The organism is Enorma shizhengliae, assembly GCF_009676995.1.
GTDB lineage: Bacteria > Actinomycetota > Coriobacteriia > Coriobacteriales > Coriobacteriaceae > Enorma > Enorma massiliensis.
This window is the reverse complement of record NZ_VTFZ01000002.1, coordinates 57,672-173,014: the sequence shown is the minus strand read 5'-3', so window position 1 is coordinate 173,014 and position 115,343 is coordinate 57,672. Positions and strand designations below refer to the sequence as shown.

96 protein-coding genes and 3 tRNA genes (1 of these 99 only partly in view) are annotated in these 115,343 nt (G+C 62.5%); 50 read left to right on the top strand and 49 right to left on the bottom strand.

All coding sequences use genetic code 11. The features are described from left to right. Positions 1-14: 14 nt before the first annotated feature. From GJE22_RS03135 to GJE22_RS03125, 3 genes are all read right to left on the bottom strand, one after another. Entirely contained in the window at positions 15-2,114 is a 2,100-nt protein-coding gene (locus GJE22_RS03135; protein WP_144687772.1) for an AAA family ATPase, read from the bottom strand. Positions 2,115-2,271: 157 nt separating this feature from the next. Then, on the bottom strand, positions 2,272-2,520 hold the full coding sequence (locus GJE22_RS03130) for a helix-turn-helix domain-containing protein (RefSeq protein ID WP_144687771.1): 249 nt from the start codon (positions 2,518-2,520) through the stop codon (positions 2,272-2,274). A gap of 2 nt (positions 2,521-2,522) precedes the next feature. Further along, a complete protein-coding gene (locus GJE22_RS03125; RefSeq protein ID WP_144687770.1) occupies positions 2,523-2,732 on the bottom strand; it encodes a helix-turn-helix domain-containing protein in 210 nt (69 codons plus the stop codon). 122 nt (positions 2,733-2,854) lie between these two features. Here GJE22_RS03125 and GJE22_RS03120 point away from each other — a divergent pair, with 122 nt between their 5' ends. Together GJE22_RS03120 and GJE22_RS03115 are read left to right on the top strand one after the other, a co-directional pair. Then, positions 2,855-4,051 carry a hypothetical protein gene (locus tag GJE22_RS03120; protein ID WP_144687769.1) on the top strand — a complete coding sequence of 399 codons (1,197 nt, stop codon included), beginning with the start codon at positions 2,855-2,857 and terminating at the stop codon, positions 4,049-4,051. Between the two features lie 61 nt (positions 4,052-4,112). After that, positions 4,113-5,423 (top strand): tyrosine-type recombinase/integrase, encoded by a 1,311-nt coding sequence (locus GJE22_RS03115; RefSeq protein ID WP_144687768.1) that lies wholly within the window; start codon positions 4,113-4,115, stop codon positions 5,421-5,423. A 124-nt stretch (positions 5,424-5,547) separates the two neighbouring features. On the opposite strand, the gene GJE22_RS03110 is transcribed toward GJE22_RS03115, so the two are convergent. From GJE22_RS03110 to arcA, 5 genes are all read right to left on the bottom strand, one after another. Beyond that, positions 5,548-5,624, bottom strand: a tRNA-Glu gene (locus GJE22_RS03110). A gap of 156 nt (positions 5,625-5,780) precedes the next feature. Next, positions 5,781-7,262: a DUF1846 domain-containing protein gene (locus tag GJE22_RS03105; RefSeq protein ID WP_144687767.1), complete on the bottom strand. Its 1,482-nt coding sequence runs from the start codon at positions 7,260-7,262 to the stop codon at positions 5,781-5,783. 703 nt (positions 7,263-7,965) lie between these two features. After that, on the bottom strand, positions 7,966-9,543 hold the full coding sequence (locus GJE22_RS03100; RefSeq protein WP_144687860.1) for a YfcC family protein: 1,578 nt from the start codon (positions 9,541-9,543) through the stop codon (positions 7,966-7,968). Positions 9,544-9,687: 144 nt separating this feature from the next. After that, on the bottom strand, positions 9,688-10,683 hold the full coding sequence (gene argF / locus GJE22_RS03095) for an ornithine carbamoyltransferase (RefSeq protein WP_144687766.1): 996 nt from the start codon (positions 10,681-10,683) through the stop codon (positions 9,688-9,690). 103 nt (positions 10,684-10,786) lie between these two features. Further along, on the bottom strand, positions 10,787-12,028 hold the full coding sequence (gene arcA / locus GJE22_RS03090) for an arginine deiminase (protein WP_144687765.1): 1,242 nt from the start codon (positions 12,026-12,028) through the stop codon (positions 10,787-10,789). Positions 12,029-12,646: 618 nt separating this feature from the next. On the opposite strand from arcA, the gene ppk1 reads away from it, so the two are divergent. The 6 genes from ppk1 to GJE22_RS03060 all read left to right on the top strand — a co-directional run bounded on the left by ppk1 (position 12,647) and on the right by GJE22_RS03060 (position 21,468). Continuing rightward, positions 12,647-15,508: a polyphosphate kinase 1 gene (gene ppk1 / locus GJE22_RS03085; protein ID WP_218957882.1), complete on the top strand. Its 2,862-nt coding sequence runs from the start codon at positions 12,647-12,649 to the stop codon at positions 15,506-15,508. Between the two features lie 765 nt (positions 15,509-16,273). Next, positions 16,274-17,587 (top strand): 23S rRNA (uracil(1939)-C(5))-methyltransferase RlmD, encoded by a 1,314-nt coding sequence (gene rlmD, locus GJE22_RS03080; protein WP_144687764.1) that lies wholly within the window; start codon positions 16,274-16,276, stop codon positions 17,585-17,587. Positions 17,588-17,706: 119 nt separating this feature from the next. Further along, positions 17,707-18,252, top strand: coding sequence for a DJ-1 family glyoxalase III (locus GJE22_RS03075; protein WP_019128527.1), 546 nt, complete (start codon positions 17,707-17,709; stop codon positions 18,250-18,252). Then, entirely contained in the window at positions 18,249-18,881 is a 633-nt protein-coding gene (locus GJE22_RS03070) for a Maf family protein (RefSeq protein ID WP_144687763.1), read from the top strand. Before GJE22_RS03075 ends, GJE22_RS03070 begins: the two co-directional genes overlap by 4 nt. Before the next feature lie 30 nt (positions 18,882-18,911). Continuing rightward, positions 18,912-19,928, top strand: a complete 1,017-nt coding sequence (locus GJE22_RS03065) for a P1 family peptidase (protein ID WP_144687762.1) — start codon at positions 18,912-18,914, stop codon at positions 19,926-19,928. An 82-nt stretch (positions 19,929-20,010) separates the two neighbouring features. Further along, a complete protein-coding gene (locus GJE22_RS03060; protein ID WP_235895761.1) occupies positions 20,011-21,468 on the top strand; it encodes a basic amino acid/polyamine antiporter in 1,458 nt (485 codons plus the stop codon). Between the two features lie 181 nt (positions 21,469-21,649). Here GJE22_RS03060 and GJE22_RS03055 read toward each other — a convergent pair whose 3' ends face one another. Further along, positions 21,650-22,681 carry a glycosyltransferase family 2 protein gene (locus GJE22_RS03055; protein ID WP_087186007.1) on the bottom strand — a complete coding sequence of 344 codons (1,032 nt, stop codon included), beginning with the start codon at positions 22,679-22,681 and terminating at the stop codon, positions 21,650-21,652. Continuing rightward, positions 22,674-23,876, bottom strand: a complete 1,203-nt coding sequence (gene glf / locus GJE22_RS03050) for a UDP-galactopyranose mutase (protein ID WP_144687761.1) — start codon at positions 23,874-23,876, stop codon at positions 22,674-22,676. The genes GJE22_RS03055 and glf overlap by 8 nt, the downstream gene beginning before the upstream one ends. A 200-nt stretch (positions 23,877-24,076) precedes the next feature. On the opposite strand from glf, the gene pta reads away from it, so the two are divergent. After that, positions 24,077-25,063, top strand: a complete 987-nt coding sequence (gene pta / locus GJE22_RS03045; RefSeq protein WP_144687760.1) for a phosphate acetyltransferase — start codon at positions 24,077-24,079, stop codon at positions 25,061-25,063. A 226-nt stretch (positions 25,064-25,289) separates the two neighbouring features. On the opposite strand, the gene GJE22_RS03040 is transcribed toward pta, so the two are convergent. The 9 genes from GJE22_RS03040 to rnd all read right to left on the bottom strand — a co-directional run bounded on the left by GJE22_RS03040 (position 25,290) and on the right by rnd (position 34,229). Next, positions 25,290-26,075 carry an ECF transporter S component gene (locus GJE22_RS03040; RefSeq protein WP_218957881.1) on the bottom strand — a complete coding sequence of 262 codons (786 nt, stop codon included), beginning with the start codon at positions 26,073-26,075 and terminating at the stop codon, positions 25,290-25,292. Next, positions 26,060-27,730, bottom strand: coding sequence for an ABC transporter ATP-binding protein (locus GJE22_RS03035; RefSeq protein ID WP_144687759.1), 1,671 nt, complete (start codon positions 27,728-27,730; stop codon positions 26,060-26,062). Before GJE22_RS03035 ends, GJE22_RS03040 begins: the two co-directional genes overlap by 16 nt. Beyond that, a complete protein-coding gene (locus GJE22_RS03030) occupies positions 27,703-28,590 on the bottom strand; it encodes an energy-coupling factor transporter transmembrane component T (RefSeq protein ID WP_144687758.1) in 888 nt (295 codons plus the stop codon). Before GJE22_RS03030 ends, GJE22_RS03035 begins: the two co-directional genes overlap by 28 nt. 142 nt (positions 28,591-28,732) lie before the next feature. Next, a complete protein-coding gene (locus GJE22_RS03025) occupies positions 28,733-29,902 on the bottom strand; it encodes an acetate/propionate family kinase (RefSeq protein WP_144687757.1) in 1,170 nt (389 codons plus the stop codon). Positions 29,903-29,986: 84 nt separating this feature from the next. Next, positions 29,987-30,376, bottom strand: a complete 390-nt coding sequence (locus tag GJE22_RS03020; protein WP_051008448.1) for a histidine triad nucleotide-binding protein — start codon at positions 30,374-30,376, stop codon at positions 29,987-29,989. Between the two features lie 32 nt (positions 30,377-30,408). Further along, positions 30,409-30,675 (bottom strand): exodeoxyribonuclease VII small subunit, encoded by a 267-nt coding sequence (gene xseB, locus GJE22_RS03015; RefSeq protein ID WP_144687756.1) that lies wholly within the window; start codon positions 30,673-30,675, stop codon positions 30,409-30,411. A 12-nt stretch (positions 30,676-30,687) separates the two neighbouring features. After that, positions 30,688-32,175 carry an exodeoxyribonuclease VII large subunit gene (gene xseA / locus GJE22_RS03010; RefSeq protein ID WP_235895760.1) on the bottom strand — a complete coding sequence of 496 codons (1,488 nt, stop codon included), beginning with the start codon at positions 32,173-32,175 and terminating at the stop codon, positions 30,688-30,690. 70 nt (positions 32,176-32,245) lie between these two features. Continuing rightward, on the bottom strand, positions 32,246-32,962 hold the full coding sequence (locus tag GJE22_RS03005) for a zinc metallopeptidase (protein ID WP_144687754.1): 717 nt from the start codon (positions 32,960-32,962) through the stop codon (positions 32,246-32,248). A gap of 133 nt (positions 32,963-33,095) precedes the next feature. Next, a complete protein-coding gene (rnd, locus tag GJE22_RS03000) occupies positions 33,096-34,229 on the bottom strand; it encodes a ribonuclease D (RefSeq protein WP_144687753.1) in 1,134 nt (377 codons plus the stop codon). 100 nt (positions 34,230-34,329) lie between these two features. Between rnd and GJE22_RS02995 the strand changes: the two genes are divergently transcribed. From GJE22_RS02995 to GJE22_RS02975, 5 genes are all read left to right on the top strand, one after another. Further along, positions 34,330-35,259, top strand: coding sequence for a diacylglycerol/lipid kinase family protein (locus tag GJE22_RS02995; RefSeq protein WP_144687752.1), 930 nt, complete (start codon positions 34,330-34,332; stop codon positions 35,257-35,259). Between the two features lie 651 nt (positions 35,260-35,910). Next, on the top strand, positions 35,911-36,480 hold the full coding sequence (locus GJE22_RS02990; RefSeq protein ID WP_144687751.1) for a hypothetical protein: 570 nt from the start codon (positions 35,911-35,913) through the stop codon (positions 36,478-36,480). A gap of 69 nt (positions 36,481-36,549) precedes the next feature. Next, positions 36,550-38,421 carry an ABC transporter ATP-binding protein gene (locus tag GJE22_RS02985; RefSeq protein ID WP_144687750.1) on the top strand — a complete coding sequence of 624 codons (1,872 nt, stop codon included), beginning with the start codon at positions 36,550-36,552 and terminating at the stop codon, positions 38,419-38,421. Continuing rightward, on the top strand, positions 38,414-39,160 hold the full coding sequence (locus tag GJE22_RS02980; RefSeq protein WP_144687749.1) for an energy-coupling factor transporter transmembrane component T family protein: 747 nt from the start codon (positions 38,414-38,416) through the stop codon (positions 39,158-39,160). Before GJE22_RS02985 ends, GJE22_RS02980 begins: the two co-directional genes overlap by 8 nt. A gap of 157 nt (positions 39,161-39,317) precedes the next feature. Beyond that, positions 39,318-40,325, top strand: coding sequence for an RsmB/NOP family class I SAM-dependent RNA methyltransferase (locus GJE22_RS02975; RefSeq protein WP_235895759.1), 1,008 nt, complete (start codon positions 39,318-39,320; stop codon positions 40,323-40,325). A gap of 247 nt (positions 40,326-40,572) precedes the next feature. On the opposite strand, the gene GJE22_RS02970 is transcribed toward GJE22_RS02975, so the two are convergent. The 3 genes from GJE22_RS02970 to argS all read right to left on the bottom strand — a co-directional run bounded on the left by GJE22_RS02970 (position 40,573) and on the right by argS (position 44,128). Next, the gene (locus GJE22_RS02970; protein WP_154324076.1) at positions 40,573-40,728 is read right to left on the bottom strand and encodes a hypothetical protein; all 156 of its coding nucleotides are present in this window, start codon (positions 40,726-40,728) and stop codon (positions 40,573-40,575) included. A gap of 163 nt (positions 40,729-40,891) precedes the next feature. Next, entirely contained in the window at positions 40,892-41,779 is an 888-nt protein-coding gene (locus GJE22_RS02965; protein WP_144687748.1) for a DegV family protein, read from the bottom strand. Positions 41,780-42,283: 504 nt separating this feature from the next. Then, on the bottom strand, positions 42,284-44,128 hold the full coding sequence (gene argS, locus GJE22_RS02960) for an arginine--tRNA ligase (RefSeq protein WP_144687747.1): 1,845 nt from the start codon (positions 44,126-44,128) through the stop codon (positions 42,284-42,286). A gap of 248 nt (positions 44,129-44,376) precedes the next feature. On the opposite strand from argS, the gene GJE22_RS02955 reads away from it, so the two are divergent. Then, positions 44,377-44,880: a CarD family transcriptional regulator gene (locus tag GJE22_RS02955; RefSeq protein WP_144687746.1), complete on the top strand. Its 504-nt coding sequence runs from the start codon at positions 44,377-44,379 to the stop codon at positions 44,878-44,880. 369 nt (positions 44,881-45,249) lie between these two features. On the opposite strand, the gene GJE22_RS10220 is transcribed toward GJE22_RS02955, so the two are convergent. Continuing rightward, positions 45,250-46,194 (bottom strand): helix-turn-helix transcriptional regulator, encoded by a 945-nt coding sequence (locus tag GJE22_RS10220; protein ID WP_186297381.1) that lies wholly within the window; start codon positions 46,192-46,194, stop codon positions 45,250-45,252. Positions 46,195-46,309: 115 nt separating this feature from the next. On the opposite strand from GJE22_RS10220, the gene GJE22_RS02945 reads away from it, so the two are divergent. The 9 genes from GJE22_RS02945 to GJE22_RS02905 all read left to right on the top strand — a co-directional run bounded on the left by GJE22_RS02945 (position 46,310) and on the right by GJE22_RS02905 (position 57,003). Next, positions 46,310-48,202 (top strand): ABC transporter ATP-binding protein, encoded by a 1,893-nt coding sequence (locus tag GJE22_RS02945; protein WP_144687744.1) that lies wholly within the window; start codon positions 46,310-46,312, stop codon positions 48,200-48,202. Next, positions 48,203-49,978, top strand: a complete 1,776-nt coding sequence (locus GJE22_RS02940) for an ABC transporter ATP-binding protein (RefSeq protein WP_144687743.1) — start codon at positions 48,203-48,205, stop codon at positions 49,976-49,978. 271 nt (positions 49,979-50,249) lie between these two features. Continuing rightward, positions 50,250-50,879, top strand: a complete 630-nt coding sequence (locus tag GJE22_RS09905) for a DUF6796 family protein (protein WP_186297380.1) — start codon at positions 50,250-50,252, stop codon at positions 50,877-50,879. Positions 50,880-50,896: 17 nt separating this feature from the next. After that, positions 50,897-51,799, top strand: coding sequence for an acyl-CoA thioester hydrolase/BAAT C-terminal domain-containing protein (locus GJE22_RS02935; RefSeq protein WP_186297379.1), 903 nt, complete (start codon positions 50,897-50,899; stop codon positions 51,797-51,799). A 230-nt stretch (positions 51,800-52,029) separates the two neighbouring features. Beyond that, positions 52,030-53,790, top strand: a complete 1,761-nt coding sequence (locus GJE22_RS02930) for an ABC transporter ATP-binding protein/permease (RefSeq protein ID WP_144687741.1) — start codon at positions 52,030-52,032, stop codon at positions 53,788-53,790. Beyond that, on the top strand, positions 53,787-55,433 hold the full coding sequence (locus tag GJE22_RS02925; protein WP_235896406.1) for an amino acid ABC transporter ATP-binding/permease protein: 1,647 nt from the start codon (positions 53,787-53,789) through the stop codon (positions 55,431-55,433). The genes GJE22_RS02930 and GJE22_RS02925 overlap by 4 nt, the downstream gene beginning before the upstream one ends. Then, positions 55,433-55,798, top strand: coding sequence for a nitrous oxide-stimulated promoter family protein (locus GJE22_RS02920; protein ID WP_144687740.1), 366 nt, complete (start codon positions 55,433-55,435; stop codon positions 55,796-55,798). The genes GJE22_RS02925 and GJE22_RS02920 overlap by 1 nt, the downstream gene beginning before the upstream one ends. Continuing rightward, complete coding sequence (locus GJE22_RS02915; protein WP_144687739.1) at positions 55,795-56,172, top strand: YbaN family protein; 378 nt, start codon at positions 55,795-55,797, stop codon at positions 56,170-56,172. Before GJE22_RS02920 ends, GJE22_RS02915 begins: the two co-directional genes overlap by 4 nt. A gap of 462 nt (positions 56,173-56,634) precedes the next feature. After that, entirely contained in the window at positions 56,635-57,003 is a 369-nt protein-coding gene (locus tag GJE22_RS02905; protein WP_144687737.1) for a PIN domain-containing protein, read from the top strand. Between the two features lie 148 nt (positions 57,004-57,151). Here GJE22_RS02905 and GJE22_RS02900 read toward each other — a convergent pair whose 3' ends face one another. Beyond that, entirely contained in the window at positions 57,152-57,658 is a 507-nt protein-coding gene (locus tag GJE22_RS02900; RefSeq protein WP_328592318.1) for a GNAT family N-acetyltransferase, read from the bottom strand. Positions 57,659-57,734: 76 nt separating this feature from the next. Here GJE22_RS02900 and GJE22_RS02895 point away from each other — a divergent pair, with 76 nt between their 5' ends. After that, positions 57,735-58,109 (top strand): heavy-metal-associated domain-containing protein, encoded by a 375-nt coding sequence (locus GJE22_RS02895; protein WP_186297378.1) that lies wholly within the window; start codon positions 57,735-57,737, stop codon positions 58,107-58,109. 89 nt (positions 58,110-58,198) lie between these two features. Then, complete coding sequence (locus tag GJE22_RS02890; protein WP_144687734.1) at positions 58,199-58,813, top strand: HD family phosphohydrolase; 615 nt, start codon at positions 58,199-58,201, stop codon at positions 58,811-58,813. A 253-nt stretch (positions 58,814-59,066) separates the two neighbouring features. Here GJE22_RS02890 and ndk read toward each other — a convergent pair whose 3' ends face one another. Then, positions 59,067-59,477 (bottom strand): nucleoside-diphosphate kinase, encoded by a 411-nt coding sequence (ndk, locus tag GJE22_RS02885; protein WP_019128561.1) that lies wholly within the window; start codon positions 59,475-59,477, stop codon positions 59,067-59,069. 39 nt (positions 59,478-59,516) lie between these two features. Further along, the gene (locus GJE22_RS02880; protein ID WP_144687733.1) at positions 59,517-60,809 is read right to left on the bottom strand and encodes a glutamate-5-semialdehyde dehydrogenase; all 1,293 of its coding nucleotides are present in this window, start codon (positions 60,807-60,809) and stop codon (positions 59,517-59,519) included. A gap of 105 nt (positions 60,810-60,914) precedes the next feature. Here GJE22_RS02880 and GJE22_RS02875 point away from each other — a divergent pair, with 105 nt between their 5' ends. Together GJE22_RS02875 and GJE22_RS02870 are read left to right on the top strand one after the other, a co-directional pair. Further along, positions 60,915-62,480: an alpha/beta fold hydrolase gene (locus GJE22_RS02875; protein WP_144687732.1), complete on the top strand. Its 1,566-nt coding sequence runs from the start codon at positions 60,915-60,917 to the stop codon at positions 62,478-62,480. A gap of 203 nt (positions 62,481-62,683) precedes the next feature. Further along, a complete protein-coding gene (locus GJE22_RS02870) occupies positions 62,684-63,040 on the top strand; it encodes a hypothetical protein (protein ID WP_144687731.1) in 357 nt (118 codons plus the stop codon). 59 nt (positions 63,041-63,099) lie between these two features. On the opposite strand, the gene proB is transcribed toward GJE22_RS02870, so the two are convergent. The 8 genes from proB to GJE22_RS10020 all read right to left on the bottom strand — a co-directional run bounded on the left by proB (position 63,100) and on the right by GJE22_RS10020 (position 71,707). After that, positions 63,100-64,224 carry a glutamate 5-kinase gene (gene proB / locus GJE22_RS02865; protein ID WP_144687730.1) on the bottom strand — a complete coding sequence of 375 codons (1,125 nt, stop codon included), beginning with the start codon at positions 64,222-64,224 and terminating at the stop codon, positions 63,100-63,102. Between the two features lie 120 nt (positions 64,225-64,344). Beyond that, complete coding sequence (locus GJE22_RS02860) at positions 64,345-65,868, bottom strand: nicotinate phosphoribosyltransferase (protein WP_144687729.1); 1,524 nt, start codon at positions 65,866-65,868, stop codon at positions 64,345-64,347. 70 nt (positions 65,869-65,938) lie between these two features. Beyond that, on the bottom strand, positions 65,939-66,364 hold the full coding sequence (locus GJE22_RS02855; RefSeq protein WP_144687728.1) for a hypothetical protein: 426 nt from the start codon (positions 66,362-66,364) through the stop codon (positions 65,939-65,941). 290 nt (positions 66,365-66,654) lie between these two features. Next, the gene (locus tag GJE22_RS02850) at positions 66,655-67,602 is read right to left on the bottom strand and encodes a radical SAM protein (protein ID WP_144687727.1); all 948 of its coding nucleotides are present in this window, start codon (positions 67,600-67,602) and stop codon (positions 66,655-66,657) included. Next, the gene (locus GJE22_RS02845) at positions 67,599-68,216 is read right to left on the bottom strand and encodes a GNAT family N-acetyltransferase (RefSeq protein ID WP_186297377.1); all 618 of its coding nucleotides are present in this window, start codon (positions 68,214-68,216) and stop codon (positions 67,599-67,601) included. The genes GJE22_RS02850 and GJE22_RS02845 overlap by 4 nt, the downstream gene beginning before the upstream one ends. A 105-nt stretch (positions 68,217-68,321) precedes the next feature. Beyond that, a tRNA-Ala gene (locus GJE22_RS02840) sits at positions 68,322-68,397 on the bottom strand. 881 nt (positions 68,398-69,278) lie between these two features. Continuing rightward, positions 69,279-71,039 (bottom strand): alpha,alpha-phosphotrehalase, encoded by a 1,761-nt coding sequence (locus GJE22_RS02835; protein ID WP_144687725.1) that lies wholly within the window; start codon positions 71,037-71,039, stop codon positions 69,279-69,281. Positions 71,040-71,170: 131 nt separating this feature from the next. Continuing rightward, positions 71,171-71,707 carry a PTS sugar transporter subunit IIA gene (locus GJE22_RS10020; RefSeq protein ID WP_268878513.1) on the bottom strand — a complete coding sequence of 179 codons (537 nt, stop codon included), beginning with the start codon at positions 71,705-71,707 and terminating at the stop codon, positions 71,171-71,173. 420 nt (positions 71,708-72,127) lie between these two features. On the opposite strand from GJE22_RS10020, the gene GJE22_RS10215 reads away from it, so the two are divergent. The 4 genes from GJE22_RS10215 (at position 72,128) to GJE22_RS02815 (ending at position 76,827) form a co-directional block, all read left to right on the top strand. Continuing rightward, the gene (locus GJE22_RS10215; RefSeq protein WP_235895758.1) at positions 72,128-72,403 is read left to right on the top strand and encodes a UTRA domain-containing protein; all 276 of its coding nucleotides are present in this window, start codon (positions 72,128-72,130) and stop codon (positions 72,401-72,403) included. A 997-nt stretch (positions 72,404-73,400) separates the two neighbouring features. Then, on the top strand, positions 73,401-74,651 hold the full coding sequence (locus GJE22_RS02825; protein WP_144687723.1) for a glycosyltransferase family 4 protein: 1,251 nt from the start codon (positions 73,401-73,403) through the stop codon (positions 74,649-74,651). A 77-nt stretch (positions 74,652-74,728) separates the two neighbouring features. Further along, positions 74,729-75,778 carry a tryptophan--tRNA ligase gene (trpS, locus tag GJE22_RS02820; protein ID WP_144687722.1) on the top strand — a complete coding sequence of 350 codons (1,050 nt, stop codon included), beginning with the start codon at positions 74,729-74,731 and terminating at the stop codon, positions 75,776-75,778. Between the two features lie 209 nt (positions 75,779-75,987). Continuing rightward, positions 75,988-76,827: an HAD-IIB family hydrolase gene (locus tag GJE22_RS02815; RefSeq protein ID WP_144687721.1), complete on the top strand. Its 840-nt coding sequence runs from the start codon at positions 75,988-75,990 to the stop codon at positions 76,825-76,827. A gap of 433 nt (positions 76,828-77,260) precedes the next feature. On the opposite strand, the gene GJE22_RS02810 is transcribed toward GJE22_RS02815, so the two are convergent. From GJE22_RS02810 to pckA, 4 genes are all read right to left on the bottom strand, one after another. Beyond that, complete coding sequence (locus tag GJE22_RS02810) at positions 77,261-77,482, bottom strand: DUF6485 family protein (RefSeq protein WP_144687720.1); 222 nt, start codon at positions 77,480-77,482, stop codon at positions 77,261-77,263. Between the two features lie 15 nt (positions 77,483-77,497). After that, a complete protein-coding gene (locus tag GJE22_RS02805; protein ID WP_144687719.1) occupies positions 77,498-77,821 on the bottom strand; it encodes an MGMT family protein in 324 nt (107 codons plus the stop codon). A 113-nt stretch (positions 77,822-77,934) separates the two neighbouring features. Then, on the bottom strand, positions 77,935-78,663 hold the full coding sequence (locus tag GJE22_RS02800) for a B3/B4 domain-containing protein (RefSeq protein ID WP_144687718.1): 729 nt from the start codon (positions 78,661-78,663) through the stop codon (positions 77,935-77,937). A gap of 329 nt (positions 78,664-78,992) precedes the next feature. Further along, positions 78,993-80,579 (bottom strand): phosphoenolpyruvate carboxykinase (ATP), encoded by a 1,587-nt coding sequence (gene pckA / locus GJE22_RS02795; RefSeq protein ID WP_144687717.1) that lies wholly within the window; start codon positions 80,577-80,579, stop codon positions 78,993-78,995. 171 nt (positions 80,580-80,750) lie between these two features. Here pckA and GJE22_RS02790 point away from each other — a divergent pair, with 171 nt between their 5' ends. Then, a complete protein-coding gene (locus tag GJE22_RS02790; RefSeq protein ID WP_235895757.1) occupies positions 80,751-82,214 on the top strand; it encodes a lipopolysaccharide biosynthesis protein in 1,464 nt (487 codons plus the stop codon). A 72-nt stretch (positions 82,215-82,286) separates the two neighbouring features. Here GJE22_RS02790 and GJE22_RS02785 read toward each other — a convergent pair whose 3' ends face one another. Next, on the bottom strand, positions 82,287-83,126 hold the full coding sequence (locus GJE22_RS02785; RefSeq protein ID WP_144687715.1) for a metallophosphoesterase family protein: 840 nt from the start codon (positions 83,124-83,126) through the stop codon (positions 82,287-82,289). A 322-nt stretch (positions 83,127-83,448) separates the two neighbouring features. On the opposite strand from GJE22_RS02785, the gene serC reads away from it, so the two are divergent. The 3 genes from serC (at position 83,449) to GJE22_RS02770 (ending at position 87,457) form a co-directional block, all read left to right on the top strand. Beyond that, positions 83,449-84,549 carry a 3-phosphoserine/phosphohydroxythreonine transaminase gene (gene serC / locus GJE22_RS02780; protein WP_144687714.1) on the top strand — a complete coding sequence of 367 codons (1,101 nt, stop codon included), beginning with the start codon at positions 83,449-83,451 and terminating at the stop codon, positions 84,547-84,549. Between the two features lie 252 nt (positions 84,550-84,801). Beyond that, positions 84,802-85,965 (top strand): phosphoglycerate dehydrogenase, encoded by a 1,164-nt coding sequence (locus GJE22_RS02775; RefSeq protein WP_144687713.1) that lies wholly within the window; start codon positions 84,802-84,804, stop codon positions 85,963-85,965. A 238-nt stretch (positions 85,966-86,203) separates the two neighbouring features. Beyond that, complete coding sequence (locus tag GJE22_RS02770) at positions 86,204-87,457, top strand: DUF1015 domain-containing protein (RefSeq protein ID WP_144687712.1); 1,254 nt, start codon at positions 86,204-86,206, stop codon at positions 87,455-87,457. A gap of 152 nt (positions 87,458-87,609) precedes the next feature. On the opposite strand, the gene GJE22_RS02765 is transcribed toward GJE22_RS02770, so the two are convergent. Then, a complete protein-coding gene (locus tag GJE22_RS02765) occupies positions 87,610-88,629 on the bottom strand; it encodes a putative manganese transporter (protein ID WP_144687711.1) in 1,020 nt (339 codons plus the stop codon). Positions 88,630-88,842: 213 nt separating this feature from the next. Here GJE22_RS02765 and GJE22_RS02760 point away from each other — a divergent pair, with 213 nt between their 5' ends. Further along, the gene (locus GJE22_RS02760) at positions 88,843-89,814 is read left to right on the top strand and encodes a 3'-5' exonuclease (protein ID WP_144687710.1); all 972 of its coding nucleotides are present in this window, start codon (positions 88,843-88,845) and stop codon (positions 89,812-89,814) included. A gap of 228 nt (positions 89,815-90,042) precedes the next feature. Here the strand turns inward: GJE22_RS02760 and GJE22_RS02755 are convergent, their stop codons facing one another. Together GJE22_RS02755 and GJE22_RS02750 are read right to left on the bottom strand one after the other, a co-directional pair. Next, positions 90,043-93,528, bottom strand: a complete 3,486-nt coding sequence (locus tag GJE22_RS02755; RefSeq protein WP_144687709.1) for an ABC transporter permease — start codon at positions 93,526-93,528, stop codon at positions 90,043-90,045. A 9-nt stretch (positions 93,529-93,537) separates the two neighbouring features. Continuing rightward, positions 93,538-94,239, bottom strand: coding sequence for an ABC transporter ATP-binding protein (locus tag GJE22_RS02750; RefSeq protein ID WP_144687708.1), 702 nt, complete (start codon positions 94,237-94,239; stop codon positions 93,538-93,540). Positions 94,240-94,592: 353 nt separating this feature from the next. Here GJE22_RS02750 and GJE22_RS02745 point away from each other — a divergent pair, with 353 nt between their 5' ends. The 9 genes from GJE22_RS02745 (at position 94,593) to GJE22_RS02705 (ending at position 103,066) form a co-directional block, all read left to right on the top strand. Then, positions 94,593-95,216, top strand: a complete 624-nt coding sequence (locus GJE22_RS02745; RefSeq protein ID WP_087186101.1) for a TetR/AcrR family transcriptional regulator — start codon at positions 94,593-94,595, stop codon at positions 95,214-95,216. 464 nt (positions 95,217-95,680) lie between these two features. After that, a complete protein-coding gene (locus tag GJE22_RS02740) occupies positions 95,681-96,718 on the top strand; it encodes an immunoglobulin-like domain-containing protein (protein WP_235895756.1) in 1,038 nt (345 codons plus the stop codon). 115 nt (positions 96,719-96,833) lie between these two features. After that, positions 96,834-97,577 (top strand): acyl-[acyl-carrier-protein] thioesterase, encoded by a 744-nt coding sequence (locus GJE22_RS02735; protein WP_144687706.1) that lies wholly within the window; start codon positions 96,834-96,836, stop codon positions 97,575-97,577. 54 nt (positions 97,578-97,631) lie between these two features. Next, a complete protein-coding gene (locus tag GJE22_RS02730) occupies positions 97,632-98,117 on the top strand; it encodes a SixA phosphatase family protein (protein WP_144687705.1) in 486 nt (161 codons plus the stop codon). A gap of 534 nt (positions 98,118-98,651) precedes the next feature. Further along, positions 98,652-98,987: an ArsR/SmtB family transcription factor gene (locus tag GJE22_RS02725; RefSeq protein WP_144687704.1), complete on the top strand. Its 336-nt coding sequence runs from the start codon at positions 98,652-98,654 to the stop codon at positions 98,985-98,987. A gap of 54 nt (positions 98,988-99,041) precedes the next feature. Beyond that, entirely contained in the window at positions 99,042-99,260 is a 219-nt protein-coding gene (locus tag GJE22_RS02720; protein ID WP_144687703.1) for a cation transporter, read from the top strand. Positions 99,261-99,316: 56 nt separating this feature from the next. After that, positions 99,317-101,215: a heavy metal translocating P-type ATPase gene (locus GJE22_RS02715; RefSeq protein ID WP_144687702.1), complete on the top strand. Its 1,899-nt coding sequence runs from the start codon at positions 99,317-99,319 to the stop codon at positions 101,213-101,215. A 54-nt stretch (positions 101,216-101,269) separates the two neighbouring features. Next, positions 101,270-102,274 (top strand): acyltransferase family protein, encoded by a 1,005-nt coding sequence (locus GJE22_RS02710; protein WP_186297376.1) that lies wholly within the window; start codon positions 101,270-101,272, stop codon positions 102,272-102,274. Positions 102,275-102,439: 165 nt separating this feature from the next. After that, a complete protein-coding gene (locus GJE22_RS02705; protein WP_144687701.1) occupies positions 102,440-103,066 on the top strand; it encodes a DedA family protein in 627 nt (208 codons plus the stop codon). Between the two features lie 127 nt (positions 103,067-103,193). Here the strand turns inward: GJE22_RS02705 and GJE22_RS02700 are convergent, their stop codons facing one another. Next, entirely contained in the window at positions 103,194-103,964 is a 771-nt protein-coding gene (locus GJE22_RS02700; protein WP_087186104.1) for a Cof-type HAD-IIB family hydrolase, read from the bottom strand. Positions 103,965-104,173: 209 nt separating this feature from the next. Here GJE22_RS02700 and GJE22_RS02695 point away from each other — a divergent pair, with 209 nt between their 5' ends. Then, positions 104,174-106,057 (top strand): ABC-F family ATP-binding cassette domain-containing protein, encoded by a 1,884-nt coding sequence (locus GJE22_RS02695; protein ID WP_144687700.1) that lies wholly within the window; start codon positions 104,174-104,176, stop codon positions 106,055-106,057. 68 nt (positions 106,058-106,125) lie between these two features. Here GJE22_RS02695 and GJE22_RS02690 read toward each other — a convergent pair whose 3' ends face one another. From GJE22_RS02690 to rpsA, 4 genes are all read right to left on the bottom strand, one after another. Beyond that, the gene (locus GJE22_RS02690) at positions 106,126-106,275 is read right to left on the bottom strand and encodes a hypothetical protein (RefSeq protein WP_022349510.1); all 150 of its coding nucleotides are present in this window, start codon (positions 106,273-106,275) and stop codon (positions 106,126-106,128) included. Positions 106,276-106,287: 12 nt separating this feature from the next. Beyond that, complete coding sequence (locus GJE22_RS02685) at positions 106,288-107,706, bottom strand: Sapep family Mn(2+)-dependent dipeptidase (protein ID WP_144687699.1); 1,419 nt, start codon at positions 107,704-107,706, stop codon at positions 106,288-106,290. Positions 107,707-107,756: 50 nt separating this feature from the next. Continuing rightward, the gene (locus GJE22_RS02680; RefSeq protein ID WP_144687698.1) at positions 107,757-108,455 is read right to left on the bottom strand and encodes an HAD hydrolase-like protein; all 699 of its coding nucleotides are present in this window, start codon (positions 108,453-108,455) and stop codon (positions 107,757-107,759) included. A gap of 117 nt (positions 108,456-108,572) precedes the next feature. Continuing rightward, positions 108,573-109,736, bottom strand: a complete 1,164-nt coding sequence (rpsA, locus tag GJE22_RS02675; RefSeq protein WP_019128600.1) for a 30S ribosomal protein S1 — start codon at positions 109,734-109,736, stop codon at positions 108,573-108,575. 657 nt (positions 109,737-110,393) lie between these two features. Here rpsA and GJE22_RS02670 point away from each other — a divergent pair. From GJE22_RS02670 to GJE22_RS02660, 3 genes are all read left to right on the top strand, one after another. Beyond that, the gene (locus tag GJE22_RS02670; protein WP_144687697.1) at positions 110,394-111,182 is read left to right on the top strand and encodes an HAD family hydrolase; all 789 of its coding nucleotides are present in this window, start codon (positions 110,394-110,396) and stop codon (positions 111,180-111,182) included. An 85-nt stretch (positions 111,183-111,267) separates the two neighbouring features. Continuing rightward, the gene (locus GJE22_RS02665; protein WP_144687696.1) at positions 111,268-112,596 is read left to right on the top strand and encodes an L-cysteine desulfidase family protein; all 1,329 of its coding nucleotides are present in this window, start codon (positions 111,268-111,270) and stop codon (positions 112,594-112,596) included. Positions 112,597-113,441: 845 nt separating this feature from the next. Next, positions 113,442-114,128 carry a DUF3800 domain-containing protein gene (locus GJE22_RS02660; protein WP_144687695.1) on the top strand — a complete coding sequence of 229 codons (687 nt, stop codon included), beginning with the start codon at positions 113,442-113,444 and terminating at the stop codon, positions 114,126-114,128. A 208-nt stretch (positions 114,129-114,336) separates the two neighbouring features. Here the strand turns inward: GJE22_RS02660 and GJE22_RS02655 are convergent. Continuing rightward, positions 114,337-114,411: transfer RNA gene (locus tag GJE22_RS02655), tRNA-Val, on the bottom strand. Between the two features lie 102 nt (positions 114,412-114,513). Continuing rightward, positions 114,514-115,343: the 3' portion of a putative ABC transporter permease gene (locus GJE22_RS02650; RefSeq protein WP_144687694.1), read on the bottom strand. It continues 97 nt past the right edge of the window; 830 of the gene's 927 nt are visible here — the last part of the coding sequence; its start codon lies beyond the right edge, outside the window; it ends in the stop codon at positions 114,514-114,516.

Here is a 115,343-nt window from a genome sequence, read left to right as displayed (position 1 = left end):
GACAGGCTTTCGAGTCACTCATCGGCTCCACCCACCTCCAGCAAATCGGTGCCAAGCGGCGGCTGCCAAGCCGTCCACACTATGTGGTTGCGCTTCTGACCCTTGCCGTCCATCTGCATCTTCACAAGCTGATACTCATCAAAGTCGATGAGGTAATCCTTGATGGTGTTTGGTGAGAGCGCCGTAACATTCTGCACCGTCGAGAAGGGCACGGGTTCACCGCCGTTCTTGTCGAGAAGATCTTTGATTCTCTTGCGCGCCTTCTCCTTGCGCTTCTCCTTCTGCGCGGTCTTCTTGCTCGCCTCGGCGCGCCGAGCGGCCTCGCGCGTGGGTGCCTTGTCGAACTTGCCGTTGTCATCCCGAAGGAACATGCCGTCGATGCGCACAGCGTTGAAGTCGAGGTTCTTATTGGCCTTCGACTTTTTGAAGCTGCGCAGGTCGGTCGACACACGCACCACAACGGCGCCATCGGGCAGGTCTGCCACGTCCTCCTCGCTCGGGGCGAGCTCGGTGAGCGACCACATCGCGCTGTAGTTGCGCCCCAGGGTGCCCGCCCCACTCACGCGGTCGCGAGCCTCCTTGAGGTCCTGCGGCCCCTTGCTGAAGTGATGCATGTAGATGACGCCCGCGCCGGTCTTGCTTGCAATCATCTTGAGGTATCCGAGCGTTGTCCTCGCGTCAGCGTTGCTGTTCTCGTCACCCGCGAACAACGGGTAGATTGGGTCAATGATGACAACGTCAGGACGATAACCGCTTCCGCAGACTACCTCAGCGATGTCCTTGACCGTCATCTCCGGGCTATCGTCCGTGTGGGCAATTCGCACATGCGAAGCAACATCAGCAGCAATCCCAGAGGCGAGAGATGCCTCGACGATGCGGTTCACATACTCCGCCTGGTTCATCTCAGAGTTCACCACGAGAATCCTCCCGCACTGCGTGAACTCGAACCCGAGAAGACCCGTGCCCGTCGCAAAGGCAACGACCATTTGCGCGGCAAGGAATGTCTTACCGACCTTGGGCGCCGCGCCGACAAGCATGATGCCCTGCTTCCGAAAGGTGTTCTCGATCAGCACGGGCGGAAGCTCCTGCAACTCGGACGGCATGGGAATAAACAAGTTCTCGAAGCGCGCGGCGACGTCCTTCGACTCTTCGGCGTCCTGGTCACCAGCATGAGGACGATGCGCCTCCGCCCAGCTGTGGAAGTCCCGCGCACCCATGTCCGTGCCGAGAAGCGACTGTCGTTCCGTCCCTCGGCTCGCCCCCGCCAGCCTCGTGAGGCGGCTCGCGTCTTTGTTGGCGGCGTCAACCTTGAGCCCAGCGGCGTCGCAGAGCTCGTGCAGCAGCCGCACGCGATCCTCATAGTGGTTGGGCCCGTCCGCCTCCACGCGCACCAAGGCGTGAACGGACTTCCCGCCGCTTTTGGTCAGCGCCGTGATGGGCAGGTCGAGCTCGCTCATGATGCGAATCTGCTCGTCGACGGGAATCTCGTCGCTCTCTATGAGGGCGTGTCGCCACGCCGTTGTCCTTCCCTTGCCGCGCCCCGCCCCGTTGGTGGGGTTCTGGCAGACCCATATCCCCGCCTCAGGCTCGTATCCGTCGAGCACGCCTCCAAAGCCTTCGCTCTGCAGGCGCGCAATGAGGTCGTCCCGCTCATAGCACGTGCCGCCATCCGCGGGCTCCCACTTGCAACGCTTCTCCGACCAATTCGCCCGCACGGAGAGATTCACGTACTCGCCCGGCTCGAAGAGCGCCACGAGCTGTGCCACGGCCTGCTGCACCGGAGAGAGGTCCATGGCGGAGGGTTGGGCGGCCGAAGGAGCCTGGATAACAGAGCTGTCGGAGGCATCCTCCACCCAGCCTGCACGCTTTGCGTGCCAGAAGAGCGTCCCCGCGGTGATGCGCCCGTTCTCGCTCACATGCTCGAAGAGCCGGCGCGCCTGTGCCTCATCGTAGTTGTCTGGGTCGGAGGATGACCATCGAAGAAAGGTGTCGACGTCCCCGCCAGCCGCCTTATAGCTGATGCCAATGTTCTTCCATGTCTCGTAGTCTCGCGGCGGCACCATGGAGAGAAGCGCGCTGTCGGCACGCTCTTTGGAGACAACGCGTCCGCTCATGCCCCATCGCCGCCCGGGAGCCTGTGACGTGCCCTCACAATGGAGACGCAGCAAATGGTAAGCTGTGCCCGCAGCCCCTTAGGGGTTGCACTCCAAGCGTCCGCCGTGCGCTGTCCTCGCCAAAAGACCAGCACGGCGGGCGCATTATTCCGGAGACTCATGCGTCACCGCCCATCACATACTCAATGAATCGCGGCTTCGGTACGAACCACTGCCTACCGCCCACCTGCACGGCGGGGATCTTGTGCTCTCTACAGAGCTTCCGCACGTACTCAACCGTGAACCCGGTCAGTTCCGAAATATGCGCGGGGGTCAACAGGTCGGGATATGCCGAGAAGAGCTCAACAGATGCTCCTAGAGCCGCTCCATCCGAACCGGACTGGCAAATTGGATGGTTACGCCCCATGGCTACGACGCCACCTTCTGGAGACGCTCCTTCGCCTCGAGTCGCTCGAACGCAGCGAGCATCTTCTTGACCTGCCCGGGATACGGAACGAGATGACCGTTCTCAATCTGAGAGATCGTGGATACATGCAGCCCCGACTCCCGCCCAAAGGCAGACTTCGACAGGCCGAGCCTCTCCCTCCGCTGGGTAATTTCGAATCGCGAGAGTTCCATGAGGTACCTCCGTTCTTTGGCGTTGACGCGCCCTGTTGGTGTTGGTACCATCGTAGCCATCAGAGTTTACTGTTCTTTTTGGTTTACGGTAGATTTACGATATTTTGAGAGTGACGGTTACTATGAGATTGGTTGCCCTGAACGAAGAGCGCGCGGTATATCTCCCGGAAGGGGAAGATCGCGAGGTCGAACCTCGAGCCGCCCTGAACAAGCTGCTCACCGTCCGCTCTTGGAAGGCGATGCTCGACTTCTTGAAGAGCGAGGCCTGCTGCTCGCTCTTTGCAAAGCGTGAGGACGATCCCCTTAAGAACGGCCTCTGGAAACCCGAAGAGCTTCAAATCGACCTGTCCGGCTCCCTCAAGTCGCGGATTGATTCTGACAGCGAGATCGACTATCTCGACGAGCTAACCGAGAAGGACTTGCTTTCGGTGAGCAAAGACGAGCTTCATGAAGTTTGGATTCCCGAACTGTTGTTTTTTCGCGACAGCTATGTCCGCTACCTCACTATCGCTGCTTACGCTTTAGGAGCTACGCCTCCTGACGGATTGTTCAAGTTCCCCGAGATCACAGAGGCGCTCGACCAGGAATACGTCAGAGACTTTCTCAGCGATGTTTCGAAGTATGCCGCTGTTGCCCTTGACGATGAGTCAACTCACAAGATAGCGGGCACTTATTTTGACAGCATCGCGGAAGACACTATTTTTGAGAATTTTGGCAACTATCCCGACGGCATCAACAAAGACGGCTATTTGCTCACAACATACGAGGAGTGGCCCGAGAATCCGGTTGATTCGCTTGATAGCACCTACTACTTCCTCATCGTTTATGAACGAGAGAGGTACTCGAAAGAAGAGGCAATCCGACTGCTGTGCGGAGAGCTAATTACTGTTGATTTGGGCACGCCGATGTATCTAAACCCGATGGACTTCTACCACTACTACACCGACGAACCGGATTTCGAAATCAACTCCCTATTCTCGCTGAATCAGGGCTTTTTCCGTCCTAAAGATGACGGCGGCTTCACTCGCTGGCAAACCGCTCTCTATGACACCGTCGAGGACGCCATATACGATGGCCGAGTGTCTCTCTGCCCCGTTTGCGGCACTCCAATCATTACTCGCTCGACATCGAGCCGCGCTGAGTTCTGCTGCGAATCCCACAAGACGGCGGCTAGCAAACGCCGACGTCAGACCGCACATATCCTGTACGCCTCCGGCACCCCTCTCGAAGACGCAGTCGCACAAATCGGAGAGGACTACCGCACCTCCATCGAGCGCTGGTACGCGGAGGCCCAAAGAATTGCCCACCCCGCCCCATAGGGGCGTGATGGAATAGCAAAAGACCTGCTCACGACGCTCGCCAACCAAGGAGGTGAATGTAATGGCAAAAGGAGACGGAAGCATTACGGAGGTAAAGAAGCCTGACGGAACCAGCTACGCCCCCAAGCACTGGAAGGTTCGCATCGACCTCGGCACTAACCCCATCACCGGCAAGCGCGACGTGGTCTCGAGAAACATCAAGGGCACCAAGTCCGATGCCTGCAAGCTGCGCGACCAGCTCAAGGCAGATCTCGAGTGCGGACTCTCTGCCAACGCCGACAAGATGACCTTCGCCGAGTTCGCGGAGCAGTGGCAGCAGGCACGAGAGACTGCGGCAGAGATCAGCAAGACACGCCTGCGCCGGGAGCGCACCATCGTCGAGGACATGTGCTCCTACATCGGCGGCATCAAGCTCCGCGACATCACCGCCCAGACCATCGAAGGGCTCTACATGAAGATGCGCTGGGACAAGACGGAGGAGAAGGGCAAGTGCAGCGGCACCACCATGAACATGATCCACAAGCTGCTCAAGCAGATTCTCTCGCGGGCCGTGGACTACGACCTCATCCTTCGCAACCCCGCCGAGAAGGTCAAGGCACCGCGATGTGACACGCCGGACCGCCGCTCCCTCACCACTGCCGAGGCAAGGCAGCTGCTCGCAACCATCGACGAGGCGGAGGGCGAGGCCTATGCGTCACGTGACGCCATCGAGGAGCGACAGGAGCGGCGCGGCGACACCTCGGAGCGAAGCTACCTGCGAGGCCTGTCCAGCATCGGCAACGTCATGGCCGCACGCATCGGCCTCGCAACCGGAATGCGGCGCGGCGAGGTGCTGGGGCTCACATGGGGCCACATCAGCTTTGCACGGGGAACCATTCGCGTCACCCAGTCGGTCACGACCTACGGTGAGGTGAAGGAGCCGAAGACCGAAGCGGGCAAGCGCGTCATCGCAGTGGACGAGAAGACCATCGAGCACCTGAAGCGCTGGAAGCAGTTCCAGCGAGAAGAGCTCTCCATCCTGTCGCTTGACCAGACGAGGGACACCCCCGTCTGCTGCAACGACAAGGGCGGGGTCATCGCCCCGACAAACTTCTCGCGCTGGTGGCGTTCCTTCACGAAGGACCACGGCTTCGAAGGGCTGAAGTTCCATGAGCTCAGGCACACCCAGGCAACGCAGCTCGTTGCCAGCGGCATGGACATGAAGACCGTCCAGCACCGGCTTGGCCACGCCTCAGCAACCCTGACGATGAACCTCTACGCCCACGCGCTACCCGAGAACGACGCCCAGGCGGCTCAGCTCATCGGCAGCCTGTTCTCCGAAACGCCGAGCGAGCAGGCAAGGCAGGAAGGAGCTCTCAGGGTCGCGGTCTAAGGCGATTGCGCCCCGGATTGTGTCCCAGTCCCCGTTGTGTCCAGATTGTGTCCCACGAAGGAGGAGCGATGAGGCTTCAAAAGAAAAAAGGCCAGAGGACGCATCCCCTGACCTGCGGTCTTGTTGGTAGCCCGTACCAGATTCGAACTGGTGATCTCCGCCTTGAGAGGGCGGCGTCCTAAACCGCTAGACGAACGGGCCATTGTGGCTCGCGGGGCGTGCTGCCCTCGCGCAGGTAGACATATTACGGGAACCCCTGTGCCCGCGCAAGCCCCAATGCCAGGAAACTCAAAAGTTGTGGGCATCTCGTGAAATGAGTGCGATACCTGCGGGAACGAAGGGGCAGATCGCAAGGCTCTACCGATGGTAGAACGTGTGGCGCTCGTACTTGGGCTCGCAGCACACATTGATGCCGAGCTTCTTGAGCAGCGCCTCATCCGTCGAGGAGATGATGACCGAGAAGAACGCATCGCAGCCCCTGAGCTTCGGCAGACCCGCGAGCACACGAGCTGCCACCTCGCTCGTTGCCGAGGTGATCGAAAGCGCGATGAGCGTCTCATCGGGGTGCAGACGGGGGTTCCTGCTTCCGAGCTGCGCGGTCTTGAGCCGGCTGATGGGCTCGATGGCCTCGTCTGCGATGACCTCAAGCTCCATGTCGACGCCGGTCACGCTCTTGAGCGCGTTCATGAGAAGCGAGCTTGCAGCACCGAGACGCTCCGAGGTCTTACCGGTCACGACCGTCCCGTCGGGTAGCACTATAGCACCCACCGGAGCGCCCGTGGTCTCTTCCTTGAGCAGCGCAGCCGATCGCGCAGGCGAGTAATCCTTGGTGACCCCCGCCTTCTTCATAATGACCTTGAGCTTATCCACCTGCTCCTGGCCCATACCGGTGCGCTTAACGCTCACCGCGGCCGAGAAGTAACGGCGCACGATCTCCATGCGCGCCGCCTCGCGGCATGCCTCGTCGTCCTCGATGGCGAACCCCACCATGTTCACGCCCATATCCGTGGGGCTCTGATAGGGGCTCTTCCCCAAAATCTTCTCCATGAGGGCCTTGACCACGGGGAACGCCTCAACATCGCGGTTGTAGTTCACCGTCGTCTCGCCGTAGGCGTCCAAATGGAAGGAGTCGATGATGTTCGAATCGTCGAGGTCCACGGTGGCCGCCTCGTAGGCGATGTTCACGGGATGGTTAAGCGGAAGGTTCCACACGGGGAAGGTCTCGAACTTCGCATAGCCCACCGAAACGCCACGGCTATGCTCGTGGTACACCTGGGAAAGGCAGGTTGCAAGCTTGCCCGACCCGGGGCCCGGCGCCGTTACCACGACAAGCGGGCGCGTTGTCTCGACGAACTCGTTCTTGCCGTACCCCTCCTCAGAAACGATGAGGTCGATGTCGTGGGGATATCCCTCGATGGGATAGTGCAGCTTGCAGGTGATGCCAAGCATCTCAAGACGGCGGCGGAACACGTCGGCAGCGGGCTGCGCCGCATATTGCGTGAGCACGACCGCCGCAACGGGAAGACCGTTGCTGCGGAAGATGTCGGCCAGGCGCAAGACGTCCTCATCGTAAGTGATGCCAAGGTCTCCGCGCGCCTTATTCTTCTCGATATCGTTCGCATTGATGGCGATGATGACCTCAACGTCCTGCGAGATGCTCTTGAGCATGCGAAACTTCGCGGAGGGCTCGAAGCCGGGAAGAACGCGCGAGGCGTGGTAGTCGTCAAAGAGCTTGCCGCCGAATTCGAGGTAGAGCTTGCCGCCGAACTGTTCGATCCGCTTCTTGATCTGCCCTGCCTGCAACTCAATGTACTTCTCGTTATCGAATCCTTGGCGCATGCATCGCTCCCATCGCTCGTTTGTAACCTCGACAGCATACCAGAGCCCGTCTGTACACCCACCCCCGGCTTCCCGCACCCCATTCCCCGCACACAATAGGGCGCGCAGGGACGAAACCCGCTACAGAGGGCACAAATCGCAGAGGACTTTTCAACTTTTGGGCACTCAAACAGCGATGCGCCAAGTAGACAATGCAAAGCACGCACCAAAACCGCAGGCAGACGGCGAGCAAGAAACGATCGTACTTGAGGTCCCGGGCTTAAAGTGCCCAAAAGTTGAAAATGCCTTCGCTCGTGCGAGCGCGAAGCCCGATTCCGCGAAGCGGCGAGCACCACAGGCCTGGCAACGCCTCGCCCCAGACACCCATGCGCTCACCCCTATCGGGGCCTGGGGCGCGTAGGCGCCGGCGCGCTGCCGCCCTCCAGCTGAGCGAGTTCCGCACGAGCCGGAGGCACCGGTGGTACCTCCATGCGAGTCAGGGTTACTCGAGCTCAGCCGGAAGACGGCAGCGCGCCGGACCGGGAACATACAAAGTCGCCCCCTTCCGCGCACGGTACGGAAGGGGGCAGAAAGGTAGGGTCTTACCGGGCATTCGCCCATGCGCATGTCCGGCTCGACGATACGCTTACCCGCTGCGAACCACAGGAGACAAGCGGCGCGCAGGGTTCACGTCGACTAGCGGTGAGAGAGGAGTGTAGAGCCGCTAGAGGACCATAATCGCCACGGTGCAGATGACCGCGGACACCACAGAGAGCACCACAACGATCTTCAGCGCAAACTTGAGCCAGGTGGTCCACTCGATTCGGGCGAGCGCAAGGCCACCCATGATGGCGCCGGAGGTCGGGGTGAAGAGGTTCACCACGCCGATGGCAGAGCTGAAGATCATCACCATGACCTCAGGCGAGAAGCCGAGCTGAGCGGCCAGCGGGCCCATGATGGGCATGGACACCGTCGCCATACCGGAGGTCGAGGGGATGAGGAAGCTGAGGCCGAAGTAGAGGATCCATGCGAGCGGCGCGAAGAGGATGCCGGACACGCCGGAGAGCGCATTTGCCGCCTGCGTGAGCACGTAGGTATCCAGGCCCGTCGCTGCCATGAGGACGGAGATGCCGCGCGCAAGCGCGATGATCAGCACGACGCTCATCATATCGGCGGCACCGGCGATGAAGGTGTTCACGATCTCCTTCTCGGAGAGGCCGCCCACGATGCCGATGACGATAGCCATGATGAAGAACCACGTGGAGGCCTCATCGAAGTACCACTGGCCGATCGGGAGGCCGGTAACGATGGCAGACCAACCCTGCGAAGTCTGGACCTCGGACTCAGAGACGCCCTCAACGGTGCCGTCCATGGTGGTCACGGAACCGTTCGACTCGTCATAGGCAGCGGCGAGGTCGTCGCTCGTAATCTCAGTCTCAACGGTCTCATAGGCAGACCCGGCATCGAAGAAGCCGGCAACGTCGGCGTTGAGGTCGCCGATGGGGATGAAGCCCAAGATCATGATGACGAAGGTGAAGGCAAAGATCACGAGAACGCCCTTCTGGCGACCGGTGAGCTTGACGTCCTTGTTCACCTCGGCCGCAGCAGCACCGTGCGCCTCTTCGGCGTTCTGGAGCTCCTGCATGGAGAGGATGGTCGAGCCCTTGTCGGCCTTGACCTTCTTGGCATAGCTCATCACGAAGAAGATGGAGATCGCAGTCGTGGCGATCCAGAGGATCGCGCCGAGGCCGATGATGATGGCCTGATTGACCTCAATGCCCACGCCGCGCAGAGAGTCCACCGCGGCGCCGACGGCGAACGGGTTCACCGTGGAGCCAAGGCAGCCGCAGCCAGCGCCCAGAAGGACCGTCGCGGCGCCCACGAGCGGGTCGAAGCCGGCGGCCATCATGGTGGCGGCAAGCAGCGCGTAGAACGGGACGGTCTCCTCGCACATACCATAGGTGGTACCGCCGAGCGAGAAGATGAACATGAGAACGGGGATGATGGCGAGCTCGTTGCCCTTGAGCTTCTTAACGAGCACAGCGATGCCGTTATCGAGGGCACCGGTCTTGGTCATCATACCGAGGAAGCCGCCCAGGATCATCACGAAGAGGCAGACCGGAAGAGCATCGGTGAAGCCCTTGACGGGAGCGGTGAAGAAGTCGCTCAGCTTGGCCGCCGTTACCTGGTCGGGGGCAAATCCCGCGACGATAACGGTGATGACCGCCACGATGGCGAGCAGGAGAAGAAGAATGGTGAAGGACGATAGCATACCGCGCTTTTTCTTGGTAGCTTCAGCCATAATCATTCCCCTCCTTTCTGTAATTTGGAGAAGATGGTCGAAAAAGCGCCATGGCTGCCGTGCCGTGCTATCCAGTCATGACGCGGAGAGGACGTGCCCGGGCGCGGGGCACAGGTGCGCCCGGGCACGTCCGAACAGCCAAGACTACTTGAGCGTCGCGTACATCACGGCCTTGATGGTGTGCATGCGGTTCTCGGCCTCGTCGAAGACCTTGGACTGCGGGCCCTCGAAGACCTCGTCGGTGACCTCCATCTCGGTGACGCCGAACTTCTTGGCGATATCGGCACCGATGGTGGTGTTGGTGTCGTGGAAGCTCGGGAGGCAGTGCAGGAAGATCGCCGAAGGATCAGCGAGGTCCATGAGCTCCTGGGTAACACGATAGGCCTCGAGCTGCTTGATACGCTCGGTCCAGACCTCGTCGGGCTCACCCATGGAGACCCACACGTCGGTGTAGATGACGTGGGCACCGGTGCAGGCAGCCTTGGGATCCTCGGTGAGGGTGATGGTGCAGCCGTTGGCCTTGGCGATCGGCTCGCATGCCTCGACGACGTCGGAGGCGGGCATGCACTCCTTCGGGCCGCAGGCCACGAAGTTCATGCCGAGCTTGGCGCACACGACCATGAGGGAGCGGGCCACGTTGTTCTTGGCGTCGCCCATGAAGACGAGGGTCTTGCCCTTGATGTCGTAGTTGAAGTTCTCCTGAACGGTCAGGATGTCGGCGAGCATCTGGGTGGGATGCCAGAGGTCGGTGAGGCCGTTCCACACCGGCACGCCGGACTTGGCGGCGAGCTCCTCGACGTCCTCCTGGGCGAAGCCACGGAACTCGATGCCGTCGTACATGCGGCCGAGCACGCGGGCGGTGTCCTCGATGGACTCCTTCTTGCCCATCTGCGAGCTGCCCGGATCGAGGTAGGTCACGCCCATGCCGAGGTCCATGGCGCCGACCTCGAAGGCGCAGCGGGTGCGCGTGGAGGTCTTCTGGAACAGCAGGACGATGTTCTTGCCCTCGAGGTAGCGGTGCGGGGTGCCCGTGCGCTTGAGATCCTTGAAGTTACGGGAGAGCTTGAGCAGGTACTCGATCTCCTCGGTGGAGAAATCGAGCAGACGCAGGAAGCTGCGGCCGGAGAGGTTGACACCCATGGTTAGTCCTTTCGAATAGAAATCCGTGCATTGTGGGCACCACGTGCCCTGGATAGTAAGTATGACGGCGCCCCGGGCGCGGGGCGCCGTCAATATCCAACTGTTACAGGTCCTCGCGCCAGAACGGCATGCTCATGCAGCGCGGGCCGCCACGGCCACGGGAGAGCTCGGCCGAAGGCACGACGAGCAGCTCCATGCCCTCCTTGTAGAGGACGTCGTTAGTGACGTTGTTGCGCTGGTACACGCAGATCTTGCCAGGGGCGACGGCGAGGGTGTTGGAGCCGTCGTTCCACTGCTCGCGGGCAGCCGCGATCGGGTCGCCGCCACCGCAGGGGATGAGCTTCACGGCGTCGATGCCGAGCGCCGAAGCGAGCACGTGCTCGAGCGTATCGGTGGTCTCGGTGATGTCGACCTCGCCGGGGTTCTTGCCCGGGGTGAGCTTGTACACCTTGAGGGTGCCCATGATGGCGGGATGGATGGTGAACTTGTCGACATCGATCTGCGTGAACACGGTGTCGAGGTGCATGAAGGCACGGGACACGGGGATGTCGAACGCGAGGATCGTGTCGATCTTGGAGTCGGAGTTCCAGAACATGTTCTGCGCCATGACGTCGATGGCCGCAGCCTGGGTGCGCTGGGAGATGCCGACCGCGATGGTGTGCTCGTTGATGTTGAGCACGTCGCCACCCTCGGTGTGGAAGGAGGCATCGCGACGGAAGTACAGCGAGACATCCTTGTAATCGGGGTGATACTTGAAGATGTACTTGCCGTACAGGGTCTCGCGGTTACGGGTGACCGAGTACATACGGTTCAGGTTCACGCCGGTGCCCACCACGGCGAACGGGTCGCGCGTGAAGTAGAGGTTGGGCATCGGGTCGACGATGAGGTCGGACTCGCTCTCGGTGTTCACCAGGGAGTCGAGGGTCACCGAGCTCGTGTGCGGCATCTCGACCTCGGCCTTGGTGATACCGGCCATGGTCTTCTTGACGTACTCGAAATTGTCGGTGATGGAATCGAGGAGCTCGCTCACAGCCTGCGGGGCCATCTTGCCCTTGATTCCGGCCTCCTCGAGCCACTGCTTCTGGAACTCAGCGCGCGCCTCGGGTACCGCGTCGAAGGCCTCAGCGACGAGCTTCTCGAGGTACAGCACCTCGACGCCCTGCTCGCGTAGGATCTCGGCGAAGCGATCATGCTCCTGCTGCGCGACCTCGAGGAACGGAACATCGTCGAAGAGCAGGCGCTCGAGCTCATCGGGCGGCAGATTGAGCAGCTCGTCGCCCGGGCGATGCAGGCAGACTTTCTTCAACTGCCCGATCTCGCTTGTTACATGCAAGCCTTTCGTCATGTCCTCCTACCTTTCTTTCTCGGCTGCCGGGTTATTCGCCCGCGCAGCCAGCCAAGCACCCGGGTGCCCGGGTGCTGTATGCACACAGCTATAGTTATATCCAATATTTCGACGTATGCCGAAAGCATCCGCCAACGGTATCAAATTAGAGGGGAACGGTATATCTCGTAATAATTGCTATGAAGCTCACTTTGCTTGAATAAAGTGATTACGTGGGCAAATATTGACGCTATTTTTTCTTTCGTACATATCAAATGGATATTTTTGCTATTAATTTGCATATTGTTACTTCAGCCATAACGCACGAGCCATAGCTTCAGCAGGGAGTTATCTTTCGTTTCATATTCATTCGTAAGTTGCTTTTATTCACATATTGCGGATTTTGGACCGTTTACGGCCCGATTGGCACCGCTCGCCCACGGAACAGGTGCCGTTCACCGGTTTTTGCGTGCCGCGAACGGCAGGGCTCCGTTGCCCCCGGCACGCTGCCCCAAGACGTAAGCAGTTCATAAAGCTTTCGAAACGTCACTGCAATCATCTGCTAACACGTATAAAGTTAGCTGCATGCATATATACTGCGCGCGCGGGGCGCGCTCATACCTAGATAACGGAGCAACCATGGCATCTTCTAAGGACGCAAAGGCCACCAAGGACGCTAAGCCGAAAGTCCCCAAGAGGGATAAAAGCGCGAGGAAGCGCCGCAAGAGCGCCGAGGTTATCGACAAATCGTCGCGCTATGACTTCTCGTACACGCAAAACCGCGAGATCAGCTGGCTGCGCTTTGACGACCGCGTGCTCGAGGAGGCCTACGACGAGACGGTTCCTCTTTTCGAGCGCCTCAACTTCGCCGCGATCTTCCAATCGAACCTCGACGAGTTCTTCATGATCCGCGTGGGCGGCCTCTCCGACCTCGCTACGCTTAAGCGCCAGCCAGTCGACAACAAGAGCAACCTCACCCCCTCCGAGCAAATCGAGCTCATCTTCTCGAGCTTGCCGCCACTCATCAAACGGCAGAACGACATCGTCGAAAAGATCGAAAGCGAGCTGCAGAACCACGGCGTCTACCGCATCGGGGTGGACGAGCTCACCGGAGACGAGCGCACGTTCGTGGAGGGGTACTTCCAATCGTACGTGTCGCCGGTCATCTCGCCGTTCGTGATCGATCCGCGGCACCCCTTCCCCAACCTGCGAAACGGCGCGCTGTATATCGTCTGCGCCCTCGAAAGCGAGGAAGAGGAGAACCTCATCGGCCTCATCGAGGTCCCCGCCTCGATGAACCGCGTGGTAGCGATGCCCTCCGAGACGGACACGTTCCGCTTCATCCTACTCGAGGATGTCATCCTCGCCTGCCTTCCGAGCTGCTTCGGCGCGTATGCACCGGCCGGCCGAGCCGTGGTGCGCGTGACGCGCAACGCCGATATCGACCCCGATGGTGAGGGCGTCGAGGAAGACGAGGACTATCGCCAGCACATGAAGAAGATCCTGAAGAAGCGCCTGCGCCTCCAGCCGGTTGCCCTCCAGGTCCAAGGGTCGCTCGAGGCGGCCACGCTCAAGAGCATCCGCAAATCGCTCGGACTCCCGGCGCGCTCCGTGCTCTCTTACGCCACGCCGCTCGACCTTGGCTATATCTACAGCGTCGAGAGCCATCTGCCCAACCACCGAGCGGATCTGCTCTTCCCGCCCTTCAAGCCGCAGACGAGCTCGATGTTCGACATGTCTCGCCCCATGCGCGAGCAGGTCATCGAAGGCGACAAGCTCCTGTTCTACCCGTACGAATCGATGAGCCCGCTGCTCGACCTCATGCATCAGGCAGCCTTCGACGACTCGTGCATTTCCATCAAGATCACCCTCTACCGCGTTGCGAAGCAGAGCCGCCTGTGCGAATCGCTCATCGATGCCGCCGAGAACGGCAAAGAGGTCACGGTGCTCATGGAGCTCCGCGCCCGTTTCGACGAGCAGAACAACATCGAGTGGGCAGAGCGCCTGGAAGAGGCCGGGTGCACCGTCATCTACGGTTCCGAGGGCTTCAAGTGCCACTCCAAGATCTGCCAGATCACCTATCGCGAAGGTATGGCGCTCACGCGCATCACGCTTCTGGGCACGGGCAACTTCAACGAGAAGACCGCGCGGCTGTACTCCGACTTCATGCTCATGACCGCCCACCCCGGCATCGGCGAGGATGCGAACGCGTTCTTCCGCAACCTGGCGCTTGGCAACCTTTCCGGCGACTATCGCTACCTGGGCGTAGCGCCGGCAGGCCTGAAACCGCTCATCATGAACGGGCTGAACCGTGAAATCGACCGCGCCCGCGCAGGCGAGCCTGCACGCGTCTTCTTCAAGATGAACTCGCTCACCGACCGTGAGGTCATCGACAAGATCGCCGAGGCCTCGCAAGCGGGCGTCGAGGTGGAGATGATTATTCGCGGCATCTCGTGTTTGCTGCCGGGCATCGCGGGAAAGACCGAAAACGTGCACATCCGCTCCATCGTCGGGCGCTTCCTGGAGCATGCCCGCGTGTACTCCTTCGGCGTTGACAACGATATCGTGTACCTTTCTTCCGCCGATATGATGACGCGCAACACCGAGCACCGCGTGGAGATTGCCTACCCCGTGCTCGACGCCACCTGCCGCGAGATGGTACAGAGCTATATGCACGCTCAGCTGGAAGACAACGTGAAGGCGCGCGAGCTCTCGAATACGGGTACCTGGGAGAAGATTGAGCGCGGCGATGATGCCATGCCCTTCAACTCGCAGGAATACCTGCTTAAGCATGCCTATGCGCGAGCAGCCGCAGCAGCGGAGCAGAAGCACAAGGAAGAAAAGCAGGCGGAGCCTCAGGTAGCCGAGAGCCAGGAAGACTACGAGGCAGCGAAGGCGGTGCTTGCTGCGGCAGCGCGCGCGGTGGCGCAACAGAAGCGAGAGGCAGCAGCCGTGGCAGCTGCCGACGCTCGCGTCGCGCCGTCCGACGGCGCTGGCACCGGTGCTGGTGCCGAAGCCGCCGGCATCGACGGCACTCAAGCAGCAGCGGCGCCTACCACGGTGCCCGCATCTATCGCGGAGGTGGACGGCGCGCGCATCGACCCCGCGATAGACCACGTAGCCGAACGCTCCTCTGCTGCAGAGCAAGCTGCGCAGGAAGCCGAAGCAGTTTCCGAACGTGAGGCGACGTCGCAATCGGCGGGCGCTGCGTCCGAACCGCCCGCAGCAGCAACCGGGCCATCTTCCGGCGCCGAGCCGAAGACAGCCCCCGTTGCACCGCACGCAACCACCCAAGAGGCGCAAGCGACCAGCGTGAAAGCAACGGTTATAGACCCCGAAGACGAGCATGGTGAGCAGGCAAAAGCCTCCAGCTCGGCTCGTTTTGCCGCCACCACTACGCTTGCCAAGCGCAAGCCCGGCCGCTTCCGCGCAGGCCTCGCCCTTATTGGCATCGGCCTCAAAACGCTTTTCGTAGGCACGCCCGAAGAGCGCGGCAAGTAGGCGTACAGAGCCGAGCACTATCGGAAGCGACCCGGCGCCCATGCCGAGAGCCAAACCGATAGTGGTGCTTTCGAGCGCAATCGGAAACGCTGGAAGACATGACCTAATCGTCGAACGCCGACGAACGCGTTTGCCGCATACACCAACCCGAGCGCCCGCCGTACCGTCCCCCCTTATCTTCACGGGGCTTGCGGCGGGCGCTCGCATAAGCGAAGCATTGGCTCAGGCGGAACACACTGGAATGAATGCTGGGCCTCCCAGTTTTTGAGCGCCCAACACCCGCGTGCGATACGTGGTGTCCTTGCCGTTCCAAATGATCGACCGCAAGGCCATCCGATGAGCCGCAAAACTATTCTCTTATTTAATGCCCACACACTTCTATTTAATGCCCTCCCACCTTTTCGATTTCTAGCCAAAAATGCGCTAAGTCGGTCTTTGCTCCTGCAATCACAAGGGTGCCTTTCGCCCACCGCCCTGATAAAGGGGTTGGAAGCAAACCGTCTACCAGGGCGATGAGGATTTCGCACCACCGTTTCCCACATAAAAAGACCGACTTAGTGCATTTTTTGATACTAATTCGCCAATAGTGGGTGCATTAAATTTTATTGCCATGGCAACCGCGCTGCGTTAGCACCACCGGTACCTGCACCCGCATTCGCAACATGTGGATGAAGGCCTGCGATTCGAGAGGAGCTGCGCGCACTGGCAGCCCTAACCGCTGCTTTCGGCTACACTTTTGACGAACACTACGACCGAAGGGGTTTCATGAGGCTCACCATTGAACGCATGGGTTACGGTGCCGATGGCATCGCGCATACCGACGAAGGCAAGACGGTCTTCGTTGCTGGCGGCGTCGTAGGCGACGTGGTAGATGCCGAGCTAACTTCAGACGGTCCATCGTTCTCGCGAGCCCGAGCCACCAACATCATCGAACCATCCGGGATGCGCGTCACGCCCCCCTGCCCCTTCGTGGGTGTTTGCGGTGGCTGCCCTTGGGGAGCGCTCGACCGAGAGACCCAGTTGCACGCTAAAGAAGAAAACCTACGCTCGGCGCTCCAGCGCATAGGCCATTTCACCCCCGAAGAAATCAACGACCTCGTGCAGCCGATTCGCTACACGAAGGATGCATGGGGCTATCGCAACAAGGTCGAGCTCGGCGTGCACAGCGAAAACGGTCGCCTTCGACTTGGAATGCATGGCATCGACCCCGATCAGATCATCAAGGTTGATCGATGCCCCCTATTCGAGAGCACTGCGTCCAAGGCAATCAAGGCGGTCACGGGCGCCCTCTCCTATCTCGGCAACTCGCGCGACCTCAACCTTGAGCGCGTGGGCATTCGAGCGAGCCGGCGCACCAAAGCGCTCGAAGTTGCGCTCTGGACCCCGACGGGCGGGTTCCCGCGCGCCCACGTGGCGCGCGTGCTCGATGACGCCGTCAAACCCACGAGCGTCGTCCGCGTACTCACCAAGGGAGACCGCGCGGCGCGGCGCGTAGAGAAAAACGAGCTTCTCGCCGGCCAGGGGTCTTGGACAGAGCGAATCGGCGAGGAAACCATGCGCATCTCGGCGCCCTCGTTTTTCCAGGTCAATACTGCTGCAGCCGAGCTTCTCATCGAGCTTGTCGTCGACGCCCTCAAACCCGGGCCCGATGACGTTGCGCTCGATCTGTATTGCGGTGCGGGAACGTTCACGCTGCCGCTCGCACGCCGGTGCAGCTGGGTCGCAGCGGTTGAATCATACGGCCCCGCCGTTCGGGACCTGCGCCGCAACATCGAGCGCGCTGGACTCGACAACGTCGACGCGATCGGAGGCGACGCGGTGCGCGAATTCCCCGGCGACGATGCCGACGTGCTCGTGGTCGACCCCCCGCGCGCCGGTCTTGCGGCCGAAGCCATCGAGCTCATCGCTGGCACCTCCGCGCGCGACGTCGCATACGTATCCTGCGATCCGGCGACGCTGGCGCGCGACCTCGCCCATTTCCGCGAAGACGGAACGTTCAAGGCGACGGCGATCACGCCGGTAGACCTTTTCCCGCAAACGTATCACTGTGAGACTGTCGTACATCTTTCGCGAGCCTAGCACTGCGTCCATACGGATGGCTCATCGCCGCATCTCGTGTCTTGCGCCCGTGCAGTTCGGGTATAACTCGTCTGAAATCTGCGAAGATCGCAGGACGCATACGTATGAAGGGAGCCCCTATGAGCGCAGTCGCCGTGCTCGTTGCCGATGGATTTGAAACAATCGAATGTCTCACGATGGTTGATGTGCTTCGGCGAGGCGGCGTGCGCGTCTCCCTCGTGTCCACCATGTCGACTCGCGATGCCGTGAGCTCGCAGCAGATCGAAATCACCTGCGACTGCACCCTCGAAGAGGTCGACTTCGACGACTATGACTACATCGTGCTTCCCGGCGGCCTGCCCGGCGCGACCAACCTGCGCCGTGACGAGCGCGTATGCAACCTCGTGCGCGAGTTTGCCACGAAAAAGCATGTCGCCGCAATCTGCGCCGCCCCCTCCATTCTCGGCGAGCTCGGGCTTCTGGTCGGACGCCGTGCCACCTGCTTCCCCGGTTTCGATAAAAGTTTCCCCGCAGGCACGTTTGCGGGCGAGAAGACCGTCATCGTAGACGGCAACATCATCACCGCGTCCGGCATGGGCCAGGCGTTGCCGTTCGCACTCGCCGTGCTCGGCGATATCGCCGGTGAGCGAGCCGTAGAGAAGGTGCGCGAGGGCATCCAGCTATGATCCTCGCCTCGCAATCTCCGCGCCGCATCGAGCTCATGCGGGAAGCCGGCTATACCTGCACGGTTAAACCTGCAGACATCGACGAGACGCCGCATCCCGGAGAGCACCCCCTTGCCCTCGTGGAGCGCCTTGCCCGCTCGAAGGCGCAGGCCGTAGCCAGCGAGATGGCTGCCCCCGGCGAGCTCGTAATCGCCGCCGACACCATCGTTACCATCGATGGCGAGATCTTGGGTAAGCCACGCGACACCGAAGATGCCAAGCGGATGCTCCACTTGCTTTCGGGGCGCACTCACCAGGTAGCAACGGGCGTCTGCATTGCCACGGGCGAGCTCCGAAAGACCGAACCTTCGGCCTCCGGTCCGCAGGACGCACACGAAGGCACGCCGCCTGCAGGAATAATCGATTCGTTCGTCGCCGTCACCGACGTCTCGTTCTACCCGCTCTCCGAAGCTCACATCGAGGCGTATGTGGCAAGCGGCGAACCCATGGACAAGGCCGGAGCTTATGGAATCCAGGGCGCCGGGGGGCGGATGCTCGTTCGAGGTATTCGAGGCGATTACTACAACGTCGTCGGACTTCCCATCGCCGAGTTGGCCAGGCATCTTGGCCCTCGCATCACGCTTCCATAACGAGCGCGCTCACACCGCGAAAGGACGAATATGATGGCATCTGAGCACTACCGTCCCATTCCCATCAGCAGCATCGAAGGGTTCCGCATCGGCCACTTTACGAATCGGGACGCCGCCACGGGATGCACCGTCATCGTTGCAGAACAAGGTGCCACGGGAGGCGTCGACGTGCGCGGCGGAGCACCAGCTTCACGCGAAACAGACCTGCTCCGTCCCGAGAACACGGTCGATGTCGTACATGCCGTCTGCCTATCCGGCGGCTCGGCCTTCGGCCTCGAGGCTGCATCGGGCGTGGCGCGCGAACTCGAGGCTCGCGGTATCGGGCTCGATGTCGGCCCGACGCGCGTGCCCATCGTGTGCTCGAGCTGCATCTTCGACCTCGCATTCGGCGAAGCGAGCGTCCGTCCCGGCGTTCAGGAGGGCATCAGCGCGACCCGTGCAGCCCTCGACGGTGACAGCACCTGTGTTCTCGAGGGCACGGTGGGAGCCGGAACCGGAGCCACGGTGGGCAAGCTCCGCGGACCGAGCATGCTTATGAAGGGCGGCCTCGGCGCACGCGCTATAGAACTCGGCCTGCTTCGCGTTGGCGCCGTCGCCGTCGTCAATCCCTGCGGTAACGTTATTGATCCGCGCACCGGTTCCTTCATCGCGGGCATGCGTAGCGCACCGGACAGCCTCGAGATCGTCAGCATGGAAGAAGCCATGCTCGCCGACTCAGACGGCCTCTCCATGCCGCTCGACCGCACCAACACCACCATCTCGTGCATCATCACCAACGCCCGGCTCACCAAGGCCCAGGCAACCAAAGTCGCGCAGATGGCTGCCGACGCCTACGCGCACACGATCCGTCCTACGCACACCTCGAATGACGGCGACACCATCTACGTCCTCGCCTCCGGGGAGCTCGGGTGCATCGATATTCCCATCGACCTCATGGGCCTCGCCGCCACCCGAGCGCTCGAAGAGGCCATCTGCGCCGGATGCATGACCGCTGACGGAATTCATGGCGCCCCTTCGTATAAAGATGTAGCCAAATCCATATCATAATGAATATAGAGGCAACCTTTTAGCACGTTACAGCAGTACTAAAAGTGGTTGCCTGTATTTTTGGACGGATGGGGAGCTTGCCATGAATCAGATGAACGAGACCGCCACGACCGCGCCGCACAAGAAGGGCATCGGGCTCATAGGCCTCATCGCGCTCGTCATCTCCTCCTCGATCGGCTCTGGCGTCTTCGCCCTCTCGACGGATATCTCTGCCGCCGCAGCGCCCGGTCCCGCCATCATCGCATGGCTTATCACCGGAATCGGTTTCATCGCGCTTGCCAACACATTCGGCAAGCTCTCCCTCGCACGCCCCGACCTTGACGGCATCGTCGCCTACGCCCGAGAGGGCTTCGGCCCCTTCGTCGGATTTGTTTCCGGATGGGGCTACTGGCTTTCCATCTGGATTGGCAACGTCGCGTTCGGCGTCATGCTCGCCACCGCCATCGGCTACTTCTTCCCGCCGTTCGCCGGCGATCTAACCGTGGGCGCTGTGGTGTTCATCTCCGTGGTGAACTGGCTCATCGTGCTCTTGGTGAATCACGGCATCGAAGAGGCCTCCGTGGTGAACGCCATCGTGATGATCTGCAAGCTCGTCCCCATCTTCGTGTTCATCGTCGCGATGCTGCTCATGTTCAGCTTCGATGTCTTCACCGCCGATTTCTGGGGAACCCTCGCCAACAGCCTTGGCGGCCCCGATGCCCCCGGAAGCGTGGGCACCCAGATTATCAATTGCTTCATGGTCATGATGTGGGTGTTCGTCGGCATGGAGGGCGCGAGCGTGCTCGGGCACCGCGCCGAGCGCAAAAGCGATGTGTCGCGCGCGACGATTCTCGGGGTGACGGCGCTCGTTGTCATTTACGTTGCGGCATCGGTTCTCCCCTACGGCTACCTCACGCGCGACGAGCTGCTGCAGATGGGGTCTCCGTCCATGGCCTACATCTTCCAAGAAGTCGTTGGGCCCTGGGGCGGCGCCTTCATCTCGGGCGGGCTCGTCATCTCGATCTTCGGCGCCTGGCTCTCCTATACCATCCTTGCCTCGGAGGCCATGAATCGCATGGCGCGCATGGAACTGCTGCCCCGCTCGTTCGGAAAGCTCAACGCCCACAACGCGCCCACGATCTGCCTCATCGTTACCGGATGCATGATCCAGCTGCTCTCAATCGTGATGCTGTTCTCGGAAGCAGCGTACCAGTTCGCCTATTCCCTCTGCACTGCCTCGATCGTCATCTCATGGGCGCTCGCATCCGCCTATATGGTCAAGCTTGCGAAGCATCGCGATGTCGAGCATGCCGGGCCGGCGCTCGCCCTTTCGGCGTTTGCCACCGCCTTCCTCGTCGTAGCCATCCTGCTTGCAGGCGTAGACCTGCTTATGCTCTGCTGCATCGCCTATGTGCCCGGCCTTGCGTTCTACGTTAAGGCCCGCCGCGATTATGGCCATGCGACCATCATGACCGGCCGAGAGAAGCTGCTTGCCGCCTTCATTGCCGTCGTCGCCGTCATCGCCGTGGCGCTCCTCGCCACCGGGTACATCACGATCTAGCGAAAACGTCAGACAGCAGGCGACGTCCGGGACATCTACCGCCCAATTCTGCGCACGTGCATATCGAGCAGGTGCCCGGGCATATCGTTCCGCGCGCAGTTACGCAGAAGGCCCGGCGCTGCCGGGCCTTCGAGTATGTTTGAGCACGGGACGATATGCCCGGGCACCGACGGGAGCGATATTAATTGAATTTGAAGATCTTGCTCGCTGCGCGATAGAGCCCGATCGAGGCCTTCTCCCCCGCCTTCGTGGGCAGGTTCGTGCCGATGCCCAAGATGCCACAGCGCGCATGGCGGTACATGCGCTCGTCGTACTCCTTGAGTTCGGCCCAGAGGCGCTTGTTCTCCTCTTTCCAGCGATCTTCCTCCGAAAGCTTGGAGAAGATGGAGCACACCGACATCATCATGGTGAAATACCCCATCATATAAGACGCAAGGCGCGGTTCCTTCACGTCGGTATAGAGGTGATACGCGTTCATCATGATGCGCGTGATGCGGAACTGCTGGTCGAGACGGCGAATCATGGTCGCCTCGTTCACGCTCTGCCCCTCGCGCCCGATAAAGTAGCGATAGAGGTCGATGTCGGCGTAGTACATGGTCTTGCAGTGCGGCAGCGGCACGTAGGCATAGATGTTATCCACGTAGAACGTGTGCGCCGGAAGCGGTAGGTTGGCCTCGCGCAGAACGTCGACCCGGTAGCAAAGACTGTGCATGAGCAGGTTCTGATCGGGGCGGAAATACCCGATCTTATCCCATGTGAAGACCTTCTTACGGGGCAGGGCACCGTGATAGCTGATGGTCACGTGCTTGCCTTCGTAAACCTTCTCGTACACGTAATTCGAGATGAAGAGGTCAACGCGCATGTCGCGCTCTTCGAAACCGCGCAGAAGGCTCAGCATGGTGGAAAGCGCCGCGGCGTCGAGCCAGTCGTCGGAATCGACGACCTTGTAGTACGTGCCCTGCGCCTCGCGCAGACCGGCGAGCAGCGCGATGCCATGACCACCGTTTTCCTGGTGAACCACCTTGATGATGCTCGGATAGCGCGCGGCCCATTCATCGGCCTTGGCGGGCGTCTCGTCCTTACTGCCGTCGTCGACGATGATGATCTCGATGTCTTCGGCAAAATTGCTCCCCTCGAGAATCGAGGTGATGCAATGGTCCATATCGGCGGCAGAGTTGTAGCAGGGAATACCGAAAGAGATGATTTTATGCATGGCAGGAAATGATTTCGTCGGAGAGTTCGAGGGCAGAATCGGTCACCGCGTCCATGTCGTAATAGCGGTACTCGGCAAGGCGACCGACCGGATGGAAGTTCGTGAGGTTCTGGACACGCTCAAGGTAGCGCTCGTACAGCGCGCGGTTCTTAGGATCGATGATCGCGTAGTAGGGCGTCTGACCGCTGCCCGGCTCGTACGCGTGACTGAACTCCTTCATGATGGTGGTCTTTCCAGGAACCACCTGACCGGTCATGTTCTTGAACTCGGTGATGCGCGTGAAGTCCTCGCTCGTGGTGTAGTTCACCGTGCCAACGGGCTGGAACTGGTCCTGTTCGAGCGTCTCGAACTGCATGTCGAGCGTACGGTACGGAAGCGCACCAAGGTCGAGGTTGAAGAGCTCGTCGAGGGGACCGGTGTAGACAATCTCGCCGCCATAGACCTTGCCGCAAACGCTCACGTTGTTCTCATCGAGCGTGAAGATATCGCGGGCATCGACGCCAACGAACACGTCGATGAGGTCGTGGTCGAGCATATGCTCGAACAGAACGGTGTAGCCATCCTCGGGCATGCCCTGATAGGGAGCCTGCGGGAAGTAGCGGTCGTCATCGCCGATGAACACGGGCACGCGGCCGGTCACCGACGGATCGATCTGGTCGGGCGTCTGGCCCCACTGCTTCATCGTGTAATAGAGGAAGACGTTCTCATAGACATAATCCGCGACCTCCTGAAGGTCCGGATCGTTCTTCTGACGGAGCTCCATGATGGGGACCTTCTTGTCCTCACCGAAGGTGTCAACGAGCTTACGATACAGTTCTTCGCCACGGTCTTCGCCGAACGCGAGCCTGAGGCTCGTGTGGTTGAAGGGAACGGGCATGAGGGTGCCGTGGATGTTGGCAAGCACCTTGTGCTGGTAGTCCGTCCACTTGGTAAAGCGCGAGAGGAACTCGTGCACGCGCTCACTGTAGGTGTGGTAGATGTGCGGACCGTACTTGTGGACGAGGATGCCCTCGTCGTTCACGTAGTCGTAGGCGTTGCCCGCGATGTGCTCGCGGCGCTCGAGCACCGCGACGCGAAATCCAGCGCCCTCCGCCACACGGCGCGCGCATACCGAGCCGGCGTACCCGGCACCCACCACGATCATGTCGTACGCATCGGGGTTGAAGGTTGCCGGAAGACCGATAGAGATCTGCATACATGCTCCTTGCAGGGTTTTTCTGACTGCGATCGATTGCCGATCCGTCAATTATCTAAGCGATTATAGCGCTCAGCGCCCTATAATGGTCATGCCACACAAGGAAAGCTCAACATGCCGCGGCAATGGAGGCGATCGCTCGGTTCGATGACCGAGACGGGGCCCGTCGTGGGTGCCGAGCCCGAAACTCGAGGAGAACTATGAGTGACTTCCTAAACCGCATGAAGCAGACGGCGAAGCAGGATCTGAAGACCATCGTGCTGCCCGAGGGCGAGGACCCGCGCACCATCGAGGCCGCCAAGAAGATCATCGCGGAGGGCCTGGCCAACATCGTGATCTTGGGCGACCCCGCCGAAATCGACGTGCCCGGCGCGCAGGTCATCAACCCCAAGAGCCCCACGGCCCCCAAGCACGAGGCCTATGCGCAGAAGTTCGCCGAGCTTCGCTCGAAGAAGGGGGTCACCATCGAGCAGGCCCGCGCGCAGATCATGGATAACACCTACTACGGCACCATGATGGTGAAGATGGGCGACGCCGATGGCCTCGTCTCGGGCGCGTGCCATTCCACCGCCGATACGCTGCGCCCCGCCCTTCAGATCCTGAAGACCGCCCCCGGCACCAAGCTCGTGAGCGCCTTCATGGTCATGTGCACCCAGACGCCCGACTTCGGCGCCAACGGCACCGTGATCTTCGCCGACTGCGGGCTTAACATCGCCCCCACCTCCGATGAGCTCTCCGAGATCGCCATCGCCTCCGCCCACTCCTGGAAGACCTTCATGGGCGAGGTCGAGCCCAAGGTAGCGCTCCTCTCCTACTCCACGATGGGGTCGGCCGGCGGCGATACCGCCAAGAAGGTGCAGGAAGCCGTTGCCTTCTGCAAGGAGAAGGCGCCCGAGATCGCTATCGACGGAGACCTGCAGCTCGATGCCGCCATCGTTCCCAAGGTGGCCGAGCTCAAGGCCCCCGATTCGACGGTTGCCGGGTCGGCGAACGTGCTGGTGTTCCCCGATCTTGCCGCTGGCAACATCGGCTATAAGCTCGTGCAGCGCTTTGGCCGTGCCGAAGCGTACGGCCCCATCCTGCAGGGCATCGCCAAGCCGGTCAACGACCTCTCTCGCGGATGCTCCGCAGACGACATCGTGGGCGTGGTGGCGATTACCTGCGTGCAGGCGCAGCTGAGCGCGTAGGCTCCCGACGCCCTCCCGGGTGTTGTCCGCTCGCTGGTCCTCGGAATTCGGCAAGCGAATTCCTGCGGAATCGCTCGCGGGCAACACCCGGGAGGGCTGCACCTTCGGCTCAGGACTGCGAGGGTGGGGAAATGAAAGGGGGTTGGGACCCTGCTTTTCAAGACGGAGCCTTGAAAAGGGCGGGATCGTGCGTGGGTAACGATCAGGATTGTGGCCAGCGGGGCTATTAATCGTTGAGGCCGTATTTGGTTTTGATGCGCTCGATTTTCTGTTGCATGGGAACGCCGAGCACGAAGAGGAAAAAGACGCTCGCTGCCGCATGGACGAGGTCGAAGGGCAGTGCGCTCGCATAGCACGCGATGATCGCCGCCGGAGTGAGCGGCATGCCCATGATGAGAAGCGACCCCAGGTTGATCACGCCCCCATATAGAACAAACGTCGAAATGCCTCCATATACGCAAAGCGCACCGCGCGTAGGCTTGAGGGGCCCCTTGTGAAAGAGCAGGCCCGCAACGAAACCCACGATGCCGAAGCAGAACATCTGCCATGGCGTATACGGGCCCTGTCCGAAGAAGAAGTTGGATACGAATCCGGCAACGGCACCCACGAGAAAACCCGACTCCCCGCCAAAGCAGGCACCGGCTATCACCACAATAGCGCAGACCGGCTTGAACTGCGGCAGGAAGAAGAATGCGACGCGCCCCGCCACGGCAAGCGCCGAAAGGGTAGCCAGCACCACGAGCTCGCGCGCTTGGGAGCGCCTGCGCTCGAATACCGCGAAGAAGGGGATCATCGTACCTACGATGATGAGCAATGCGACGAGGTAATAGAGGCGCCATTCAACATCGACGCCGGCCACGCTGAACGAGATGCCCGCCGTCTGCAGGCGAACGCCGCTCGCCAGCAAAAAGGCAAAAAGCGCAACGATGACGCCGAGCGCGACCAAGGTACGCCAGTTCCGCGGCGTCTTGCGCTCTTCTCGCCCCGATGGTGCCCCTATCGTATCTGACAAGCTCGAATCACATCCTCATCGATGATGGCGGCGGGCACGATACCGCGCGCCATACGGTTCGCCGCGGTCGTGTAGAAGCTGTTGCCCGCGAAGAAGGATCGGGTCGGCGCCGTATGGACGATCTCGCCCCCGAACATCAGCGAACATGCATCGGCGTTCCGCGCGCAGAACTCGATATCGTGAGAAACCATGATGATGGTTACCCCATCATCTTGCAAGCGATGGATGATCTGGGCGAGCTTGCGCTTGAACGGAGCGTCAAGCCCCTTCGTGGGCTCGTCGAGCAAGAGCACGCGCGGGGCCTGGAGCAAGATCTTGGCGAGCGCGACGCGCTGCTGCTCCCCACCCGAGAGATCGAAGGGGTGTTTGTCAAGCAGGTGCTCGATCTCCACGAGCTCACATACGCGGCGCACCTCTGCCGCTTGAGCCGTGGTATCCAGCGCCGGCGAGAGCATCTCCCCCACGTCGAGCCCGACGGTCCGCTCAACGAAAAGCGCTTGGGGGTTCTGCGGCATCACGCCAAGCAGCCCCTTGTAGCGCTCCCGTGCAGGAATCTTGTGCACGGGGCGGCCGTCCACGAGCACCTTCCCCCGGTACGGGCGATCGAGACCGGCAACGACCCCCAGCATCGTCGATTTACCAGCGCCGTTCGCCCCCACGATGCAATGCCATGAGCCGCGATCCACCGCGAGCGTGCAGCCACGCAAAACGTCGTCTCTGCCCTTCTCGTACCGGAACCACACCTCCCTGAGCTCGACCATGGGGCGCTCCGAAGAACGACGCGGCGCTTCAGGGACCTCGACATCCCCATGAAGCTGGCGCTGAACCAGCCACGACCGACCGTCGCGCACGGTAAGCGGCACGTGCTCGGAAGCGCGAAGGGAAGCACCCTCCACCGCGGCGCACACCCGCGCGGCAGTCGGCATCGCCTGGAACATATCGCTACCCGCCGCGGCGAGCGCACGGCAAACGGCACGCGGTTCGTCGTAGGCGAGCACGCGCCCGCCCTCAAGCGCAAGCACCCGGTCGGCCCACGGCAGTGCCTCCTCTAGCCGCTGCTCAGAGAGCACGACCGTCGTTCCAAGCTCCCTATTGATTCGACGAAGCGTGTCGAAGAACTCCGTTGCCGCCATGGGGTCGAGCTGCGCGGTCGGCTCGTCGAGCACAATCAGGCGAGGCTGGAGCACCATCACGGCGGCGAGATTCACGAGCTGCTTCTGCCCGCCCGATAAGCTCGATGCCTCCTCATCGAACCAGTCCTGGATTCCGAAGAAACTCGCCATCTCGGCGACGCGCAGGCGAATCTGGGGCCCTGGAACGCCAAGGTTTTCCAGCCCGAACGCAAGCTCATGGGCAACGGTATCGCAGACGAACTGGCTATCGGGGTCCTGGAGCACGAAGCCGATCTCGGCTGCTTGACGGCGCTCGTCCACCTCTTCTATGGGAGTGCCGAAGAACGCAACACCACCCGTGCGCTCACCGTGGGGGGCGAGCGAAGCCTTCATATGACGAAGCAGGGTCGATTTGCCGGACCCAGAACGGCCGCACAGCACAACGAAGTCTCCTGAGGCAACCGAGAACCGCACATCGAGCAGTGCAGGCTTCTCGCAACCCGGATACGTGAACGTTAGGCCCGTGACATCGAGCGCGCCCATGCGAGCCCCTCCCAACAATCGAGAGCAAACGGAAGCAGGCAGAGCAGGCCCCAGACAGCGTACACGAAACCCTCCGGCGCGCCAGCAGCGGGAAGAACGATTGCCGGAAGATACGAGACGGCTGTAGCTCCCGCCAGGGACCCCGCAAGCACGAGGGCCTCTGCAATCGCGATAATCGAGGCAACCACGCCGTCGCGCACGGTGAAACGGTACGCCGCGCAGCGCGTGCGCCCCGGCAAACCGTACCCGCGCGAACGCATGGAATCGGCAGCGTCGACGGAGCTCTCCAGCGCCCAGCTCGTCAAGATGGAGATGACCTTGAGGCCGCGGCGCGCCCGCTCCACGACGGTCCCCTCTCCCACGTCGCAGCCAACACCTCGCTGAGCGCGGATGATAGCATGGGCGCGGACACCCAGATGCGGAACGAGCCGGACCACCATCGTGACGAGCAGGGCGAGCGAGGGCGCAATCCCGCCAAAGAGATAGAGCACCGCGTCGGAAGCCATTACCCTGTTGCAGCAGTAGAACCACGTGATGACCGAGACGAACATATCGCCTGCGGCGAGACCGTAGGCAATCGACTCCAACGTGAGGGGCGCGCCGAGCACCGTGGCAAGCACGGTGTCCCCGGCATGGTTGACCACGGGATTGAGCACCGCGAACAGCACCAGCATGGGAACTGCTGCTGTTAGCACGAACCGGAGGGCGCGCCGCCGGCCAAGATAGAGCGCATATGCGGTTGCAGAGAGCAGCGAGATGGCCAGGCACACCGGATGCATGATGAACATACTCGCCACAATGACGCCGGCAAAATAGAGCATGAGCACGCCCGGGTGGAGCGTCGAAAACGCGTCTCTCATTCCTGACCTCCCATCTCCACATGATAGACAAGGGGTCTGCAAGCATAACGCATGCAGACCCCTGCAAACAATTCCATGAGCTCGCGCACACCGAACGTTAACCGCTGGACGTCCTACGCGGCCGCCCGGCGAGATGTGCCGGCTAGCCCAGCAGCGCCTCGACGTCGAGGGCGATCATAAGCTCCTCGTTGGTGGGAACCACGAGCACCTTGACGGCAGAGTCGGGCGCAGAGATAACGCGCGCGTCATCGGACTGGATCTCGTTGAGCTCGGGGTCGATCTTGACGCCCAGCCATCCGAGCAGGTCGCAGATCTTGTAGCGGATCTCGGACGAGCCCTCGCCGGTACCTGCCGTGAAGGCGATCGTATCCATGCCCTGCATCGATGCGGCCATCTCGGCGATGAGCTGAGAGCAGCGATAGTTGTACATGGAGATGGCCATGATGCACTTCTCATCGCCATCGTGCTCGGCGGCGCGAATATCGCGCGAATCGGAGGAAAGGCCCGAGACGGCGAGCAGGCCGGACTGCTTGTTCATCATGGTGTCGATCTCATCGATGGACATGCCGGCCTCGCGGTAGAGATAGAAGACCGTCGCAGGGTCGAGGGTGCCGCAGCGCGTTCCCATGATGAGGCCGTCGAGCGGGGTGAGGCCCATGGTGGTGTCCATGCAACGGCCGTCCTCGATGGCGCAAAGCGACGCGCCCGATCCCAAATGGCAGCTCACGAGCTTGCGGGTGGAACCGCCCGTGAACTCGTTGACCGTACGCCAGATATAGCGATGGCTCGTGCCGTGCGCGCCGTACTTGCGGATGTGGTACTTCTCAACCACATCGCGCGGAAGGGCGTAGCGCCATGCGTGCTCGGGCATGTTGTAGTGGAATGCGGTGTCCGGCACGATCACGTTGCCAAGCTCGGGATACATGTCGCGGCAGATCTCGATGACGTCGGCCTCCGCATAGTTGTGGAGCGGCGCGAGGGGCGCGACCTCGCGAACCTGGGCGAGCGTCTCGTCGGTCACAACAGCCGACTCGGGGAAGTACCAGCCACCCTGAACCACGCGGTGGCCGATGCCCTCGATCTTGACGTCAACGCTTTTGAGCAGCTTGAAGATCTCCTGCAAAGCGGTGCGGTGATCCGGCAGCTCGACCGGGGTCTTGGCCTTGGGGCCACCATGCTCGCTATGGCCGATGAACGACCCATCGATTCCGATGCGCTCGGCGTTGCCCTTGGCAAACACCTCACGCGTCTTGGTATTGAGCAGCTGGTATTTAAGCGATGAGCTGCCTGCGTTGATAACGAGAACGTTCATGTGACTCCCTCTGGTCGGGCGGTTGGACCGCATATGGACGCTGCATAGGATTAATCATACCCCGAATCACCATCGGGGCGGCGGCTAGAGAAGCCCTTCGCCAAGCGGCTTTCCGCCGAGAACATGCATGTGGAAGTGCATGACCGTCTGCCCGGCATCCGCACCCTTGTTGGTAATGACACGGAAGCCGTCGGTAAGCCCCTTCGCGCGCGCCACCTCATCGATGGCATGGGTCATGGCAGCGAGCGTTTCCGCCGGCACGCCGTCCGTGATATCCCGGTAGTGATCCTTGGGAATTACCAGCGTGTGCACGGGAGCCTGCGGAGAAAGGTCATCGAACGCGATGACCAGATCGTCCTCGTACACGATGGTCGAGGGAATCTCGTGGGACGCGATTTTGCAGAAGATGCAGTCGGTGTCGGTCAAAGCGAGCTCCTTTCGAAGTGGGTCCCAGTGCGGCCCCGTTGCTCCCATTGTAGCGCGCCGCACCTGCCTCGCAGAGCAAGCTAGAAGCTGAGCTTGTCGTCGGTAGAAGCTGCGTCGGCGGGCACGAGGGTATCCGTACCGTCAACGTCCTGAAGAAGGATGGAGACCTTCTGCTCGGCCTCGCTCAAGCGGCTGCGAAGGCTCTTCAGCAACTCGACGCCGCGCGTATAGCTCTCAAGCGAATCCTCGAGCTCCATATCGCCGGACTCAAGGGAGCGAATGATTCGCTCGAGTTCCTGCGAAGCCTCTTTGTAGGTCAGCTCCTCGACCTTTTTCTGCTCTGCCATAGCCGTACCTTTCTATTCGTGCCGGGATGCCCGCGCATCGAGCATCTCCACCTTTGTTACCGATCCATACACGTCGCCGTCTGCCATGCGCACGCGAACAGGCGCACCCGGCTCAAACGAGGCGGCACTGGTGGCCACGCCAGATTCCCCGTAGGCGATGGCGTACCCGCGCGCAAGGACCTTGAGGGGTGAAAGCGCCTCGAGCGAAGCCGCGCTGGACGCAAGCTCTGCCGACCGTGCTCGCAGCAGGCTGCGGCCCTGATTGACCAGGCGTTCCGATGCGAGCGCAAGCGCATGGCCGCGCACCTCGAAGCCCGATGTGCTCGCAGCCAGGCGGTCGGCGGTCTGCGCGAGCTCGGCGCGCCGGCGCTCCACGATAGCTTGAGGGCTCTTGAGGCAGGGGCGCGATGCGGCCGCGTCGAGCGCGGCGCCGAGCCCCTTGAGCCGCGAGGCCATGGCGTTCGATATGCGCCCGTCCAGGCCCTCGATCTGCACGCGAGCGCCCTCGACCCTCGATGACGCAGCGAGCGCGAGACGATGCCCGCGCGACGAAAGGAGGTCCGCTAGGTCGCTCATGGCAGGGGCCACCGACTCCGCCGCAGCGGTGGGCGTCGAGCAGCGCCGGTCGCTCACCATATCGCAGATCGAGGTATCCGGCTCGTGCCCGATGCCCGTCACAACCGGAACGGGACACGACGCCACCGCACACGCGAGCGCCTCGTCATTGAAGGTCATGAGGTCCTCGTAGGATCCGCCGCCGCGAACGAGCAGGATGCAATCGGGGGCGGGCCTCATGGCCGCCGCGCGCCCTAGGCCCGATATGAGCTCGGCAGGCGCCCCCTCCCCTTGGACCTTGGCTCCGACGCACACAAGCTCCACCAACGGGTTGCGCCGACGGAGCGTGCGCTTCACGTCGTCGATCACCGCCCCCGAAAGCGACGTGACCACGGCCACGCGCGTGCAGAACGCAGGGATGGGGCGCTTGCGAGCCTCGTCCATAAGGCCTTCGCGGCGAAGCTTCTCGGCAAGCGCAGCCACCTGCTGGCGCAGCAGCCCCTCCCCCGCCAGCGAGAACGTCTTTGCCACGAAGCTCATGCGCCCCGTGGGCTTGTACAGGTTGAAGTTGCCCGTGAACTGGACTTGCATGCCGTCGCGCAGGTCGAAGGACCGCTTCCCGTACACACCGCGCCAGATGATGCAGTCGACCGCCGCGCCGTCATCCTTAATCTGGAAATAGCAGTGACCGCTTCGCGCGTTAGGGCCGCGAAACCCCGTGACCTCGCCTATGACGGTTAGCGTCGGCAGCGCGTCAAGCGCGCCGGCAGCAAGCTCGACGGCCTGCGATACCGAGAGCGCCTCATCGTCGCGGCTGGCGGCAGCTGGGGTATCCGGGCCCTCCCACGGAAAGCCTCCCTGAGACCCCCCGCTTCGGCGCGCGGAAGGGCGCTGCCCGGCGGCAGACGACCCCGCACGAGCCCCCGTTAGATTCCATCCCTCCACACCTGGCTCCCTTCTCTCATGCTCCATGCAGTCTAACGCGCCGCCCGGACACGTTTTTTCGGGCAGGGCGCTAGTCGTTCTGCGAGCGCTGCGTGCGCGCCAACAGATACAGGAGCTGCAAGATCGAGGTAAGGGCCGCGGCCACATAGGTGAGCGCCGCAGCGGTGAGCACCTTGCGCGCGCCCTCGACCTGCTGTGCGCTCATACCCGATTCCTGGATGTAGGCAATCGCACGGCGGCTTGCATCGAACTCAACGGGAAGCGTGACCAGTTGGAAGACGACCGAGAACGCGAAAAGCGCGATTGCGATCGTGGTGAGCCCCGCCATGTTCATGAAGATGCCGAGCAAAAGCACGATCATCCAGACGCTCTGGGTGAAGTTAACGACCGGTACGAGCGCCTGGCGCATCTTGAACATGCTGAAACCGCGGGCGCGCTGCACCGCGTGCCCCGCCTCGTGGCAGGCGACCGCGACCGAGGCGACCGATCCGCCGAGCATGTTCTCGCTCGAGAGGTAGAGGTTGTTATCGCGCGGGTCGTAGTGGTCGGTAAGGTGCCCGTTCACGCGGCGGATGCCCACCGCTCCGCAGCCGTTCGCCTCGAGCATGCGCCGGGCGACGTCCTCACCGGAACATCCATCTGAGGAAACCTTGGACCAGGTACGGTAGGCGCGGTTGATATAGGCCTGCGCCGCGAGGCCCAAGACGAGCGAAACGATAACGACCACTAGGTACAACGGGTCGAACATCGCCCCGTAGCCATACCCGTATCCATAATAGAGCGGCATATGCCCTCACTTTCTCGCATTGATGACGAACGAGCATGTTGTACCCATATCAGCGGGGAACATCTATGACAAGGCATCCGCTCCCCATCTTCATCAAGGAGGGGGCGGGCTTTAGGCGCGAATTCTTCCCGCTCTACAGGATTTCGATCTTGCGGTCCTTGACCGTGAGGCCCATGTTGCCCGAAAGCAGATCATCCAGGCGCGTGCCCAAAAGCTCGAAGCGCCAGCCGTCGCGAAGGCGGCTCCGCTCGGGATGATCGATGTACTCGGCAAGATCGTCGCGCGATGCGATCATGGCCGTCGCCACGCCCGTCTGATCCGAAACCAAGCGGATGAGGGCGTACATGAGGTCTGTGACGCTCTCCAGATCGCTTGAGGGCGCTTTCCGCGCATGGAAGACGGGCGGGAGATGGTCGGACGGGCAGCTGAGGCCGCGCCCGATAGCCATGAGGGCGGCCGTCACATCGTCTTCGGATAGCTGCTCGGTCCCTCGGATGCTGCGGAAATTCGAAACGTCACGCGGCGCGCGCTTAACGAGAGCGAGCAGCACCTCGTCGGACATCACCCATTTGCGCGGGATGTTATACCGCTCGGCCCTCCCCTCGCGCCAGGCAGCGAGCTCGCGAGCCACGCCCAGCTGGCGACGCGTGCAAGAGCTCACGCGCTTCACGCGCTTATAGACCTGCCGGCGGTCGACCTCGTAATGAGCGCGCTCGGCGAGCGGCCGAATCTCGTCGAGCACCCACGAGAGCCTGCCGAGCCGCTGCAGCCGCTCGACCATGACGTGATAGGCCTGAATGAGATAGTGCACATCATCGAGGGCGTATTCGAGCTGCTTCTCCGTGAGCGGGCGGCGCGACCAATCGGTGAGCGACTCGCTTTTGGGCAGCGAGATTCCCAAGAAGGCATGAACGAGGCCGTTGTATGAGGTCTGCAGGCGCTCGCCCAAGAAGGCTGCCGCGACCTGCGTGTCAAAGATCGGAGCGGGAAGCACGCCGAGCGACTGCAGCAGGACCTCCATATCTTGCGGGCACGCATGGAAGACTTTGATGACGCGCTCGTTTGCAAGCAGGTCCGCGAGCGGGGCGAGGTCGCCGAGGGCGATGGGATCGATGGCGACCGATTCTTCGGGCGTTGCGACCTGCACCAGGCAGAGCCGCGGATGGTAGGTGCGCTCGCGCAAGAACTCGGTGTCGACCGCAACGGCGTCGAAGGCGGCCGCGCGGTCGCAAAACGCTGCAAGATCCGCTTCTGTGGAAATATACATGCTCCCCCGTCGTCTCGAGGAACCCCGACGCGTCACGGGGTAGGATAACGGCATTACTGTCTGTAACTATACTCGCCTTCGGCTAGAACGGGAACAGGGTATGCGCTGTCTCATCGTCCACAACCTTGCGTCGGGTCCGCATTCGGACGAAATATTCACCTTCATTCATGCCTTGCTCGCCACAGGCGACGAGGTCGTGATAAGGTGCATCGGCGAGGCATTGGAGACCGAGGAGGCCGTGGCAGACGCCCGGTCCTTTGACCGCATCGTCGTCTCGGGCGGCGACGGAACGGTCGCGAACGTTCTCGACCACCTCCGCGACTGCGGCGTTCCCATCCTCGTGTTCCCTTCCGGCACCGCAAACCTCTACTTCCAAAACGTAGGCAACGCCCCGGACGCAGCCGCGCTCGCTCAAGCCTGCCGCGCCGGCATCACGGCGAAGGTCGACATGGGAGAGCTGTTCTGGGTCGATGAATCCGGCGAGACGCGCCGGCACGGCTTCATCAACATCGCCGGATCGGGCTTCGATGCCACCATCATGGAGAAAGCAGCGCCCACGAAAAACGATATCGGCGAGATCGCCTACGTGCTCTCAGCCCTCTCCACCCCGGAACCGCAGGTGGCGCACTTCACCATCGAGCATGACGGCGAAGTCGACGAACTTGACGGCATCTCGTGCATGGTGGGCAACACCGCCAGCATCCAGAATGAAATCAACCTGTTCCCCGATTGCCGCATGGACGACGGGCTCATCGACATCGCTGTCGTGGAGCCCACGACGCTCGTAGGGCTTCTGCCCACCGTGGCCGCCGCGGTGTTCGACCCCGCCGGGCGCGGGCTCGGGCGGCCGCAGTTCAAGACCTTCCAGGCGAAAACCGCCAAGATTACCTGCACGCCCTCACTCGGCATGCAGTTCGACGGCGAGGTCATACCCAATAACTCGGGCGTGTTTGGCGCCCGAGTGCTGCCGAAATGCCTTGATATCATCGTTGACGAGTTCTCGAACCTCCGCGCCGATTCCCAAGAGTAGCAGCGCCCGCGCGTCGCATGCTCCGTGTTGCCGGGCGGAATCTGGACGCCGCGCACGTTCTCGGGCGATTTTTGGACACGGCACGCGTCTTTGGGCGACATCTGGATACCGTGTGCGCTCTCGGGCGATTTTTGGACACTGCACGCGTCTTTGGGCGACATCTGGACGTTTCAGGCCGTTCAGATGGAAGAATCTCGCCCGAAGACGTCGGCTGCGTCCGGATGTCGCCCGAAGACGTTGACCGTGTCTAGATGTCGCCCGAAAATGCGGCAGCGTCCGAAACGCGCCCGGAAACGCGCTTCATGGGGCGCTTCGAAACGCGCTGGAAATATTCCCCGCGGCGCGCTCTGCTGTGCTATAGTGCGACGCAAGGTAGCTCGGCTACGAACTCTCGATTGACCGAAAGGAGCCGCCACCATGATGTCCATGCTCAACAACTCCCTCATGAACTGGTGGTGGCGTGATGCGAATACGGTCGGTCGACGGTAGCTCCTGCGCCTTACCCATAGGTATCTAGCAAGGCCTCCGCTTCGACCGGGGGCCTTTTTCGTATCACGCGCCTCAACGAACACTCTCCGGGCGCCCGCCGCCAATGAGAGCAGCAACTCACTTTCACCTCCCCTCTTCCATCGACAAGAAAGGTTGATCACCATGCCTCAGAACAACTTCTCCCAGCCCCGCACCGTAACCGCCTCCGAGCGTGGCGGGCTTGACATCCGCAACCTCGTGCTGCTCGCCATCCTGCTGGCAGCCGGCTTCATCCTCAACATGACGGTCGGCAAGGCGCTTTCTGCCCTCACCGTGGGCACGCTCAGCCCCGAGTTCATCATCGCGGCGTTCTGTCTCGAGATCCTCATTGTCAGGCCCAAGCCCGCGCAGGCGCTCGTCATCGGACTCATCGCGGGCGCCGTCATCCAAATCTCGGCTTCGGTCAAGGGCCCGGACCTCATCGCCGAGCCTATCGCGGCCCTCGTTATGGCGCTCATCGTCGCGGCCGGCATGAAGGGCAAGGCCAAGGCGATCGTGCCCGTCCTCGGCACCTTCGTTACCACGACGCTCTCCGGTCTCATCTACGCCGTCATCGTCATCTATGCCCTCCGCACCGTCAACGCCACCCTCCTCATCATGCTCCCCGTCGTACTGGGTACGGGCGTGGCCAACGCTATCATCGTGGGCGCGCTGTACCTGCCCATCAAGAAGGCGCTCAAGCTCGCCGACTAGAAACCATGTTCCGCCCCGGCCGTGCAAACGGGGCGGACGCACACCCACAGGAAGGGGAACCGGCCCGCAATGGACCCCATCATTCGCATCGATCATGTATCGTTCTCGTATGGAGAGGCAAGCGCCCGAGCGCTTGACGATGTCACGCTCAGCGTGAGCCCCGGAGACTTCCTCGGCATCATCGGGCCATCCGGCGCTGGCAAAACCACACTCGCCTCGGCTATGTCCGGGGCGATCCCCCATCACTACACCGGCCCGTTCTTCGGCAGCGTCCTCGTTGACGGCAAAGATACCTGCGCGGTCACCTTAACCGATATCTCCCAGATCGTGGGGAGCGTTCTGCAGGATATCGACACGCAGATGGTGGCATCCGTCGTAGAAGACGAGATGCTCTTCGGGCTCGAGAACTTCGACGTTCCGCACAGCCAAATCGAGGAACGCGTTATTGACGCACTTGAAACCGTGGGCATCGCCGATTTGCGCGAGCGCGATATCGCCACGCTATCCGGCGGGCAAAAGCAGAAAGTTGCCATCGCCGCCATCCTCGCCCTTCGGCCGCGCGTCCTCGTTCTCGACGAGCCCACGGCGGCGCTCGACCCCGCCAGCTCGCGCATGGTGTTCGAAACCCTGCGCAGCATCAATCGGGAGCTCGGCGTCACCGTGGTCATCATCGAGCAAAAGGTCGCGCTTCTCTCTGAATATGCGAGCCGCATCGCCGTCATGCAGGGTGGACGCATAGCGCTCGAGGGCACGCCGAGCGAGGTGTTCTCCCATAGCGCTGAGCTGCGGAGCATCGGCGTCGACAGCCCGCGCGTAACGCGCATCTCGAACAGCCTTGCTGCGCGCGGGCTCATAGAGGCCGGCGAGCCCTGCCTGAACGTTCGGGAGGCCTCGCTGCTCATCCAAAACCTGTGCAAAGCCTCCTCCCCCGCCCCTAGAGCTGCGGCGACCGCAAACGCCGACCGCGCTGCCGCAGACGCCCCTGTGGCCGCAGGCGCCGACCGCGCCACCGTAGTCGCCCCTGCGGCCGCAGGCGCTGCCCGCGCCACCACCGCGATCCCCGGCGAGTGCGGCATGGCAGAGAGCCCGCGCCGGCCCGCTGTGAAACCCGGGAGCGCGCCCGTCGTGCGCCTGCAAGATGTTACCTACACCTACCCTGGCGGCGGCGCCTCGGTGCGCCACCTTAATCTCGAGGTCTATCCCGGCGAATTCGTAGGACTCGTAGGGCAAAACGGCGCAGGCAAGACGACGGCGACCAAGCTGGTGAACGGTCTTCTCAAGCCCTCCTCGGGAACGGTCGAGGTGGCGGGGCTCGACACGCGCACGGCGAGGACGAGCCAGATCGCACGCCATGCGGCGACGCTCTTCCAGAACCCAGACCATCAGATCTGCCGCGACACGGTGCTCGACGAGGTCGCATTCGGCCTTGAGCTGGGCGGCGTGGACGCCGAGGCGGCCCGGGAACGGGCGCGCGCAGTAGCCGAGGACTTCGGCTTGCCGCTCGGCGAAGCCCCCTTCTCGCTTTCGCGTGGACAGCGCCAGATGGTGGCGCTTGCCTCGGTCGTGGTCCTCGAGCCTGAGCTCGTGATCCTGGATGAACCGACGAGCGGCCTCGACTATCGCGAGTGCATGACGGTCATGGAAACCGTGCGCCGCATGGCGGACCGCGGGAGCGCCGTCATCATGGTCTGCCACGACATGGAAGTCGTCTCGGATTTTGCCGAGCGCCTCGTCGTCATGGCCGATGGCGAGATCGCCGCAGCCGGCCCCACGCACGACCTCTTCGCCGATGAGAGCCTCATGAAGCGAGCGAGCATGAGGCCCCCTCAGGTGGTTGAGCTCGCGAACGAGCTTGCGCGCACGGTCTCTCCCCGGTTCCTCGGGCTCTACGAGGTCTTAGATGTCGTCTCATGTACCGAGGAGCTGGTGCTTCATGGTTAATGTCATCGATTACGTACCGGGCACCACGCTGCTCCACCGGCTGAATCCGGTCACCAAGATCGCGCTTGCCGTCGCGCTCATCGCTTCGTCGCTCACGGCGGATTCCCCCATCGTGCTCGTCGCGCTGCTCGCGCTCACGCTCGCCGCGAGTGCCTATGCGCACGTCATGCGCCAGGTACGGTCGTTTCTCAAGCTGCTCATCCCGCTTTCCATCATCATGTTTGTCATGCAGGCGATCTTCGTGCGCTCGGGAACGCCCGTTTTCCTCTCCATAACAAATGAGGGCCTCATGCTCGGCCTCATGGTGTGCCTGCGCCTCCTCTGCCTTGCGCTGCCGCTTATCCCCGCGCTCGTAACCACCAAGCTCACCGACCTCGCGAACGCCTGCGTCGAGGTGCTGCATGTACCGTACCAATATGCATTCACCTTTACCACGGCGCTTCGCTTCGTCCCGGTATTCAGCCAGGAGATGAACGCCATCATGGAAGCGCAGACCGCGCGCGGCGTGGAGTACGACACCCCCAACCCTCTCAAGAAGCTTCGCCTCATGCTGCCGCTCTGCATTCCGCTGCTCATCTCGAGCGTGGGCAAGACGGATGCCACGGCGCTCGCGGCAGAGCAGCGCGGATTCTACCTGAGAACCCGCGCTTCCGCGTACAAGCGCTACCCCCTTGCTTGGCGCGATATTGCTGCGCTTGCGCTCTGCGTGGGGCTCATCGTCCTAGGGATAGCGTGCTAGGAGCCCCTGGGTTGGCCCCAACGCCTCCAAATCCTCGCATGCGCCCGCGCGGGTGCATGGCGTCATGTCCGTGCGTGCACGGGGTGTCATCTGCTACCATGCAGAAGCCGTTACAAGGCGCGGGCAGCACCGCGCGACACGCTCTCTGAGAGGCCTCATGAACGCAGGATCAACCACCACGCCATTGCCCCGCACGCCGGAGCTCATCGATCAGGCATGCGCAGCTATGAGCGACCAGGAGGCCGAACGCGTCCAGGCTGGGTTTGCGGCCGCCGCAGCTCGCCCCGTCACCCTGCGCGCCAATGCCCTTAAGACGACGCCAGAAGAAGTGGCGGAAAAGCTTACCGAGAGGGGTATTCCGTTCGCGCGCGTTCCATGGTATGAAGACGCGTTCGTGTTGGGCGATGGCTTGCGCGAGAAAACGGTATGGGAGCTTGAGCTCTATCAGGAAGGTAAGGTCTACCTGCAGAGCCTTTCCTCGATGCTTCCACCGCTCGCCCTTGCCGCACGCGATGGGGCCGATGTCCTCGATATGTGCGCTGCACCGGGTGGCAAGACCTCCCAGATTGCCGCCCTCACAGGAGGCACGGCGCATATCACCGCGTGCGAGATGAGCGCGCCTCGCGCGGAAAAGCTCGCCTACAACCTCAGCAAACTTGGCGTGCACGGCGTCAACATCATGCGCACAGACGCGCGGCGGCTCGATGAGTTCTTCTCCTTCGACCATATCCTGCTCGACGCACCCTGCACGGGAACGGGAACGTTTCGTCTGGGCGACGATCGCGCGGAGAACCGCATGACGGGCAAGCTTCTCGCCAAGACGGCTCGCTCCCAGCGAGCGCTTCTCGACCGTGCCCTCACCGTCCTCAAGCCCGGCGGCACGCTCCTTTACTCTACGTGCTCAATCTTGCCTCAGGAAAACGGCGAGCAGGTGGCGGCGGCGCTGCGGCGACACCGCGATTGCAGCATCGTGCCGCTCAACCCGCAGCAAGCTGGGATTGCAGACGATGACACCAGGCCCCTGCCTGCCAGCACGCGTGCGCTTGCAGACGCATTTGAAGACGGGTCGATCCCCACGCTGAAAAGCGCCGTCGAGGGAACTGTTACCGTCTGCCCCTCCCAGCGCTTCGAGGGCTTCTACCTTGCCCTTATCAAAAAGCAATAAAGCGCGCGCTGCCAGCGGGTGCCCACCTCGCCTCCTGGTGCCCACGGGACCTGCGGATCAGCTCCGGCCCATCCATCAAAATGGGACAGTCCCAAATTGACCCACGAAAGCGTCAAAATGGGACTGTCCCAAAATCAGCCAAAAAGGATTAGCGCGGTGCAAAAAAGCGAGCCAGCTGCCAAGGCAGCCAGCTCGCCTGCAACATAGCTGAGCGATCGATACCACGGCACCACTTGCCGCTTCATCGCTACCGGCGGTGCCGCCCACCGCGGCCCGACTGAGCACGGCGCTCTTCCCTGCGCGCCTTGATAGCCGTGCCAGCAAAGTAGACGACGGCGACGATCACGATCACGCCGACGACGATACCCAGCGGCTGGATGATATCCATGGCGCTCATAGTCACCGTCCCTTCTTGCAGCCCCTATCGCCCGACAGCTTACCAGATACCGGAAGCCGAGGGCGGCAGAACCATCGCATCAAGAAAAATCGAGTTCGCGTGGCAGCGGCCCGCAACAGAGGCATGCGAAGCAGCGCGCGATGCCAGCTGACGAGCAGCAGCGCGTTCGCTAATCGACGCGCTTATCGCCCATGAAGAACAGCGCAACGGTGCCCGGGCCCGTATGCGAACCGATGACGGTGCCGATATTGTTGATGGTGATGTTGCCCTTGAGCGCGGGAATCTGCTCGCCGATGAGCCGCGCGACCTCTTCTGCATCCTCCCTGCAGGCAGAATGCGAGATCGAACATTTACCGGTGTATGCCGCACCGTCCTCAACATGGGCCATCATGTTCTTCACAAGCTCGACGATGGCTTTTTTCTTGGTGCGAATCTTTTCGCGCGGAATCAGTTTTCCCTGATAGTCGACGTTCATGACCGGGCAGATCTTGAGTGCCGTCGCAATGAGCGCGCTGGTGGAGGAAACGCGGCCGCCGCGCTTCAGGCAATCGAGGTCAGAGACGAAGAACCAATGGTTGACGTTAAGCTTATGCTCCTCGGCCCACGTAGCCGCCTCGTCGAGCGTTGCCCCGGCATCGCGCATGTCGGCAAGGTAATCCATGAGCAAGCCGTAGCCCGCCGATGCGGCAAGTGAGTCGACCACGCGCACCGTTCGATCGGGATACTGGGCCTCAAGGTCGCGCGCCGCAATGACCGCGGAGTTATAGGTGCCCGAAATGCCGGAGGAGAGCGTGAGGTGCAGGACGTCTTTGCCCGCCTCGAGCATCGGCTTCCAGAACTCGGTGTACTCGCCCACGCTCACCTGCGAGGTCTTTGAGGTCGAACCCGCTTTGAGCGCACCGAAGAACGCTTCGGGCGTGACGGATTGGTACAGGTCGTCCTCATGAACGACGCCATCGAGCTCGTAGTGGAACATGGTGTACTCGATGCCGCGCGCCTCGAAGAACGAGCGCGGATAATCCGCCGTCGACTCACAAGACAAGACGAAGGAACCCATAGGCACTCCCAACCATTCGAGGGCGGCTCACTCAACCCCGATCATCCGCCCAAGCGTTATTGACTATTCGTCATTATCCCACACAATAACTGTCCCGTTGCTCTCATTTCACCCGCAACGCGAACCGGAAACCCTTACCGCCCTCAACCTGGGGAAGCGGTCGCCATCCGCTCTGGAAAAGCCCGTGCAGAGGGGCAACGGCGCGCAGCGCCGAGCCCCTCCCACCGCCTCGTTTCCAGGGCCCGTGCACGGACAATGGCGCGAAGCGCCGAGTCCCTTCCCACACCCCATCCCCAAGGCCCGTGCACGGGCAACGGCGCGAAGCGCCGAGCCCCCACCCCCATTTCTTTCTCTACATCCCCGACCACGAGCCCGAGACGCAAGAAGGCCCCGGAGGGATTCCTTCGCGCGTTTCCCGCAGCTGCTCGGCTCTGCCGAGCAGCGAGGACCACGCGCGGAGGAACCCTCCGGGGCCTTCCCATGGGAGCCGAAGGCTCGTTCAACCTACATCTGCGTAGGCGCGGACACACCGATGAGCGAGAGGCAGAGGGCGATCACCGAGCGCACGGCGTCGCAGGCGCCAAGGCGCGCACGGACGACCGCCGGATCGACCGGACGACCCTCGCTCGGCAGCACCTGGCAAGCGGCGTAGAAGCTATGGAACGCAGACGCAAGCTCTTCGACATAGTGCGTGATACGGAACGGGGCACGGTCGCGGGCTGCGCCGGCGATGAGATCCTGAAGCTCGGAGAGCTTGCGGGAGAGCGCGAGCTCGGTGGGATCGGTAAGCAGCGAGTAGTCGACGTCGCCGTAGATGGCCTTGATGGCCACGTTCTCCATACCCATGAGGTCGGCCTGCTCGGGCGTGACGCCCGCGGCCTTGCGCAGGATGGAGCAGATGCGCGCATGAGCATACTGCACGTAGAAGACGGGGTTATCGGCCGTCTTCTCCTTGACCTTCTCGATGTCGAAGTCGATGGTCTGGTTGGAGGAACGGCTCACGAGCGTGTAACGGGCCGCATCGGCGCCCACCTCGTCGATAAGCTCGCGGAACGTAATCATCGTGCCCTTGCGCTTGGACATGCGGATCGGCTTGCCGTTGCGAAGGAGGTTCACGAACTGGCCCAGCGGCACCTCGAACTGCCCGGGGTAGCCAAGAGCGTCGCACACGGCCTTCACGCGCGCGATATAGCCGTGGTGGTCGGCGCCCCAGATGTCGAGAACGCGGTCGACGCGCTGGAACTTGTTCCAGTGATAGGCGATGTCGGACGAGAAGTAGGTGTAGTCGCCATTGGACTTCTGGATGACGCGGTCCTTGTCGTCACCGAACTCGGTGGACTTGAACCACAGCGCGCCGTCGTCGGTGCGGTAGAGATAGCCCATCTTGTCGAGCTTGTCGTAGGCGCGCTCCACCGGCGAGGTGCCCGTCCAGTCCTTCTGGTACATGGTGCGCTCGCTCATCCACACATCGAAGTCGCAGCGAACGTCGTGGCAGGTCTCCTTCATGTCCTTGAGCATCTTCTGGTAACCGCGCTCGCGGAAGCTGAGCATGCGCTCCTGAGAATCAGCGTTCACCCACTTGTCGCCGTCGGTCTTCCAGAAGGCAGCCGCCTCGTCGATGATGTAGGTGCCGCCATAGGAGTCCTTGCCCAGGTCGGCCGTGAAGTCATCCATGTAGGGATGGCTATCGGGATGCTCGTCAGCCTCGTCCTGAACGTAGTTGTCGCGATCCTTGGCAAGGAAGTCGCGCGCGGCGTCGATATCGCAGCCCTGCTTCTCGATGATGTCGGCAAGCTGCATATATCGCTTGGAGATCGAGTTGCCGAAGGTGTTCATCTGGTTGCCGTAGTCGTTGATCCAGAACTCGCGCTCGATGTCGTAGCCGGCGTGCTCCATGACGCGGCACATCGAGTCGCCGAGCGCGGCCCAGCGGCCGTGACCCACGTGCATGGGGCCCACGGGGTTAGCGGACACGAACTCGACCTGGGTCTTGAGGCCGCCGCCCACGTTGGACTTCGCAAAGTCCATGCCCTGCTCACGCGCCTCAGCGAAGACGGCGTTCTTCGCTGCGACGGAGAGGTAGAAGTTGATGAAGCCGGGGCCGGCGATCTCGACCTTCTCCACGACGTCGCTCTCGGGCAGGTACTTCACGATCGCCTCGGCGATGGCGCGGGGAGCCTGGTGGGCGAGCTTGGCGGATTTCAACGCCATGGTGGAGGTCCACTCGCCGTGAGAGGTGTCCGCCGGTCGCTCGATGCCACAATCTTCCAGCTCGAATGCGGGCAGGTCGCCGGCCTCCTGGGCGGCGGCGAGAGCGGCGCGAACCAGCTCTTCGATCTTCTCGGGCATGCAATTCCTCCTTGAAAAATGCTTCGGTACCCTCCCAGGGCACGCACATACAAGTAGTTGAACTATAGCACACCCCATGCGAGCTGCGCGGGAGCTGAGGAATCTCGAACGCGCTATACACAAAGGAACGGGGCTCGCCCGATGCATCCGAATCGTGCCCTTCGTGTTCATTTTGAGGGACATCGGCATAAATCAGCACGTAAACGTGGTATTCTATATATCAAGGTAGCTTAATAGTTGGAGGAAGCATGTTCAGTATCGGAGAGCACGTTATTCACCCCGGGCAGGGAGTCTGCACCGTCACCGGTTTCGACGAAGACGCCCCCACGCCCATGATCATCCTTGAATGCAAGCAAGGGCACGCGAAGACGCGCATGATGTACCCGCTCGCGCAATCCAATCGACTTCACCTGGCCATCTCGCGCGAGGAGGCCGAAAACCTCATCGAGCATTACGGCGACCTCGAATGCGACCCCTTTACCGAGCGCAACAGCTCACTTGAAGAAACCCATTTCAAACAGCTCCTCAAAGAAGGAGCGCCCGAGACGGTGCGCGTGGCGAAGACGATGCACCACCGCATCCGGCTTGCCGAACGCCAAGCAAAGAAGCCGAGCAGCTACTATGCGCGTGTGCTCAAGGAGGCGCGCCGCCGTTCGCTCGAAGAGCTCTCCGTGGCCATCGGCTGTTCTGAGGAGGATATCGAGCAACGTCTCTCGGCTGCGGAATCTGCAATCGACGCAAGCTTGAACTAGCCGGCACATAGCCAAAAGCCGCTGCTGTGGCGAACGGCCGCTTTTCCGGCAATCCCATCGCCAAGAGGACGGGTCCTTCGCTCGGCCAGACGGGTGCTGGCCGCATGGCATGGCAACTCCCGCAGAATATGGGATGCGCGGACGGCGCCTGAGCAAAACTATCGCCAAAGGATCGGATTTTCGGGGACTGCCCGAGTACATCCCATGAACGTTGCGTAGAAACCGCAGGTAAACGCGATGGGGTGAAACCGTCTACTTCGCTCGTCCCTCAAAATCCGATCCTTTGGCGATAGTTTTGACCCACTGCATTACTTCAGGGCCATTTTGGTCGCAATCGAACGTGCCAAACGGCCGGCGACGAGGTCGCCTTCACTTGCCTATCGCACTCGGCGGCATTCCGAAGGCACGCTCGAAGGCAACGGTGAAGCTCGAAACGCGAGGGTATCCGACGCCGCGAGCGACCTCGGAGACGCTGAGCCCGCCCCGTTCGAGCAGCTGACGCGCGCGCTCCATCTTCGACCTGCGGATATACGCCCCCAAGCTCTCTCCCGTCTCCTGGCGGAACACGGCGCACAGGCGCGTCCTACTTGTGAGCAGAGCGCGCGCGAGCTCGTCGAGCGTCAACATCTCATCCATGCGCATCGCAACGAGACGCTCGGCCGCGCGCACGAGCCGTGCCTGCTCACGCGTGCCCGCAGCGCGCTCAGCACGACTCCGCTCCTCGAACCAGGCTATCGCGGTCCGCACTGCGGTCTCGGCGCCCCGCAGGGCGGACGCGCCGTCGAGGAGCCGTCCGCCAAACAGCGGCGTCATGGAGCGCAGGCATCGGTCGAGCACGCAGGCGAGCTCCGCCTCGCAGGCACTCCCCGGCTCATCGATAAGCTCTAGAGCGGAGCGCTGTTCGCGCGCCTCGAGACGCGAGAACCACTCGGGCAGGAACGTAACCGAGACCGCATCGTGCACATCCCCCGCGCGAAGTACGCACCGCTGGGGGTCATCGACATGTCCGAATACGGCCACGTTGCCAGCGCGCTGCGCTCGGTTCGGCTGGGCCACCGGGCAAAGCGAGAGACTGTCGGCCGACAGCGTGCACACGCATAGGCCCAGCACGCTGCGCTCGTGAAATGCCATGTCGCTTCTCACCTCGATACGATGAGAGGTCACGACGCAAAGCCCTTTCAGCCGATACACGACCACGCGCGCCCGCGCCCGCTCATCCGAGACCGCGCCGGTAAGCGCGTCGCCCGCTTCTTCGAGCGTGATGCCGAACTGCTCAATCTGAGGTCTGTAGAGCTCATCGAGCCGATCTGTCACCGCGCCGCCTCCCTCCGCTTTTCGAATTCGTACCAAGCTTCTGCATGCGCAGCACATCGTCTTGTCCTCATGATAAGTTAGTCGGTGCTAACAGTTCAAGGGAACGGAGGCTTCTATGGAAGGACAGGCTGCTGCGGACGCGCGGCCCAACAAGACGGCGCATCCCGTAGGGAGGCTGCTCGCCTTCGCCGGCCCGCGCCGAGCACTCACCTACCTAGGCTGCGTGCTCTCAGCCATCTCGATGCTCGTTTCGTTCGGACCGTATGTGTGCATCTGGTTCGCCGCGCGCGATCTCATCGCCGTGGCACCCGACTGGGGCGCGGCGACAGGAATCGCCGCCTACGGGTGGTGGGCGCTCGGCCTTGCCGTGGCGTCCATCGCGCTCTACTTCGCAGGCCTCATGTGCACGCACCTCGCGGCCTTCCGCTGCGCCTCCAACATGCGCAAGCGCGCCACCGAGCACCTCATGCACACGAGCCTGGGCTACTTCGATACGCATGCGAGCGGAGCGCTCCGGCGCGTGGTGGATGGCTGCGCCCTCGAGACCGAAGGCCTGCTCGCCCACAAGCTGCCGGACACCGCGGGCTCAATAGCCATGATCGCAGGCATGTTTGCGCTGTTCTTCGTCTTCGATTGGCGACTGGGCGCGGCCTGTCTCGTGCCGGTCGTCGTAAGCCTCGCCTGCATGTTCTACATGATGGGTGGGCGAGGCATGGACTTCATGACGCGCTACATGGAGTCGCTCGTGAAGATGAACAAGACGGGCACCGAGTACGTGCGCGGCATTCCCGTGGTCAAGGTCTTCCAACAGACGGTATACAGCTTCCGCGCGTTCCACGACGCCATCGAGGAGTTCACGGTGCTCGCTCAGGATTACGCCGTGAAATGGTGCCAGACGCCGCAGGCGCTCTCGCTCACCGTCATCAGCGCGGCGGCAGCCTTCCTCGTGCCGGTGGCAGTGCTTCTCGCTCCCGGCGAGACCGACCTCGCCCACTTTGCCGCCAACTTTGCCTTCTATGCGATCTTCTCAGCGGTGATCCCTACGGCCATGACGCGCGTAATGTTCATGTCCGATGCATTCCAATCGGCGACGGACGCCGTGAACCGTGTGGAGGAAGTGCTCGTCGCCCCCGTGATTGAAGCGCCCCTAAGCCCGCGCACGCCAGCGGACAACTCCATCCGCTTCAACGACGTCACCTTCACGTACGAAGGAAGCGGGGAGCCCGCACTCGACCACGTCTCCTTCGATGTGCCGGCAGGGGCCACCGTGGCGCTCGTAGGGCCCTCTGGAGGTGGGAAGACAACAGCCGCGAGCCTTGTGCCGCGTTTCTGGGACGCAGACTCCGGGCACGTCCTCGTGGGCGACACCGATGTTCGCGACATGGACCCCGCCGACCTCATGGGCCGCGTGGCCTTCGTCTTCCAGGCGAACCGGCTCTTCTCGCAGAGCATCCTGGAGAACGTGCGCGCCGCGCGCCCCGATGCCACGCGCGAACAAGTAATGGCCGCACTCGAGGCCGCGCAGTGCTCAGACATCATCGCCAAGTTGCCGAACGGAGTGGACACCGTCTATGGCACCGATGGCTCCCACCTCTCGGGAGGCGAGGTACAGCGGCTCATGCTCGCCCGCGCAATCCTAAAAGATGCACCCATCGTGGTGCTCGACGAGGCCACAGCCTTCGCCGACCCCGAGAACGAAGTGAAGATCCAGGCCGCCTTCAAACGCCTTGCGCGAGGGCGGGACGGCTCGCCGCGAACGGTGCTCATGGTGGCGCACCGACTCTCCACCGTGAGGAACGCCGACAAGATCGTCGTGCTCAACGAAGGATGCGTGGCCGAGCAGGGCACCCATGAGGAGCTCCTCGCCGCAGGAGGGCTCTACGCGCGCATGTGGGCCGACTACGAGAAGGCTGTGAGCTGGAGAATCACAAGCGCAGAGCAAAGCTCGAAGGAGCCGAAAGGGACAGAGCCCCATCGCGCCGACCGGGTTGAAGGGAGCGTGGCATAGATGTCCATCAAGGAGAAGTACGCCCTCACCGACGAGGGCGTGAGAAACGTCAAGCTCGGTGCGGTCTGGACGACCGTCGCCAACCTTGTGGTCTTCACGAGCGTGGGATTCGTCTACGTCATCATGAGCGCGATCGTAGCACGGCTCACGGGAGAGCCTGCCGTGCTGGGGCCGTTCGGAGAGCTGGGATTTGATCCGCTGTCCGTGCCCTTGGTCGGCTGGATCGTCGCGATCGCGGTCTACCTTGCGGTCCTCTTCGTGTGCGAGCGCCTCGCATACTACTATCAATACGGCGTCATCTACAAGGAGAGTGGCCGTCAGCGCATCGCGCTCGCCGAGCGCCTGCGGAAGCTACCCCTGGGCTTCTTCGGCCGTCGCGACCTCGCAGACCTCACCGAGACGCTCATGGGTGACGTCAAGACCACCGAACACGCCTACAGCCATGTACTCCCCGAGCTCTATGGCGCCTACGCCACCATGGCCATCGCCTTCGTGTGCCTCGCCGCGTTCGACTGGAGGCTCGCCGTGGCGTCCATGTGGTCGGGCCCGGTAGCGCTGCTCATGCTCTTCGGCGTGCGCTCCAAGCTCCAGCCGCTCATGCACAGGACGCGCATGGCGGGGCTCAAAACGTCCGAGTACATCCAAGAGGCTCTCGAGTGCGTGCGCGAAGTGCGCGCCACCAATCAGGAGGAACTCTACCTCCAGCACATCTATAAAAGCGTAGACACCGCGGAACGCACCGCTATCCGCGGCGAGCTTGCAACGGGCCTCTGCGTGAACGGCGCGCAGATCGTGCTGCGCTTGGGTTTTGCCACCACGCTGCTCGCCGGCGCCACCCTCATCGCTGACGGCACCTGCGACTTCCTCACACTTTTCTGCTTCCTTCTCGTGGTGAGCCGCATCTATGCACCCTTCGACCAGGCGCTCATGCTCATCGCCGAGCTGTTCTCGGCACGCACCGCTGCGGCACGCATGAAAAGCTTCTTCGAGGAGCCGCTGGACGGCGGCGGAGCCGAGTACTCCCCTTCCGGCCATGACGTGGTCTTTGAACACGTGGGCTTCGCGTACGAACAGGACGGCGAGAAGGTGCTGGAGGATGTTTCCTTCACGGCATGCGAGGGCGAGGTCACGGCGCTCGTGGGCCCGTCGGGCTCCGGTAAGTCAACCTGCGCGCGGCTTGCGGCCAGACTCTGGGACGTGAGCTCCGGCCGCGTGAGCGTGGGCGGTGTGGACGTAAGCACGGTGGAGCCCGAGTCGCTGCTCGCTGATTTTTCCGTCGTCTTTCAAGATGTGACGCTCTTCGACGATACGGTTATGGAAAACATCCGCTTGGGCAAGCGCGGAGCCACCGACGAGGAGGTCCTTGCAGCGGCACGGGCCGCCAACTGCGATGAGTTCGTCTCGCGCATGCCAGAGGGGTACCAGACCATGATCGGAGAGAACGGAGCGCGCCTCTCGGGCGGAGAACGTCAGCGCATCTCCATCGCACGGGCGCTCCTCAAGGGCGCACCGGTGGTGCTCCTCGATGAGGCCACGGCAAGTTTGGACGTAGAGAACGAGACCAAGGTACAGGAGGCGCTCTCGCGGCTGCTTGCCGGCAAGACGGTCATCGTAATCGCGCATCGCATGCGTACCGTCATGAATGCGGACAAGGTCGTGGTGCTCGATGACGGGCGCGTTGCCGAGCAAGGCAGCCCCGAGCATCTCATGTCCGCCGGCGGTCTCTTCGCCCGCATGGTCGCGCTCCAGCGCGAGAGCGCCGACTGGACGCTCTGATGAACTACGCGCGACGCTAGCGCTGCCCCATCCGGTCACCCACCCGCCTCACCGAATGACCGGGACGGCGATAATGCCGCCCCGGTCATCGAATTACAGCTCGGTTGAGGCCCGCAACCTTACGACACCAGTGCGCATCGAGTGCTCGTTAGGCACACCTCGTGTTTTTCCCATACAAACCTTGCAGCGCTTTGCGCTCCAGCGAGAGAGCGGACGGCTGTTATTATGTTAGACTTAGTTAACTTATTCTAGTTCGTTAGGAGGCTTCCCGATGCCCGCAGCCCCGTTTTTCGCCATCGGCCTTGTTGGCTCGCTCGTCATGTTCGCTGGAGACATGCTGCTATACTTCACGCCCGGTGCTTACGACATGGACGGCACGCTGTACCCCTACGCCCAGATTATGCGCAACCTGCCCAAGGGACGCGTGCGTTTGGGCGGTCTGCTCGGACCCGTCGCCGCATTTCTCTACATTGTCGGATTCGCAGGGCTGTCGATGCTCGGGGCAGGAGAGTTTCCCTGGCTGATGTGGGTGATTGCCGCGCTGCTCTCCCTTGCCCTAATTTGCGGCGGGTCCTACCATGCCCAATACCCATATCTCGCCATCGCTGCGCGCACGGGCGACGATACGCTCGTCGATCAGGTCGCCGACAACATCATGGCGCTCCAGCGCATTGCCACGCTTCCGATGTACGCGGCATTCGTGCTTCTCGGCATTGCGATCATAGCGGGACAGACGATTCTTCCGCAATGGATGGTCGTATGCACGCCCATTGTGACGTCGTTTCTCGGCTTCGCATGGCTTCGCGTTCCGCAACCGGCGCGCTGCGTGCTCTTTGGCGGTTGGAGCAACCTCGTGTTCACCATCATGTTCGCAGCAATGCTGGCTTTCTCGTTTGTATAGGAGGGCTGGCGATTCGTATGGAGTGCTTCGCGGTCGAGAAGGACGGCTTCTACGGCTTTCTGCATGAGCCAACGACGGGGCCTTCGCCGGATGGCGAGTTTTCCGGACGATTCACCGGCAAGGCGCTTATCGTCCTCGGCGGCAGTGAGGGCAACGAGAACATCCCGCGCAACCTCGGCGCGCGCTTTGCCCGAGAGGGCGTGGCGGCGCTCGGGCTCTGCTATTGGAACGTACCAGGCCTTCCCGACGAGCTCGTCGAGGTGCCGGTCGAGAGCGTCGAGCGGGCATGCGCCCTCCTACGCAGCCGCGGCTACGAACGCATAGGCATATACGGCATCTCCAAGGGCGGCGAGCTCGCGCTTCTGGCGGCGTCTCTCATGCCGGATCTCACGTGTGCGGTCGCGCTCTCGCCGCTCGACCATGTCATGCCGGGTATCACAGGGTCAGGCGGCCTTGCCAGCAAAGGCGTGTCCACGCGCTCGAGCTGGACGTGGCGCGGTGAGTCCCTCGGCTGCGCGCCCGGGGGCATACGCCTGCCGTATCTGGGCATCATCCGGCGCATGATTACTGAACGGCAGCTCGACATGCGCTTCGTCTACGAGCGTATGCTGGAGGGCGCATCGGCGACATCTGCCATCAAGGTTGAACGCATCAACGGGCCCGTGATGCTTATCAGCCCCGAGCACGACGCCATGTGGCCGAGCGACGAGGCGTGCCGCCGCATCGAGCGCCGCCTGCGCGCGCAGGATCACCCCTGGGAGGTCGCGCGCGTTACCTACGAGCACGCGAGCCATATCATGGTTCCCATGGAAACCGACATGCTTAGGCTTTTCCGCGAAGAGCGGCGGTTCCCCCAGGAATGCTCCACTAGTCGCGAAGACGCCTTTCGCCGAACGCTCGCCTTCCTCGAGCAGTGGTGAGTAAAAGGTCTGACCAGACGAACCGGGCACCATTTCCCTGTGTTCTCCGAGCGACCTTCAAGAACGTACCCATCGCGGCGCTCGGTGGGCGGCTTCATTTGACGGAAGCCGTTTACCTTGATAAATAGTTAGAGTCTTCTAATTTATAGCCGCTTAGTTTACCATGCCTAACTACATGGTACGCCGCGGCCGGACCGGTGCCCGGCCGGCAGACGGGAGGATCCATAGGCATGATGATCAACAAGCGGCTCATAGGGCTGGTACCCGAGAGCAGGAGATTCGTCGCCCAGAACGTCGCATTCCAGTGGGTCTCTCTCGTTGCGAACATCTGCTTGATCTCGGTCGTTTGCCGAATGCTCGGAAGCATTTTCGAGCATTCGGCGTCGACGGGTGATTTCGTCCTCACCGCCGGTGTGGCCCTCGCCGCCATCGCCGTGCGCGCGCTCTGCACGACCAGCGCGGCGAAGGCGAGCTTTCGTGCGGCCCGCTCGGTGAAGCAGCGGCTGAGGCCCATCATCTACGAGAAGCTCCTGCGTCTCGGACCGTCCTATCGCGAGCATGCGCTCACCTCCGAAGTCGTGCAGGTCTCGGTCGAAGGGGTCGATCAGCTCGAAACCTACTTTGGGTCCTACCTCCCCCAGCTCTTCTACGCCCTGCTCGCACCTCTTACGCTCTTTGTCGTGCTCGCGCCCGTGAGCCTTGTGGCAGCCGTGGTGCTGCTCGTCTGCGTGCCGCTCATCCCCCTTGCCATCGCTGCCGTTCAAACTTGGGCGAAGCGGCTCCTCTCAAAATACTGGGGAAGCTATACAGCGCTCGGCGACACCTTCCTCGAGAACCTGCAGGGGCTCACGACCCTCAAGATCTATGCAGCAGACGAGATGAAGCAGCGCGAAATGAACGAGCGAGCCGAGGAGTTCCGCCGCATCACTATGCGCGTGCTCGTCATGCAGCTCAATTCCATCGCCATCATGGACATCGTTGCCTACGGCGGCGCTGCCGCAGGCATTGCCGTAAGCCTCTTCCAGTTCCAGGCGGGAGCGATCGACCTCGCTGGCTGCCTCATGATCATGCTGCTCGCCGCCGACTACTTCCTTCCCATGCGCCAGCTCGGGTCGTTTTTCCACATCGCCATGAACGGCATGGCGGCGAGCGACAAGATCTTCCGCCTGCTTGATGCCGAGGAGCCCGCTGTGGGCTCGTTGCCCTTCCCCACTCGTTCGGATATCCGCATCTCCGGCCTCGGCTTCGCCTACCAAGGCGACGACGCCGCCCGGAAAGCCGTCCTCACCAACGTGAACCTCGCGATCCCCGAGGGCTCGTTCACGGCGATCGTGGGCGAGAGCGGATGCGGGAAGTCGACGCTCGCCTCGGTACTCATGGGCAGGAACCGCGCGTACACCGGCTCCATCACCATAGGCGGCACCAAGCTCTCGGAGCTCGGCCCCTCCGCCCTCATGCGACAGGTAACGTATGTGGGCCACCAAAGCTACCTCTTTAGGGGAACGGTGCGGGAGAACCTCCTTGCAGCCAAGCCGAACGCTACGGACGAGGAACTCTGGCGTGCCCTTGAGACCACACAGCTCGCAGGGTACCTGCGCTCAGAACAGGGCCTTGAAACGCGCCTCGCCGAGCAGGCGTCGAACCTCTCCGGCGGACAACGCCAACGCCTCGCGCTCGCGCGCGCCCTCCTGCACGATGCACGCATCTATATCTTCGATGAGGCGGCGTCGAACGTGGACGTGGAGAGCGAAGACGCCATCATGGCGGCCATCGAGGGGCTCGCACGGAGCCAGGCCGATAAGACCGTGATCGTTATCTCGCATCGCCTGGCAAACGTGACGGGCGCCGACCAGATCGCGGTGCTCTCCCACGGCTCCGTTAAGGAAACGGGGACCCACGCCGAGCTCGTAGCGCGCAAAGACGCGTACGCCGCGCTGTGGACGGCCCAACAGGAACTCGAGAACCTCGGCTGCGAGGAGGCAACCAGATGAGAAGAAGCGGCATCGCCGTGATGTCACGGCTCGTGGGGCTCGTTCGCCCGCTCGCTGGGTATATGGTGCTCGCCATCGCGATGGGGCTTGTCGGGCATCTCTGCGCTACAGCCCTCACCGTGCTCGGAGCATACGGCATCCTTTCCGTGATGGGCGAAGCGTCGCTACCGCTCGCGGGCATTGCTGGCGCGATGGCGTTATGCGCGGTGGCGCGCGGCGCCCTGCGATATGGCGAGCAGGCGTGCAACCACTTCATCGCCTTCAAGCTCCTTGCGCTCATCCGCGATCGCGTCTTTCGGGCGCTGCGAAGGCTCGCCCCCGCCAAACTCGAGGGTCGCGGCAAAGGAGAGCTCATCTCCGTCATCACCTCCGACATCGAGCTGCTCGAGGTGTTCTACGCGCACACCATCTCGCCGGCCCTCATCGCGCTTGCATTCTGCGCCATCCTCATCGGCTTCATCGGGTCGTTTAGCGTCGTGCTCGGCATCTATGCGGCGTTCGCATACGCAACGGTGGGCATCGTGCTGCCCTGGCTAGCGTCGCGCGCAAGCGGTGACGACGGCCTCAGGTTTCGCACGCGGTCGGGAGAGCTCTCGGGGTTCGTCCTCGATAGCCTGCGCGGCCTCGACGAGATTCAGCAGTATGACCGCGGTGCCGAGCGTCTGGACGAACTCCGCGAGCGAACCCGCGCGCTCTCGGTGGACGAAGAGCGCTTGAAGCGCGTCGCAGGTAGAAATGCCGCCGCATCGGGCGCGGTCGTTCTCGTCTTCGACATAGGCATGCTCCTGCTCTCAGCATGGGTCTGCGGTGGCCAGGAACCGACGGGCGTCCTCGTACCCACCGTGACGCTCATGGGCTCGTTCGGCCCGACCATCGCGCTCGCGAACCTGGGCAGCACGCTGCAGGGGACCTTCGCGGCGGGCAACCGCGTCCTCGACATCCTCGACGAGAGCCCCCGGGTCACAGATGTCACCGGCCATGAGCCCGTGAGCTTCAGCGGGGCGGCCGCGCGAGACGTGGCCTTCGCATACGAGAACGAACCGGTCTTGCGCGGCATCTCGCTCGAGGCTCCGGAAGGGGCGATCGTGGGCATCACTGGCAGGAGCGGAAGCGGGAAGTCCACGCTGCTCAAGCTCTTCATGCGCTTTTGGCTACCAGATTCGGGCAGCGTCGAGGTCTCGGGAAGGAGCGTGTCCGATATCAACACCCCAGACTTGCGCGCCCTCGAAGGGTTCGTTACCCAAGACACCCACCTCTTCCGGGGCACCATCAAGCAGAACTTGCTGATTGCCAAGCAGGATGCGTCGGACGAGGAAATCGAAGGGGCATGCCGCAAGGCATCCGTGCACGAGTTCATCCGCACGCTCCCCCAGGGCTATGACACGCCCGTGGGAGAACTCGGCGACGCCCTCTCGGGAGGGGAACGCCAGCGAATCGGACTCGCACGCGCCTTTTTGCACGATGCATCCTTCCTGCTGCTCGATGAGCCGACGAGCAATCTCGACAGCCTCAACGAAGCGGTGGTGCTGCGCGCACTCGCCCGCGAGCGCGCTGGTAGAACCGTGCTCTTGGTATCGCATCGCGCATCGACGATGCGCATCGCCGATACGGTGATTTCCGTCGAGCGCGGAAGGGTGTGCTGATGGCCCGCAACGACGCCGCGCGCGTGGCCGCCAAGCGCGAGCGCGAGAAGCGCATGGTTTCCGAGATGATCGCGCTATGGTGCCGAGCCAAGCACGGGACGAGGGGCGGCGAGCTCTGCCCGGAGTGCGCCGAGCTCGCCGCTTACGCGCGCCTTCGCAGCGAGAGATGCCCGTTCATGGAGGAAAAGACCTTCTGCTCCAACTGCCGGGTGCACTGCTACGCGCCCGCGATGCGCGAGAAAATTCGCGCGGTCATGCGCTTCGCCGGCCCAAGGATGGTCTTCCACCACCCTGTGGCGGCGCTGCGACACGTATACGAGACCCGGGCCGAGAGGCGCCGGCTGAGTGGCAAGGAGGCACGATGAACGTCAAAAAGGCCCTGCTTGTAGCGCTGGGGTGCGTTGGGCTTGCCCTGGGAGCCGTAGGGGCGGTGGTGCCGCTCCTGCCCGCGTTCCCGTTCCTGATGCTCGCGGCGTTCTGCTTTGCCAAGAGCTCCGAGCGCCTGCACGCCTGGTTCACGGGAACCTCCCTCTACAAGAAGAACCTCGAGAGCTACGTGGCGGGCAAGGGCATGGACTGGGCAACCAAGATTCGCGTGATGGTGACGGTCACCATTCTCATGGCCATCGGCTTCGCCATGATGCACGCGGTGCGCGTGGGGCAGGTCGTTCTGTTCTGCGTATGGGTCTTTCACATCCTGTACTTCTGCTTCGGCGTGAAGACCCGCCGTACCGCTTGAGGCCGGCAAAGAAGGAACGCACGCCGCGCCCACGGCCGGACCGGACGCGTTTCGTCTGCAACTGGCTGCAAACATTACAAGGTGCGAAATTCATATGTACGCCCTATCCCACAGATGCATATATTGACCAACAAATTGGTCATTCTTTGAGATATACTGTTGTTGGTCAAAGATGTTATCGGGAGGGCGCGATGGGCTCTGTCTCTGTTGACGTGCATCGGGCTGAGAAGTACGGCTTGGCAGACGCCAAGGCTCACCTAAGCGATCTGGTTGCTACGGTCGAACGAACCGGTGAAGCCTGCATCATAATGCGCTATGGGCGCCCGGCAGCATGCATCGCGCCGGTACCAGAAGAGCGTGCGGTACCGGCAAAGCGCGCAAAAGGCCTTCTAGCCCCATACGCGGACGATAGCAAGCGCGCGCTTGAGAAGAGCGCATTCGAGCGAATGATGGTGGAGAAGCATGGAGAAGTTGCTTGATGCCAACGCGGTTCTCCGCTACCTCCTCGAAGACATTCGGGAGCAATCGGATTGCGTCGCCGAAACAATAGAAGCAGGTGCCGAGGTTACCGTCGAGGTGCTGGCCGAGTGCGTATATGTGCTCTCTGGCGTGTACCACGTCAGCCGTTCGGACATTGCCGAGAGCCTTGGCATCCTGCTCGATGAGGTAACATGCCGCCGTAAACGCGTTGCCGCCGCAGCCCTGGGCCTTTACAGCGGAAGTTCGTTCGACTTCGTCGATTGCGTGCTGGCAGCCGAAGTTGCCGAGAACGGGCGAGAGGCCCTCACATTCGACAAGAAGCTGCAAAGCCTCCTTAGTCGTGTCGCGTGAGGCGATTCCGCCGCCCGACCGATTTAAGGCGATCTCCTCCGCCGCCCGACCGATTGCGCGCACGAAGACCGGCTCACGGCAGTTGAGGGCTGCGCTTTATGCAGGTGCCCTGCAGCCGCCTCGCCCCCCTCGGCTTCACACCATCGCTTTACAGGCTCCGCCGCAGGTAAACCATATCTTTGAGCAGAACGCCTGCCTCCACGATCGGGTGGTCGTAGTTGTCGATGAAGAAATGCTCGATGCGGTGGTGGCGCACGAAACCGCATGCTTCGTAAAAGGGCACCGTGAGTGGGCTGTCCCCCGTACCCACCTGCAGCGTGTCATAGGTGCCCTTCGCGTTTCGCGCGATGAACTCGATGAGCGCGCGACCGAGGCCACGGCGCTGGTAGGCTGGATCGACAGCGAGGTTCTTAATCTCGAGCACGCGGTCCCCTTCATCGGTTACCACGCAGACCCCAACCGTCTTTCCCGCTATATCGAGGGCAAACATGGTGCCGCGCCCCAGATAGCGGTCGATCATATCCTCCTGCTCGTCGGCAAGCAGAAGCAGCTGAAGGTAGTCGCGCTTGGAGCGCTCAGAGACGCGTCGGATGTTCATGGCGTCATTGTACCAACGCGTCATGAACGCTGCCCGATCATCTTGATTGCAACACATCATCGGAAGAATGTTAGACTTATATTACTTTTTTTCGGCAAGTTTCGCGTCACTCTGAAGAATCATGGAGGCAAGCATGGTCGACTACCTTATCGTTGGGACCGCTTTAGCGCTCGCGGTTTTTATTCTCGCCCGGCAAGCGATACGCATTGGGCGCGGCGGAGGCTGTGGTTGCGAGGGCGGAGGTGCCCAGCCTGTCCGGCAAAGGCAACGCCGTGCACGCCATATCGATGCCAAACGCTACCCATATGCACTTGAGCTGCAGGTAGACGGCATGCACTGTGAGAACTGCGCCCGCCGCATCGAGGATGCCCTTCAATCGCTCGACGTCATCGCTGAGGCAAAGCTACCCGGTACGGTCATCGTGCGCAGTAAGCATCCGGTCGACAAGGAGGCATGCTCGAGGGCAGTGCGCGAAGCGGGATACGAAGTGGTTGAAGCGCAGATATAGGCATGGCCAGCCGCATGCGCCGGCAGGCAACTCCCCCTCCATATGTTGTCCTATAATGAGCACACTCGACACACGACAAAGGGGGATTCATGGCAGAGAGGCTTTCCGCCGGTATGACGCGTGACGAGGCGTTCGCGCTTCTGACCGAGCACAACAAGGATGCCTTCCATATCGAGCACGGCGAGACCGTTGAGCAGACCATGCGCTACTTCGCGCGCGAGTTCGATCCCGAGAACGAGGAGTTCTGGGGCATCGTGGGGCTGCTCCACGACCTCGATTGGGAGGAGCATGACGACGAGCCCGCCATGCACACCCTCTACGCCACCCCGCTCATCGAGGCGGCCGGCGGAACACCCGAGCTCGTCCGCGCCATCCAAAGCCACACCTCGGATTTCAACCCCGAGCTGCCAAAGCCGGAGCTCCAGATGGAGAAGATCCTCTTCGCCACAGAGGAGCTGACCGGCCTCATCGGCGCCGCCATCGTGATGCGCCCCAGCAAGAGCGTTATGGATTTCAACGTTAAGTCGCTCAAGAAGAAATTCAAGGATAAGCGCTTTGCCGCCGGCGTGAATCGCGACGTCATCCGCTCCGGCGCCGAGATGCTTGGCTGGGAACTTGACGAGCTCTTTGCCCGCACGATCGAGGCCATGCAGAGCTTCGCGCCCGATCGCGACACCTTCGGAAAGGAAAACACCGAAGCCTAGGCATACCCAAACGCTGACAAGATGCCGGGCCGGGTTCCGCTGCGCAACGGAAACCGGCCCGGTTTCTGCTTTAGCAGCACGTATCCTGAAAATGGCGCGCAATCCCTTTTAATACACCCACTAGTCAGCAAAAAGCCCCGCACCAGCACAATAAACCGCTTCCCATCTTTTGGAGCATTATTTCCCTGTCCAAGAAATGGAAAGCGGTTCAGTGCACGGGTACGGAGCAATCGCTCAATCCGCTCTGTGACGCTTATTCCTCGCCGAAGAACAAAGCGATTTCGCGCTCGGCAGCCTCGGGGGAATCTGAGCCGTGAATCACGTTCGCCGCAACGTCGAGGCCGAAGTCGCCGCGGATGGTGCCCGGTGCCGCGTCGATGGGATTCGTCGCGCCCATGAGCGTACGCATCTTCTTGATGGCGCTCTCGCCCGAGACGACCATCTTCACAACCGGTCCCGAGGTGATGAAGTCAACGAGCTCGCGGAAGAAGGGCTTCTCCACATGCTCGGCATAGTTCGCCTCCGCCTGCTCCTCGGTCAGCACGGCGAGTTCCATGCGCTCGATGGAAAGGCCGGTACGCTCGATGCGCGCGATGATGTCGCCTACGTGGCGCTCCGCCACAGCGTTCGGCTTGATCATGATATAGGTGCGCTCCAGGGCCATGGTATCTCCTCTCAATCGTTTGGCAAATTGTACCCTACCTTATGGCCTAATTTGCCCCGCCCCACGAATCTCGTATTTATACGTGGTAAGCGCCTCGGCCGCGAAGGGTCCGCGTGCGTGGAGCTTCTGGGTGGAGATGCCGATCTCGGCGCCCAGGCCGAACTCGCCGCCGTCGGTGAAGCGCGTGCTCGCATTGGCATAGACCGCGGCAGCGTCGACCTCGGCAAGGAAGCGCTCGCATGCTTCCCGGTCCTCGGCAACGATGGCCTCAGAATGATGCGTGCCGTGCGCATTGATGTGGGCAATCGCCTCGTCTAAGCCGCTCACGCACTTGACGCTCATCTCGAGGGCAAGATACTCGCGATCCCAGTCCTCTTCCACCGCGGGAACGAACCGCTCGCCCACGACGGAATCGGCCTCCGCGACCGCCGACGCAGCAGCATCGCCATGAATGGTGACCCCGGCTCCGGCCAGGTCCCGCAAGATGAGCGGCAGGAACGCGGGCGCAACCGCTTCGTCCACGAGGAGCGACTCGGCGGCGTTGCAAACTCCCACGCGCTGGGTCTTCGCGTTCATCACGATCGCGCGCGCCTTATCGAAATCTGCGCTCTCGTGCACGTAGATATGGCAGTTGCCCGTCCCCGTCTCGATGACCGGCACCTGCGCCTCGCGCACGCAACGGCTGATGAGCCCCGCGCCGCCGCGCGGGATGAGCACATCGACGATGCCGCGCAAGCCCATGAGCGCACCCGTGGCGGCGCGGTCCGTGGTCTCGATGATGGAAACGGCCTCCCGGGGGAAGCCCTGCGCCTCCACAGCGTCGGCGAGCGCATGGGCGATGGCCACGCATGAGCGCTGCGCGATGGAGCCCCCGCGCAGGATGCAGGCGTTGCCCGTGCGGATGCAGATGCCCGCGGCGTCGGACGTCACGTTGGGGCGCGCCTCGTAGACCATGGCCACAAGCCCCAGAGGCACGCTCACGCGGGTAAGGTCGAGCCCTTCACTGATGGTGCGGTGCTCGAGCACGCGCCCCACGGGATCGGGCAGGCCGGCCAAGGCCTCGAGCCCAGCCGCCATGCCCTCGATGCGATCAGGGGTGAGAAGCAGCCGGTCCAGGAGCCCCTCGCTCGTGCCCGCAGCGCGGGCGGCCTCCATATCTTGGGCGTTCGCGGCAAGAATCTCGCCCGTGCGGGCCCGGAGCTCTTGGGCCATGGCGCGCACCGCCGCTATGCGCTCGGCATCGGTGGCGCGGCCGAGCGGCAGGCTCGCCGCCTTGGACGCCTTCGCAAGCTCGGTAACGTAGCGTGGGATATCTTGGATGTCGTGGGACATGGAACTCCCCTTCGAATCGTTCTCGTAAACTCGTATTGAGTGTACCCTGTTGTCAGCAATCACGCTGTCACGTTCCGCACAGCGCCGCGTACCCGAGGAGAAACCATGACCAAACTCGCCAGCTACTATGTTCCCGGACTCTACGTCGAGGACTTCTCGATCGATGTGCCGCTCGACTGGCGCGGGCTCGAGCCGGCAACGCTCGCGGTGGGTATCGGCGTGCGTCACGGCGCCTTCCCCGACCCCATCCCCGGAGCACCCGAGAGCATCAAGCTCTTCTATCGAACCCTCTGCGATCCCGAACATGCCCACGATGACCTGCCGCTCCTCGTCTTCCTGCAGGGAGGGCCGGGCGGCGAGGGGCCGCGCCCCACCTCGCCCACGGCAGACGGATGGATCGCTGAGGCCATCAAGCACTTCCGCGTGGTGCTTCCCGACCAGCGCGGCACGGGCCGCAGCTCGCGCGTGAGCGGGCAGACGATGGCGAGGCTCGCGGCGGCATGTGGCGCCGACATATCCCACGGCGCGGGTGGAACCGCAGCCGGCACGGCCATGGCTGCTGACAAGGACGCTGCGAGCGCCGCGCGCGACAACGCGGGAACCGAAGCAGAGGCCGCTACGCCCCCGGCCGAGGGCACGCCTGCCGCCACCGCCGCTCGCGCGCAGGCCGATTTCCTCAAGCGCTTCCTCGCCCGTTCCATCGTTTACGATTTCGAATATCTGCGCCTCACGGCCTTCGGGGGAAGACCGTGGACGACGCTCGGCCAGAGCTACGGCGGCTTTCTCACCCTCACTTACCTCTCGCTCTTCCCTGAAGGCGTAGCGGCGAGCTTCACCTGCGGCGGCATCCCACACGTGCCGGCGAGCGCCGCTGAGGTCTACGCTCACACGTTTCCGCGCATGGCCGCTAAGACCGGGCAGTACTACGCACGCTACCCCGAGGACGCCATGCGCGTGGCCGCGGTGGCGGACCGTGTTGCCGCAGGCGGCGTGACCCTGCCCGACGGCAGTCCGCTCACCGTGGAGCGTCTACAGCTCCTGGGCAGCGATTTTGGCATGAAGCCGAGCTTCGAGCGGATGCACTGGCTCTTTGACCACGCGTTCGAAGAGGGCGACGGCTCGGTGCCGACAAAAGACCCCGCGGGGCTGGCGCTCTCGGACGGCTTCCTCATGAGCGTGCTCGAGCGTACGAGCACCGCAGCCAACCCGCTCTACTGGACGCTCCAGGAGTTCATCTACGCTGACGGCATGACCAAGCCCATAGGATGGGCGGCCGAGCATGAGAAGGCGTCGCGCGCGGCGTTCGACACCAGCGAACGGCCGCTCCTCTTTACCGGCGAAGCCTGCTTCCCCTGGATGTTCGCCCAGATGCCCGAACTCAAACCATTCGAGGCGGCGGTTTCACTCCTCATGGAAGACGACCAGTTCGACCGCATCTACGACCAGGTGCGCCTTGCGGCCAACGAGGTGCCGCTCCAAGCGGCCGTCTACTTCGACGACATGTACGTCGACTCCGGCCTGCAGCTCGACACGCTCAGCCGTGTGGGCGCAAGCCACGCATGGGTCACGAACGAATTTGAGCACGACGGCCTCCATGGCGATGCCGTCTTCAAGTATCTCTTCGAAGAGGCCCTGAACCGCGGAGACCTCGAGCGGGCCCTCCGCTCATAACGTGAAACCGGGGACAGAGGCTCTCGACCGCAACGCTGTGGCAGGGGCTTTCACATCGTTGCGGCACCCCGCGCACATAGGCGAAATCGCCTCTGTCCTAGTTTTGCAAAATCGCCTCTGTCCTAGTTTTGCATGGCGTCCGGACACGGCACTCGAACGCGCACGGAGAATCCACGCCATGTTCGCTAGCAAAATGCAAACGGTTGTTCGATACTAGTGCCATGGACTATGTGACGACGACATCTGGGGAACGGCGGCGCATCCACCGCGAGTACGTCGACGTCGTGGCCCGGTTCGGGCGCGACGGCGCGATCGAGCCCGTGTGCGTCGCATGGCGGGACGGCCGTAGCTTCCCCATTGACGAGGTGCTTGAAGCCGGTCGCTTTGGCGCAGAGGCGGGCGGTCGGCAGATGGCGCGGTACCGGGTGAGGCTCGGCAGGCACGAAACCGACCTGTATCTCGAACGGCGGGGCGCACAGCCCGCCCTGGGAACCGATGAGAGCCTGCGCTGGTGGGTCTACGCCTACGATCAGGTTAAGCCCGGCCACGCCCCCGCATAGACGGGCCTTGAGGCCATGTCCTAAAGCTTGGGACGGCAAAACAGGCCGCCCGAAAACGGCTAGGCGAAAACGATGAGATTATCCCGGTGAATGGCGGGGCGGCCGGCGAGGGCCTGGAGCAAGTGGTTCCCGGCGATCTCTCTCTGCTGGCGGCCCGCAGCAAGCTGCAGCTCATCGGAGCCGGCCTCAGCGATGCCTCGCGCGAGCACGAAACCGCCCGCATCGCGCACATCGAGTACATCGCCCGCCTCGAACTGCCCCTCAACTGCCGTGATGCCCACCGGCAGAAGCGACGAACCGCGCTCGACGAGCGCCCGAGCCGCCCCGTCGTCCACCGTAACCGAGCCATGAGCCGCATCGCCGAGTGCGATCCAAAGCTTGCGCGGAGCGATGTCCGTGCGCGCATGCGGCGGCACGAAGAGCGTACCCACCTGTTCGCCGCGAGCCAGGCGCGCAAGCGCCCCTTCGTCCGCGCCGCTGCAGATCACGCTCGGAATACCCGCCGTCATGAGGATTCGGCTGCTTCGAATCTTGGTAATCATTCCACCCGTACCCACCGCGCTCGATGAATCGCCCGCAGAAGCGATGATCGCCGCATCGATCTTCTCGACGCGCGGCACGAAGCGGGCATTGGGGTCTATGGACGGGTTCGCGGTATAAAGCCCCTCGATATCCGAAAGCGTAACGCAAAGATCGGCCGAGACGAGACAGGCCACGAGCGCCGCGAGCGTGTCGTTGTCGCCGAAGCGAATCTCGTCAACCGAAACGGTATCGTTCTCGTTCACCACGGGCACCACGCCGAGCTCCACGAGCCTGGTGAGCGCGTCGCGCGCATGCAGGTACGACTGGCGGCGCGCCGTGTCATGGCGGGTGAGAAGCACAAGCGACGTGGCAAGCCCACAGGCGCGGAACTCCTCATCATAGGCCGCAGAAAGCACGCACTGCCCCACCGAGGCGCAGGCCTGCAGGCTCGGCATGTCGGCAGGCCGGGTGCTAAACCCGAGCACCGGCGCACCGCACGCGATGGCCCCCGAGCTCACCACGACGAGATTCCACCCGAGCGAGCGCAGCTCGACCGCCTCATGCGCAAGCCGCGCGATGAAGGAGCGGTTCACGCCTGTACCCGGCTCGGTCACCGTGCTCGAACCGATCTTCACGACCATGGTCTTGGCAGCAGCGGGCATGGCATCTCCCATCAGATTTTGCATAAGCGGTTACAACGGCCAGGCTGGATAGTATCACGTCCGAGGCCATCCAGCCGGGTCGCGGGCGATAACGATGCCGAGCGACCGGACCGCGCGCCGCTACCGCCTCGTCTTGGGAGCCTTCCACGGCATCGCGGAGCCCGCCTGCTCCATGCGCTCACGCACGAGCTCGTCTCGCACGCGCGCAAGGCCGGACTCCATGCCCACGATATAGGACTGCGGGTACAGGAAGCGCTTGTACTCTTCGTCGAGGCCATCGATGGCCGCCGCGCAACGAGCGCGGGCATCGGCGATTGGCTCACGCGGGGCAACGGCGCTGCCGCCACGCACCACGGGAGCGAGCAGCTCCCGGTACGGCATGCCCGCCACGCTCGTTACGAGCGCGGCGTCATTCACGGCCACGAGCGTCGTGCCGCGGGCCTCGCCCTCACCCTCCATGAACGCCTCATCGTAGATGAGGTCGCACACGGGGCTGCCCGACTCGTCCATATAGCGACGCACCTGCTGAACGCCAGGAATCGTGCGCTTATAGGGCTGCTCGGAAAGCTTCACCACGGGCGTCCAGCCCTCGTCACCGGGGTCGCGGCGCGCGGCGAGCTTGTAAACGCCGCCGAGCGCTGGCTGATCGTAGCAGGTCGCGAGTTTGGTGCCCACGCCGAACGAGTCGATGGGCGCGCCCTGGTCCAAGAGACTCTGGATGGTGTACTCGTCAAGGTCGTTGGAAACCGAGATCTTCACGTACGGCAGGCCCTCCTCGTCGAAGCGTCCGCGCACATAGGTCGAAAGCTTCGCCAAGTCGCCGGAGTCGATACGGATGGCGGCAAGCCGCTCGCCGCGCTCCTCCATCTCATGTGCCACGGTGATGGCGTTCTCCACGCCCTCGCGCACGTCGTAGGTATCGATGAGGAGCGTACAGTTGTTGGGGCTCGTGCGCGCGAAAGCGCGGAACGCTTCGAGCTCGGAATCGAAGCTCATCACCCAGCTGTGCGCGTGCGTGCCGAAGACCGGAATACCGTACTTGCGCCCGGCAAGGACGTTCGAGGTGCTCGAGCAGCCGGCCACGTAGCTCGCGCGGGCCACGGCCATGCCGCCATCGGGTCCCTGAGCTCGGCGCAGGCCGAACTCCGCTACAGGGCGTCCCTTCGCCGCCTGGACCACGCGCGCGGTCTTTGTTGCCACGAGCGTCTGGAAGCCAACCGTGTTGAGAAGCGCCGTCTCGAGCATCTGGCACTCGAGCGCCGGGCCGCACACGCGTACCATGGGCTCGCGCGGGAACACGAGCTCGCCCTCGGGCACGGCGTCGATATCCACATGCATACGGAAGTTGCGCAGGTAGTCGAGGAAGCCAGGCTTGAACAGCGCGCCGCCCGCCGGCGCTTCGAGCGACCCAAGGTAGGCGATGTCCTCGTCGGTGAAGCGAAGGTTCTCCACCAGATCGGGCAGGTCGGAGGTGCCGCACATCACCGCGTACGCGCTCCCAAAGGGATGGTCGCGGTAGAATGCGGTGAAGCAATCCTCCTCGTCCACCTTGCCGCTCTCCCAGAGCCCCTGGGCCATGGTGAGCTCGTAGAGGTCCGTGAGGAGCGCTACGTCCGTGGGGCGCGATTCGTCCGTCAAAGCCATGTTGATCCGCTTCCTTTCCTATCGCGCGGTGCGGCACGGACCACGTAGGCTCGGCCGCAGGCAGAATGTGCTATCCGAGCATGCCGAGGTTGCTTAGGGCGATATAGGCGACTACGCACAAGGCGACAACAAGACAGATGCCGATGGTGATCTTCTGGGCAGGCGGCATCGAGGGCATGCCGTCATCGTCCTCGCCCTCCGAAAGCACCATGCGCTCGCCGAATGTTCGCTCATGGGTCTTTTTCCCGGTGGACCCGGAAGGAGCACCGTGGGCGGCCTCGCCGGCAGCGAGCTTCGGCGCTGGAGACGCCGGCGACGCGGCGGGCTCGGCCGCAGGCGCTTCCTCAACCTCACGCCGCTCGGCACGGAGCGCCTCAAGCTCGGCGCGCTCACGACGTGCGCGCTCCTGCTCTTCGCGATGCGCTTTCTCGGCGCGAAGCGCTTCGAGCTCGGCCCGCTCCTCATCGGTAAGCGGACGAGCATCTCCATCTGCCATGAGTGGTCCTCTCAAAAAGGCGGCACCGTGCCGCACGGGCAATCATCGGGTTGAAGTATACCCCGCTGTGTCACGTCAAATGAGGAACAGTCCCCAATTTGACATTCCCGGGCAATGTGCAAGTTTTGGGCACTCCAGAAGCGATTCCTTGAATACACGAAGACAATACGCCAAAGAAATAGCAGGTAGATGAATTGCCGGTCTTCCGTATACTTTGAAGATGCCCCGCGAAGTGCCCAAAACTTGCATTCAGCCAAATCCGAGAATGCCGAAAGGCCCCAATCGGCACCCTATCGCGCATCCGCGCGCTCAAGCACGCCCGTGGTATCGAAGGGCGGGGTGAAGCTCTCGTCCACCGCTCCGCCTTCTTGCCAGAACATCTGCGTGAACCCGAGGTCGTCGGCATGATCGAGCACGCGCTCGTACTCCTCCCGGGTAACCGCGCGGGCGAGCTCGCCACCCGCCGCGCGCATCGCAGCATTCGGCGTGTATTGGTTCATGACGGAAATGGGGACGTCGCCAACCGCGTCCCAGATCAAATCGAGCACGCGGCAAGAATCCTCGGCATGCCCCGGCAGCACCAGATGGCGCACGATGATCCCGCGCGTCCAGGTGCCATCTGCGCGAGCGGCTCCTCCCCCATGGCGCTCAAGCTGCCGCGCCATCTCAATGAGCGCGCTCTGGGCGACTGAAGGGTAGTCAGGCACATGCGAAAGAGCACGACCCAGCCCGGCATCGGCATACTTGAAGTCGGTGAGCCAGATATCAACGAGATCGTCCAGCTCGCGCACTGCCTCCACGCGCTCGTACCCGCTCGTGTTGTAGACGATGGGGATAGCGAGCCCCTGCGCACGGGCGGCAGCGATTGCCTCCGGCAGCAGATGCGCATAGTGAGTCGCGGTCACGAGGTTGATATTGAGGGCGCCCTGATCCTGGAGCTCCAGCATGATCTGGGCGAGTCGCTCGGGCGAAACATCGATGCCGAAGTTTCCCGTCGAAATCTCGTGATTTTGGCAATAGACGCATTTGAGCGGACATCCGCTGAAGAACACGGTGCCCGAACCCTCCTCGCCCGAGATGGGCGGCTCCTCCCAAAAGTGCAGCGCCGCGCGAGCAAGCCGCAGCGTGTCGGTTGCCCCGCAAACGCCACACTCGCCCGCCGCTCGATCTGCACGACACCTGCGCGGGCAGAGTTCGCACGCGCTAAGGGTTGAGGGAAGCAATAGAGAGCGCGTCATCGCTTCTCATCTGTCTCGCGCAGGTCGAGCTCCATGAGATGCGAGGGGTGCCGCAATCCGCCCCCGACCTCGATATCGAAGATGCCAAGATCGGCAAATCCCGCACGGCGATATGCCGAAATCGCAGGGGCGTTGTTGTCGAATACGTCGAGGCGGAGAGACCATGCACCGCGCGAGCGCGCCTCCCTAACGGCAGCGCGCAACAGGGCCCGGCCGACGCCGCGCCCGCGGGCCCCTGGCGCCACGGCGAGCAGGTGAATGACGGCCACGCGGCCAGAGGGGGCGTCAACGAGCCAGGACGCGAGGCTGTAATCGGCCCCTTGCCGAGCATCGAGCACAAACGCGCCAAGCACCGACGGCTTGCAGCCGAGGCCTGCGACAGGCCGGCCCGCTTCGCACTCGGGCCCATCGTCAACAAGCTGTTCTTCTGGAGCTTGTGCTGTGGCAACGAACAGATTGCCCGAGTGAGCCGCTTCGAGCAGCCCCTCGTGGGTCGGATGCACGCCGAAGTCCCACCAGACGTCGTGGGGAGCACCGTTCATCTCGTCGGCGACATCCCGATAGAGCCGCTCGACAGCCAGAAGGTCGTGCTCCGTTGCAGCAACGATATCCATGGCGCCCCCGCCCCGCATCCCGCCGCGCCACCCGAGGCAGGATGCAAAAAACGATTAAAACAAACGAACCCGCAGGCACTCCTACGGGTTCGATTAAATTGCTTGTGGTGGAGACGAAGGGAATCGAACCCTCGGCCTCTGCCATGCGACGGCAGCGCTCTCCCAGCTGAGCTACGTCCCCAAGCAGAAAGATATTCTACCAAGCCGCGGGCGAGTGTCAACAGACAATTTGGATCTCTCCCGCGGGAGCGTGTGAACCTCGAACTATGATGCCCTTAACGCAGCGACGGTGCCCAGCCCGAGCACCGCACCGGCCCGAGCACCGCACCAACCCGAGCACCGCACCAACCCAAGCGGCCACGCCATTCAGCCTGGAACCGCAGGGGCTCCCAGCCCAAAGCGCCTGCCGCACACAGGCTTGCTCGAGCACGCTATATATGGAATTACGAGTGGTCGCGTTTTTCCGAATACGGCAGATTTGGAGTTGCGCGGACCCTGGGTTTGGTGAGCGTAGCAAATCTAGAGCTAATCGATGCCGAGATTTGCCGAGCACAGTAAACACGGAGTCATTGGAACCCGCCTCGCGCCCAGCGTACCAAATCCGGAATTACGAGAAACGTTCGACGCCCAGCGCGGCAGATTGGAAATTAAAGAATTGCGAGCGTTGCACATCTGGAGTTACGCTCCTGAGTGCAGCAAATATGGAGTTTTCGGCCGCGCCCCCTTCGCCCAGCGCTGCAAAAATGGAGTTATTAGCAGCGAGCGCAGCAGAACAGGAGTTAAGGCCACCTGCGGAGGCTGTTAACTCCATTTTTGCTGCATCGGTTGCGGATAACTCCATTTTTGCAGCGCTGAGCGAATCTCGGCTACGCGTAACTCCATATCTGCAGCGCTGAGCGAGAGGGCGGCCCCGGGCAAAGGGACAAGCCCTGGAAAGTGCGGAAACGGCACAATGGCGGATTCGACAAACGAAGGATAGCCCTGTATTCGCAGCGCTCCACTTTCCCATCAAGCGCCGCGCCCCGCCGTTCCCGCCGGCATCGCCCTCGCCGGCCGCCGCATCTACCGCTGCACGAACACCACGGCCTCGAAGGGCCGGAGCTCAACCGACCCGGCAGCACCAGCGGCGGGCGCATCATGGTAGTTGCCCAGCACGCGCTCGAGCCCTGCGAGCTCAACCGCCGCTCCATCCGAGCCGCGCAGCACCGCCTCACACGGCTCGGCGTCGAACGAGCAGAGCACAACCGCCCGCACCGGCTCGCCCGCCGCACGCGCGGCATCGGCCGCCTCGCCCGAAAGCTCTCGCTCGTAGGCAATCACGCGTCTCGCTCCCGCACCGGCATCATAGAACCGCACGCTCCCTTCGCTCACTACGGAAAGCTCCTTGCGGAGCCGCACGAGCTCGCGATAGAACTCGAGCATCGACCCCGGCGCGTCCTCTTCGGCGGCAACGTTCACCCGCTCGTAATTTGGCGCCACCCCAATCCACGGTTCGCCGGTCGTAAAGCCGGCGTGCTCATCGGCGCTCCACTGCATGGGTGTGCGTCCGTCGTCGCGCGAGCGCTCGCCCACGATGCGCAGCGCCTCAGCCGGGCTCTTTCCCTCGTCCAGCATGATGCGGTAGTAGTTCTTGCTCTCCACATCCCGGTACTCCTCAATCGAGGCGTAGCCGGGATTGGTCATGCCGATTTCCTCTCCCTGATAGATATAGGGCGTACCCTGCATCAAGTGGGTGCAGATGCCGAGCATCTTGCCCACCTTCTCCCAACTGCTGCCCTCATAGCCCGCGCCGCCGCGGCCTCCGAAGCGCGATATCGCACGGGGCTGGTCATGGTTGTTCCAAAACAGTGCGTTCCAACCTCCGCCGGCCTGCATGCCCTCGCCCCACGTCTGGAACACCTCGCGTAGCCGCGCGATATCTGGATCCATGAGCTCCCACTTGTTGCCGCCCCGGTAATCCACTTTCAGATGATGGAAGTTGAAGACCATGTTGAGCTCGCGCGAAGCCGGAGCGGTGTATCGCACGCAGTCTTCGAGCGTGGTGGAGGCCATCTCGCCCACGGTAAGCATGTCGCCAATGCCTGCTCGCTCCACAAGCTCCTGCAGGTACTCGTGCACATGCGGGCCGTCGGCCACCACGCGCCGGCCGTTCCCGCCGGGAGCATCCTCAAAGACCTCCGGCTTGGAGATAAGGTTCACCACATCGAAGCGGAAGCCCGCCACGCCGCGGTCGCGCCAGGAGCGCACCACATCCACGAGCGCATCGCGCACCTCGGGGTTTGTCCAATCGAGGTCCGGCTGGCTCACATCGTGCATGTGCAGGTACCATTTGCCCAGGCGCGGCTCCCACTGCCAGGCGCTCCCGCCAAAGGCACATTGCCAGTTGCTGGGCGGCTCCCCAGGGTCGCCGGGGCCCGCGCTTCCCCGCCCGTCGCGCAGGATGTAGAAGCGCTGGTAGCGCTCATCGCCAGCAAGCGCCCGCTGGAACCAGGCGTGCTCCACGGAGGTATGGCAGAGCACCATGTCGAGCATGATGCCGAGGCCTCGCGCTCGGGCCTCGCGCACAAGCTCGTCGAAATCGTCCATCGTTCCGTAGACCGGATCTACCGCGCAGTAATCCGAGACGTCATAGCCGTTGTCGCGCTGCGGGGAGGGGAAGAACGGCGTGATCCACACATAGTCGATTCCCAGCGAGGCCAGGTAGTCGAGCTTCGAGGTGATGCCCGGCAGGTCGCCGATGCCATCGCCATCGCTGTCGCAAAAGCTCTTGATGTAGATCTGATAGGCCACGATCTTGCCCAGATCGCGCGTGCTTCGTGCCATTGGGCGAACGACCCCCTTCGATTCGTTGCCGGGCATGCCGCCATGACAACAGCGGCGGCATACCCGGCTTACTCTTGCACCGCCTCACGGGGCGCCCGGGCACGTGCGCCCCCAGCGCCCCGATTGCGCGTCTACGCCTGATAGCTCACCACGGAGGTCTCGCCCGCTTGGGCCTCGACGCCCGTCGTGAACGCGATAGCCTTCGCCGAGCCCGGCGCCGAGACCACGAAGGCTACATCCGTCGGATGCCCCGCCGCGCAAATCTTTTCCTGCGAGAACGTGAGGAGTTTCTGCCCGGCGCGCACGCGGTCGCCCTGCTTGACGGAGCAGGTGAACCGGTCGCCACCCATGGCCACCGTATCGATACCCACGTGAATGAGCAGCTCCATGCCGTTGTCGAGCGTGAGACCGACCGCATGGTTGGAAGCGGGCATGGTCACGGTCGCCGTGGCATCGGCCGGCGCCACCACGGTATCGGCAGACGGCGCGGGCGTGATGCAGAGGCCGTCACCCATGCACTTGCTGCTAAAGACCGGATCTGCCATCTGCTCGATAGAGGCGACCGAACCTGTCACGGGGCACACGAGCTCACCAGGGCCCGAGGCCGCTGCAGCAGAAGCCTTAGCCTGACCAGGCGCCTCAGCCGCTTCGGCGGAGGAGGCGGGCATCTCGGCCACGGCGGCGGCCGGCGCGGCCGCCTCGCCCGCCACGGCGTTCGCGCTCTCAAGCGCCACGAGCCCGCGATCCTCAGCCGAAAGCTTCTTCAGGCCCACGAAGTACGTCAGCGCAAACGCCACGACGATGGCGATCGCCATGCACACCGCGAAGATTCCCCAGAACTGGAACACGATGGAAAGGATGCCCGGGATGCCGCCCACGCCGATCGAGACCGCCTGCACGCCGAACCCGGTGCAGACCATCGCCGCGAGCGCGGATCCAATCATGCCGCACACCATCGGGAACTTGTACTTGAGGTTCACGCCGAAGAGCGCGGGCTCGGTAACGCCCAGGTAGCACGAGATGCATGCGGGGATGTTGATCTGCTGCGCGCGCTCGTTCTCGACCGCAGCTACTTTCTCGCATCGTTCGTGCCGGGACTTACCGCGGAGATTGCCGAAGGATCCATTTACGACTTCCTCGAAGGCGAGCTTGGCGTTGTGGTGAGCACGAGCAAGCGAACGATCACCGTCGAGCGCGCCACGCACCACGATGCGGAGATGCTCGACATCGAGGGCTTCGACTATCTTGCCGTCATGACGAGCCAAACCTTCGATAGCAAGGGCAATATGTTCGAGCACACCGAATCGCGGCACCGTCCGGACACCTTCTGCTTTCACGACACCGCCGTCCGAAGCGCCGTGTAGCGCATCGCGGGGCAAATGGCCGCCACCGCGTTGTCGGGCGGGATCAGGACACTGCGGGGGTTCGGGCACCGCAGGCGCTCGGGACAGCGAGCACTCTCGGGCGGGATCCGGACTCTGCGAGCTTTTCGGGCAGAATCCAGACATCGCGGGCGTTCTCGGGCGACATTTCGCCATTCTAGATGGCCGGAGCGTCCGAATGTCGCCCGAAGGCGCTGGCAGTGTCCGAATGTTGCCCGAAAACGGAGCATGCGTCCGAAAGACGCCCGGGAGCACGGACCCTGTCCGAACATAGCCCGACAACACCACGCGCGACAATCGACCGATTGTGTTAGTAGAGGACAAACCCCGCGCGGCGATCGACTGACCGCGTGGCGATCGACTGATTCTGTTGATAGAGAGCTGTGAAGAAAGCCCGGCCATCGCAAGCCGACGCAAAAGGACCGCACCCCGTTTATGCGTAAATGAACCCACCTCTACAAGGTGGGTGCCCTCATCGCCCGTTCCAGCTTCCTTAACAACGAAGGATGCCTGTACTGAGTACGACTGTGTGGGCTCCCTGAAAAAACGTGACGGTTCACCCAGTTGCTCCACGGGGTGCGGAACACCATCATCATATCGTGCCGAATACCGATTACCAGTCTTGACTTATCTCCCTTCGTGTTAGATGATGGGCGTGGTAACGTGCGTCGTCGCGTATCGCTATTTTCGCAGGTCATAACCTGTATTTAATCATCTCATATCAAATTGTGAATACCTATCGCCCGCTTGCGGGGCGCGGCCGCCGCGTCGCCGCCCGCTCGCCCCGCCGCCAGACCACGCCGCCAACACCCTCGCGCACACCAAGCGGCATCCTCTGCGCGCCGGTCGCGTATCTGCTGTGACGGTGAGGAATCGCCGCGACTGGCGCCCCACTTCCGCCTTTCCGGTATGATGTATCGCGTTATGCCCGCACGATGCGGGCGATGGTTATCGGACACGTCTTGGTGGTAGCGCCCTCATGGATTCGTTCTTCCCCTACATTTGCATTGCGGGCGCCGCATGTGCAACCACCTACGCCCTCGTGCCGCTGGCCAAGCGGCTCGCAATCCGGCTCGACGCCGTCGACTACCCCTCCAAACGCCGCATCAATAAGACTCCCACACCGCGCATGGGCGGCGTCGCCGTGTTCTTCGGCCTCGTCGTTGCCCTTATCCTGCAGGTTATCGGTACATGGTGTTGGGGCTGGCCCTCTGCGCTCGTCTCGCACCCGAGCATGCCCGTGAACTACTACATGCTCGCCGTGGCCTTTTGCATCATCTTTATCACCGGCGTCGTGGACGACATCGTAACCCTCAAGCCGTACGCTAAGCTAGCAGGCCAAATCGTCGCTGCAGGCGTCGCCGCCGCGGGCGGGCTCCTCATCGGAAGCATCGTCAACCCCTTCGTCGCGGGCGCCTTCATCGACCTCGGCTGGCTCTCCTACCCCATCACGATCGTCTACCTCGTGGCGTTCGCGAACATCATCAACCTCATCGATGGCCTCGACGGGCTTGCCACGGGCATCTCGGCAATCGCAAGCATCACGATGTTCAGCTTCTCCATCTTGGCCGGACGCACCGATGCCGCCGCGCTCTCGATCGCGCTCTTCGGCTCCTGCCTCGCCTTCCTGCGCTTCAACTTCCACCCGGCGAGCATCTTTCTCGGAGATTCGGGTGCCCTCACCCTGGGCTTTGCGCTCGGTACGGTGTCGCTGCTCTCGGTGAGCAGGACCGCTGCGCTCACATCGCTGCTCATCCCGCTCATCGTGGCCGGGGTACCCATCATCGACACCCTCGCCGCCATCGTACGGCGCAAGCGCGCGCACGTGAGCATCGGACAAGCCGACAAGGGCCACATCCAGCACCGTCTCATTCAAGAGGGCTTCGACCAACGGCAGGCAGTGCTCCTCATCTACGCATGGTCCATCATGCTCTCGATCGGTGCGTCCATCATCAACCAGGTTCGCATCGAGCTGCGCATCGTCATCTTCATCGTGCTGCTCGTCTGTTCGGCCGCCTTTGCGCTGCGCCTCCATCTTTTCGAGCCGGTGCTGCGCCACCACTACAATCCCAAAACCCATGAGGACGAGATCGTCACCCCCGACGACCCGGCCTTCACCGAAGCGAAGCTTGCCGAGGAGCGCGAGCACGAGCGCCGCCGTGAGGAGCGCCGCGAAGAACTCGAGCGCCTTCAGAGCCATCTGCGCGATAATGATGCCGCTGAAAAGTAAAGCCTCTTCCTGAGCGCGTTCGCCTACCTTACGAAGACGCAATGTGCCGGAACGAAGATGAACGAACGGAGTCGACCATGCCCAACGAACGCAGCTACGAGACCGCCTGCAAGCGCAGTGACGAGATTCGCGCCGACCTTCCGCTTCACCCTGAGAAGTACACGATGCTCACGGGCGACCGCCCCACGGGCCGTCTGCATCTGGGCCATTACTTCGGCACGCTCAAGGGGCGCGTCGAGCTGCAGGACATGGGCGTCAAGACCAGCGTGCTCATCGCCGACTACCAAGTCATCACCGATCGCGACACCACCGAGCACATCCAAGACAACGTCTACAACATGGTCATGGACTACCTGGCCTGCGGCATCGATCCGGGAAAGACCATGATCTACACGCATTCCGCGGTGCCGGCGGCCAACCAGCTCATGCTGCCGTTCCTCTCGCTGGTGAGCGAGGCGGAGCTGCAGCGCAACCCCACCGTGAAGGCCGAGATGGAGGCCTCGGGCCACGAGCTCACCGGGCTCCTCCTCACCTATCCGGTGCACCAGGCATGCGACATCCTCTTCTGCAAGGGCAACGTGGTGCCCGTGGGGCGCGACCAGCTGCCGCATATCGAGCTCACCCGCCTCATCGCGCGCAAGTTCAACAACCGTTACGGCAAGGTATTCCCCGAGGTCGATGCGCTGCTTTCCGATACGCCGCTCCTGCCGGGCCTCGACGGCCGCAAGATGAGCAAGAGTTACGGCAACGCCATCTCCATCTCCATGACCGCGGAGGAAACGGCGAAGCGCATCAAAAAGAGCCAGACCGATTCCGAGCGCATGATTACCTTCGATCCCGAGGGGCGCCCGGGCGTGAGCGGCCTGCTTTCGACCGCCGCCATCTGCACGGGCCGCGCGCCGGAGGAGATTGCCGAAGAAATTGGCATGGGCGGGTCTGGCCAGCTCAAGAAGTATGTAACCGAAGCTGTGAACAGCTACTTCGAGCCGATTCGCGAGCGCCGGCACGCCTTTGAGCAGGACCTCGACTACGTGAAGGACGTGCTCCACGAGGGCAACCGCCGCGCGAACGAGATTGCCGAAGCAACCCTCGCCGAGGTCCGCGAGGCCATGGGAATGGTGTACTAGCTAGTTGACGCTGCGCGCGCCCCAGGCGGGGGATCTTGCCGCTCACTCGTTGGGCGCGACCCCTAGGTCTACGCCCTCCTCGTTCACGGCAGCCTTCCTCGCCTGGGGCGCGCTCGCTGTCGTGAACTGGACCTAAAGTCCCTTTCATGCTGGTAACGTATAACAGAGAGTCCCATTCCCAAATCGTCTCTGGACCTAAAGGAGCGCCGATGTACAAGCTGATCGCAAGCGATATGGACGAGACCTTTCTCGACGGCGCGCACCGCATCCCCGCGGCAAACGTGGATGCGCTCCGCCGCCTGCGCGAGCTCGGCGTGCTCTTTGTGCCGAACTCCGGCAGACCCTATCAATCTATCATGGACAACTTCGCCGATGTCGATCAGTCGCTCATGGAAGGGTCCTATATCATCTCGTACAACGGCGGCTTCATCAACCGCTACGGCGATCCCGAGCCGCTGCTCGCCACCACCGGGGACCGTGCCTCGATCGAGCGCCTCTACGCATGGGGCGTCGAGCATCGCCAAGCGCTGCACCTCAATACCGCGAGCGGCGAGACCTATGTGCAGTTTCTCCCGCCAGAAGAGCGAGAGTACCTGAGGGGCTTTCCGGGATGCATCGAACTCGACGAGTCGGTGAGCAGCCTCGATGATTTCGTCGGCGATGAGGAGCTCATGAAGATTATCTTCATGGATATCGATTTCGATCGCTGCCGTCGGATAGGCGAGGAGCTTGCGCCCACCCTCGATCCCGGCAACGTCGCTATCACATACTCATCGAATCGCTATGTCGAATTTGTCCCCGCCGGCGTGAACAAAGGCACGGGCCTTGCGCACCTAGCCGAGCTCTTGGGCATCGACATCTCCGAAACGATTGGCTTTGGAGACGCCGCGAACGACCTCGACATGCTAAAGCGCGCGGGCCTCGGCGTTGGCGTTGCGAACGTCTCCGATGACGCCCGCCCCTTCTGCGACGTCGTACTGGATACCCGCGCTGAGGACGGTGCCCTAGCCGAGCTCGTCACGCGCGTCATCGAGCCGGAGCATCGGTAACAGAACCTACCTCGTCCGCCGGCAGAGCAAAACGCTCGGCAGATTGCGCGCACAGGAAGAGGCCCCTGCATCCCACGTGGACGCAGGGGCCTCTTCCTGAAGTACACCAATCGCACAGAGGGGAGGATGCGATCGAACACGCCGCGAGAGGTTTTCTCATCGCCTTTACCTCTCGGTCGTTGAGTTAACTTTAGTAAACTATACAGGTGTCGTCCAGATTCCTAGGGCACCTTCATAGGTCTTTCATAAGTTAGCTATAGCTTACCTTTCGTTTGCCGAAGCGATACGCACATGCGCCAAACCGCATTGACGAATTGGGATCCGTGTATTTGCCGTTTTGGAACGCAGAACGTCCAAATCGTAACCTCAATCGGCACTTCAGCCCGGCTTGATGGTACGTCGAAAAAGCGACCTGCCAACCAGACATCCAGCTTTAGGCACTCAGATGCTTCAGCGCGTGCTCGGCAAAGCCCTTGTAGGTCCAATCCTGCTCATCGCCGGGCAGCAAATCGGTCGAGATGTCCTTGAAGAAGCAGGTCGGGATCTCATGCTGCTTCAGGCATTTCGCAATGCACGGCGTGCAGCCAGAATTATGGTTGCACGGGTTATTCGGGCATGTATGGTCGGTGCAGGTGCAAAACGGTACGTTCGCCACGGCTCCCCCTCTTTGTCACGCCGTGCCCGCAGGCCAGCGGCACAGCCTCATATCGACATGCGTCTCGTCTTTGAAGGCGACTCCCTCGTCCTCAAGAAGCTTTCGTTGAGCTTCAGGACCGCCGAATGCGAACCCTTCGCAGATGCTTCCATCGGCGAACACCACGCGATGGCACGGCACCTCGCCGGGGCGCGGATTGCTATGGAGCGCAAAGCCCACGTAGCGGGCCTTGCGGGGCTCGCCCACCAGGCGGGCGATCTGTCCATACGTGGCAACCATCCCCTCGGGAATCTGCTCCACCATGTCGTACACGCGCTCGAAGAATCCCTCGCGCTCCATACGGACCTCCTCCCCCGCCCTCAGATGAGACAGTTGTGCCAGGCATGAGACAGTTGTGCCAGGCACGATTGTCTCTGAGACAGTTGTACCTGGCACAACTGTCTCACATGCTGCTAATCGGCGATGACGACCTCCGGGTTTTCCGCGGTCACGAGGGCCTTCACGCGAATCGTGGCACCCAAGTAGCGCTCCACGAGCTGAGCGAGCTCGTCGACGGCCGCCTGGCAGTCATCAGCGCGCTCCGGCTCCACGCACTCGATGATAAGGAACGCATTGCTCGATTCATCGGTAAGCGCCGTACGAACGCCATCGCGCCAGTTCCAGCAACGGCACACGGCTCCCGCGTCATCGCGGTAGCACACCTCTCCGGGAAGCGTCGGGTCGTCGTGCTCGTTTGCCCCGAGCGGCAGGAACGGGTCGCCGCCCTCTGTCACGCCCAGGCGCAGATCGCCTTCAAAGGCATCGATGTCCTCCCCGCCCACAGGCAACGCATATTTGAGCGAGATGGCGTTGTAGATATCCACCGAGGGCGTGATGCTTCCCACCGGATTGCCTTTGAGCACGCGCTTGAGCAGGTTCTCGATGGAGCAGCGCGCGCCCTTCTCCGTCTTGAAGGCCCGGTAGGCCTCGCGCCACGCACGCACCGGCTCATTCTCTGAGATAACGTCGCTCGTGATGAAGCGCTCGGCCTGCACGTTGGCTCGGTCGAGCAGGCGTTCGATCTCTTCGGCGTCGTCGGTGGGAACACTGGCCGCGGACTTCATACCCTCCGCGACGGCGATGCCGATCACTGCCTGGGGAAAGAGCTCCCAAAACGAATCCTCAACAACAAACCTCTTCATGTATGCCCACTCCTTTCGCAAGACGCTCTGCGGGCCGGCACGCCAGCAGGCGCCCAAAACGAACGAGCGCGCACCCGCCGACCACCTTCTTTGCCCTACGGTGTCGGCACGCACGCGCTCGCGATGCCCCATCCGGGGATGGGGCGGTATGTCGCGACCATGATACCGCAACAGACCTGATAGAAGTGATATAAGTCGCCGGCTCTGCATCATCATCGCGGATTAAGCCGGCTTCAGCGAACGACGCCCTGGCGAGACAGATTGCCGATGCAAAATTCCCTCTGTCCTGATTTTGCATGCCCGCCAGGGCGCCGCGCGGCGTCAACTCGCTAGCGGACGCGCGTCATGCTCTTAAGGTCGACGCCCGGATAGCGCTTCTCGAAGTTCTCCTTGAACTTGGACGCGAGCTCGGCCGCAGCCCTATCGTAGGCAGCGGGGTCGTCCCAGGTGCCGCGCGGGTCGAGCAGCTCGCGGGGCACGCCCGGGCACTCGTTGGGCACCTCGACATCGAACACGTCGTTGTGCTTGTAGCCAGCGATATCCAGCGAGCCGTCCTGAGCAGCCTTGACGAGCGCGCGGGTATGGTAGAGCGCGATGCGGTGACCGACGCCGTACGGGCCGCCCGTCCAGCCGGTGTTCACCAAGTAGACGCGCGTATCGTTCTGCGTGATCTTCTCGCCCAGCAAATAGGCATAGACCATGTGGTCGAGCGGCATGAACGGCTCGCCAAAAAGCGCGGAGAACGTGGGCTGCGGCTCCTTGACGCCGAGCTCCGTTCCCGCAACCTTGGCGGTGTAGCCCGTAAGGAAGTGGAACATCGCCTGTTCGCGGCTCAAGCGCGAGATGGGCGGCAGCACGCCGTAGGCATCGGCCGTGAGGAAGAGCACGACGCTCGGCACCTCGCCCGTCCCGGACTCCACCACGCGCTCGATGTGCGTGAGCGGGTAGGCGGCGCGGCCGTTCTCGGTGATGGAGCTATCGGAGTAGATGGGCGCACGGCTCTTGCGGTCGAGCTTGACGTTCTCGGACACGCTGCCGAAGCGAATGGCATCGAAGATATCTGGCTCGCGCTCGCGCGTGAGGTCGATGGTCTTGGCGTAGCAGCCGCCCTCGATGTTGAAGACGCCACGGGGGCTCCAGCCGTGCTCGTCGTCGCCGATCAAGAGGCGCGCCGGATCGGCCGAGAGCGTGGTCTTGCCGGTACCCGAGAGACCGAACAGGATGCAGGTCTTGCCGGTGTCGGGATCGACGTTGGCAGAGCAATGCATGGGGAGCACGCCGTCCTCGATGGGCAGGAGGTAGTTCATCATCGTGAAAACGGCCTTCTTGATCTCGCCGCAGTAGCCGGTACCGGCGACGATGATCTGCTTCCCGTTCATATCGAGCATCACCGCAGCGGGCTCGACGCCATCGCGGTCGCGCGAGCACACGTACGTGGGCGCCGCGAGCACCATGATGTCCGGACGGCCGAAGACCTCAAGCTCATCCTTGGAAGGACGGACGAGCATGTTCTGGATGAAGAGCGCCTGGTGCGCGCGCTCGCATACGACCATGACCTTGCGCGCGTACTGGCGGTCGGCGCCCGCATAGCCGCGGACCACGAACAGGTGGCGACGCTGCGACATGTAGCGCACCACGTTCTTGCGAACGCGCTTATAGGTGGCCTCGTCGATGGGCTTGTTGGTCTTGCTGTTCCAGTTCACCTGCTCGTCGGCCTCACCGGCGTCGACGATGTAACGGTTCTCGGGGCTGCGGCCGGTAAAGGCGCCCGTCGACACGGAGAGCGAACCGGTCGAGGTGAGGTATGCCTCATGGTGCGACACGGAGTGCTCGATGAGCTTCGCGGGGCTCCAGTCCACATGGACGCGATCGAAATCGCAGTTGATTCCGTTTTCCAGCAATATCGTCTCGATCATTCGCAGTACCTTTCTAGCCCTTGGCGCGTACTCCGAGCGATCAAGTAGCCGCGCCGTCCGTAACAACTGTGTACATCGCTCAACTACACTGGTAACTGATTATAATTGACGTTCACGCGTTGTCGCACCACGACACCGTGAACGGTCATGACCCCGATGAAGAGGAACACCGTGTCCTTGAATCCCCTCGATACCCTCCGCCTCAAGCTCGCCGAGCGTCGCGGCACGCCGGCCGCGAGCCCCTCCCGCGCCGCGCGCGCCAACGCGGGCCACCCCGCCGCGCGGCGCCGCCGCCAGCCCTACCTCGCCCGCCTTGTCAACCAATGGTGGACGCGCCTGCTCCAGTCGGTATACAAGGGCTCCCTCAGCGAGCAGGAAGAGGAATACGAATCGCACAGCGCCTCGCGCGACTACGTGTGGAACACCATCGGAACCACCGTATGGGGCATGTCGCTTCCCATCCTCTCGATCATCGCCACCCAGCTCGCCGGCACCGAGCAGGCGGGCATGTTCTCGCTCGCGTTCTCCACGGGCATGCTGCTCATGTACGCCGCCAACTACGGCGTGCGCAACTTCCAGGTTTCGGACATCGACGAGACGCATGCCTTCACCTCGTACCAGATCAACCGCTGGAGCTCCGCTGCGGCCGCGCTCGTGCTCGGCATCCTCTACTGCACCGTGCGCGACTACCAGCCCTACATGGCAACCATCTGCGCCGGCGTGTACCTCTTCAAGCTCGTCGACGGCATCGCCGACGTTTACGAGGGGCGGTTGCAGCAGGCAGACAAGCTCTACCTCGCCGGCATCTCGCAGACGCTCCGATCGGGCGCGGTGTTTCTCATCTTCACGCTCTTTTTGCTCGTGACGCACAACATCGCCGTGGCATCCGTCGCCATGGGCGTCGCCGCGGTGGCATCGCTCGTGCTTGTCACGATTCCGCTCGCGCTGCTCGAGACTGAGAAGTCGCGCCGCTGGCGCATGGAGGAGGTCGTCGACCTCTTCCGCCAGTGCTTCCCGCTCTTTGCGGCGCTCTTCCTCTTCAACCTCATCGAGACCATGCCGAAGCTCGTGATGGAGGGGTCGCTCCCCTACGAGAACCAGATCTACTTCAATGCGCTGTACTTCCCGTCGCAAAGCATCCAGATCATCATCGGCTTCATCTATAAGCCCCAGCTCGTACGCTTGGCCAACATCTGGTCCAACCCGCGCAAGCGCCGCCGGTTCGACCTCATCATCCTCGCGATGGTGGCCGTTATCGTTGGCGTAACCGCGGCGGTGGGCATCCTCATGGCGACGGTCGGCATACCGTTCACGAGCTTCATGTACGGCGTTGACTTCGAGCAGTTCCGCTTCCTCTGCTACCTCATGGTCATCGCGGGCGGCGTCATCGCGGCGATTGACTTCCTGTACGCCATCGTGACGGTGCTTCGTCGCCAAGGCTCCGTGATGCGCCTCTACCTGCTCGCGTTCGTGGCGGTCACGGCGCTCTCGCTCGTGCTCGTGAACCTCATCGGGCTCACGGGCGCCGTGGTGAGCTATCTGGCGTCGATGGCCTTCCTGCTCGTGCTGCTCGTCCTGGAATACCTCAACATTCGCCGCGCCATCCGCAAGGAGCGGAACCCGTTCTCGTCATAGCGGCCGGATGCGCGCAAGTGAGACAGTTTCACCCGGCACAACTGTCTCAGTCGCAGCGGCGCATAGCCGTCCCTATTCTCCCTCGTTGATGGTGCCGTACCAAGCAGCTCCGTCATCAAGGCGCACAAGCCCCACGCGCCCCCTCGGCGCGCCAGCCGCCGCGGAGCAATCGATATCGATGCGGTCGGCAACGCCGCCCGTCGCATCGCATGCCCCCACGGGGACCACGATGCCGCGGCCATCCTCGTTAACGCCTTCGTTTGCCATGCGGTCCGCGTAGCGCGAAAGCACGACCGACGGAGTATGGCCCACCACCACGACGGGGCCGGTACCATCCTTGCCCACGAATCCGGTCGGTTGGCCCCAAAACTCCTTGCGCGTCCACAACAGGGTTTCCGGCAGCTGGCGCGACATCATATCGAGCAGCTGCTCTTCGCTGGCCTCCGCCGCACCGCGCCCTTCGCTCGTGTCTACGCCCGCCATCGCCAGGTACCCGCGCGCCTCCATCGCATCGATGCCCGCATGTGTGAGGATGTAGCGTCGGCTCTCGGTCTCTGCCACGGCGAACAGCGGCAACCCGCGCATCCAATCGATGAGCTCGGCGTATTCATCGCGATCGAGCACGTCGAGGCCGGTCGCCGTGGCGAACCCGCCGTTGAGCGCCCAGGTGAAGCTATCCATCTCCCCCGTGTCGAGCAGCACGTCGAGCAGCATGCTCTCGTGATTTCCCATGAGAACGTGGACATTCGGAAGCGACCGCACGCGGCGAATCACGTCGACGGGCGCGGGCCCGCGATCGACCATGTCACCAAGGACGTAGACCTTGTCGTCATCGCCCGGGGACGCAAGATCGAGCACCTCTTCGAGGGCACGGACATGTCCGTGGATGTCCGACATTACATAAATCGCCATGGCGTCTCCTCCGTGCATCGAACGCGAGCCATGCGCGCTCGTGCCTGTATTGTACCCGCTCCGCCACCCGTTCCGCACGGCATCGTTCACGACCCGATTGGGTTCTCCCGCAGGCCTTCGCTGCCGAGGCCCCGGCCTTGTCCGCGCGCCGTCGCCGCCGGCGCCCCATCCTTGCTCATCGCGCGACGTCGCCGCCTGTGCCCCTCGAGATGCTCGAAATCTCGAGTGTTTCACTGGGATTAACTGAGCGACGGTCGCGTTGCGCCGTGGGGCATATGGTAGAGTTACGAGACTCCGATATTGCATAGACAAGGGGGTTTCGGTGCCACGCGTGCATAACTTCTCCGCCGGTCCTGCTGCGCTCCCAGAAAGCGTGCTCCAAGAGGCCCAGGCCGAACTGCTCGATTACCGTGGATGCGGCATGTCCATCCTGGAGATGAGCCATCGCTCCCACGCGTTCTCCGAAGTCATCCAAGACGCCGAGAACACGCTGCGCCGGCTCGTCGGCATCCCAAGCAACTATCATGTGCTGTTCCTTCAGGGCGGCGCTACGCTGCAGTTTGCCGGTGTCCCCATGAACCTCATGCGCACGGGCCGGGCGGGCTATATCGTCTCCGGAAACTTCGCCCGGCTCGCATGGCAGGAAGCGCGAAAGTACGGTGAGGCCGAGGTGCTTTCCTCGAGTGAAGACACCGGCTTCGATCGCATCCCCGACCTTGCGCCCGTCGCGGAGCGGGCGGCAGTAGGAGACCTCGACTACGTCTATATCTGCCAGAACAACACGATCTTCGGCACGATGTTCTCCACGCTCCCCGACTGCGGCGCCACCCCGCTCGTCGCAGACGTGTCGAGCTGCTTCCTTTCCATGCCGCTCGACGTCGAGCGCTATGGGCTCATCTATGCCGGTGCGCAAAAGAACGCTGGCCCCGCGGGCGTGACCGTCGTTATCGTCCGCGACGACCTGCTGGGCGAGGGCCCGGCGCTCGCATGCTGCCCCTCGTACATGAGCTACCGCACGCAGGCGGACAAGGACTCGATGATGAACACGCCGAACACGTTCGGAATCTACCTGTGCGGCAAGGTGTTCCGTTGGGTCGAGAACGAAGGCGGGCTCGCCGCCATGGAAAAGCGCAACCGCCAGAAAGCGAAGACGCTCTACGACCTGCTCGACCGCAGCGAGATCTTCGTGCCCACGGCGCAGCCGGAATCTCGCTCCATCAGCAACGTCACCTTCCGTTGCGCCACGCCGGAACTGGACGAGGCGTTTATCTCCGGTGCTCGCGAGCGCGGCATCGAGGGCATCAAGGGACACCGCCTCGTAGGCGGCATGCGTGCGAGCATCTATAACGCTGTATCCCAAGCATCCGTCGATGCACTCGCAGCCTACATGCAAGAGTTCGAGGAGAGCCGTCGATCTAACTAGGCTAGCAGCCCGCTCCAAGCCAGCTGCTAGCCTCTTGGCCTGCAGTCCCAACCCACATGGGTCGCAGGTTTCTGCACGAGCCAAACATATAGCCCGTGCACCCCTTTACCGTAGTGATTCGTTCCCTGGCGCGCAGGGTTCTTGATGTGTTCCCCGCGCGAGTTCCGCACGAGCCAGAGGCGCCAGTGGCGCCTCTGAGCGAGCAGGACTGCTCGAGCGCGGGGAACACATCAAGAACCCGATGGGAGCACCATGCGTAACATCAAAATCATCGATGACATCACCAAAGACGGCCAGGTCACCTTCGGCGACGGCTATGCCTTTGTCGAGGACACGGCCGAAGCCGACGCCATCCTCATGCGGTCGACCGACCTCCACGGATACGACCTGCCCGCGAGCATCCGAGCCATCGCGCGCTGCGGAGCCGGTGTGAACAACATCCCTGTCGACGATTACGCGAAGCGCGGCGTCGTGGTCTTCAACTCTCCGGGCGCTAACGCGAACGCTGTCAAGGAGATCGTGCTCTGCATGATGGTCCTCTCGAGCCGTGGCGTCGTGCAATCGATGGATTGGGTGCGCCAGAACGCAGACGACCCCGATATCCTCACCCACGCCGAGCATGTCAAGAAGGCCTTCGTGGGACGCGAGCTCAAGGGCAAGCGCGTGGGCGTGATCGGTCTGGGCAACGTGGGCTCCAAGGTTGCCAACGCCTGCGTCTACCTGGGCATGGATGTGTATGGCTACGACCCCTTCATCTCCGTCGAGCACGCCTGGGAGCTCAGCCGCGACGTACAGCGCGTGGGCACCCTCGAAGACCTTTGCCGCGGTTGCGACTACCTGACCCTCCACGTGCCCAGCAAGGCGGACACCGTGGGCATGATCGGCACCGACCAGCTTGCGCTCCTCGCTCCCGGCGCGGTGCTCATCAACTTCGCGCGCGAGACCATCGTTGACGAGGATGCCGTCGACGCCGCCCTCCATGAGGGCAGGCTCTCGTGGTTCGCGACGGATTTCGCCACGCCCAAGACCGTGCTCATGCCCAACACCTTCATCACCACACACTCGGGCGCCGGCACCGAGGAAGCCGAGGCCAACTGCGCCGATATGGCCATCTCGGAACTGAAGGACTATTTGGAGAACGGCAATATCGCGCACTCCGTGAACTATCCGAGCTGCTCCATGGGCAAGGCGCGCGCCGCGAGCCGCATTGCCTGCCTGCACGCGAACGTGCCCAACATGATCGGCCAGATCACGGCAATCCTAGCCAAGGACAACGCCAACGTGCAGCGCATGGTCAACGAAAGCGCCGGCGAGAATGCCTACACGATGTTCGACACCGACGAGCATCTCGAGAGCTCGACCATCGATGCCCTCAAGCGCATCTCGTCGATGTACCGCGTCCGCGTTATCAAATAGCTGGATATCCCTTGCCCGCATCGAATACAGCGCCGTAAGCCGCCCTCTTCGAGAGAAGGGCCGTTGGGTTCCGGGGGCAGCGCCCGCGCTCCCGGAACGTCCGTGCACCGGCTGCGGCAAGCACCCAATAGCGAACGAACTGTTCCAAGCGCCGCATCAACCATGTCAGCAGAGCGCCTACATCCGTCACGGTACAATAGAGCGGCTATCGTTTCCGCATGATTTGAAAGGGCCTACCATGAAGGTCTTACCGTTTCCCTGCACGCGACCGGCCCCGGAGGTTGCAGCCGAAGTTGCCGCCCCACCATACGATGTCTTTGACCGCGACGAGGCAGCGGCCTACGTGCAGGAGCGGCCGCTCTCGTTCGTAAACATCGATCGGCCCGAGACGCAGTTTCCCCCAAGCCAAGACATGTATGCACCCGAGGTCTATGCGCGCGCGGCGGAGCTTTTGCGCGAACGTATCGCCGACGGCACCTATCTCTATGATGCGGCGCCCTGCTACTACCTCTACGAGCTGAAGCGCGCGGGTCGCGCGCAGACGGGCATCGTAGGTGTATGCTCCGTCGCCGACTACGAGGAGGGTCGCATCAAGCGCCATGAGCTCACCCGGCCAGACAAAGAGCAGGACCGCGTCGACCACATCGAGGCGCTCGGCTACCAAACCGGCCCCATCTTCCTCGCCTACCGAGACGAGCCGGTGCTTCAGTTCATCTTAGACGCCGTGAAAACCGGCAAGCCCTTGTACCACTTCACCGACGAGGAGGGCATCGAGCAGACTGTCTGGCGCGTCCATCGGCCCGAGAGCATCGAAGCCATTCATGCCATGCTCGAGCGTATGCCGAGTCTCTATATCGCAGACGGCCATCATAGGACCGCTTCGGCCGTCCGCGCCGCCCACGGCCTGCGCAGCAAGGCCCAGGCAGAGGGCAGCTACACTGGCAAGGAGCCCTTCAACTACTTCCTCTCGGTACTGTTCCCCGCAAGCCAGCTCACCATCCTCCCCTACAACCGTGTAGTCGCCGACCGCGCGGGGCTCTCGCCAGCCGAGCTCATCGAGCGGGTGCAGGCAGCAGGCTTTCAGGTCGAAGAGCATAACGGCCCCGTCGAACCCGAGCAGCCAACCGTTTTCGGCTTGTTCAGCGCTGGACGCTGGTGGAAGCTCTCCTGCTCGCCCGAGCTCTTGGCAGAGGCGCAAAGCGCGGGGCCTGTTGCGGCGCTCGACGCCTCCATCCTCCAAGAGCATCTTCTTGGGCCGATCCTGGGCATTGGGGATCCACGGCTCGACGAGCGCATCGCGTTCGTAGGCGGCATACGCGGGACGGCGGAGCTCGAAGAGCGAGCAGGCTCCCTCGGCGTAGCCTTCACCCTGCATGCAACAAGCATGGACCAGCTCATGGCGGTAGCCGATGCCGGGCTTCTTATGCCGCCGAAATCAACTTGGTTCGAGCCGAAGCTCAGAAGCGGCCTGTTCTTGCATCGCATCGCTTAAGAAAACGCCATCCGCACCTCGCGTGATGCGTGGGGCCGGCCCGCCTCTTGCTCAAGCCCACCGGCGCCAGCCATTCCGCCCGTATCTCGGCTTTCCTCTCGCGTCAGTCACCACGCCCGCGCCGGCTTCCACAGCCGCGCCGACCTTCCAGCCTACATTCCCATACCGGTGAGCACGATGCCGCACAGGACGCCCACCACGTACAGCGCAACAAGGATGACCACGTTCTCTCGCAGGCTCCGATTGGTGCGGAAGAGCACCAGGAAGCCGGCGCCGGCTCCTACGAGGGTGCCCGCGAGCATAGCCCCAAACGAGAGCACTCCCTCGAGGTAAAGCTGGGTGATAACCACGCTGGCCGCGCAATTTGGGATGAGCCCCACGAGGGCGGAGGCGAAGACCGCGAGCACGCGGTTTCCGCTCAGAAACGCCTCGAGCGCCGGCTCCCCCACCGTTTCGAGCACCGCCACGAGAGCCATGGTGACGAGGAAGATGAACACGGTCACCTGTACGGTATGCGAAAGGGCGCTGCGGACGACCGGCCAGGCCCCGCCGTGGTGGTCGTGGCCGTGATCATGACCCGAAGACTCCGCCTCATGATCGTCGTCGCAACCGCAGTGGTCGCGCTCGCACAGGCGATGGATATGGTCTGCACCCTCCCCCGCCTCCGCGAGCTCGTCGATCACATCCTGCTCGACCGCGGGATCGCTCGCCACGGCAGCAGGCCCCAGCACACCGCGGCGCATGGCGGCATGGGCCCGCGCATTGCGACGAAGCGCGCGCAGCGCGGCGTCGACGGCGAGGCCGACCACCGCGGCAACCGCCGCCTTCGCCAGAAGCACCTGCGCCAGAAGGCCCGCATCCACGCGCTCGGCCACGAGCAGGGGCAGCATCTCGTCGGAAGTCGAGAGGAACACTGCCACAAGCGTGCCCAGCGTGATGACGCGCCCCGCATAGAGTGTCGCCCCCATGGCGGAGAAGCCGCACTGCGGCACGATGCCGAGAAGCGCGCCCACCACGGGCCCCGCCGCACCAGCGCGCTTGACGACGCCATTCACCCGATCGCCCGCTGCGTGCTCCAGGAGCTCGAGCGCCAAATAGGTAATGAGCAAGAACGGCACGATGGGGAGCGTATCCTCCAGCGCGTGCGTCACGATATGTTCAAACAATTCCATCGGGAGCGTTCCCCTAACGTAAAGCGTGGCCGTCGTACGCAAAGCATAATCGTCGCGCGCACGGCGCGGCTACCTAGCGAAAAGCGTAGTTGTGAAAGGTTCATACCCTTCGCGCCGGCGCCATAGCGCGCCGAACAAGTTGAGTTATTGTACCCATGCAAGTTTCATAGAGCAAACATAGATGCTTTGATAGATCAGGGAAGGACGGCCCTCTTGAATACCCAGCAGGCACTTGATTACGCATACGCGTTTTATATCCCCGAGTTCATCTTCGGTGGCGGCTACGAGGTCATGGAGGCGGAACGCCAGAAGGGCGAGGAGGCGCTGAAGGCGCTCGTCGCCGCCTGGAATGAAGGCCAGGACACCTCGTTCGGCTTCGACGTGGTGCGCGAGCTCGGCGATCGCAACCGAGCGCTCTGCGATGCCATCGGCGAGTCGCGCCTCCGCAACACCGCGAGCAGCGTGCTCGCGCGCAGCCTCTCCGACCGCGACATCTGCCAAGGCATCGCAACGATGCAGGGCCGCACGCTCGCCTCGGTCGAGCGCGAGGTGCGCGGTGACCGCAACGCACTCGGCGTCGCCTATGTGCGCGAGAAGGTAAGCGGCACCGTGCTGGGCATCGACATAGAGACCACGGGCACCGCACCCGAGCGCGGCTACATCATCAACGTCGGCTGGGAGCTTATGGACCTCACGAGCACCGCGGTGCCGCGCGACGGCGAAGCGCACTTCTTCGGCCTGCCCGAGAACCCCTACAAGGAAACCGGCGTCCCGCTCGAGAACATCCACCACATCAGCTGGTCGGACATCGAGGGCAAGCCGCTCTTCCGCGAAGACCGCGAGTTGCAGGCACGGCTCCTCGACCTTATGACGAGCCACCCCATCATGGCCCACAACGCCGCTTTTGAGGACTCCTGGTTCATGATGCACCTCGAGGGCTATGCCGAGGCGCGACGCGAGGGCAAGATCGTGGTCATCGACTCGCGCGACATCTGCCGCCGCCTCGACGGTGAAGTTGCCTCGCTGCCGCGTGAATCCGCTCCCGCCGCCCTTGAGAACTGGGCGCGCCGCCGTGGGACCCTTGCGGAAAACGAAGCCGAGCGCCATCAGGGCCTCGAGGATACCGATCTCATGCTTCGGACGGTGCAGGCAGAATTCAACCGAAAGTCAATGTTCGCAGCGTAAGGCCTCGCTCCCCCTGGGCGTCCCTCTGCGCACGCGGCGGCCCTTACCCCCTCGCTGGTCCTCGCAGTTCGGCATGGTCGAACTGCTGCGGAAGCACTCAGGGCAAGGGCCGCCGCGTGCGCAGAGGGATGCCATGCGCTTAGGCCTTACAGGGCTGTCGGCGAGAGGGGATGCGGGTTACGGACGCTGCCCGTCCCCTCGATCCCTGACAGAAGCGTGCACCTTGCCTTAGTCCACGCTCTTGAGCGCTTCCAGCATGTCGACGTTTCTGAGCCTTCGGTTTACCACGAAGTACATCACGATCACCACGGCTGCCACCACGAGCACCGGCATCGTGAAGGCAAGCGCGCCGCATGCGGGGTTGAACATAAGCTCCTCCGGTGGCACCGCGCGAATGATATAGAGCTGCAGGATGCGCCCCGCGCCCCAGCCCACCGGCACGCCGATCAACGAGAGCAGGATGGTCTCGCGATAGATGTACATCGTCACCTCCCGTTCGTAGAACCCGAGCACCTTGATGGTCGAAAGCTCGCGGATGCGCTCGCTCACGTTGATGGTCACCAGGTTGTAGACGATCACCACCGCGAGCATCGCCGCGACGACGATGAGCACCCCCATGATCATGTTGAGCGATCGCACGATGGTGTTCACCTGGTTGATATACATCGTGTTCTGCACCACGCCCGCCACACCGTCGAGCCCCATGAAGCGGGCCGCCATGGTCTGCGTGTTCGAGAGGCTGCCGTCGGCGAGCTTGGCCACGTAAGCGTTCGAATCGAATACCTGCCCGAATACCTGCTCATAGCAGCTCTCGCTCATGAACATGAAATGCATGACGTACATCTCGCAGATGCCCGAAACACGCACCTCGCGATCAACCCCATCGGCATCTTTGAAGGTAAGCGTATCGCCCACCTCGACACCCGTGAGGTCCGCCAGGCGCTCTGAGATCACGGCGCCGTCGGAGGGCAGGCTGAGCGGTTCGCCCGTCACGCGGTTCCTGAGGTCGATGTAATCCGAGAGGTCCATGCCGTCCTGCGCCACGAGCAGCGTGATGCTCTGCGTGTCGCCCTTGTCGCCCGCCTCTTTGGAGACGCTCTCGTAGCGGATGGGCGCATAGCTCGACACCTCATCCGATGCAAGGACCTCGCTGATCGCCGCCTGCTCCTCGTCCGACACGTGCGTGTCTTCAGCCACGATAAGGTCGTAGTCGATAAGCTCGCCGAACTGCCGGTCACCAATGCCACCCACGGAATGCTGCACGGAAAAGCCGGTGAAGAGGAGCGCCGCGGCACCGGCAACGCCTACGATGGTCATGAGCGCACGGCTCTTGTAGCGGAAGAGGTTACGCGCCGTGACCTTCTGCGTGAAGGAAAGGCGGCGCCACACCGGCCCCACGCGCTCGAGCAGTATCTTCGACCCCGCCGCAGGGGGCTTGGGCAACAGCAGCGCCGCAGGCTTCTCGCGCACTTCCCGCTTCGCCACGATGACAGCGGGAAGCACCGCGGCGATAAAGCAGAACGCGAACGCAAGCAGCGTCACCCCGGGGTAAACATGGAGCTCGATGATCGGCATGGTATAGGCGTGCGCGTACGCGGCCCACACGATGAGGGGCAGAAGCGTATGGCCGGCAAGCACGCCGATCACCGTGCCCGTGAGGCCCGCGACCGCACCGTAGAACGAGAACTTCTTGATGACATCGCGGTCGTCGTAGCCGAGCGCCTTGAGCGTGCCGGCGTTGATGCGCTCTTCGTCGACCATGCGCGTCATGGTGGTGAAGGTCACGAGCGCGGCCACGAAGTAGAGGAAGTACGGGAAGATGCGAGCGATGGCATCGACGATCTCGGATATGGTCGCGTAGACGGTATAGCCCTCTGAACCGGGGATCTCTCGGCGGTTATAGACGGTATACAGGGGCGAATCGATGCTGTCGCGCGCCTCGCGGGCGTCGGCAAGCTCCGCCTCGGCATCGGCGATCTCCTGCTCCGCCTCGGGAAGCTCCTCGTTGTACTGGGCAAGCCCGTCCTCGTAGGCCGCCTGATTCGCGGCAAGTTCCTCTCGCGCCGCGTCGATCTTTTCGGCAGCGGCATCATATTCGCCCGTCTTGGCGGCAAGCTCCTCCGCTCCGGCCTGCCATGCGGCGAGCCCGCTCTGGTAGGCGCCGAGGTTCTCGTTGTACGAAGCGACGCCCTGCTGGTACTCCGCGTATCCAGCCTCGTAGAACTGTTGCTTTTGGGCAAGCTGCCGGTCCGCTTCCGCAAGCTGCTCGGCAGCCGACGCAAGCTCCGCCCGTTTGCCGTCAAGCTCATCTTGCGCGGCATCGATCGCCTGGATGCAGGTGTAGTAGCCGCCATCGTCGCCGGCGGTTCCTTGGTCGGCGTCCACGTTCATGAATGCCTCATACGCCGCCTTGAGTTGCGTGAGCTGTGCTTCGAGCGCCGTCGTATCCTCGCCTGCCGCTCCCGCCTGCCCAATTGCGGCCTCAAGCTGGGCAATCCCCTGCTCGTACTGGGCCTTGCCCCCTTCGAGCTTCTTCCGCGCGGCATCGACCTGCTGCTGCGCGGCATCGGCTTCGGCCACGCCTTCGTCGTATTGCTGCTGCTTCTCTGCAAGCTCCCGCCGGCCGTCAGCCAGCTGCCGTGCTGCGACAGCAAGCTGCCGCTCGCTTGCATCAAGCCCGGCGCGGCCGGCATCCAGCTGTGCCTTTGCCGTCTCGAGCTGGCCCCATGTCGCATCGAGCGCGGCACGACCATCCGCGAGCTGAGCAGCGGCGTCCGCGAGCTCGCCCTCGTAGGATGCGATCAGCTCGCGAGCATCCGCAAGCTGGGCGGAGGCGTCCGCGAGCTCCGCCGCGGCGTCATCAAGCTGCGCACGCGCGTCGTCGACCTGCGCCTGTCCGTCGGCGATCTGCTCGTCAAACTGACCTTGCACCGCGGCAAGCCGGTGCGCTCCGCGGCCCTCGAGCAGCTCCTCGAGCTCCTCCTTATGCGCCGCGACCCTATCCAGATACTCCTGGCCATACGGGTCGAGGCCCTCGGTGTCGTCGAAACGCAAGCGCGCCACCATGTGATAGTCCACGTCGAATGCATCGTCGGCCACCACGGCAAAGCCGGCAAGATCGCCGGTGCCCGCCTGAGACTGGCCCATGTTGAGGTTCGAGACGATCTCCGACGAGTTCACCACGCCCACCACGGTGAAATCGTGCCGCACGAGCGCGTAATCGCCGCTTACGTCTTCCTCCTCAGTGAAAACGATGGTCGAACCTACCGGATGCTCGTCCGCTATGGTCGCGGAGATCGCGACCTCGTCTGCTTCCTCGGGAAGCCTGCCTTCGACCACCTCGTACTGCGAGATGCGCTCCGGCAACGAGCTCACGCGCACCGCATTATGCGTGTCTGCAACCGTCACGTCCTTCATGTAACCATATTCGACATCCGAGATGCCCGACGCCCGCTCGATCACGGCCTCATCGCTCTCATCGATGCCCAGACCGCCAATGATGGTAAGATCCGCCGCGTTGTATGTGTCGAAGTAATGCCTGCCCGTGATGCGCATATCCGGGCCCGCTACGTTGAGGCCCACGAGGGCGAAGGCACCAAGGGCCATGAGCAGCACGACCGACACGAAGCGCCCGCGTGATTTACCTACCGTGCGCTTGATGTCGCGCCAAAGCATGCGCTTGCCGCGCGGTGCCTTCCCATTCTTCCTGCTCATCCGCCCCACCTACCACTCGATATCAGCGATGGCCTGCGGCTGCTCGTTGAGCTCGACCGCCGTCACGCGCCCGTCGTGCATATGGATCACGCGGTCGGCAATGGGGGCAATCGCCGAGTTGTGCGTCACGATTACCGTCGTTGCCCCGCGCACCCTGCTCATATCCTGCAGAAGCTGCAAGATCTGCTTACCGGTGCGGTAATCGAGGGCTCCCGTCGGCTCGTCACACAGAAGAATCTTGGGGTTCTTCGCAACGGCACGAGCGATGGCCACGCGCTGCTGCTCACCTCCCGAGAGCTGCGCAGGAAAGTTGTTCATGCGCTTGCCCAGCCCCACCATCTCGAGCACCTCTGCGGTATCAAGGGCGTCGGGGACGATCTCGCTCGCCAGCTCGACATTCTCACGAGCCGTGAGGTTCTGCACCAAGTTGTAGAACTGGAAGACGAAGCCCACGTCCTCGCGCCGATAGCGTGTGAGCTCTCGAGCCGAATATCCGGCGATGTCGGTCCCGTCAATGGAGACACGTCCCTCATCGCAGGTGTCCATACCGCCCAAGATATTGAGCACGGTGGACTTGCCTGCGCCCGATGCGCCGAGCACGATAGCGAGCTCACCACGCTCGACGCTGAAGCTCACATGGTCGTTGGCGCAGATAACGCTGCCGCCCGCCCGATAGCGCTTGCACTCGTCCTGCACTTCAATGTAGGCCATCGTCTATGCCCTCTCCACTCTCTCCGCGAGACATGCCCGCGCTCCGCTCTCTCAATGCACCCGAGCGCCCCGGGCGCCCCGATGGGCATGCTGCTGCACCCCGATGTGTCAGCCGCTGAGCCCCGATTCGCCAGCCGACCCACCCCGATGGGCAAACCGCCCCGTCCCGATGCGCCAGCCGTTGCATTCGGGCGGGCAAACCGCCCCGTCCCGATGTGCCAGCCGTTGCATCCTGCACTCGGTGCGGAATAAAATAGACAACGTGTTGTTTTAAGTCCATCGACAGATATTCCTCATCTGTTGATTTAAGGACTATCTACACATGAAGAACACGCAGCGCTGAGAGGTCTGCCATGACGAACCGAGTCCGACGTACCACCACCGAACCCCGCATTCGGGCAGCACTTACCGAGCTTCTTGCGGAGCGAGAACTCGGGGCAATCTCTGTAAGCGATATCACGCGCCGAGCAGGCATCAACCGCGGCACCTTCTATGCGCATTATGTTGATAAGCATGACCTCGTGCAGCAGCTGATCGATGGTGTGCTCGACGACCTTGCAAACATCGTTCTCGGCGAGGACGACGAGGCGGCCGGGGAATCCGCGGAGACGGTCCTCGACACGGCCGATCCCATCCCATTCGAGCGCGTGCACGGCGCCCTCATCTACGTGCGCGACCACTACGTTCTCATAGCGGCGCTCACCGGCAACGGAACCGACCAGCGCATCTACGAACAAACAAAGAAACTTATCGGGGAGTTGGTCGAACGCAGCGCGCGCCGTCACGGCATCACGGTGGACTATGGCGACGTGCCCGAGGATTATGCACGCGAGATGATGCTCTCGGGCGTTGCCTCGGTAATCTGGCTCTGGCTCCGCCGCGGTTGCCCCGATGACCCACGCGATATCGCCACCATACTTTGGAAAGCGAAATCGCGTTCGCTCGAGGAATGCGCGCAGCGCCATGTAAGCAACTGATCGCAAGCCGCTTGCTACAATATCGCTAGGGAACAACAAGAGGTACGGGGGCACCTATGAACGACCGCACACCGCGGAGAGATGTGGAGCAGCATCCGCATATGCGACGGGCACCACGCGGCCAACATGGATCGCCTTTGATGCACAGCGAGACACACCCTGCGGCGCGGCCACGGCCCACCGGACGTCAACCACGCCGGGACCTCCGGAGCGATCAATCCGCTCACGGCTCTCGACAGCTCCCAAACGCCCATCCCGCCCGCCCGAGGGCGCCGAGGAACCAGCAGGTTCCTTCGCTGCAGCAGCCTGGGCATAGGAGGCAACAGCCCGAAGGCAGCCAGCGCCCCGGGTACAGGCAGCAGCCCGGGTACAGGCGGCAACAGCCCGGACGCAGGACGGCGACCGCACGGAGGAGAAGCGCGCGCGGCATTGCACCCATCATCGCAGGAGCCTGCGTCCTCGCCGTGCTCGCCTTTGCCCTGTGGAACATAGGTGCGGTGGTCGCCGGCATCTTCTCGAGCGATGCCTCTCAAGCACAAGGCGGCGCCGAACCGTCTACCATACAAGAAGCCGTCGCCGATCCCGGCGACATCGTAATCGGGCTCAATGGCGACGAAGACACCTATGTGCTTACCGGCGAGGAGTATCTTGAGGCCGGTGCCCACGCAGCAGAGCCCACGGACGGCATTCTGAATGACAAAATCGAGATCTCGGGCGATGTCGACACGTCCCAAGCGGGAGACTACACCGTCACCTATCGCGTCAAAGACTCCTCCGGCCACGTCGCCGAAGCAACGCGCACGGTACATGTGGTAGACGACATGGAGACCCAGCAGGACGGCATCCCCATCGTCATGTACCACTATGTCTACAGCGCAGACAACCCTCCCGAAGACCTCAACGCCAACTATATTCTCGACACCGACCTCGATGCGCAGCTCGCCTATCTCTCCGAGAACGGTTATTACTTCCCCTCCTACCCGGAGCTCAAGGCGTTCATCGAGGGCACCCACAGCTTGCCGGCCAAAAGCATCGTCCTCACCTTCGACGACGGGCAAAACGGCGTTTTCACGCTCGGGGGCCCGCTCTTCGAGAAGTACCACATTCCGGTGACATCGTTCATCATCTGCAACAACAGCGATGCGGGCGACGTCGTGGTAACGTACCAGAACCCCTACATCTCGTTCCAGTCGCACTCCTTCGGGCTACACCAGCCTGGCGGCACCGTGGGGCACGGCGGCCTCATCAGCGCGCTTAACAAAGACGAGATCGTCGAGGATCTGGAGCACGCGCAGCAGATTCTCGGCACCACCGAAGCGTTCGCGTACCCCTTCGGCGATGTGACCGACGATGGCCGCGCCGCGGTCGAAGAAGCCGGTATCCTCTGCGCTTTCACCACTAAAAACAGCTGGGCTCACATTGGCGACGACGTTCGCGCGCTGCCGCGCGTACGCATGAACGGCGGAACCTCGCTCGATGGGTTTGTGTCACAAATCAGCTAAAGCGCGCACGGCGTACCCGATTTCGCTCGCGTGCCGCACGTGCTATGCTCATGGATTACAACGCGGGCGCAGCCGCCCGGCACGGTTCCATCGAGATCATGCATGAGGAGCAGCCATGACATATCAGGCGCCGCGAGACGGGGCTCCGGTGTACGAGCTTAACACCCGCATCCGCTACAGCGAGGTCAATCACCGCGGCACGCTCACGATTCCTGCGCTCATCAACTGCTTTCAGGATTGCAGCACCTTCCAGTCGGCCGAGATCGGCATGAACATCGGGAAGCTCCACGAAGATCGTCAGGGCTGGGTGCTCACGCACTGGCAAATCGTTATCGACCGCTACCCCGGCCTCTGCGAGCATGTTGTTGTCGGCACCTTCCCGAGCTCCTTCAAGGGCGTTGCGGCGACGCGATTCTTCTATATGCGCGACGCGCAGGGCGAGCTCGTCGCGCGCGCCCGTTCGACCTGGGCGTTCATGGATTTCGGGAAAGGCCGCCTTATGCGCCCCGATCCGGAGCTCGTCAAGGCGTACGGGACAGCGGAGCCGCTCGAGATGCCCGACGAGGAGCGCCGGGTGCGGGTGCCCGCCGCGCCCACTCCCTGCGAGCCGCTCACGGTGCGTCTGCACCAGATCGACACCAACGAACACGTCAACAACGGGCAGTACGTGCAGATGGCGCTCGAGGTGCTCCCTCGCGAGCTCGACCCCGTGAGCATTCGCGTAGACTACCGGAGCGCCGCCGTCCTCGGTGACACAATCTACCCGATGGTCGGGCAGGAAGACGGGCGATTCGTCGTTGCACTCAACGGCAGTGACGGCGAGCCGTATGCCGTGGTAGAGTTCACATCAGCGGCATAACCGCTGCGCCGCCGCCCCCGATAGCGGGTGCAGCGCGCTTACGAGGAGGCATGCATGGTTAAGACGTTGATTCTTGTGAGACATGGTCAGGCCGAGCCGTCCTCGGCAGCAGTGCCGGATATTGAGCGGTCGCTGACCGACGCCGGTCGCGCCGCGCTTGCCGGGTCGCAGGGATTCCCGCGCACTTTCGCATTGCTGAGCAGTGAGGAACGCCGCGAAGCCGCGCTTTGGTCAAGCGAGGCGTTACGCGCCCAGCAGACGGCCCAAGAGGTTGCGGCAGTATTGGGAGAGCGCACCATCACCTCATACAGCTACCTTTTCGACCAGGATGAACAGCGATTCATCGAGCATGTGCGTCAAACCGATGCCGATTGCCTGATCGTGGTGGGGCACATTCCCTTCGTCGACCGCGTAACGGAATACCTTACCGGCTCGCACCTATCGTTCCGACCGGGCGCCGCGGCGGCGCTGCGCCTAGACCATTCGCTTGACCCGTGCCAATCTGAGATTATCTGGTTCGTGCAGGGGCCAGCAGCGTAAGCACTGCGCCTCGATCTCGTCGCGCCCACGACGCCGCCGCTTTTTTCGCAGCCATTTCGTCTTGCCATGAGCGTACTTTCCGCTAGCGCGCCTCCCCGATGCCGGGAAACATCAAAACTTGCCTCAAAGGATCGGATTTTGGACCGCCATGCTCCTATCCCCTAATTCTGCGCTGGCGTTTTCGCAGGTATATGACTTACGCATTCTTGGTCTACTCGCCTCGTCCTATAAAATCCGATCCTTTGAGGCAAGTTTTGTCTGCATGCGCTCTAACCGCCGGGGTTCTGCCTGCACGAGCCCCATCGCCCGGGGCTCTGCCTATACGCGCCCCAGCGCACGGAGCTTTGTCTGCGGTGCAAAGAGGTTTTGTCCGTGGCACTAAAAGGATCTGTCTACAGCGCAAAAAGGCTCCGCTTGCAGCGCAAAAAGAAATCGCGATTCTTACCATAAATTTTCTTGACATATGAGCATACGTTCATATAATCATAGTCATCTAATATCTGAACGCATGTTCATATGAAAAGAGATGTGACTATGACAGAAGAACTCCAAGAGCAAAGCACAGCCAACGAGGCTCCGGAAGAAATGCCCGATGAAGAGCTCCTCTATGACCTCGCCGACCTTTTCAAAATCTTCAGCGACACGACGCGCATCAAGATTCTCTACGCCCTCATGGGCCGCGAGCTCAGCGTCTCCGACATCGCGGAGGCCACCGAGACCTCGCAAAGCGCCGTATCGCACCAGCTGCGCATCCTCAAGCAGTCGCGCCTCGTGAAGTTTAGGCGCGACGGGCGCAACATCAACTACTCCCTCGCCGACGACCATGTCTATACCATGCTCAACCAGGGCATGAGCCACATCTGCGAGTAAGTTCCAACAGCTGGGAACCGCGCCGGGGCACCCGGCAGAAAGAAAGGGACAACCATGCGTAAATCATTCAAGCTCGACGAGATCGACTGCGCGAATTGCGCGCGGAAACTCGAAGATGCCATCAACGGGCTCGAAGGCGTGGAGAGCGCGAGCGTCAACTTCATGACCCAGAAGCTCACGCTTTCCGCGCCAGACAGCATCTTCGACAACGTGCTCGACCGCGTGGTTAAGCTCACCGCAGACCTTGAACCGGATTGCGAGATTCTGCGCTAGCAGCATCCCTGCGGCCTCATGTTTCAGGGCCCGTGTCCAGGAAGGAGCAACTCACTGTGAACAAGAAGCAACGGAGGTGGCGCAACCGTATCCTCGTCGCCATCGCGCTCTTCTTCGCCATAATGCTCGCCGAGAAGCTCGGCCTATGGAACGCGCTCTTCGGCAGCTACGCCACCTACGGGGAATTTGTGCTCTACCTCATCCCCTATCTTATCGCCGGCCATGACGTGCTGCGCAAGGCATGGCGCAACATTCGGCGCGGCGAAGCCTTCGACGAGGCGTTCCTTATGACCGTCGCCACCATCGGCGCTTTTGCCACCATCTGCTTCCCCGAGACCGAGCCGCAGCTTGCCGAGGGCTGCGCTGTCATGCTGTTCTACCAAGTAGGAGAACTGTTCCAAAGCTATGCGGTTGGCAAGAGCCGCAAGTCTATCGCCAGCATGATGGACATCGCCCCCGACTACGCCAACATCGAGCGCGACGGCGAGCTCGTCGAGGTCGATCCGAACGATGTCCCCGTCGGCGGCATCATCGTGGTCAAGCCGGGCGAGCGCGTGCCGCTTGACGGCGTCGTGGCAGACGGCGCAAGCCAGCTCGACACCGCCGCCCTCACCGGCGAGAGCGTCCCTCGCCATGTCGAAGTGGGCGACAACGTGATATCCGGGTGCATCAACATGACGGGACCGCTGCGCGTCCGCACCACAAAGCCGTTCGGCGAATCCACTGTGCATCGCATCCTCGAACTTGTGGAGAATGCGAGCGAGAAGAAGGCGAAGACCGAGAACTTCATCACCCGGTTCGCCCGCGTATACACCCCTATCGTCGTTTTCGCGGCGCTCGCCCTCGCCATCATCCCGCCGCTGCTTGGCATGGGGCACTGGAGCGACTGGCTGCTTCGCGGCCTCACCTTCCTCGTAGTGTCCTGCCCCTGCGCACTCGTCATCTCGGTGCCGCTCAGCTTCTTCGGCGGAATCGGCGGGGCCTCGAGACTCGGCATCCTTGTGAAGGGATCCAACTATCTCGAGCTGCTTTCGAACGTTGACACCGTGGTCTTCGATAAGACCGGCACGCTCACCTCCGGCACATTCAAGGTCGTTGCCGTTTGCCCGGAAGAAGGCATCGACAAGGCAAGCCTTCTGGATGCCGCCGCTCACGCGGAAGCGTTCAGCGACCATCCCATCGCCATTTCCATCAAGGAAGCGCTCGCCACCGGCATCGACCAGGGCCGCGTGCGCGACGTGCGCGAAGAATCCGGCCACGGCGTCTTTGCCATGGTCGACGGGAAAGGTGTGCTCGTTGGCAACGATAAGCTCATGTCCGAACACGGAATCGCCTGGCAGGAAAGCAGGCAGATCGGGACGATTCTGTACGTCGCCATCGACGGCCGCTATGTTGGCAACATCGTGATCGCCGACACGGTAAAAGACGATGCCGAACAGACCATCCGCGACCTCCATGCCGCTGGCGTGAAATCGTGCGTCATGCTTACCGGCGACCGACGCGATGTTGCCGAGGAGGTTGGAGCCGAACTCGGACTCGACGAGGTGCACGCACAGCTGCTACCGCAGGACAAGGTTGACGAGGTCGAGCGCCTGCTCTCGCTCGAGCGCGACGGCGCAAAGCTCGCGTTCGTGGGCGACGGCATCAACGATGCCCCCGTGCTCATGCGCGCAGACGTGGGCATCGCGATGGGCGCTATGGGGTCGGACGCGGCCATCGAAGCGGCCGATGTCGTGCTCATGGACGACAAGCCCTCGAACATTGCCCGCGCCATGAACGTCGCCCGACGAACAATGCGCATCGTCTGGCAGAACATCATCTTTGCGCTCGGCATCAAGATTGCCATTCTCGTGCTTGCGGCGCTCGGCATCGCCAACATGTGGCTTGCCGTATTCGGCGATGTGGGCGTGGCGATCATCGCCATCCTGAACGCCATGCGCGCCATGCGGGTATAATCGTGCGCGCCGCGCGGATGCCGCCCGCGCGGCGTTGTACGAGGAGGGGAAACCTTGGCAAAACGCATCGCGTTATTCGATAACATCAAGGGCGTGCTCATCATCCTTGTGGTCGCAGGCCACTTCATGCATCCCGTTCACAACGACAACCTCGCACTCAGCGCGGCATTCGACGTGATATACCTCTTCCATATGCCGCTCTTCGTGTTCGTGTCGGGCCTTTTCGCCAAGGGAGCCTATCGCGAGGGGCACCTCAATGTGAACCGCATGATCTCCTTCCTTGTGCTCGGCCTTGCATACCAGGCGGCATACCTCGCCATCAGCGGCATGCTCACGCCGCAGCGCATACTGCTCTTCACCTCCGCACCGTGGTACCTCATCGGCATGGCGTGGTGGTACGCGGCGACACCCATGCTCTCCCGCCTGCCAGCGCCCGCCGGGCTTGCGGTGAGCCTCTGTGCATCGCTCGCCTCGGGCTGCATCGATCTTTCGAACGGCTTCCTCGCCATCAGCCGCTCGCTCGCCTTCCTCCCCTTCTTCAGCCTTGGATACTACTGCACAACCGAGCAGCTCGAGCACCTCTCATATCGCCGAGGGCTCTGGGCGGCGGTCGTGGCGGCAGTCTGCATCGCGCTGCTGCGCATCGCAGACGCTCACGCCTACGACTGGTTCTTCCAGATGGTCTATGGAGACAACCCGTATCGAAGCAGCATCGTTTCCGGCATGGCGGCGCGGCTCACGGCAACCGCCATTGCCGTGCTGTTCTCGCTTGCCACCCTTAAGCTCGTGCCGAAGGCCTCGGGCAAGCTCACCGTTCTGGGCGCCCGCACGCTGCAGGTCTATGTGCTCCATCGCCTCATCCGCGCCTGGCTTACCTTCCAAACGCCCTTCTACCACCTGCCCATTCTGCTCGACCCGCTCATCGGATCAGCCATCATCCTCGCTCTGAGCGGAGGCATCACGGTCCTCTGCTCAATCCCGGCGCTCACCCCGCCATTCGATGCGCTCATGCGCATGCGCTGGATTCCCAAGCGCTCGGCAGAAGGCCACACCGTCTGATTAGGCACCGCGCGAAGCGCCGTCGTACGAGGCTGCTCGGTCTATGCTTCAGCGCACCTGGCTTCCGGAGGTACCGTGTAATATCCGCCCCATTGCCATGCATGGGCTACACTTTTCCAGGCAATTGGGAAGCCCGATCGGGGCTGCCCCTATGAAGGGATATCAATGGAAGAGCTGTTCTTCAATTTCATCGACCAGTTCGGCTACTTCGCCGTGGGCGCACTTATCTTTATTGAGAATATTTTCCCGCCCATTCCAAGCGAGCTCATCTTGCCGCTCGGAGGCTTCTTCACCACTACGACCGACATGGTCCTGCCCGGCGTCATCATCGCTGCGACCGCCGGGTCGGTGCTCGGCGCTTACATTCTCTACGGCATCGGCTATGTGCTGAACCGCGATCGCCTCATGCGGTTTTTCGAGACGAAGCCCATGCGCCTTTTGGGCTTCAAGGGCGACGATATTGCCAAGGCCATTGACTGGTTCGACCGACGCGGCCAGATCTCGGTGCTCATCTGCCGCTTCGTGCCCATCGTTCGCAGCCTTATCTCCATTCCCGCAGGCGTGGCGCGCATGAACATGGTCAAGTTCGCCTTGTACACGCTGTTCGGATCGGCCGTTTGGAACACGGTGCTCTGCTCGCTCGGCGCGGCGGCGGGAAACGCCTGGGAAACCGTGACCGCTCAGGCCGAGTGGGTATCCGACGTTGTGAAATACATCATTATCGCCATCGTGATCGTCGTTGCGATTTGGTGGATCGTAAAGCGCATCATTCCAAATCTAAAGAAGGACTAGCGACCGGGCTTGATAGTCTAGCCCTAGCGCCCGGTTTTTAGCAATCCGACTCAACGCAGCCTGACGGCCCCGCAACATGAACGCGCCCCGTCGATCCCCGTACGTACCTGCTAGCACATGAGACACGTCACAGAAGGCCTAAACGGCGGCAAGCATGATAGATGCCGTCGTCGTCAACATCATTGGTTACGAACGTTGCCCGCTCCTTCACGGAATCCCAAGCGTTGCCCATAGCCACGCTCGTTCCCACCGCCTCGAACATGGAGAGATCGTTCTCCCCATCTCCAAAAGCGACCGCTTCCTCGGGCTCAAGGCCAAATCGTTCCAGCGTGGCGGCAACGCCATACGCCTTACCGCCCTCTCGCGGCACCACATCGCAAAACAGTTCGGTCCAACGCGTCGCCTTCACGTTGTGGGTGTAATCGAGAAACACGTGCTCCTCGCCCGGATCGACGAAAACGCAGAACTGGTAGATCGGTGCCGAGAGCGCTTTCTCGTAGCTTTCCTCGTGGTACTGAATGCCCACCTTATCGCCAACCGTGCGCACACGATCGCTCAGGCGGCTCACGAAACTTGCTTCGGGTTGCTGCACCAAAATATCGTAGCGATGCTCCCGGTACGCATGTTCCACAATGGTTCGGGCATCCTCGGCGTCAACCGGCACATCGCGATACGCACCCGTCTCATCGAGGCAGAGCTGGCCGTTGAGCGTGATATAGGCATCGAACCCGTTCTTTAGCTCGTCAACGAGCTCGAGCATCGAGCGGCCTGTCGAGATGACCGTCTTGATGCCGCGCTCGCGCAGGGCGCGAAGCGCGTGCTTCGTAGACTCTGGCATGGCATGCGTCTTGAAGCTCAGCAGCGTACCATCGATATCGAAAAAGGCGGCTTTAATCATGCCTGCTCCCCCGTGCGTCCGACTGCGCAAACGCACCTATTGTATCCAAACGGCGCCGAGCGAGCGCGCGGCACCCCACTCTCGACCCTACGACCTCCACGCCAGTCTGCTAGGATAGGCAGTCGGATACACCACACGCGATCAGCCCAGCGCGCCGTTGAATCGGCGATTGTCTGGGCCTCCTCTCCAGCGCTTTCGAAAGGCATGACATGGCAATCCTTCTGGGCTGCGACAGCATATCTTTGGACTTCCCCACGAAACGCGTCTTTACAAACGTCACCCTCGGTGTTAACGAGGGCGATCGCATCGGCATCGTTGGCCGCAACGGCGATGGCAAGTCGACACTCATCAATTTGCTTGCCGGAATACTTGAACCCGACGATGGGCGTGTAACCCACCGGCGGAACCTTTCCGTAGGGCTTCTTGGCCAGCGCGACAGCCTCGATGACTCCGATACCGTGCGCCACGCGGTGGTGGGGAGCGCACCCGAGTACGAGTGGGCCTCTTCGCCGCGCGTGCGAGAAATCCTTTCCGGGCTTATTCCCGACGTCCCGTGGGAGGGTGCGGTCGGCACGCTCTCGGGCGGCCAGCGCCGGCGCGTCGATCTTGCGCGCCTGCTCATCGGCACCTACGACGTTCTCATGCTCGATGAGCCCACCAACCATCTCGATATGCGCACCATCAACTGGCTCGCCCACCATCTGAAAACCCGCTGGCAGGCGGGTGCGGGCGCGCTGCTCATGGTCACGCACGACCGATGGTTCCTCGATGAGGTCTGCACCTCGATGTGGGAAGTCCACGATGGATCGGTCGACCCGTTCGAGGGAGGCTACTCTGCCTACACCCTTCAGCGCGTTGAGCGGGACCGCCGAGCCCAGGTAGAGGAAGAACGCCGGCGCAACATGGCCCGCAAGGAGCTCGCGTGGCTGAGCCGCGGAGCGCAAGCGCGAAGCACCAAACCGAAATTCCGCGTCGAGGCAGCGCGCGAGCTCATTGCCGATGTGCCGCCCTTGCGAAACGAACTTGAGCTCAAGCGCCTCGCTGTGGCGCGGCTCGGCAAGCAGGTTATCGATGTGCTCGATGTGACTGCGGGCTATCCCGACCCCCTGAAGGAGCGAAATGGCAGCGAGCACCGTCAAGAGGTGCCAAACGAGCGGGCAGACAAACCCGTGCTCGAGAATGTTACCTGGCTTATTGGAGCGGGCGACCGCTTTGGCCTGCTCGGCGAAAACGGAGCCGGGAAATCGACGCTGATCGACATCATTCAGGGCAAGCTCAAGCCGTTGTCTGGACGGGTGAAGATCGGGCAGACCGTGCGCTTCGGCGTGCTCTCACAACAGCTCGACGAGCTTCAGCCCCTCCTCAACGACACCATTCGCGAAGTGCTGAGCCGCTATAAGCGCAGCTATATCATCGACGGCAAAGAGACAAGCCCTGAAAAGCTCTTGGAACGGCTCGGGTTCACCCAGGAGCAACTCTGGAGCCGCATCGGCGACCTATCTGGCGGGCAGCGGCGCAGGCTACAGCTCATGCTCACGCTCCTCAAAGAACCCAACGTGCTCATCCTCGACGAGCCCGGAAACGACCTTGATACCGACATGCTCGCCATCGTAGAGGACCTGCTCGACGGCTGGCCCGGCACCCTCATCCTCGTCACGCATGACCGCTATCTCATGGAGCGCGTAACGGACCAGCAGTTCGCCCTCATCGACGGGCACCTACGGCATGTCCCGGGCGGCGTGGACGAGTACCTGCGTCTCGCAAGCAGCGCGGGGCTGAGCGGCGGCCAAGGGGGATCGCCTACGTTTGCCCGTGCTGGCGCCGGCAAGCCCGACGCGAAACCTGACGGAACTGCCTCGACCGGCCTCTCAAACGCCGAACGTCAGCGCCTGCGCAAGGAGGCCGCTTCACTCGAGCGCCGCATGGACACCCAACGCAAACGCATCGACGAGCTCGAAGCCCAGATGGCCGCCGTCGACCCGACCGACTACCTCGCGCTCGAAACACAGCAGCGAAAAATCGATGAAGCCCGTGCCGCCATTGACGACCTCGAGACCGCATGGCTCGAGGTATCTGAACAGCTCGAAAGCTAAGCGCGCGTTTCGCGGGGTCGCGAACCGAGCCCCGCGAAACGATGCGAATCCAAAGCGGTCCAGGCCGGTTACGAGCGCTTCCGCGGGCGCGGCTTGCGCGTGCGACGCGCCACCGCATGCTCGTCGCCCTTACGCGATGCTTGCCGGCGCTGGCTGAGAAGCCAACCGAACACCATGGCGGCAGCAATGACCGCTATGTAGATAATCTGCTCCATCATGCCGCCCTTATGCTAAAGCTCTAAGCCCATAAGCCGTACGAGCGCCAGAATATAGATCTTAAGCGCCTCTTTGAGCGCCTCCTCACTTGCAGCCTCATTCGGTCCGTGCATCGAACCGGCCCAGGCTGGCAGCTCCAGCTCTTCGTCCTCTGGGCCGAAGGAGACGGCTCGGGCGAAATTGCGGGCATAGGTGCCGCCGCCCATCGAGAAGGGCTCGGCCTCCCTTCCCGTTACCTCGCGATACACATCGAGCAGCGCTTGAACCGCAGGGTGCCCGGCATCGACGGAGAAGGGATCCTTAGAACGCCCAAGCACGAACGATGCCCCGAAACGCGATGCGAGCTGGGTTAGCGTCGCCTCCATGGCACCGGTCGTCGTCGCATCCGGAAAACGAACATCGATCGTCTGCTCGATGCGGCCATCCGGCCGGACCGCAATCGTCCCAGCATTCAAGGTGAGGGCACCGAACGCAGTGCTTGAACAGGCAATTCCAACCGCCTCGCCGGCCGTATCGGCGTGCACCAGCTCGAGCAGCGCAAGGTAGTCGCGCTCTGCAGGGGCGAGCAGCTCGCGAATCTCCCCAAGATAGGAGACGATCAAGCCGATGGCGTTGAGCGTTCCCTCAGGGAGCGAGGCGTGTCCTCCGATACCCCGGGCGAGGATGCGGGCCTCGCCAGGCGCCGCCGATTCGATGGTCAGACGGTCCGCATTCATGCGGGGCACGGGCAATGCGGAGGCATCGACGCCCACGACAAGCACGGACTCACTGGGAACAGCGTTGGTTGCCTCGGCACCGCTCCACGAGCGGATGACGCCATCCGCAATCGGTCCGCTCACAAAGGAACCGCCGAAACAGCCTTTCTCGGCATTGCAGACCGGGAATGAAGCATCGGGCGTGAAAAGGAAGGCAGGGCTCTCGTGTCCCGCAAGGTAATGCTTCACATCCGACATGCCCGCTTCCTCGTCGCATCCCAGAAGCGCACGGAAGCTGTAGCGAGGGGTGATGCCCTCATGCAGGAAAAACGCGCCCGCATAGAGCGATAGCACCGCCGGCCCCTTGTCGTCGATCACCCCGCGGCCAAGCAGCCAGCCCTCGCGGCGCTCCATCGCGAATGGATCGGTCGACCAGCCAGGGCCAGCAGGCACAACATCCACGTGCGCGATGGTGGCAACCTGCTCGGTGCGCTCCCCCGCGATATCGCCCCATCCCAGATAGCCCTCGTCGTCGGCGGTGTAGTACCCCAACTTTCGCGCGATACCCAGAGCGCAATCAAGCGCCCGGCGAACGTCGGGACCGAAAGGCGCCGCGGGCTCCGCCAGCGAAGTGTCCGCAACCGACGGGCAGCCCACCAATTCGGCGATGTCGGCAAGCACCTGGTCCCAGACCGTATCGATATAGACGTCTACTCGTTCTTCAAGCGTCTTGTCCACTGTTTACTCCTCTCTGCCGGCACAGCCGGCACCTTGAGCTCATGCAGGAATCAGGCGCATCGCTCCATGAAGCCACCGTCCACGCCTAGAAGCCAACCGAGCTCGGTGGCGTCGCGGCAAAGACCATCGGCTCCAGACCCAGCAAGTTCAGCGCGGGCAGGCTCGTCGCGCCAAACACCGATGCATGGAAGCCCCACTTCGTGAGCGCCCAATACGTCATGGTGCCTATCGCCCACCATCACGGCGTCTGAAGGGCCCATACCCAGCCCGTCGAGACAGGCCCTGATGCAGTCCGCTTTTGTAGCGCGACCCGGCTCAAGGCGACCGGCAATGATGTCGAACGGCGGAAGATCGAGCGCGGCGATCATCTGGCGGGCGGTCTCATCAAGGCGCGACGTCGCAACCGCAATCTTGGTGCCGCGATCTGATAGGGCGCGAAGCAGCTCGGGGATGCCCGGAAACGGCGGATAGTCGTCTGGGGCAACGTACTCGTTGAAGAGCTCGCGATAGACATCGACAAGCTCAAGCGCCTCATCGCGCGAACCGCCCGTGACGAGCATGAAGCCATCAACGAGAGGCGGACCTATGAGCTGACGCAGATCGCCCATCGTTTCGAGGTCGTACCCCCGGGCAGCAAGCGCCCGCCGAGAGATAGAAAGCACCGCGGGCCCGGTATCTGCAATCGTCCCATCGAAATCGAAGAGCACAGCCGGACGCTCGAACGCGCCACGCTCATATACCGTTTCCATACGCCTCCGTTTACGTTGCGTGCAACGCCAACCATCATACCTGAAGAAGATAAAAGAAAAGCGCCCCAGCGCAATGCACTGGGGCGCTTTGATGCGCGAAAGAACGCGAGGCGCCTGCTACTCGGCGTCCTCGGCCTTCTCCTCGGGCTTCTCGAGCGGAGCAACCTCGATCTCCGTGCCGAGGGTCTCGGCAGCGGACTTCATGGAGAGGGAGATGCGGCGACGCTCAAGGTCGATGTCCATGACCTTGACCTGGACCTTGGCGCCCACGTGGGTCACCTGGCTGGGCTGGTCAACGTGCTTGTGCGCCATCTCGGAGATGTGCACGAGGCCCTCGATGCCATCGCCCAGGTCGACGAACGCGCCGAAGGGAACGAGCTTGGTGACGGTGCCCTCGACCACAGCACCCGTGGGGTACTTCTTGACGAGCGCGCGCCACGGATCCTCGGTGGTCTGCTTGAGACCCAGCGAGATGCGCTCGCGGTTGAGATCCACGTCGAGCACCTCGACCTCGATCTCCTGGCCGACCTTGACGACCTCGGAGGGATGGTTGACATGGTTCCAAGAGAGCTCGGAGATGTGAACCAGGCCGTCGATGCCGCCGAGGTCCACGAAAGCACCGAAGTCCACGATGGAGGAAACGGTACCCTTGAGGCGCATGCCGGGCTTAAGCTTGGAAAGAATCTCGGTGCGCTCGGCCTTGCGGGACTCCTCGAGCACCACGCGGCGGGAAAGCACGACGTTGTTGCGGTTGCGATCCATCTCGATGACGCGAGCCTCGATGGAGGTGCCCATGTAGCTGTGGAGGTCCTTCACGCGGCGAAGATCCACGAGCGAGGCGGGCAGGAAGCCGCGCAGGCCGATGTCGAGGATAAGGCCGCCCTTGACGACCTCGATGACCTCGCCCTCGACGTTCTCGCCGGACTGGAACTTCTCCTCGATGCGGCTCCAAGCGCGCTCGTACTCAGCACGCTTCTTGGACAGCACGAGACGGCCGTCCGTGCCCTCCTTGGTCATAACAAGAGCCTCGATGGAATCGCCCACCGAAACGATGTCTGCGGGGTTAGCGTCCTTGCGGATGGACAGCTCGCGGACCGGAATGACGCCCTCGGACTTGAAGCCGATGTCGACCAGGACCTCGTCCTTGTCGATCTTCGTCACGGTGCCGCTCACGAGATCGCCCTCGTCGAAGTCGGTAATGGTACCGTCGACGAGATTGTTCATCTCCTCATCATTCATGTCGTCTAGCGAGAAGATGGACGTGTTCTGAATCTCACTCAAAGGTGGACCCCTTTCGAACAACGGGGCCCCGATTGCAAGGACCTGCGGATGGGCACAGGGCGAAACCGCGCCTACGCACACCCTCTGGAAAACACTCGGGGGCCAACAGATACGGATGTGAAGCGTATGCATTCACGAAGTAATAGGTTACGTGGAAACGCTCTGCTTTTCAAGGTTGAGCACGGATTTTTTCACGCCTTCTCTCGTTTTGCCAAAGCCGCTCCGCAAGCGGTCCGAACGGAACGGTAAGCGGTGCGCCGCGTTCGGGCGCGGTGTTCGATGGCGGGGCGCTCTCGGGCGAGATTCGGACACGCGCGGCGTTGCCGGGCGAGTTCTGGACACCGGCGGGCTGTCGGGCGACTTTTGGACATTCGCAGCGTTGTTGGGCGAGATTTGGACGATCAGAAAGTTCTCGGGCGAGATTTGGACGCCTAGAGGGGCCTGAGCGTCCAGAAGTCGCCCGGCAGCGCTGCGAATGTCCGGATCCCGCCCGGCAACGCAAACAAACGCTCATGCCAATAATCCGCATGACAGAACCGTAAGAATCATCGCGGGCGCAAATGGGCATCATGTGGGGATAATAGAGCTCATAGGAGCTACCCGGCATGCCGGGCTCTGGAAATGGCGACGATTCGACGAGGGAAAAGGAGGTGCCTGGTGCTCAAAGCGGTGGTCTTCGACATGGACGACACGCTGCTCAGCATCAACCTGAGCGCATTTCTCGCCGTCTACGTGCGCGACGAGGCGCGGCTCCTCGGCGATATCGGGCGCAAGAACCCGTTTTCCGCGCTTGCAGCTCTCGGCGGGTCGCTCTACGACCTCAACGCGAACGAACGAGACGAGGACGACGATCGCACCAACTATGCGTTTTTCGCAGACACCCTCAGGCAGCGGTGCGGCGTGCCCATCGATGATCCCGTGATCGCCGATGCATTCGAATGCTACGAGCGCGAGGTTCTGCCGAAGCGCAACGACGCCATCATCGCCGCACGCCCCCGGGAAGGAGCGCGCGCGGCTATCGAGGAGGTCACGGGCCGAGGGCTCCGCGTGGCGCTCCTCACCAACCCGAGCTTCAGCCGCGCCTGCATCGAATGCCGCATGGGCTGGGGAGACATGCTCGACATGCCGTTCGAGCTCGTCACGACCATGGAAAACAGCACGCGCGTGAAACCCAGCCCGCGTTATTACCTCGAGTCCATCGAATCGCTCGGGCTCAAGCCCGAGGAGGTGCTCATGGTTGGCAACGACCCCAAGCGCGACTTCCCTACCCCGGATTGCGGCATCCAAACCGCCTACGTGGGAACGGGCAGGCCGGTGCGCGCCACATGGTCGGGCTCCATGGCAGACTTCGCCTCCAGCTTTAGCGAGATTGAAGAGCGATTCTACGAGCGCCAGGAGCGAGAGCTCTCCGATATCGTGCAGGATGTGACGCGCGGCCGCGCATAATCGCGGGGCGAACGGCGCGCGTCGCACACTAGCGGGCGTGGGCGCTACAATGGGGACGCCATAACCCCGTTGTCGAGGAGCACACATGTCCTGCGAGATCGATTCCACCACCGTTGCCGACCGTGACGAGCAGTACTGCAGCATCTTGAACCGAGAGCTCGTCTGCGCGTTGGGATGCACGGAGCCGATTGCCGTGGCGTACGCGGCTGCGATCGCGCGCGAGACGCTCGGCAGCGAGCCCAAGCACCTTGAACTCGAATGCTCCGGCAACATCATCAAGAACGTGAAGAGCGTCACCGTTCCCAACTCCGGCGGCATGCACGGCCTTGAAGCCGCGGCCACCCTTGGCGCGGTTGGCGGCAACCCCGAGAACGCGCTCGAAGTCTTGGAATCGGTAGACGATGCGGCGCGGGCCCGCACGGCCGAGCTTCTCGCCGACCCTGCGTTCGCCGATGTCTCGCTCGCCGAGAACGTTCCAAACCTCTATATCCGCGTGAAGGCCCGCTCCGAGGGGCACACTGCCGACATCATCATCTCAGACCACCACACCAACGTGGTCTGGCGCGCCCTTGACGACCAAAAGCTCTCCGGCTCCTGGGACGCGCCCGAGCGCGCTGCCGCGGTGGCCGATACCGCCCGCACGCAGGGAAGCTCGCTATCCCTTGAGGGCATCATCGATTTTGCAGAGCATGGAGAAATCGCCGGCGCGCGAGCGGCGCTCATGCGCCAGATGGAACTGAACGACGCCATCTCGCGAGAGGGGCTCGAGCATGCCTGGGGCGCCGAGGTGGGACGCACGCTGCTGGCAAGCCGCCCGGATGACGTGGCGGACCGCGCCCGCGCCCGCGCCGCAGCCGGTTCCGACGCGCGCATGAGCGGATGCGCCATGCCCGTGGTAATCGTATGCGGCTCGGGAAACCAGGGCATCACCACCTGCCTGCCCGTGCTCGAATACGCCGAGAAGCTGGGCGTGACGGGCGACCGGCTGCTGCGCGCGCTCGCGCTCTCCGACCTTGTCGCCATCCACGTGAAGAGCTATATCGGCGAGCTTTCCGCCTTCTGTGGCGCCGTGTGCGCGGCGTGCGGCGCGGGCGCGGCCATCACCTGGATGAGCGGGGGCACGCGCGAGCAGATCGGCGCCACCGTAGTGAACACCCTTGGCAATGTTGGCGGCATCGTGTGCGACGGCGCAAAGTCGAGCTGCGCGGCCAAGATCTCTGCCTCGGTAGACGCGGCGATTCTGGGGCACAGCATGGCCATGGCAGGCAAGAGCTTTCATGCGGGCGAGGGAATCGTGCAGGAGACCATCGAAGAAACCATCGCGAGCATGGGCTATGTGGGCCGCGTGGGCATGAAGCCCACCGACGTGGAGATCCTCAACATCATGATCGGCAAGACGCAGGTAGATTGCTAGAGCTGGCCACGCGCTACAAGGGCACTGGATAACGGTGCAAGAAATGTGCCGCCCGGCAAATCGTCACCGGGCGGCGCTTCGTATCGAGAAACCTTGTTCTTCAAGCAAGCTATAGTCCCAATCGCCGCGTGCTCGGCGCGCACAAGCTATGCCACCTAGTGAGGAGAATAGCGACTCCCACACAGGCGGCAATCACCACCAGCGTGGAATTGCCTGCAGCGGGAAGCTTGTCGGCAGTCCCTGCTGCCCCCCCCTGTCTCGGGGTCTGCGCCGTTTTCGGAATCGATGTTGGGAGAGGACTCGCGCCGCCAATTGCACCGCCCTGCATATGAAGTCGGAGCAGGTTTTCCTCTTCGAATCAATCGCAGCAACCATCACTTCAGGGAACATCGCCGTCACAGCGACCAAGGGCTCGTCCGCCACGGCAGCAGCCCCATATGGACGCGCTCCGACCTCCTCGCTAAGGATTCTTCCACGAACCCCCGGCACACCGGCCAATGCCCTCGCTGGTGGTCACGACGCTGATGGTCACAGACCAGTTCGCGACTTGCACAACGGCGTATTGGATACGCAACATCACGGTGTCGTTACCAACCGCTACGCTACTCGCATGTTCGACGCCGGCGCTTCGCGCACCTCCGCAAGCTCGTTCTTCGGGTTGCCAATAACACGCTCAAGTGACCTCCGCGACCAATAGCAACTTCATGCCGGCACCAATCGAAGAAATGTGCGAATAATGCCACAGAAGCGTGGTAAGATATGAATAGGTTCTGGGCTGGCCGAAAGGCCCTGGTCCACCCAATGGCGGGGATATTCCCCGCTTTTTTCGTATATAGGGGCTTTCAGTGCACGAATTGAGCATTTTCATCGACGAGAGTGGAGACTTCGGGCCGTACGAGGCGCATGCGCCCTACTACCTCATCGCGCTTGTTCTTCACGATCAGTCCCGCTCAATCTCGGAAGAGCTCGCCTACCTCAAGAAGCATGTCGTCGAATGCGGCTTCCCAGAGGGCCATGCCGTCCACACCGGCCCTCTCATCAGGCGAGAGGCCGACTACGCCGGACTCGATATCGCCGACCGCAGAAAGCTCTTCCGCGCACTCTTTAACTTCACGCGCCGCGTACCCATCAGTTTCCGTACGCTCCTGTTCCAGAAAAAAGAGTTCCACGACGACCACGACGCGCTCGTGTCCCGTATGTCACGCGAGCTCGGCTCCTACATCAGGGGGAATCTTGAGGAGTTCCAGTCCTTCGAGCGAATTGTGGTCTACTACGACAACGGCCAGAAGGAGATCACGACCATCATCAACACCGTGCTCAACGCCCTGCTCGAGGCCGAGGTGAGACGAGTTAGGCCCTCAGACTACGCCCTGTTCCAGGCCGCCGATATGGTGTGTACTCTCGCGCTCCTAGCACGCAAGCTGGAGGACGGAAACCTCTCCAAATCCGAGCAAGCCTTCTTTGGGAGCAGACGCGACCTGATCAAGAACTACCTCAAACCCATGAAGCGCAAAGGCGAGCTCATCGGCTAGCCCGTTTCCAGATTGAAATTAATCGACATCTCCGGCCGACGCACTCGGCTTTCGCGCCCTATACCACCTTAATCGGAATCGCCATGAGGTTCGACATCGCTTACCGTTTCTTGTGAATAGGTCGCGCGTTGGTGGACTGTTTGGTGGACTGCCGGTGGACCAATAACAAAACAGGCCGGAAGCTCATAGCCTCCGGCCTGCGAATTCGTGGTGGGCGTTACAAGATTTGAACTTGTGACCTCTTCCGTGTCAGGGAAGCGCTCTCCCCCTGAGCTAAACGCCCGTGTGCTTTTCAGCGGTAGCTATACTACCATGCCCAGAGCCGTATGCCAACGAGAATTTTTCAACTTCTTAAAATATGATGCCGCGATGAAGACCACGCGCCCTATGACGTACGGGGGCGCTCGTCGCTGTCCATCCTGAGATTCTCGAACTTGCCCTTTATGAACTCATCCCCAAAATGACGGTCGACGTACTCCTCGAAGACGTTCTGAGGGGGCACTCCCTCCTCGCGCTTGCCAGCGCGCCAGAAGCACGCAACCGTCATGGCGATATCGAGCGCGATGAACGCGGTCAGGAAGGTCACCACCACGGCTTGGCGGCGCGACGTGGGTTCGCCGATCCGGTACAGAAGCTCGGGCATGATGACCTTGCACCACGCCACGCCCAACAGCCCCCACACGATGAGGAAGCGCCATGCCACCCACTGGGTGATGTGATCGGGGAAATGCAGGTACGACCACGACCATGCGTGCATGACCGTCTCCATGCTCCACCCAGCGAGCTGCTCGAGAATCCCACCAAGACCCGCGGATATAAGGAAGATCATCCAAGTTGGCTGATCGCGCAGGCGCCACAGCACAACGGTGAGCAGCACCGCGCCGCACCCGTATAGCGGCGAGAACGGACCCCACACGAGCCCTACGCGGCTCTCGAGCACGCCATAGGCCACGAACATCCAAATGGTCTCGAGAATAAGACCGAGCACCGAGGCAACCAAGAAGATGATGAGATATTGGTAAAACCCGGGACGGTTATCGTTCAAGAAGTCGTCGCGCAGCTGCCGGCGCGCGTCGCGAATAACGTGCTGCTGCTCCTTTGAAATCTTCGCGCGGAGCTTCTTGTGGCCGAATCGGTTGACCTCCGACCACACCGCGTCTGCATACACCCCGGCATCGATACGACCCTGCCGAAGAAGCTGCTTGAACGACCTTC

Coding starts and splice junctions, on each gene's coding strand:
- GJE22_RS02730 (WP_144687705.1), top strand. CDS start 97,632: ATGGTTAAGACGTTGATTCTTGTGAGACATGGTCAGGCCGAGCCGTCC.
- GJE22_RS02965 (WP_144687748.1), bottom strand. CDS start 41,779: ATGGGTTCCTTCGTCTTGTCTTGTGAGTCGACGGCGGATTATCCGCGC.
- GJE22_RS03055 (WP_087186007.1), bottom strand. CDS start 22,681: ATGCATAAAATCATCTCTTTCGGTATTCCCTGCTACAACTCTGCCGCC.
- GJE22_RS02915 (WP_144687739.1), top strand. CDS start 55,795: ATGAACGTCAAAAAGGCCCTGCTTGTAGCGCTGGGGTGCGTTGGGCTT.
- GJE22_RS03125 (WP_144687770.1), bottom strand. CDS start 2,732: ATGGAACTCTCGCGATTCGAAATTACCCAGCGGAGGGAGAGGCTCGGC.
- GJE22_RS02925 (WP_235896406.1), top strand. CDS start 53,787: ATGAGAAGAAGCGGCATCGCCGTGATGTCACGGCTCGTGGGGCTCGTT.
- GJE22_RS02745 (WP_087186101.1), top strand. CDS start 94,593: ATGACGAACCGAGTCCGACGTACCACCACCGAACCCCGCATTCGGGCA.
- GJE22_RS02930 (WP_144687741.1), top strand. CDS start 52,030: ATGATGATCAACAAGCGGCTCATAGGGCTGGTACCCGAGAGCAGGAGA.
- GJE22_RS03025 (WP_144687757.1), bottom strand. CDS start 29,902: ATGAACGTTCTCGTTATCAACGCAGGCAGCTCATCGCTTAAATACCAG.
- GJE22_RS02860 (WP_144687729.1), bottom strand. CDS start 65,868: ATGGCTTTGACGGACGAATCGCGCCCCACGGACGTAGCGCTCCTCACG.
- GJE22_RS03120 (WP_144687769.1), top strand. CDS start 2,855: ATGAGATTGGTTGCCCTGAACGAAGAGCGCGCGGTATATCTCCCGGAA.
- GJE22_RS02845 (WP_186297377.1), bottom strand. CDS start 68,216: ATGGATATCGTTGCTGCAACGGAGCACGACCTTCTGGCTGTCGAGCGG.
- GJE22_RS02720 (WP_144687703.1), top strand. CDS start 99,042: ATGCGTAAATCATTCAAGCTCGACGAGATCGACTGCGCGAATTGCGCG.
- GJE22_RS02690 (WP_022349510.1), bottom strand. CDS start 106,275: ATGATGGAGCAGATTATCTACATAGCGGTCATTGCTGCCGCCATGGTG.
- GJE22_RS02855 (WP_144687728.1), bottom strand. CDS start 66,364: ATGGCAGATGGAGATGCTCGTCCGCTTACCGATGAGGAGCGGGCCGAG.
- GJE22_RS02815 (WP_144687721.1), top strand. CDS start 75,988: ATGTACAAGCTGATCGCAAGCGATATGGACGAGACCTTTCTCGACGGC.
- GJE22_RS02755 (WP_144687709.1), bottom strand. CDS start 93,528: ATGAGCAGGAAGAATGGGAAGGCACCGCGCGGCAAGCGCATGCTTTGG.
- glf (WP_144687761.1), bottom strand. CDS start 23,876: ATGCAGATCTCTATCGGTCTTCCGGCAACCTTCAACCCCGATGCGTAC.
- xseB (WP_144687756.1), bottom strand. CDS start 30,675: ATGGCAGAGCAGAAAAAGGTCGAGGAGCTGACCTACAAAGAGGCTTCG.
- GJE22_RS02805 (WP_144687719.1), bottom strand. CDS start 77,821: ATGGAGCGCGAGGGATTCTTCGAGCGCGTGTACGACATGGTGGAGCAG.
- GJE22_RS02700 (WP_087186104.1), bottom strand. CDS start 103,964: ATGATTAAAGCCGCCTTTTTCGATATCGATGGTACGCTGCTGAGCTTC.
- GJE22_RS03075 (WP_019128527.1), top strand. CDS start 17,707: ATGAGCGCAGTCGCCGTGCTCGTTGCCGATGGATTTGAAACAATCGAA.
- GJE22_RS03070 (WP_144687763.1), top strand. CDS start 18,249: ATGATCCTCGCCTCGCAATCTCCGCGCCGCATCGAGCTCATGCGGGAA.
- GJE22_RS02985 (WP_144687750.1), top strand. CDS start 36,550: ATGGACCCCATCATTCGCATCGATCATGTATCGTTCTCGTATGGAGAG.
- GJE22_RS03060 (WP_235895761.1), top strand. CDS start 20,011: ATGAATCAGATGAACGAGACCGCCACGACCGCGCCGCACAAGAAGGGC.
- arcA (WP_144687765.1), bottom strand. CDS start 12,028: ATGACGAAAGGCTTGCATGTAACAAGCGAGATCGGGCAGTTGAAGAAA.
- GJE22_RS03005 (WP_144687754.1), bottom strand. CDS start 32,962: ATGCCGCTCTATTATGGATACGGGTATGGCTACGGGGCGATGTTCGAC.
- GJE22_RS03035 (WP_144687759.1), bottom strand. CDS start 27,730: ATGGGCGCGCTCGATGTCACGGGCCTAACGTTCACGTATCCGGGTTGC.
- argS (WP_144687747.1), bottom strand. CDS start 44,128: ATGCCCGAGAAGATCGAAGAGCTGGTTCGCGCCGCTCTCGCCGCCGCC.
- proB (WP_144687730.1), bottom strand. CDS start 64,224: ATGCCCGCTGCTGCCAAGACCATGGTCGTGAAGATCGGTTCGAGCACG.
- GJE22_RS02850 (WP_144687727.1), bottom strand. CDS start 67,602: ATGACGCGCTCTCTATTGCTTCCCTCAACCCTTAGCGCGTGCGAACTC.
- GJE22_RS02880 (WP_144687733.1), bottom strand. CDS start 60,809: ATGTCCCACGACATCCAAGATATCCCACGCTACGTTACCGAGCTTGCG.
- GJE22_RS02890 (WP_144687734.1), top strand. CDS start 58,199: ATGGCAGAGAGGCTTTCCGCCGGTATGACGCGTGACGAGGCGTTCGCG.
- GJE22_RS03135 (WP_144687772.1), bottom strand. CDS start 2,114: ATGAGCGGACGCGTTGTCTCCAAAGAGCGTGCCGACAGCGCGCTTCTC.
- GJE22_RS09905 (WP_186297380.1), top strand. CDS start 50,250: ATGCCCGCAGCCCCGTTTTTCGCCATCGGCCTTGTTGGCTCGCTCGTC.
- rlmD (WP_144687764.1), top strand. CDS start 16,274: ATGAGGCTCACCATTGAACGCATGGGTTACGGTGCCGATGGCATCGCG.
- GJE22_RS02785 (WP_144687715.1), bottom strand. CDS start 83,126: ATGGCGATTTATGTAATGTCGGACATCCACGGACATGTCCGTGCCCTC.
- GJE22_RS02955 (WP_144687746.1), top strand. CDS start 44,377: ATGTTCAGTATCGGAGAGCACGTTATTCACCCCGGGCAGGGAGTCTGC.
- GJE22_RS02775 (WP_144687713.1), top strand. CDS start 84,802: ATGCGTAACATCAAAATCATCGATGACATCACCAAAGACGGCCAGGTC.
- GJE22_RS02920 (WP_144687740.1), top strand. CDS start 55,433: ATGGCCCGCAACGACGCCGCGCGCGTGGCCGCCAAGCGCGAGCGCGAG.
- GJE22_RS02995 (WP_144687752.1), top strand. CDS start 34,330: ATGCGCTGTCTCATCGTCCACAACCTTGCGTCGGGTCCGCATTCGGAC.
- GJE22_RS03020 (WP_051008448.1), bottom strand. CDS start 30,376: ATGGGAGCAACGGGGCCGCACTGGGACCCACTTCGAAAGGAGCTCGCT.
- argF (WP_144687766.1), bottom strand. CDS start 10,683: ATGGGTGTCAACCTCTCCGGCCGCAGCTTCCTGCGTCTGCTCGATTTC.
- GJE22_RS03065 (WP_144687762.1), top strand. CDS start 18,912: ATGATGGCATCTGAGCACTACCGTCCCATTCCCATCAGCAGCATCGAA.
- GJE22_RS02735 (WP_144687706.1), top strand. CDS start 96,834: ATGACATATCAGGCGCCGCGAGACGGGGCTCCGGTGTACGAGCTTAAC.
- GJE22_RS02800 (WP_144687718.1), bottom strand. CDS start 78,663: ATGAAGAGGTTTGTTGTTGAGGATTCGTTTTGGGAGCTCTTTCCCCAG.
- rnd (WP_144687753.1), bottom strand. CDS start 34,229: ATGTATATTTCCACAGAAGCGGATCTTGCAGCGTTTTGCGACCGCGCG.
- GJE22_RS02900 (WP_328592318.1), bottom strand. CDS start 57,658: ATGTGTTGCAATCAAGATGATCGGGCAGCGTTCATGACGCGTTGGTAC.
- trpS (WP_144687722.1), top strand. CDS start 74,729: ATGCCCAACGAACGCAGCTACGAGACCGCCTGCAAGCGCAGTGACGAG.
- GJE22_RS02980 (WP_144687749.1), top strand. CDS start 38,414: ATGGTTAATGTCATCGATTACGTACCGGGCACCACGCTGCTCCACCGG.
- GJE22_RS02765 (WP_144687711.1), bottom strand. CDS start 88,629: ATGGAATTGTTTGAACATATCGTGACGCACGCGCTGGAGGATACGCTC.
- GJE22_RS02695 (WP_144687700.1), top strand. CDS start 104,174: ATGGCAATCCTTCTGGGCTGCGACAGCATATCTTTGGACTTCCCCACG.
- GJE22_RS02665 (WP_144687696.1), top strand. CDS start 111,268: ATGTCCTGCGAGATCGATTCCACCACCGTTGCCGACCGTGACGAGCAG.
- GJE22_RS02875 (WP_144687732.1), top strand. CDS start 60,915: ATGACCAAACTCGCCAGCTACTATGTTCCCGGACTCTACGTCGAGGAC.
- GJE22_RS02725 (WP_144687704.1), top strand. CDS start 98,652: ATGACAGAAGAACTCCAAGAGCAAAGCACAGCCAACGAGGCTCCGGAA.
- GJE22_RS10020 (WP_268878513.1), bottom strand. CDS start 71,707: ATGCCCGCCTCCTCCGCCGAAGCGGCTGAGGCGCCTGGTCAGGCTAAG.
- ndk (WP_019128561.1), bottom strand. CDS start 59,477: ATGGCCCTGGAGCGCACCTATATCATGATCAAGCCGAACGCTGTGGCG.
- GJE22_RS02895 (WP_186297378.1), top strand. CDS start 57,735: ATGGTCGACTACCTTATCGTTGGGACCGCTTTAGCGCTCGCGGTTTTT.
- GJE22_RS03115 (WP_144687768.1), top strand. CDS start 4,113: ATGGCAAAAGGAGACGGAAGCATTACGGAGGTAAAGAAGCCTGACGGA.
- GJE22_RS03105 (WP_144687767.1), bottom strand. CDS start 7,262: ATGCGCCAAGGATTCGATAACGAGAAGTACATTGAGTTGCAGGCAGGG.
- pckA (WP_144687717.1), bottom strand. CDS start 80,579: ATGATCGAGACGATATTGCTGGAAAACGGAATCAACTGCGATTTCGAT.
- pta (WP_144687760.1), top strand. CDS start 24,077: ATGAGTGACTTCCTAAACCGCATGAAGCAGACGGCGAAGCAGGATCTG.
- GJE22_RS02705 (WP_144687701.1), top strand. CDS start 102,440: ATGGAAGAGCTGTTCTTCAATTTCATCGACCAGTTCGGCTACTTCGCC.
- GJE22_RS02935 (WP_186297379.1), top strand. CDS start 50,897: ATGGAGTGCTTCGCGGTCGAGAAGGACGGCTTCTACGGCTTTCTGCAT.
- GJE22_RS02945 (WP_144687744.1), top strand. CDS start 46,310: ATGGAAGGACAGGCTGCTGCGGACGCGCGGCCCAACAAGACGGCGCAT.
- GJE22_RS02825 (WP_144687723.1), top strand. CDS start 73,401: ATGGATTCGTTCTTCCCCTACATTTGCATTGCGGGCGCCGCATGTGCA.
- GJE22_RS03030 (WP_144687758.1), bottom strand. CDS start 28,590: ATGAGAGACGCGTTTTCGACGCTCCACCCGGGCGTGCTCATGCTCTAT.
- GJE22_RS02835 (WP_144687725.1), bottom strand. CDS start 71,039: ATGGCACGAAGCACGCGCGATCTGGGCAAGATCGTGGCCTATCAGATC.
- GJE22_RS02750 (WP_144687708.1), bottom strand. CDS start 94,239: ATGGCCTACATTGAAGTGCAGGACGAGTGCAAGCGCTATCGGGCGGGC.
- GJE22_RS03130 (WP_144687771.1), bottom strand. CDS start 2,520: ATGGGGCGTAACCATCCAATTTGCCAGTCCGGTTCGGATGGAGCGGCT.
- GJE22_RS03100 (WP_144687860.1), bottom strand. CDS start 9,543: ATGGCTGAAGCTACCAAGAAAAAGCGCGGTATGCTATCGTCCTTCACC.
- GJE22_RS02940 (WP_144687743.1), top strand. CDS start 48,203: ATGTCCATCAAGGAGAAGTACGCCCTCACCGACGAGGGCGTGAGAAAC.
- GJE22_RS02975 (WP_235895759.1), top strand. CDS start 39,318: ATGAACGCAGGATCAACCACCACGCCATTGCCCCGCACGCCGGAGCTC.
- GJE22_RS02770 (WP_144687712.1), top strand. CDS start 86,204: ATGAAGGTCTTACCGTTTCCCTGCACGCGACCGGCCCCGGAGGTTGCA.
- ppk1 (WP_218957882.1), top strand. CDS start 12,647: ATGGCATCTTCTAAGGACGCAAAGGCCACCAAGGACGCTAAGCCGAAA.
- GJE22_RS02680 (WP_144687698.1), bottom strand. CDS start 108,455: ATGGAAACGGTATATGAGCGTGGCGCGTTCGAGCGTCCGGCTGTGCTC.
- GJE22_RS02990 (WP_144687751.1), top strand. CDS start 35,911: ATGCCTCAGAACAACTTCTCCCAGCCCCGCACCGTAACCGCCTCCGAG.
- GJE22_RS02905 (WP_144687737.1), top strand. CDS start 56,635: ATGGAGAAGTTGCTTGATGCCAACGCGGTTCTCCGCTACCTCCTCGAA.